113 protein-coding genes (2 of these 113 only partly in view) are annotated in these 111632 nt (G+C 61.6%); 60 read left to right on the forward strand and 53 right to left on the reverse strand.

Annotated elements, in window-relative coordinates:
• Both ELH03_RS05140 and ELH03_RS05145 read left to right on the forward strand, forming a co-directional pair.
• On the forward strand, positions 1-349 hold the 3' portion of the coding sequence (locus ELH03_RS05140) for a methyl-accepting chemotaxis protein (protein WP_075224835.1). Its footprint begins 1103 nt before the window's first position; 349 of the gene's 1452 nt are visible here — the last part of the coding sequence; its start codon lies off the left edge, out of view; its stop codon occupies positions 347-349.
• A 152-nt stretch (positions 350-501) separates the two neighbouring features.
• Complete coding sequence (locus ELH03_RS05145; protein ID WP_075224862.1) at positions 502-846, forward strand: DUF1491 family protein; 345 nt, start codon at positions 502-504, stop codon at positions 844-846.
• A gap of 67 nt (positions 847-913) precedes the next feature.
• Here ELH03_RS05145 and ELH03_RS05150 read toward each other — a convergent pair whose 3' ends face one another.
• Both ELH03_RS05150 and ELH03_RS05155 read right to left on the reverse strand, forming a co-directional pair.
• The gene (locus tag ELH03_RS05150) at positions 914-1963 is read right to left on the reverse strand and encodes a DUF2336 domain-containing protein (protein ID WP_128411231.1); all 1050 of its coding nucleotides are present in this window, start codon (positions 1961-1963) and stop codon (positions 914-916) included.
• Between the two features lie 246 nt (positions 1964-2209).
• Positions 2210-2416 (reverse strand): hypothetical protein, encoded by a 207-nt coding sequence (locus ELH03_RS05155; protein WP_017963548.1) that lies wholly within the window; start codon positions 2414-2416, stop codon positions 2210-2212.
• 541 nt (positions 2417-2957) lie between these two features.
• On the opposite strand from ELH03_RS05155, the gene ELH03_RS37255 reads away from it, so the two are divergent.
• On the forward strand, positions 2958-3125 hold the full coding sequence (locus ELH03_RS37255) for a hypothetical protein (RefSeq protein ID WP_003546657.1): 168 nt from the start codon (positions 2958-2960) through the stop codon (positions 3123-3125).
• 13 nt (positions 3126-3138) lie between these two features.
• Here ELH03_RS37255 and ELH03_RS05160 read toward each other — a convergent pair whose 3' ends face one another.
• From ELH03_RS05160 to ELH03_RS05170, 3 genes are all read right to left on the reverse strand, one after another.
• The gene (locus tag ELH03_RS05160) at positions 3139-3687 is read right to left on the reverse strand and encodes a DUF1254 domain-containing protein (protein ID WP_128411230.1); all 549 of its coding nucleotides are present in this window, start codon (positions 3685-3687) and stop codon (positions 3139-3141) included.
• Positions 3680-4267: a DUF1214 domain-containing protein gene (locus ELH03_RS05165; protein ID WP_128411229.1), complete on the reverse strand. Its 588-nt coding sequence runs from the start codon at positions 4265-4267 to the stop codon at positions 3680-3682. The genes ELH03_RS05160 and ELH03_RS05165 overlap by 8 nt, the downstream gene beginning before the upstream one ends.
• Before the next feature lie 206 nt (positions 4268-4473).
• Entirely contained in the window at positions 4474-6672 is a 2199-nt protein-coding gene (locus ELH03_RS05170) for a transglycosylase domain-containing protein (protein WP_128405517.1), read from the reverse strand.
• Between the two features lie 203 nt (positions 6673-6875).
• Here ELH03_RS05170 and ELH03_RS05175 point away from each other — a divergent pair, with 203 nt between their 5' ends.
• Positions 6876-7352 (forward strand): YcgN family cysteine cluster protein, encoded by a 477-nt coding sequence (locus ELH03_RS05175; protein ID WP_128411293.1) that lies wholly within the window; start codon positions 6876-6878, stop codon positions 7350-7352.
• 119 nt (positions 7353-7471) lie between these two features.
• On the opposite strand, the gene ELH03_RS05180 is transcribed toward ELH03_RS05175, so the two are convergent.
• The gene (locus tag ELH03_RS05180; protein ID WP_130766117.1) at positions 7472-8032 is read right to left on the reverse strand and encodes a TetR family transcriptional regulator; all 561 of its coding nucleotides are present in this window, start codon (positions 8030-8032) and stop codon (positions 7472-7474) included.
• 106 nt (positions 8033-8138) lie between these two features.
• Between ELH03_RS05180 and ELH03_RS05185 the strand changes: the two genes are divergently transcribed.
• The gene (locus ELH03_RS05185; protein ID WP_130766118.1) at positions 8139-9053 is read left to right on the forward strand and encodes an SDR family oxidoreductase; all 915 of its coding nucleotides are present in this window, start codon (positions 8139-8141) and stop codon (positions 9051-9053) included.
• A gap of 76 nt (positions 9054-9129) precedes the next feature.
• Here ELH03_RS05185 and ELH03_RS05190 read toward each other — a convergent pair whose 3' ends face one another.
• The 5 genes from ELH03_RS05190 to ELH03_RS05205 form a co-directional block, all read right to left on the reverse strand.
• Positions 9130-10197 (reverse strand): fatty acid desaturase, encoded by a 1068-nt coding sequence (locus ELH03_RS05190; RefSeq protein ID WP_027685400.1) that lies wholly within the window; start codon positions 10195-10197, stop codon positions 9130-9132.
• A gap of 294 nt (positions 10198-10491) precedes the next feature.
• Positions 10492-10635, reverse strand: coding sequence for a hypothetical protein (locus ELH03_RS37260; RefSeq protein WP_003557866.1), 144 nt, complete (start codon positions 10633-10635; stop codon positions 10492-10494).
• A gap of 476 nt (positions 10636-11111) precedes the next feature.
• The gene (locus ELH03_RS05195) at positions 11112-11447 is read right to left on the reverse strand and encodes a hypothetical protein (protein WP_128411225.1); all 336 of its coding nucleotides are present in this window, start codon (positions 11445-11447) and stop codon (positions 11112-11114) included.
• Positions 11448-11685: 238 nt separating this feature from the next.
• Positions 11686-12063 carry a hypothetical protein gene (locus ELH03_RS05200; protein ID WP_026230636.1) on the reverse strand — a complete coding sequence of 126 codons (378 nt, stop codon included), beginning with the start codon at positions 12061-12063 and terminating at the stop codon, positions 11686-11688.
• A gap of 96 nt (positions 12064-12159) precedes the next feature.
• The gene (locus ELH03_RS05205; RefSeq protein ID WP_128411224.1) at positions 12160-13560 is read right to left on the reverse strand and encodes an MFS transporter; all 1401 of its coding nucleotides are present in this window, start codon (positions 13558-13560) and stop codon (positions 12160-12162) included.
• A gap of 123 nt (positions 13561-13683) precedes the next feature.
• Between ELH03_RS05205 and ELH03_RS05210 the strand changes: the two genes are divergently transcribed.
• Positions 13684-14646, forward strand: coding sequence for a LysR family transcriptional regulator (locus ELH03_RS05210; RefSeq protein ID WP_128412545.1), 963 nt, complete (start codon positions 13684-13686; stop codon positions 14644-14646).
• Positions 14647-14653: 7 nt separating this feature from the next.
• Here the strand turns inward: ELH03_RS05210 and ELH03_RS05215 are convergent, their stop codons facing one another.
• From ELH03_RS05215 to ELH03_RS05240, 6 genes are all read right to left on the reverse strand, one after another.
• Positions 14654-15034, reverse strand: a complete 381-nt coding sequence (locus tag ELH03_RS05215; RefSeq protein ID WP_128405523.1) for a VOC family protein — start codon at positions 15032-15034, stop codon at positions 14654-14656.
• Between the two features lie 184 nt (positions 15035-15218).
• Positions 15219-16061, reverse strand: a complete 843-nt coding sequence (locus ELH03_RS05220; RefSeq protein WP_128405524.1) for a transglutaminase-like domain-containing protein — start codon at positions 16059-16061, stop codon at positions 15219-15221.
• A gap of 27 nt (positions 16062-16088) precedes the next feature.
• Positions 16089-16364 (reverse strand): DUF1488 family protein, encoded by a 276-nt coding sequence (locus ELH03_RS05225; RefSeq protein WP_128405525.1) that lies wholly within the window; start codon positions 16362-16364, stop codon positions 16089-16091.
• Complete coding sequence (locus ELH03_RS38610; protein ID WP_128412547.1) at positions 16355-16672, reverse strand: hypothetical protein; 318 nt, start codon at positions 16670-16672, stop codon at positions 16355-16357. The genes ELH03_RS05225 and ELH03_RS38610 overlap by 10 nt, the downstream gene beginning before the upstream one ends.
• Complete coding sequence (locus tag ELH03_RS05235) at positions 16669-17004, reverse strand: hypothetical protein (RefSeq protein WP_130766119.1); 336 nt, start codon at positions 17002-17004, stop codon at positions 16669-16671. The genes ELH03_RS38610 and ELH03_RS05235 overlap by 4 nt, the downstream gene beginning before the upstream one ends.
• Positions 17001-17264, reverse strand: a complete 264-nt coding sequence (locus ELH03_RS05240; protein ID WP_128405527.1) for a hypothetical protein — start codon at positions 17262-17264, stop codon at positions 17001-17003. The genes ELH03_RS05235 and ELH03_RS05240 overlap by 4 nt, the downstream gene beginning before the upstream one ends.
• A gap of 513 nt (positions 17265-17777) precedes the next feature.
• Between ELH03_RS05240 and ELH03_RS05245 the strand changes: the two genes are divergently transcribed.
• From ELH03_RS05245 to ELH03_RS37265, 4 genes are all read left to right on the forward strand, one after another.
• A complete protein-coding gene (locus ELH03_RS05245) occupies positions 17778-18095 on the forward strand; it encodes a co-chaperone GroES (protein ID WP_003557889.1) in 318 nt (105 codons plus the stop codon).
• A gap of 49 nt (positions 18096-18144) precedes the next feature.
• The gene (gene groL / locus ELH03_RS05250; protein WP_128412548.1) at positions 18145-19779 is read left to right on the forward strand and encodes a chaperonin GroEL; all 1635 of its coding nucleotides are present in this window, start codon (positions 18145-18147) and stop codon (positions 19777-19779) included.
• Between the two features lie 65 nt (positions 19780-19844).
• Entirely contained in the window at positions 19845-20237 is a 393-nt protein-coding gene (locus tag ELH03_RS05255; RefSeq protein WP_128405529.1) for a hypothetical protein, read from the forward strand.
• A gap of 66 nt (positions 20238-20303) precedes the next feature.
• Complete coding sequence (locus ELH03_RS37265) at positions 20304-20474, forward strand: hypothetical protein (protein ID WP_164902210.1); 171 nt, start codon at positions 20304-20306, stop codon at positions 20472-20474.
• A gap of 99 nt (positions 20475-20573) precedes the next feature.
• On the opposite strand, the gene ELH03_RS05260 is transcribed toward ELH03_RS37265, so the two are convergent.
• Genes ELH03_RS05260 through ELH03_RS05270 form a run of 3 tightly spaced genes read right to left on the reverse strand, consistent with a single transcriptional unit; the run spans position 20574 to position 23627 of the window.
• A complete protein-coding gene (locus tag ELH03_RS05260) occupies positions 20574-21740 on the reverse strand; it encodes a Gfo/Idh/MocA family protein (RefSeq protein ID WP_164902666.1) in 1167 nt (388 codons plus the stop codon).
• A 7-nt stretch (positions 21741-21747) separates the two neighbouring features.
• A complete protein-coding gene (locus ELH03_RS05265; protein WP_128402000.1) occupies positions 21748-22671 on the reverse strand; it encodes a TIM barrel protein in 924 nt (307 codons plus the stop codon).
• Positions 22672-22712: 41 nt separating this feature from the next.
• Complete coding sequence (locus ELH03_RS05270; protein ID WP_047619719.1) at positions 22713-23627, reverse strand: sugar phosphate isomerase/epimerase family protein; 915 nt, start codon at positions 23625-23627, stop codon at positions 22713-22715.
• Positions 23628-23835: 208 nt separating this feature from the next.
• On the opposite strand from ELH03_RS05270, the gene ELH03_RS05275 reads away from it, so the two are divergent.
• Positions 23836-24837 (forward strand): LacI family DNA-binding transcriptional regulator, encoded by a 1002-nt coding sequence (locus ELH03_RS05275; protein ID WP_130766120.1) that lies wholly within the window; start codon positions 23836-23838, stop codon positions 24835-24837.
• Between the two features lie 70 nt (positions 24838-24907).
• Here the strand turns inward: ELH03_RS05275 and ELH03_RS05280 are convergent, their stop codons facing one another.
• Together ELH03_RS05280 and ELH03_RS05285 are read right to left on the reverse strand one after the other, a co-directional pair.
• The gene (locus tag ELH03_RS05280) at positions 24908-25813 is read right to left on the reverse strand and encodes a S1C family serine protease (RefSeq protein WP_105008094.1); all 906 of its coding nucleotides are present in this window, start codon (positions 25811-25813) and stop codon (positions 24908-24910) included.
• A gap of 156 nt (positions 25814-25969) precedes the next feature.
• Positions 25970-26914 carry an AraC family transcriptional regulator gene (locus ELH03_RS05285; protein WP_128401997.1) on the reverse strand — a complete coding sequence of 315 codons (945 nt, stop codon included), beginning with the start codon at positions 26912-26914 and terminating at the stop codon, positions 25970-25972.
• Positions 26915-27038: 124 nt separating this feature from the next.
• Between ELH03_RS05285 and ELH03_RS05290 the strand changes: the two genes are divergently transcribed.
• From ELH03_RS05290 to ELH03_RS05300, 3 genes are all read left to right on the forward strand, one after another.
• The gene (locus ELH03_RS05290) at positions 27039-27998 is read left to right on the forward strand and encodes an SDR family NAD(P)-dependent oxidoreductase (protein ID WP_128401996.1); all 960 of its coding nucleotides are present in this window, start codon (positions 27039-27041) and stop codon (positions 27996-27998) included.
• A 378-nt stretch (positions 27999-28376) separates the two neighbouring features.
• The gene (locus ELH03_RS05295) at positions 28377-29780 is read left to right on the forward strand and encodes an aminotransferase-like domain-containing protein (protein WP_128401995.1); all 1404 of its coding nucleotides are present in this window, start codon (positions 28377-28379) and stop codon (positions 29778-29780) included.
• Between the two features lie 322 nt (positions 29781-30102).
• A complete protein-coding gene (locus ELH03_RS05300) occupies positions 30103-30471 on the forward strand; it encodes a DUF983 domain-containing protein (protein WP_130766709.1) in 369 nt (122 codons plus the stop codon).
• A gap of 27 nt (positions 30472-30498) precedes the next feature.
• Here the strand turns inward: ELH03_RS05300 and ELH03_RS05305 are convergent, their stop codons facing one another.
• Positions 30499-31407 (reverse strand): LysR family transcriptional regulator, encoded by a 909-nt coding sequence (locus ELH03_RS05305; protein WP_130766121.1) that lies wholly within the window; start codon positions 31405-31407, stop codon positions 30499-30501.
• Positions 31408-31550: 143 nt separating this feature from the next.
• Between ELH03_RS05305 and ELH03_RS05310 the strand changes: the two genes are divergently transcribed.
• The 4 genes from ELH03_RS05310 (at position 31551) to ELH03_RS05325 (ending at position 34296) form a co-directional block, all read left to right on the forward strand.
• Positions 31551-32162 (forward strand): glutathione S-transferase family protein, encoded by a 612-nt coding sequence (locus tag ELH03_RS05310; protein ID WP_128401993.1) that lies wholly within the window; start codon positions 31551-31553, stop codon positions 32160-32162.
• Positions 32163-32222: 60 nt separating this feature from the next.
• Entirely contained in the window at positions 32223-33155 is a 933-nt protein-coding gene (locus ELH03_RS05315) for a pyridoxamine 5'-phosphate oxidase family protein (RefSeq protein ID WP_130766122.1), read from the forward strand.
• A 96-nt stretch (positions 33156-33251) separates the two neighbouring features.
• On the forward strand, positions 33252-33713 hold the full coding sequence (locus ELH03_RS05320) for a nuclear transport factor 2 family protein (RefSeq protein ID WP_113547100.1): 462 nt from the start codon (positions 33252-33254) through the stop codon (positions 33711-33713).
• 22 nt (positions 33714-33735) lie between these two features.
• Complete coding sequence (locus ELH03_RS05325) at positions 33736-34296, forward strand: TetR/AcrR family transcriptional regulator (protein WP_130766123.1); 561 nt, start codon at positions 33736-33738, stop codon at positions 34294-34296.
• A gap of 142 nt (positions 34297-34438) precedes the next feature.
• Here the strand turns inward: ELH03_RS05325 and ELH03_RS38465 are convergent, their stop codons facing one another.
• Entirely contained in the window at positions 34439-34570 is a 132-nt protein-coding gene (locus tag ELH03_RS38465; protein WP_003557921.1) for a hypothetical protein, read from the reverse strand.
• 156 nt (positions 34571-34726) lie between these two features.
• Here ELH03_RS38465 and ELH03_RS05330 point away from each other — a divergent pair, with 156 nt between their 5' ends.
• Positions 34727-35431: a hypothetical protein gene (locus ELH03_RS05330; protein WP_128401990.1), complete on the forward strand. Its 705-nt coding sequence runs from the start codon at positions 34727-34729 to the stop codon at positions 35429-35431.
• A 51-nt stretch (positions 35432-35482) separates the two neighbouring features.
• On the forward strand, positions 35483-35788 hold the full coding sequence (locus ELH03_RS05335) for a Dabb family protein (protein WP_003546748.1): 306 nt from the start codon (positions 35483-35485) through the stop codon (positions 35786-35788).
• Positions 35789-36072: 284 nt separating this feature from the next.
• On the opposite strand, the gene ELH03_RS05340 is transcribed toward ELH03_RS05335, so the two are convergent.
• Positions 36073-37296, reverse strand: coding sequence for an MFS transporter (locus ELH03_RS05340; RefSeq protein WP_128401989.1), 1224 nt, complete (start codon positions 37294-37296; stop codon positions 36073-36075).
• 374 nt (positions 37297-37670) lie between these two features.
• Here ELH03_RS05340 and ELH03_RS05345 point away from each other — a divergent pair, with 374 nt between their 5' ends.
• The 8 genes from ELH03_RS05345 (at position 37671) to ELH03_RS05380 (ending at position 44880) form a co-directional block, all read left to right on the forward strand.
• The gene (locus ELH03_RS05345) at positions 37671-37919 is read left to right on the forward strand and encodes a hypothetical protein (protein WP_018241305.1); all 249 of its coding nucleotides are present in this window, start codon (positions 37671-37673) and stop codon (positions 37917-37919) included.
• A gap of 55 nt (positions 37920-37974) precedes the next feature.
• A complete protein-coding gene (locus ELH03_RS05350; RefSeq protein WP_018241306.1) occupies positions 37975-38646 on the forward strand; it encodes a response regulator transcription factor in 672 nt (223 codons plus the stop codon).
• Entirely contained in the window at positions 38636-40039 is a 1404-nt protein-coding gene (locus ELH03_RS05355; protein ID WP_018070966.1) for an ATP-binding protein, read from the forward strand. The genes ELH03_RS05350 and ELH03_RS05355 overlap by 11 nt, the downstream gene beginning before the upstream one ends.
• A gap of 118 nt (positions 40040-40157) precedes the next feature.
• Positions 40158-40580: an RT0821/Lpp0805 family surface protein gene (locus ELH03_RS05360; protein WP_018482550.1), complete on the forward strand. Its 423-nt coding sequence runs from the start codon at positions 40158-40160 to the stop codon at positions 40578-40580.
• Between the two features lie 181 nt (positions 40581-40761).
• Positions 40762-41940, forward strand: coding sequence for a c-type cytochrome biogenesis protein CcmI (gene ccmI / locus ELH03_RS05365; protein ID WP_432422307.1), 1179 nt, complete (start codon positions 40762-40764; stop codon positions 41938-41940).
• Positions 41937-42434 carry a cytochrome c maturation protein CcmE gene (gene ccmE, locus ELH03_RS05370; RefSeq protein ID WP_128401986.1) on the forward strand — a complete coding sequence of 166 codons (498 nt, stop codon included), beginning with the start codon at positions 41937-41939 and terminating at the stop codon, positions 42432-42434. The genes ccmI and ccmE overlap by 4 nt, the downstream gene beginning before the upstream one ends.
• Positions 42431-44428: a heme lyase CcmF/NrfE family subunit gene (locus ELH03_RS05375; RefSeq protein ID WP_130766125.1), complete on the forward strand. Its 1998-nt coding sequence runs from the start codon at positions 42431-42433 to the stop codon at positions 44426-44428. The genes ccmE and ELH03_RS05375 overlap by 4 nt, the downstream gene beginning before the upstream one ends.
• Positions 44425-44880: a cytochrome c-type biogenesis protein gene (locus ELH03_RS05380; protein WP_130766126.1), complete on the forward strand. Its 456-nt coding sequence runs from the start codon at positions 44425-44427 to the stop codon at positions 44878-44880. Before ELH03_RS05375 ends, ELH03_RS05380 begins: the two co-directional genes overlap by 4 nt.
• 192 nt (positions 44881-45072) lie before the next feature.
• On the opposite strand, the gene ELH03_RS05385 is transcribed toward ELH03_RS05380, so the two are convergent.
• Entirely contained in the window at positions 45073-45492 is a 420-nt protein-coding gene (locus tag ELH03_RS05385) for a cupin domain-containing protein (protein WP_128403843.1), read from the reverse strand.
• A gap of 58 nt (positions 45493-45550) precedes the next feature.
• On the opposite strand from ELH03_RS05385, the gene ELH03_RS05390 reads away from it, so the two are divergent.
• From ELH03_RS05390 to ELH03_RS05415, 6 genes are all read left to right on the forward strand, one after another.
• Positions 45551-46027 (forward strand): MarR family winged helix-turn-helix transcriptional regulator, encoded by a 477-nt coding sequence (locus ELH03_RS05390; RefSeq protein WP_197729982.1) that lies wholly within the window; start codon positions 45551-45553, stop codon positions 46025-46027.
• Between the two features lie 338 nt (positions 46028-46365).
• The gene (locus ELH03_RS05395; protein ID WP_018241314.1) at positions 46366-47961 is read left to right on the forward strand and encodes a Do family serine endopeptidase; all 1596 of its coding nucleotides are present in this window, start codon (positions 46366-46368) and stop codon (positions 47959-47961) included.
• Positions 47962-48027: 66 nt separating this feature from the next.
• Positions 48028-48783 carry a response regulator transcription factor gene (locus ELH03_RS05400; RefSeq protein ID WP_018241315.1) on the forward strand — a complete coding sequence of 252 codons (756 nt, stop codon included), beginning with the start codon at positions 48028-48030 and terminating at the stop codon, positions 48781-48783.
• Entirely contained in the window at positions 48780-50189 is a 1410-nt protein-coding gene (locus ELH03_RS05405) for a sensor histidine kinase (RefSeq protein WP_128409670.1), read from the forward strand. Before ELH03_RS05400 ends, ELH03_RS05405 begins: the two co-directional genes overlap by 4 nt.
• 133 nt (positions 50190-50322) lie before the next feature.
• Positions 50323-53280, forward strand: coding sequence for a bifunctional [glutamine synthetase] adenylyltransferase/[glutamine synthetase]-adenylyl-L-tyrosine phosphorylase (locus tag ELH03_RS05410; RefSeq protein WP_130766127.1), 2958 nt, complete (start codon positions 50323-50325; stop codon positions 53278-53280).
• A 97-nt stretch (positions 53281-53377) separates the two neighbouring features.
• Entirely contained in the window at positions 53378-53725 is a 348-nt protein-coding gene (locus ELH03_RS05415; protein WP_027685361.1) for a hypothetical protein, read from the forward strand.
• A gap of 20 nt (positions 53726-53745) precedes the next feature.
• On the opposite strand, the gene ELH03_RS05420 is transcribed toward ELH03_RS05415, so the two are convergent.
• The 3 genes from ELH03_RS05420 to ELH03_RS38470 all read right to left on the reverse strand — a co-directional run bounded on the left by ELH03_RS05420 (position 53746) and on the right by ELH03_RS38470 (position 60191).
• Complete coding sequence (locus tag ELH03_RS05420; protein ID WP_128409672.1) at positions 53746-56055, reverse strand: PAS domain-containing sensor histidine kinase; 2310 nt, start codon at positions 56053-56055, stop codon at positions 53746-53748.
• Positions 56056-56247: 192 nt separating this feature from the next.
• A complete protein-coding gene (gene pepN, locus ELH03_RS05425) occupies positions 56248-58896 on the reverse strand; it encodes an aminopeptidase N (protein ID WP_130766128.1) in 2649 nt (882 codons plus the stop codon).
• 188 nt (positions 58897-59084) lie between these two features.
• On the reverse strand, positions 59085-60191 hold the full coding sequence (locus ELH03_RS38470; protein WP_128409674.1) for a methyl-accepting chemotaxis protein: 1107 nt from the start codon (positions 60189-60191) through the stop codon (positions 59085-59087).
• Between the two features lie 346 nt (positions 60192-60537).
• Between ELH03_RS38470 and ELH03_RS05440 the strand changes: the two genes are divergently transcribed.
• Both ELH03_RS05440 and ELH03_RS05445 read left to right on the forward strand, forming a co-directional pair.
• Entirely contained in the window at positions 60538-61476 is a 939-nt protein-coding gene (locus ELH03_RS05440) for a DMT family transporter (RefSeq protein WP_128409675.1), read from the forward strand.
• 245 nt (positions 61477-61721) lie between these two features.
• Positions 61722-62594 (forward strand): hypothetical protein, encoded by an 873-nt coding sequence (locus ELH03_RS05445; RefSeq protein ID WP_128403834.1) that lies wholly within the window; start codon positions 61722-61724, stop codon positions 62592-62594.
• Here ELH03_RS05445 and ELH03_RS37270 read toward each other — a convergent pair whose 3' ends face one another.
• From ELH03_RS37270 to ELH03_RS05470, 6 genes are all read right to left on the reverse strand, one after another.
• Positions 62595-62753 carry a hypothetical protein gene (locus ELH03_RS37270; RefSeq protein WP_164902133.1) on the reverse strand — a complete coding sequence of 53 codons (159 nt, stop codon included), beginning with the start codon at positions 62751-62753 and terminating at the stop codon, positions 62595-62597.
• A gap of 98 nt (positions 62754-62851) precedes the next feature.
• The gene (locus ELH03_RS05450) at positions 62852-63043 is read right to left on the reverse strand and encodes a hypothetical protein (protein WP_003546802.1); all 192 of its coding nucleotides are present in this window, start codon (positions 63041-63043) and stop codon (positions 62852-62854) included.
• A 131-nt stretch (positions 63044-63174) separates the two neighbouring features.
• Positions 63175-64077, reverse strand: a complete 903-nt coding sequence (locus ELH03_RS05455) for a uracil-DNA glycosylase (RefSeq protein WP_128403833.1) — start codon at positions 64075-64077, stop codon at positions 63175-63177.
• A gap of 69 nt (positions 64078-64146) precedes the next feature.
• Complete coding sequence (locus ELH03_RS05460; RefSeq protein WP_128403832.1) at positions 64147-65439, reverse strand: Hsp70 family protein; 1293 nt, start codon at positions 65437-65439, stop codon at positions 64147-64149.
• Positions 65440-65673: 234 nt separating this feature from the next.
• Positions 65674-68790, reverse strand: coding sequence for an efflux RND transporter permease subunit (locus tag ELH03_RS05465; protein WP_128403831.1), 3117 nt, complete (start codon positions 68788-68790; stop codon positions 65674-65676).
• A complete protein-coding gene (locus ELH03_RS05470) occupies positions 68787-70097 on the reverse strand; it encodes an efflux RND transporter periplasmic adaptor subunit (RefSeq protein ID WP_128403830.1) in 1311 nt (436 codons plus the stop codon). The genes ELH03_RS05465 and ELH03_RS05470 overlap by 4 nt, the downstream gene beginning before the upstream one ends.
• A 307-nt stretch (positions 70098-70404) precedes the next feature.
• Between ELH03_RS05470 and ELH03_RS05475 the strand changes: the two genes are divergently transcribed.
• Complete coding sequence (locus tag ELH03_RS05475) at positions 70405-71283, forward strand: phosphotransferase family protein (RefSeq protein ID WP_128403829.1); 879 nt, start codon at positions 70405-70407, stop codon at positions 71281-71283.
• A gap of 10 nt (positions 71284-71293) precedes the next feature.
• On the opposite strand, the gene ELH03_RS05480 is transcribed toward ELH03_RS05475, so the two are convergent.
• Complete coding sequence (locus tag ELH03_RS05480) at positions 71294-72082, reverse strand: SDR family oxidoreductase (protein ID WP_128403828.1); 789 nt, start codon at positions 72080-72082, stop codon at positions 71294-71296.
• Between the two features lie 252 nt (positions 72083-72334).
• On the opposite strand from ELH03_RS05480, the gene ELH03_RS05485 reads away from it, so the two are divergent.
• Entirely contained in the window at positions 72335-73999 is a 1665-nt protein-coding gene (locus tag ELH03_RS05485; RefSeq protein ID WP_128409676.1) for an electron transfer flavoprotein-ubiquinone oxidoreductase, read from the forward strand.
• A 136-nt stretch (positions 74000-74135) separates the two neighbouring features.
• A complete protein-coding gene (locus tag ELH03_RS05490; protein ID WP_128409677.1) occupies positions 74136-74750 on the forward strand; it encodes a L,D-transpeptidase in 615 nt (204 codons plus the stop codon).
• Positions 74751-74832: 82 nt separating this feature from the next.
• Here the strand turns inward: ELH03_RS05490 and ELH03_RS05495 are convergent, their stop codons facing one another.
• Entirely contained in the window at positions 74833-75738 is a 906-nt protein-coding gene (locus ELH03_RS05495; RefSeq protein ID WP_128409678.1) for a DMT family transporter, read from the reverse strand.
• Between the two features lie 96 nt (positions 75739-75834).
• On the opposite strand from ELH03_RS05495, the gene ELH03_RS05500 reads away from it, so the two are divergent.
• Positions 75835-76356: an Lrp/AsnC family transcriptional regulator gene (locus ELH03_RS05500; protein ID WP_196766935.1), complete on the forward strand. Its 522-nt coding sequence runs from the start codon at positions 75835-75837 to the stop codon at positions 76354-76356.
• A 23-nt stretch (positions 76357-76379) separates the two neighbouring features.
• Here ELH03_RS05500 and mgtE read toward each other — a convergent pair whose 3' ends face one another.
• Both mgtE and ELH03_RS05510 read right to left on the reverse strand, forming a co-directional pair.
• Positions 76380-77753, reverse strand: coding sequence for a magnesium transporter (mgtE, locus tag ELH03_RS05505; RefSeq protein ID WP_028734311.1), 1374 nt, complete (start codon positions 77751-77753; stop codon positions 76380-76382).
• Between the two features lie 311 nt (positions 77754-78064).
• Positions 78065-79078 carry a zinc-binding alcohol dehydrogenase family protein gene (locus ELH03_RS05510; protein WP_128409679.1) on the reverse strand — a complete coding sequence of 338 codons (1014 nt, stop codon included), beginning with the start codon at positions 79076-79078 and terminating at the stop codon, positions 78065-78067.
• Positions 79079-79181: 103 nt separating this feature from the next.
• On the opposite strand from ELH03_RS05510, the gene ELH03_RS05515 reads away from it, so the two are divergent.
• A complete protein-coding gene (locus ELH03_RS05515; protein ID WP_128409680.1) occupies positions 79182-79586 on the forward strand; it encodes a winged helix-turn-helix transcriptional regulator in 405 nt (134 codons plus the stop codon).
• Here ELH03_RS05515 and ELH03_RS05520 read toward each other — a convergent pair.
• Complete coding sequence (locus ELH03_RS05520) at positions 79545-80771, reverse strand: MFS transporter (protein WP_130766129.1); 1227 nt, start codon at positions 80769-80771, stop codon at positions 79545-79547. The genes ELH03_RS05515 and ELH03_RS05520 overlap by 42 nt on opposite strands.
• 303 nt (positions 80772-81074) lie before the next feature.
• On the opposite strand from ELH03_RS05520, the gene ELH03_RS05525 reads away from it, so the two are divergent.
• Positions 81075-82019: a diacylglycerol/lipid kinase family protein gene (locus tag ELH03_RS05525; RefSeq protein WP_130766130.1), complete on the forward strand. Its 945-nt coding sequence runs from the start codon at positions 81075-81077 to the stop codon at positions 82017-82019.
• A gap of 19 nt (positions 82020-82038) precedes the next feature.
• Here the strand turns inward: ELH03_RS05525 and ELH03_RS05530 are convergent, their stop codons facing one another.
• Both ELH03_RS05530 and ELH03_RS05540 read right to left on the reverse strand, forming a co-directional pair.
• Positions 82039-83391 (reverse strand): glutamine synthetase family protein, encoded by a 1353-nt coding sequence (locus tag ELH03_RS05530; protein ID WP_130766131.1) that lies wholly within the window; start codon positions 83389-83391, stop codon positions 82039-82041.
• 265 nt (positions 83392-83656) lie between these two features.
• Complete coding sequence (locus ELH03_RS05540; RefSeq protein WP_130766132.1) at positions 83657-84187, reverse strand: A24 family peptidase; 531 nt, start codon at positions 84185-84187, stop codon at positions 83657-83659.
• 258 nt (positions 84188-84445) lie between these two features.
• Between ELH03_RS05540 and ELH03_RS05545 the strand changes: the two genes are divergently transcribed.
• From ELH03_RS05545 to ELH03_RS05610, 14 genes are all read left to right on the forward strand, one after another.
• A complete protein-coding gene (locus ELH03_RS05545; protein ID WP_130766133.1) occupies positions 84446-84637 on the forward strand; it encodes a Flp family type IVb pilin in 192 nt (63 codons plus the stop codon).
• Positions 84638-84744: 107 nt separating this feature from the next.
• Positions 84745-85662 (forward strand): Flp pilus assembly protein CpaB, encoded by a 918-nt coding sequence (gene cpaB, locus ELH03_RS05550; protein WP_130766134.1) that lies wholly within the window; start codon positions 84745-84747, stop codon positions 85660-85662.
• A gap of 58 nt (positions 85663-85720) precedes the next feature.
• Positions 85721-87205, forward strand: a complete 1485-nt coding sequence (locus ELH03_RS05555; RefSeq protein WP_130766135.1) for a type II and III secretion system protein family protein — start codon at positions 85721-85723, stop codon at positions 87203-87205.
• A complete protein-coding gene (locus ELH03_RS05560; protein WP_026236589.1) occupies positions 87189-87494 on the forward strand; it encodes a hypothetical protein in 306 nt (101 codons plus the stop codon). Before ELH03_RS05555 ends, ELH03_RS05560 begins: the two co-directional genes overlap by 17 nt.
• 93 nt (positions 87495-87587) lie before the next feature.
• Positions 87588-89189 (forward strand): TadE/TadG family type IV pilus assembly protein, encoded by a 1602-nt coding sequence (locus ELH03_RS05565; RefSeq protein ID WP_130766136.1) that lies wholly within the window; start codon positions 87588-87590, stop codon positions 89187-89189.
• Complete coding sequence (locus tag ELH03_RS05570; protein ID WP_130766137.1) at positions 89186-89665, forward strand: TadE/TadG family type IV pilus assembly protein; 480 nt, start codon at positions 89186-89188, stop codon at positions 89663-89665. The genes ELH03_RS05565 and ELH03_RS05570 overlap by 4 nt, the downstream gene beginning before the upstream one ends.
• Positions 89659-90282: a TadE/TadG family type IV pilus assembly protein gene (locus ELH03_RS05575; RefSeq protein WP_130766138.1), complete on the forward strand. Its 624-nt coding sequence runs from the start codon at positions 89659-89661 to the stop codon at positions 90280-90282. Before ELH03_RS05570 ends, ELH03_RS05575 begins: the two co-directional genes overlap by 7 nt.
• Positions 90283-90309: 27 nt before the next feature.
• A complete protein-coding gene (locus ELH03_RS05580) occupies positions 90310-91452 on the forward strand; it encodes a pilus assembly protein (protein WP_130766139.1) in 1143 nt (380 codons plus the stop codon).
• A complete protein-coding gene (locus tag ELH03_RS05585) occupies positions 91449-92021 on the forward strand; it encodes a L,D-transpeptidase (RefSeq protein ID WP_130766140.1) in 573 nt (190 codons plus the stop codon). Before ELH03_RS05580 ends, ELH03_RS05585 begins: the two co-directional genes overlap by 4 nt.
• A 19-nt stretch (positions 92022-92040) precedes the next feature.
• On the forward strand, positions 92041-93489 hold the full coding sequence (locus tag ELH03_RS05590; RefSeq protein ID WP_130766141.1) for a TadA family conjugal transfer-associated ATPase: 1449 nt from the start codon (positions 92041-92043) through the stop codon (positions 93487-93489).
• Complete coding sequence (locus ELH03_RS05595; protein WP_130766142.1) at positions 93486-94439, forward strand: type II secretion system F family protein; 954 nt, start codon at positions 93486-93488, stop codon at positions 94437-94439. Before ELH03_RS05590 ends, ELH03_RS05595 begins: the two co-directional genes overlap by 4 nt.
• 7 nt (positions 94440-94446) lie before the next feature.
• Positions 94447-95391, forward strand: coding sequence for a type II secretion system F family protein (locus tag ELH03_RS05600; RefSeq protein ID WP_130766143.1), 945 nt, complete (start codon positions 94447-94449; stop codon positions 95389-95391).
• Positions 95392-95406: 15 nt separating this feature from the next.
• Positions 95407-96711 carry a DUF8689 domain-containing protein gene (locus ELH03_RS05605; RefSeq protein WP_130766144.1) on the forward strand — a complete coding sequence of 435 codons (1305 nt, stop codon included), beginning with the start codon at positions 95407-95409 and terminating at the stop codon, positions 96709-96711.
• Between the two features lie 79 nt (positions 96712-96790).
• Positions 96791-97351: a hypothetical protein gene (locus tag ELH03_RS05610; RefSeq protein WP_130766145.1), complete on the forward strand. Its 561-nt coding sequence runs from the start codon at positions 96791-96793 to the stop codon at positions 97349-97351.
• A gap of 118 nt (positions 97352-97469) precedes the next feature.
• Here the strand turns inward: ELH03_RS05610 and ELH03_RS05615 are convergent, their stop codons facing one another.
• A complete protein-coding gene (locus tag ELH03_RS05615; protein WP_112906425.1) occupies positions 97470-97991 on the reverse strand; it encodes a tetratricopeptide repeat protein in 522 nt (173 codons plus the stop codon).
• Positions 97992-98250: 259 nt separating this feature from the next.
• Between ELH03_RS05615 and ELH03_RS05620 the strand changes: the two genes are divergently transcribed.
• Positions 98251-98754, forward strand: coding sequence for a hypothetical protein (locus ELH03_RS05620; protein ID WP_130766146.1), 504 nt, complete (start codon positions 98251-98253; stop codon positions 98752-98754).
• A 78-nt stretch (positions 98755-98832) separates the two neighbouring features.
• On the opposite strand, the gene ELH03_RS38475 is transcribed toward ELH03_RS05620, so the two are convergent.
• The gene (locus ELH03_RS38475; RefSeq protein ID WP_267975665.1) at positions 98833-98964 is read right to left on the reverse strand and encodes a hypothetical protein; all 132 of its coding nucleotides are present in this window, start codon (positions 98962-98964) and stop codon (positions 98833-98835) included.
• Positions 98965-99021: 57 nt separating this feature from the next.
• On the opposite strand from ELH03_RS38475, the gene ELH03_RS05625 reads away from it, so the two are divergent.
• On the forward strand, positions 99022-100389 hold the full coding sequence (locus tag ELH03_RS05625; protein ID WP_130766147.1) for an aspartate aminotransferase family protein: 1368 nt from the start codon (positions 99022-99024) through the stop codon (positions 100387-100389).
• 359 nt (positions 100390-100748) lie between these two features.
• On the opposite strand, the gene ELH03_RS05635 is transcribed toward ELH03_RS05625, so the two are convergent.
• The 4 genes from ELH03_RS05635 to ELH03_RS05650 all read right to left on the reverse strand — a co-directional run bounded on the left by ELH03_RS05635 (position 100749) and on the right by ELH03_RS05650 (position 106397).
• A complete protein-coding gene (locus ELH03_RS05635) occupies positions 100749-102236 on the reverse strand; it encodes an ArnT family glycosyltransferase (RefSeq protein WP_130766148.1) in 1488 nt (495 codons plus the stop codon).
• Positions 102237-103736: a glycosyltransferase family 39 protein gene (locus ELH03_RS05640; protein WP_130766149.1), complete on the reverse strand. Its 1500-nt coding sequence runs from the start codon at positions 103734-103736 to the stop codon at positions 102237-102239. It lies immediately after the preceding gene.
• 12 nt (positions 103737-103748) lie between these two features.
• Positions 103749-104765 carry a glycosyltransferase family 2 protein gene (locus ELH03_RS05645; protein WP_130766150.1) on the reverse strand — a complete coding sequence of 339 codons (1017 nt, stop codon included), beginning with the start codon at positions 104763-104765 and terminating at the stop codon, positions 103749-103751.
• Between the two features lie 138 nt (positions 104766-104903).
• Complete coding sequence (locus ELH03_RS05650) at positions 104904-106397, reverse strand: ArnT family glycosyltransferase (RefSeq protein WP_130766151.1); 1494 nt, start codon at positions 106395-106397, stop codon at positions 104904-104906.
• 181 nt (positions 106398-106578) lie between these two features.
• On the opposite strand from ELH03_RS05650, the gene ELH03_RS05655 reads away from it, so the two are divergent.
• Complete coding sequence (locus ELH03_RS05655; protein WP_128403815.1) at positions 106579-107541, forward strand: lysylphosphatidylglycerol synthase domain-containing protein; 963 nt, start codon at positions 106579-106581, stop codon at positions 107539-107541.
• Here the strand turns inward: ELH03_RS05655 and ELH03_RS05660 are convergent.
• Genes ELH03_RS05660 through ELH03_RS05675 form a run of 4 tightly spaced genes read right to left on the reverse strand, consistent with a single transcriptional unit; the run spans position 107509 to position 109848 of the window.
• Complete coding sequence (locus tag ELH03_RS05660) at positions 107509-108750, reverse strand: RNA polymerase sigma factor (RefSeq protein WP_130766152.1); 1242 nt, start codon at positions 108748-108750, stop codon at positions 107509-107511. The genes ELH03_RS05655 and ELH03_RS05660 overlap by 33 nt on opposite strands.
• Positions 108751-108759: 9 nt before the next feature.
• Complete coding sequence (locus ELH03_RS05665) at positions 108760-109119, reverse strand: YciI family protein (RefSeq protein WP_128403813.1); 360 nt, start codon at positions 109117-109119, stop codon at positions 108760-108762.
• A gap of 2 nt (positions 109120-109121) precedes the next feature.
• Positions 109122-109481 (reverse strand): YciI family protein, encoded by a 360-nt coding sequence (locus tag ELH03_RS05670; protein WP_128403812.1) that lies wholly within the window; start codon positions 109479-109481, stop codon positions 109122-109124.
• Between the two features lie 10 nt (positions 109482-109491).
• On the reverse strand, positions 109492-109848 hold the full coding sequence (locus tag ELH03_RS05675; RefSeq protein ID WP_128403811.1) for a YciI family protein: 357 nt from the start codon (positions 109846-109848) through the stop codon (positions 109492-109494).
• Between the two features lie 155 nt (positions 109849-110003).
• Between ELH03_RS05675 and ELH03_RS05680 the strand changes: the two genes are divergently transcribed.
• The gene (locus ELH03_RS05680) at positions 110004-110219 is read left to right on the forward strand and encodes a hypothetical protein (protein WP_233942126.1); all 216 of its coding nucleotides are present in this window, start codon (positions 110004-110006) and stop codon (positions 110217-110219) included.
• 9 nt (positions 110220-110228) lie between these two features.
• On the opposite strand, the gene ELH03_RS05685 is transcribed toward ELH03_RS05680, so the two are convergent.
• On the reverse strand, positions 110229-111632 hold the 3' portion of the coding sequence (locus tag ELH03_RS05685) for an AMP nucleosidase (protein WP_128409707.1). 99 nt of this gene lie beyond the right edge of the window; the window shows 1404 of its 1503 coding nt (coding positions 100-1503); its start codon lies off the right edge, out of view; it ends in the stop codon at positions 110229-110231.

Raw genomic sequence — 111632 nt, forward strand, 5'->3', positions numbered from 1 at the left:
CACCGACCGGCTGCTGCCGCCGATCCAGGAACCCGTCACAGCCCTGGACGAGCGCATCGCCTTCTGCGCGGCGATCGACGAGAACGGCTATCTGCCGACCCACAACCGAAAATTCTCGCAAGCCCAGCGGCCTGGCGACACCGTGTGGAACACCGCCAATTGCCGCAATCGCCGCATCTTTGCCGATCGCGTCGGCCTTGCCGCGGGCCGCAGCACCGCGCCCTTCCTCGTCCAGACCTACAGGCGCGACATGGGCGGTGGCAACTTCGTGATGATGAAGGATATCTCCGCTCCGATCACCGTGCGCGGACGGCATTGGGGCGGATTGCGGCTGGCAATCAAGGTCTGACCCCGGGGGCAAACTCTGACCCCGCATTGCCGCCGCCCACAGGCCGGGGCTAGCGCATCGCAATCCTTCAGATTCGCTCCTCGCGCTGTTTCCCCATCTCGTTATCGCAAAACCGCTACACACTTTTGCGCGACATGCTTTATACCGCACCAATGAGATTACGCGCCGACATCTTCGTTTCAGCCCTCCTGCGCCGCGTCTTTGCCAGCGGCGATTTCGCCGCCGTCGAGAAGAAGGGCGCGGAGGAGGCGGGTGCCATCTTCATCCGCCAGCATTTCCGCAACGGCCTGGAAACGCTCTATGCGCCGGCGCCGCAGACCGCCTTCGACGAGGGTCAGGCCGGTGACCGCCTGTTCGAGATCCGCCTGTCGCGCAGCGAACCGGAAGCGGTGCGTGCGATGCTGGAGCGCGAACGCAAATTCGACCCCGATCTCTGGATCGTCGAGCTGGAGGCGGAGGAACTGGGGGACATGATCCCGCTTGCCAAGGACGGCTGACGGCCAGGCGCGTCAGCTCCTCACCGTTTCGAACAGCTCACCATGCGGTGAGGTCAGTCATTCCAGCTCAGCGATACCGCCGCCCCATGACGCGCATGTCGCGCTGCGGCGGCGCCTGGCGGATGAAACGATGGTCGGGTGTTGCCGCCGGCGCAGGCGTATCGGGCGCTTCCGGCTTATAGGTGTAGCGATCCGCACGCCGCCAGGCTTCGACGCGTTCGTGGCATTCTTCCGGGTCGAGCGCATCGAGCACCATCCAGCCGCGCGTGACGTTGTGCTGCTGTTCGGCAAGGTGCGGATAGAGCCTTTCGAGCACGAAGACGGCGTCGAGAAAGCCCATGCCGAGGCTGGTCAGCGTCGTGGCGAGTTGCTGGCCGGAAAGATCGAGCATGATGCGCTCGGCAAGCCAGCGGCTGGCGGAAAGCGCATCGGCAAGTGCGGTTGCGAAATGCGTCGCCTCGCGCGAGCGGGCGAAGCGCACCAGCAGCGCCTCCTGAATGTCTGTGAGCGTGCGCAGACCGAGCCTGTCCTCATCGGCACGGCCGAGATGACTGGCAAGCCCGAGGATGCGCTCGCGCAATGCCTCTTCATTGGCAACCCGCTGTTCCTCCAGCGCATCTGCCTCGTTGGTCTCGGCAGGCGCTGGTGAAAGCGGGACCGCCGGCGATTCCATGATCGGTGCCGATGCACCCGTGGAGCGCGGCTGGCTCTGGCGCAGCGCCACCAGCGCATCAATGACCTTCGGCGAGAGTGAATCGCGGCTGACGATCGCCTTGACATGCGCTGCACCCTGCATGCGCGCGATGGTGATCAGCGTATCGTCGGCGACGGCCTTTGAGGCGGCAAGAAAAGGCGCCGCGATCTCGATCGGCTGGTTGCCGATGAACAGCGCCACGGCTGCCGGCATGTTCTCGCATTGGGACAGCGCCGCGACCGCCTGGCGCTTGGCCTCGTCAGAGGAGGCCTGGAACAGTGGCATGAAGAGTTCGGCAAATTGGCGCAGTTCGGACCGTGTCGGATGAGACAGGTTCTCGAAACTGCTGACAGTCGCCATTAACACCACGTCCTTTTTCCTGACGGCCAAGGGGCCTTCTAGGTCTCGAAACCGGTCACGCACAAAAACACCCCGAAAACGCAGAACAAGGGGACCAAGGGCCGATATGCGCTGGCGGAACGCATGTCAGGCCATACGGTTATGAACAAATCCTACACCGGTACGGTTAATGCATGCTGAAGATTTTATTAAAAAGCAACAGAAATATACACGCCAAGCGTGTGACGACATGGCTAGCCGGCAATATAAAAATGATCGGTTTGGAAGCGCCGTTGCGCGATTGCTCATCCGCTGTGATGGTGGAAAAGCTCAGGCGATCCTATGATCGCGCAGCGCGTGCAGCAGCTTTTCGCGGCTGTCGTAACCGGCCTGATAAAGGTCGAGGGCTGCGGATGCCGCGAACTGTGCCTCGACGCTTTTGATGTCGATGCGCCGTTCAGAGCACCAGGCATCGAGCGCACTGCGCAGCACGTCGAGATCGTCAGGCGAGAAGGATGAATTCACCAGCAAAGACACCGCTTACCCTCCGCATTCCGGCAAGAGCGGGGAATATCTCCGATCGATCGGTGCCCGGAAACATATGATCGACATGAGCGAACATACGCGCATCTGAGCGCCTCGCAATTAAATATTTTCATGACGCATTTTTGCAACACGGTCCCTTTCCCGGCAGGGAGAACGCTGCGCCAACGCCAACTATATGAATTATTTCTAATTTTATGCGCCGATGCCAAGCCGGGCCTTTGCGCGGGCGGCGTGAAACCAAATCAACTCTTCGAGCGTTGAAGGAGAAGCGAGTTGAACTGTGTTTGGCATCCGCTGAACATTAGTAAACTGTTAACTGTCATGTGGCTCAATTCGGATAGGAACGACGCGATTTGAGTAGTTGGATCGTCGAAACTCCGCATCACGGTATTTCAATCAGGTGCCGTGGGAAAGGCGTGAATGCCCTCGGTCCGGTCATCCCGGCACTGCAGGACGCGCCGGCCCGCACATTGGCGGGCAGGGTGAAATCCATCGCAAGTTCATCCGTCTCGGGCAGTGCATGGAGACGAGAATGGCAATAGTAGTCGCATTGGCGGATCGGCGGCCGCGGGCGCCGCGTCGTCCGGACAAAGAGCCCCGCGAAGCCAAGATCCTTTGGTTCACCGGCGTCCGCTACGAGCGGTTGGCCGAGAGCCCGAAACATCGTCCGGCGCCCGCGCCGCGCGTCAACAAGAAGTAACCGCTCTTCAACCTCAGCGAGCGGCGAATTGCTCGCAGCCGGCTTCCGTCAGGAAGTTGCGCGCGGCCTCATCGAAGCTCGCCTGCGGCGCCAGCGTCCGCAGCACGGCATAACCGTCCGGCCGGGCCATTTCCACCAGGATCGCCTGCTGCAGCTCCTGCGGTAGGTTTTTGCGCAGGTCGGTCAGCTGGATCGGACTGCCGGCCAGCACGTCGAGCGCACCGCCGACCGACGTCCTGTCGTTCATGCTGAAGACCTCGTTGGAGGCGCTGTCGTAGATCGCGATCGACCAGAAGGGCACATTGCCCTTGGCGGTGAAATGCACCGGCGCATCCTCGACATCGAAGGAGCAGACCGCGGTGCGCACGAAGGGGTCGCCATTGGCAAGGCCGGCTTCGTCATACCGGTTGCCGAGCAGGTAGAAATTGTTGAGGTCGCCCTCCGCCTCCACGCGGGTTGCCGCATCCTTGCCGGTGAAATGCGGCAGCGACAGGATGATGACGAGATGCAGCAGGGCTGCGCCGAAAAGACCGGTCAGGACGGCGAAGAATATCCTAAGCATTGCCGCATCCGGTCTTGGTGAGTTTCGGCATGGCGAGGTCGATCACGCCGGAACTGCCGGCGGTCGGTGTGTCGAACAGTGTCAGCACCAGCCGGAAAGTGCCGGCCTGTGGCAGGGCGAGCCAGTTGCCCGGCTGCGCGACGGCGGATATCTCGATCGAGAAACTGCTGTCTTGCTGGCGCAGCACCGTCCAGGAATTGAGCGCTGAGGGATGCCCGGTCGTCACCGCCGCCGGATTGCCGCCATTGTCGGCGGTAAACAGGGTCCAGAGCCGGGCAGGCGGTGTCTGCCCGCTGATACGGTAGCGGCAGTTGGCATTCAGCCGCGCGCCGTCGTCGTCGACGCTCGCCGCGAAGGTCAGGCCCTCGGCGCTGCCATAGAGCAGCTTGCCGGCGCGCGCGCGGTGCGACTTGGCATAAGGATCGGCCTCGACCGTCTGCAGCGCCGGAAAGGCCTCCCAGGCGCCGAGCTTGATCGCCCCAAAACCCTGTGTCGCATCCAGCGCATAAAGCGAAATCATGATCCCGCCGCCAAAGGCGACGATCAGCGTGATCGCGATAAAGAGGGGGAATCGAAACACGTCAAGACCTTGGAAACCATATCGGATGAAAGGGTTACCACTGATTCTGGCAGGGTGGAATGCCACGCCACGACATAGAGGCCGATTGATCCACGGTCATGCCAAGTGCGGCAAAGCCGTCATGCCGCGTGCGGCAACAGCAATCCACGCCGATGTATCGATGCGGGCGGATGCTGATTGGAGATCTGAACGTCAGGCGTGGCCGGCTACTCCGCGCTCGCCACCTTCGCCGGAGCGAGCGGGGCGGCATCCTTCAGCTTTTCGCCGAGCTTCTTGAGGATGTCAGTCGATTGAACCGAGAGCATGCGCGGCCGGATAAGCTGCGGCAATCCGTCCTGCGGCTTGGCGGCGGCAGTCTTGGCGAGATCCTTTTCCGAGGGCAGGGGGTTTTCGATGCCGGGGATGGCCCGCAGCGTGACGCCCTGATGGGCGTAGTCCATGGCGCGCTTGAAGGTCATCGCCGGCAGCGAGCCGCCGGTCATCTCGTTGGTCGAGGTATAGTCGTCATTGCCGAACCAGACGGCGCAGGTGTAATTGCCGGTGAAGCCGACGAACCAGGCGTCGCGATAGGCCTGGGTCGTACCGGTCTTGCCGGCTGTCACGATGCCGTTGTCGAGGGCTGCCTTGCGCGCCGTGCCCACATAGGGAACGCGCGACAACATCTGGTTCATATAGGCATCGGCTTTTTCGGAGAGCACGCGTTTTGGCGCCGGCTCGTCGCGGTCGAAATCGTAGAGCACGTCGCCGTCGTAATCGAGGATCTGGGTGATGCCGTGGCGGCGAGACTGGTAGCCGCCGGCCGGGAAGGTGGCGTAGGCCGTCGCCTGGTCCAGCACCGTCACCTCGGACGTGCCGATCGGGATGGTGACGTCGTCGCGGATCGGCGTTTCGACACCGAGGTTCTTCGCCATTGCCCGGATCGGCTGAATACCGAGCTTTTCCTTGGCGAGCCGCACCGGCACGGTGTTGATCGACTGGGCGATCGCGGTCTCAAGCGTGATGCGGCCGGCATAGCGATTCGCATAATTATGCGGACTCCAATTGCCCCAGGAGATCGGCGCGTCGACGATCGTCGTCTGCGGCGTCATCCCGCTCTCCATCGCCACCGAATAGGTATAGACCTTGAAGGAGGAGCCCGGTTGGCGCAGCGCCCTGGTGGCGCGGTTGAACTGGCTCTCGCCGTAATCTCGGCCGCCGACCATGGCGCGCACCGCACCACCGTTCTCGATCATCACCATCGCGCCCTGCTTGGCGTGATAGGCCTCGCCATATTCGCGCAATGACGTCTCGACCGAATCCTCGGCCGCCTGCTGGATGCCCATGTCGATCGTCGTGCGCACGATCAGCGAATGCTGGTGGAAACGCGGTGAAAGCCGCTGCACCTCGTCGAAGGCCCAATCGAGGAAGAAATCGGGCGATTCCACTTCGTTGCGGTCGACGACGGTGGCCGGATTGCGCCTGGCGGCGATGACCTGGCCCTCGGTCATCAGCCCGCTCTGCACGAGATTGGTCAGCACTTCGTTGGCGCGGGCACGCGCGGCCGGCAGGTTGACATGCGGCGCATATTTCGCCGGCGCCTTGAACAAGCCGGCAAGCATGGCGGATTCGGCAAGGTTCACATCGGTGATGTTCTTGCCGAAATAGAACTGTGCCGCCGCCGCTGCGCCGAAGGTGCCGCCGCCCATATAGGCGCGGTCGAGATAGGTGGAGAGGATTTCTTTCTTGGAAAGGTTCGCCTCGAGCCACAGTGCCAGGAACGCCTCGGTGACTTTGCGGTCGATCGAGCGTTCGTTGGACAGGAACAGGTTCTTGGCGAGTTGCTGGGTCAGCGTCGAGCCGCCCTGCACAACTTCGCCGGCGCGTGCATTCTCGCTCATGGCGCGGAAGAGGCCGATGAAATCGATGCCGAAATGGTCGAAAAAGCGCCGGTCCTCGGTGGCGATCACCGATTTGATCAGCGAATCCGGCAGCTCGTCGATCGGTACCGAATTCTGGTGGATGACGCCGCGATGGCCGATGACGTTGCCGTAGCGGTCGGTGAAGGTGACGGCGAAATCGCCACGGTTGCGCCAGTCCTCCTTGGTCGCCTCGAAGGCGGGCTGGGCCAGCAGCAGCATCAGTACCGAGCCGGCCGCCCCGAGCGTCAGCCCTTCGCCGGCAAGTTCGAAGACCATGCGCTTCCAGCCGCGCACGCGGAAGCGGCGGAAGAAGATGGTGATGTCTTCCCAGATCTCGGCGGCGCGGAAGCCGGCGTTCCAGACGGTCGAATCGATCCAGGAATCGATGCGCAGCAGAATGTGACGGCTCTTCCTCGGCCGCTTGTCCGCCGTCTCGTTCGCCGCTTTTCCGGGCCTTTTTTCTGGCCCGTTTTCTGGCCCATTTCCTGGGTTGTCCGGATCCTGCACGTCCTGTATTCCCGCCTGATCGCGCTTCGGTCATATCCGACGAAAGCGCGAGGCCCGCATGTGGCCGCAAATCTCTCCGATACCAGGAGAGAATTCTCCGAGTACCAGGAGTATACTGAAGGATTGATTGATTTTGCGGCCGATAACAAGAGAGATGCATGAGGCTCACGCGAATTTGCGGGTCGCTGTTGCATGAAACGACGATGAACGATCTGCCCTTCTGGAAAAGCAAGACGCTGGCCGAGATGACCGCCGCCGAGTGGGAAAGCCTCTGCGACGGCTGCGGCCTCTGTTGCCTCAACAAGATCGAGGAATGGGATAGCGGCGATATCTATTTCACCTCGGTCAGCTGCAAGCTGCTCGACGGCGAAAGCTGTCGCTGCTCCAGCTATGAGAACCGCTGGGATTTCGTGCCGGACTGCGTGCAACTGACCAAGGAGAACGTGCCCGATATCGCCTGGCTGCCGCCCACCTGTGGCTACCGGCTGGTCGATGAAGGCCGCGACCTCTACTGGTGGCACCCGCTCGTCTCCGGCGACCCGGAGACCGTCCATGCCGCCGGCATTTCCGCGCGAGGCCGCACGATCAACGAAAATGAAATCGATATCGACGATCTCGAGGATTATGTCGTCGACTGGCCGCTGACCGTGGGCGAGGAAAAGGACGAAGAGGAAGCCTAGAACAGGATGATTTTAGGCCGGGTCGGCCTAAAATCTGAATCCTGTTCTAAATTATATAGTTAGAGCATGATGTCGTCCGAAAACCGCTCACACTTTTCGGCATCATGCTCTAGGCAGGCTCAGGACCTTATTGCCGCGAGGAAGCGCCGAAGCTCTATCTCTGCATAGGTATCCACCGGCCCTTCGGCGCCAAAACCCCACCAGAGCAGCGAACCCTGCCATTGCGATAGCATCAGCCGGGCGATCGTCTCCGGCGCCTTCGCCGATCCGAAGCATCGCGCGATCGTCGCCGTCAGCGCTATTCCCCAGGCAGCACCGCGGGCGCGCAATACCGGATCGCGGAAATCCTCGCGAAGCACCAGCAGTCCTTCGCCATAGGCGGCGGCATCGTCCCCGTAGTCCTGCGACAGGCCGACGAGCAGCGCGATGGCGCCCTCCGGCGTTTTCGGCACGGTCTCGGCAAGCCGTGCCGTTTCCGCATCGAGCCTGTCCCAGGCGTAAAGCAGCGCAGCGCGCAGCATCGCCGCCTTCGTCGCGAAACGCTGCACCAGCGTCGAGCCGGAAAGGCCGCTCGCTTTCGCCACCGCCGCAAAAGTCGCCGCATCCGGCCCCTCGGCGTGGATCAGCGCCAGCACCATGGCGAGAAGCTGTTCATCGGAAACTGTGCGGCGACGCGGCATGAAATTCCTCTTGCATTCACCTCGAATGTAAACGATCATTCGTTTATACACAAGGGGCGCGCCGGCTGAACCAGGCGCACTCCGTTCTAGCGTGGAGGATGGAGAAGTGACAGCGAACTTGCGGGAGAAAGTGGCACTGGTGGCAGGTGCCACGCGCGGCGCCGGCCGAGGCATCGCGGTGGAACTCGGCGCCGCCGGCGCCACCGTTTACGTGACGGGGCGCACGACGCGCGCTCAGCAATCCGAATATATGCGACCGGAGACGATCGAGGAGACGGCCGAGCTGGTAACATCAGCAGGCGGCAGGGGCATTGCCGTGCAAGTGGACCATCTCGTCGAGGAACAGGTCAAGGCGCTGGTCGCCCGCATCCGCGGCGAAGCCGGCCGGCTCGATATTCTCGTCAACGACATCTGGGGTTGCGAGAAACTGTTCGAATGGGACAAGGCCGTCTGGGAGCATTCGCTGGACAAGGGCCTGCGCATGCTGCGGCTCGGCATCGAGACGCATCTGATTACCGCCCATTACGCCCTACCGCTGATGATCGAGCGGCCCGGCGGGCTGCTGGTGGAGATGACCGACGGCACGGCCGAATACAATGCCACCCATTACCGGCTGTCGCCCTTTTACGACCTCGTCAAAACGGGTGTCACCCGCATGGCCTGGGCGCATGCGCAAGATTTGGCGAAACATGGCGCCACCGCCGTTTCGATTACGCCCGGTTGGCTGCGCTCCGAAATGATGCTGGATGCTTACGGCGTCAGCGAGGAGAACTGGCGCGAGGCGACGGAGATACAGCCGCATTTCGCCATTTCCGAAACCCCGCATTTCGTCGGCCGCGCCGTTGCCGCTATCGCTGCCGATCCCGACCGCGCCCGCTGGAACGGACAATCGCTATCGAGCGGCGCGATCGCCAAGACCTATGGTTTCGATGATATTGACGGTTCGCGGCCGGATTGCTGGCGCTACATGGTGGAAGTGCAGGAGCCTGGCAAACCGGCTGACGTAACGGGTTATCGCTAGAGCAGCATGACTTTAGGCCGGATCGGCCTAAAATCTGAATTGCAGCATGATGTCGTCTAAACCGCTCTCGAGCCCGTTACCGGGCGGCGGCGAGACGCGCTGCGTCGCGAAACGAGACCAGTCGCTTCGTCTGCTCGTCCCACAGCACCAGCTTGACGCAACGAAGGCTTTCCATGAGCGTGATGCGGCCCATATCGGCAAGCTCAGGATGGTCTCGCAGCACCTCCGGCAGCCGGTAGTAGGGCACCCGGCTCGACAGATGATGCACGTGGTGGATGCCGATATTGCCGGTGATCCAGCGCAGCACCGGCGGCAGGTCGTAATGCGAGGCACCATGGAGGGCCGCATGCTGGAACTGCCAGTCCGGCTTCTTCGACCAATGTGTTTCCTCGAATTGGTGCTGCACGTAGAACAACCAGACGCCGGCAGCACCTGCCAGAAGCACGGTCGGCAGATGCACCAGCAAAAAGGGGACGATCCCGACCGCCCAGATCAGCAGGGCGGCGACCAGTGCGATGGCAAGATTGGTCGCCATGGTCGAGACCCAGGGCAGGGCGCCGGAGCGCATCATGCCGAAAGGCAGGCGCTGCTTGAAGAGGAACAGCCAGGCCGGTCCGATCCCGAACATCACGATCGGGTGCCGGTAGAGCCGGTAGCCAAGCCGGCCCCAGCGCGACAGCGCGTTGTATTCGGCGATTGTCAGCGTTTCGATGTCGCCAACGCCGCGTTCGTCCAGGTTTCCAGCCGAGGCGTGGTGTTCCGCATGCGCCCGGCGCCAATAGTCGTAGGGCGTCAGCGTCAGGATGCCGATCGTGCGTCCAACCCAGTCGTCGACGCGGCGGCGGGCGAAAAACGAGCCGTGGCCGCAATCATGCTGGATCATGAACAGTCGGAGCAGGAAGGCGGCGGCGGGAAGGACGAGGATCAAGCCGGGCCAGAAGCTGTAATGAACTGCCGCCCAGGCGGCGGCCCAGAACAGCGCGAAAGGGATGACGGTGACGACAAGCTCGAAAGCGCTGCGTCCGGCTCGTGGCTGGCGATATCCCGCAAGGATCTTCAACCAGCGTTTTTCAGCGAAAAGCTCGGCATTCGCCCGGGATCGCTCTGGGGTTTCGTTCTCCGGGTTTTCGTCAGACTCGCCCAAAGGGGCCACTTGGGTTTCCTCGCACTCGCTGCGGCGCGCAGATTCGATCACAGAGTGACGCCGTGAAAGGCCGCGATGGCCGAAAGGCCGAGTGCAATCACCACGGCCGAGCGAATGAGGAAGAGCGGATAGTCGAAGTGGTACATTGTATGAAGAGTGGTCATGGTTGCAGCAATTCCTTTTTCGAGAACATGTCAATAGGCGCTGATGTCACGCCGGCGTGTCCGACAGGACGCGCTATCACTTGCGCCGTTGCGCGCAGCGAGGGCGAGAGAGGCGGCTCGATAAGAGGTTCTATTTCTTTGGAGCACTGCCCTGCGGGGCGGTTTTGGTCGCCGTCTTCATCTGGTTGGCGAATGTGCTTTCCACCTTCGCTTCCTGCTTGTCCTTCTTCGGCTTCCGGACCTCGCGATTGCTTCTTACCTGTCCTTTTGCCATGGATAAAATCTCCCTTTAGATCGAAATTGAAAGCCGCAGCCTGCGTGGTATTCGCCCCGTTTGTCGGTCGCGATCGAGATCGCGGGATCGTCATGAAGGGCAACCCGACAACACCGGGCCGCAGGGATGGAATGAAAATGATGCCTGCTGAAACCGCATCGCAGTCTGGAGGCGGATGACCGGAGAGGTCACCGAAAGCCAAACCCGACGTTGAGACGGGACGTCACCATGCTTTCGCGATCGGGAAAATGGCGGGGCCGGAAATCCGGTCACCGCAAATGCCGCATCGGCCAAATCAGCGAGCCCTCCTTATAGAGCAAAATTGAGGTGCCATTAAGGCCGTCGCCGCAGGAAAGCCATATTTCCACAGGGCATAACGCCCGTCGCGCAAAACTATGCAGCGGTTTTGCGATGACGACATGCGTGAAAACAAAGACCTGAAGCGCGAGGAGCGAATCTGAAAGATTGCGACCGCCTTAGTCATTCACCGGAAACAGGCGGATCAGCTTCGTTCTTTCCATCTCCGCCAGGCCTGATGTCGACATGATGCCGCGGGCCAAACAGAGTTCTATGTCCCGTCCGATATCGAGCGGTACCAGCATACCGCCGGCCTTGAGCAGGCGGTCTGTCATCGACAGAAGCAGATCCACTTTCGCCTGGCAGCCATCGATTTCCAGGAGCGCCACCCGGCGCTCCCTGTCGATGTTTGCGAGATCCCTAGCCTGTTGCCGTTGTTGGTAAGCCCCGAATTGCATCCATCCGAAATAACCGGCCGCTGCGACGCAGATACAGAGCAAGAGGGTTTTCCGCACAATAATCCTTCGGAGCCGGGCGGCTCGCTTGCCTCTACAGCGCCGTGCGTCTTTTTAGACGCGCAAAGGACACTGTAGCACTTTGAATTGCTGCATAATTTTGCCCTTAAATCGATTCCGATTTAAGGAATTATGTAGCGGAGGATTTCCTGGTTTCTCCGAGTGACGGAAATGCTCTATCTTTTTGTTTTTGCGCAATCCGGAGGCAAAACCGCTGCGCACTTTTGCTGGAACTGCTCTAGCCGACAGCGCGTCTTTCGCGTGGCAATCCCTGTATCGCATATCGGTTAAAGACGGGGGTTACCGGTTTCGGCGGCGTCTTCAGCTTGCCGAAATGGTGTTCGAGCGCTTGTGAGAGCAAGGCCGGCGAGGTGACGCCCTCTTCGAACAGCCTGATCAACAGTATGGCCGCGACGTTGAAGACACGTTCGTTGCCGATCAGGATTTTGGCGTCGTAGCCGGCGTCGTCGAGCACGCCCTGCAGCATGTCGAGATCGGACGAGGTCAGATGCGGCTTTTCGAAAGTGGAAGACATCGGTCCTCCTTTCATCGGGGCAAGGGTATAAAAACCCTCAGTCGGCAGCGCCCGTACACTGGCTGCCGAAGTTGCGACCATGCGCCTTTCACCCAGGCAACGCAACGGGATTCTTGCAGCAGATATCGCTCCGGTTCATGAGCAGCCCGCACCGGTCAGGGTGCGGGCCGAAGACGGTCATTCCGCCGCCTGATAGATGGGCCTGCGGGCGGCCGATGTCCGCGGACCGGCGGCTGCAAGCAGAGTGATCGCCACCGCAAGCAGCGCCACGAAAGCGATGCCGGCGACATAGGGGTCCCAGCCGAAATGCGGTGCGGCGCCGAAGACTGCCGAGGCGGCCGCGAGCACGATGCCGCCACCGATCTGGAAGGAGGCGAAAAGCAGTCCGGAGGCGAGCCCTGACTTGTCGTCTTCCACGTCGGAAAGAGCCGCGACCTGCACCGAGGGGTAGGTCATGGCGTAGCCGAGGCCGAGCGGGATCTGCGAAAACAGCACCAGCAGGATCGGGTCGACATGTCCGAGTGCTGTCACCCAGAAGATATAGCTGAACGCCTGCAGGCCGACACCCGCCGCCATCAGCCCGGTGGCGCCGCGATTTTGCGCGAGCGTCGCAAAACGTGGCGCCAGGAACATCACGAAGACGCCGCCAAGCGCAAAGCAGAAGCCGGTTGTGAAGGCCGACCAGCCGATGACGTTCTGATAATAGAGCGTCGCCAGGAACTGGAAGCCGACATAGGCGCCCTGGAAGAGAGCGGCGATCGCATTGGCATGCCGCAGCTTGGCCCGGCGGAACATGCCGAGCGGTACCATCGGATCGGCATGCCGCGCTTCGACCACGAGGAAGAGCAGAATCAGCACCAGCGACGCGACGAGCGAACCCCAGGTCGGGAAGGCCTGCCAGCCGGCAGCCGCGGCATTGGTGATGCCGAAGACGAAGAGCAGCAGGCCTGGCGTGATCGTCAGCGCGCCGGCCCAGTCGAAGCTGGGCCGCGGTCCCGTCCTTTGGGGGTCGGCTGGCAGTGCCAGCGGCGCCAGAAAGAGTGTCAGGATGGCAACGGGCGCGCCCATGACAAGCGTCGCCCGCCAGCTCAAGATCGTCGCGGCACCGCCGAGCACCATGCCGAGCACGAAGCCGGTGGCGCCGGTCGAGGCGAAGACGCCGAGCGCCTTTGCCCGTGCTGTTCCTTCGCCAAAGACGGAGAGCAGCAGTGCAAGGGCTGCCGGCGCGGTGAAGGCGGCCGCAATGCCCTTGATCAATCGGGCGGCGATCAGCGTCGGCCCGCTATCGACGAAGCCGCCGGCGATGCTGGCGCCGGCAAAGATCGCCAGCGACCAGAGGAAGACGCGGCGATGGCCGAAGACGTCGGCGACGCGGCCGCCGAGCAGCAGGAAGCCGCCATAGCCGAGCACATAGGCGCTGACGGCCCATTGCAGCGATGTCGCCTCCATGCCGAGTTCGGCCTGGATGGCAGGCAAGGCAACGCCGATGGTGGAAACGTCCATGGCGTCGAGGAAATTGGCGGTGCAGAGCAGCAGCAATGCCAGCCCCGCCCCGCTTCGCGATTTGGAAAGAGTCATCGAAATCGTTCCTTCTTTGCTGCCGCCTCATCGGGGGAGGTTGCCGGGCGGCAGGGAACGAGAAAATGTACAGCTTCCTTTCCTATTGCAAATTGATAGTAGCCATGCCAGGTATTACTGACGATGATGAATGATGCCACGCTTCGCAAGATAGACCTCAATCTCCTGCTGGCCTTTTCGGTGCTGATGCAGGAGCGCAATGTCAGTCGCGCCGCCGAGCGCCTGCTACTCGGCCAGCCGGGCCTGTCGGCCGCTTTGCGGCGCCTGCGCGAAGCGCTGGACGACGAATTGTTCGTGCGTGTCGGCCGCGGCCTGCAGCCGACGCCGCGCGCCCTTTCCATCGCCCCGGCAATCGAGGATGCGCTGTCGGGCATCGAGCGTGCCATCCGCCCGCAGGCCGAATTCGATCCGGCAAGCTGGCAGGGCGAGTTCCGCATCGGCATGTGCGACAATCTTGAATCGGCCTTCTTCGGACCGCTCGCCGCCCGTCTTCTCCAGCTTTCACCCGGCGCCCGGCTGATCGGTATCGCTTCCGAAAAGCGCGATGCCGCACGCCGGCTGGATGAAGGCGTCTTCGATTTCAGCGTCGCGGTGCATGACGAACCGGCCTCCTGGCACATTCGCGCGCCGCTGTTCGACCAAGTCTCGATCTGCATCTACGATGAAGCTCAGCTCGGGCTGAAGGCGCCGTTGAGCCTCAAGGATTTCGCCAATGTCGCGCATGTCACCGTCTCGTTCGAAGGCAACACCTCGACCGGTATCGACATGGCGCTGAACCGCACCGGCGATGTGAGACAGGTGGTGGCGACCGTCCCGCGCTTTTCCGCTCTGCCGATGGTGCTGAAGGCGATGCCCGCCATTGCCACCGTGCCGGAATCGATCGGACGCTGCATGGCGCAGTTACATGGGCTGAGGCTTTGCGAGCCGCCGCTTTCGCTGCCGACCGATCCCGTGACGATGCTTTATCGCCGAGTCGACCAGACGGACGGCCGGGCGCGCTGGTTCCGTCGCCTGTTCATCGATGTAGCCAATAAGGCGCTCGAAGCTTCCGGCTGCTGCGTATCCATTCCGAGAGCCGCTGCCTGACGGTCCGTTATAGCTCGCCTTTGTGGAAATAAGCTTCGAGACGATAGCCGTCGGGGTCGATGATGAAGGCAGCATAATAGAAGCGCCCGTAATCCGGCCGGATACCCGGTTCACCATTATCCGTGCCGCCGGATGCGACGGCCGCCGCGTGAAAGGCATCGACTGCGGCCTCGTCAGGCGCGACGAAGCAGAAATGCAGTCCGGATCGCATGTCGGCAACAACAGGCTGTTCAACCTGCATCACCCAGAGCCCGACCGTTTCCGGGCCGTAGCCGATCGTGGTGTCGGAATTGGACAGGCGCTCATATCCGAGCGGCGCCAGCGCCGCATCGTAGAAACGGCGGGCTCTTTCCAGGTCTTTTACGCCGATGGAGATATGATCAAACATGGACTGCGAACTCCCTATCTTCCGCTAATGACTGCCCACACCCAAGATGGCTCGACGCCAACATCTTTCAACCGCTGTTCTAAAGCATGTTGTGCAAAAGTGTGCGGGACAGGCAGTCCTGCGACAGATGCCGCCTGCGGCAAAGCCTGAGGCCGGACATTGCCGCATCCGCCCAGGTCTCGTTCTAAACAGCGCCCTCGGCGACGTTTTGCATCTGCTGCAGCTCCGTCACCTCATAGGTCCAGACTCGAAATGCTTTCAGCACATGCGGTCCGAAGGAATTGATGAGTGGTATGTCGGCGGCGTCGCGCCCGCGTGCGACGATGATGCGACCGATCCGCGGCGTGTTGTTGCGCGGATCGAATGCATGCCATGCACCGTCAAGGAAGACCTCGATCCAGGCGCTGAAGTCCATCGGATCGACGACGGGAATACCGATGTCGCCGAGATGGCCGTTGATATATCGGGCAGGAATGTTGAGACAACGGCACAACGCCACCGCGAGATGCGCAAAGTCGCGACAGACGCCGACGCGTTCGTGGAACGCCTCGAAGGCTGTCCGCGTCGATCGCGCCTGCATGTAGTCGAACTGGATATGGCCGTGAACGAAGTCGCAGATCGCCTGAACGCGGCCCCAGCCGGGTGAGACGGTGCCGAACATGTCCCATGCAATTTGACTGAGACGATCCGTCTCGCAATAGCGGCTGCCCATCAGGTAGACGAGGCAATCATCCGGCAACTCCGAAACCGGGAGTTCCCTGGCGCCTGGCAGCGACCTGTCCGGTTTGCCGTCGTCTTCGATCGTCGCATCGCCCCATATGGTCAGGTCGCCCGTTGGGGCAACCAGCCGAAGACAGCGGTTGCCGAAGAGGTCGCGATAAGTGGAAGTGGGAACATTGGGCGTGGTGAATACCGTTTCCGGAATTCTGATATCGGCCGCACGATCCTCATGAACCGACAACAGACATACCAATGCGGTCGGCTGTGGGCAGGTCAGCGTGATTTCATAGCCGTAACGGATCAACATGGAGCGTTCTCGCGCGTCCGGATCCGTCTAGCGGAAGTCCGCCGCAGTTAGAGTATAGAAGGCGCGGCGGCGGTAGGAATAGGCTTTGTGCGCCACGTCCTGAATGGAGTTGCGCAGGGCGTCGAAAGACAAAAGCCACCTTGTTTCCGAAGGCTCGGTTCGTTGCAATGCGGCGTCGGATTTCGCCAGCGCGCCAACCTCGATGAAGAACAATACCTGGAACATGCCGTCATGGCCGACGAAGCGCACAGCATTTCTCGCCGCATCGAAGCTACGGCTTTTGTTCAGAAAAGCTAGCGCCATGGTTGGACCGGCGGGACCTTGCGAGCACTCCGAGTTGCGCCCGACAGCCTCAGCCATTCCTTCCGGTATCCTAAGTTCAGGAGATTGAAGGACATCATGTCTTTCCCGGCCTCCGAACGGCTCTTGCCGATCATGGCATGGTCGGCGTGTACGGGAACGCTTGCAGATGCACGATAGACGGTCCACGAACGGGCGGATTCGATCCGGCGGTCGTGTTCGATCTCCATCGAGTAGCGGCCCGGCGCTTCCCATGTGTGGACGGCAAAGGCATTCCGTCTTCGTTCGGCTTCGTCTCCATGGCTGTTCACGATGTCAACCTTTCGTCATTCGGGCCGCGGCCTTGGCCAAACGTCCTCTCGATCAGTGTTGCGCCGCTGCCGGCGGGCGATAGGTTTACCAGTTCCAGGCTATCTTCCGTCGCGACCCGCTCATGGCGTTCATCGTCACTGCGGATGCGGTATTGCAGCACATTTCCTCTCAGAGGCAGGGTGGCGGTAATGCGGTATGTGTCGGGAAGCTTGAAAGGAACAACCAAGAACCCGTCCTTCACCCGGACAGTCTGCCCCACCTTGAAGATATGTGTTGCTGCCTCGCGCCGGACTGAGCGTCCATTGCGTTGCGGGATGCGCGTAGCGGTCATGACGGTTTGTGGTCCTTTTCGAGCACGGTTTCGAGATCTGACAGGTGGATAGGCATCATCTGCTGCGTCGTACTCTGCGCGGCGATCGCCGGCAGGTGGATGAAGGCGCCGACCCGTCGCCAGGCAAGCCTGGAAACGCCATCGATCAATTCCTCGTCATAATCGACGCGGTATTCTCCGGCTGGTTGCGCCCCGTCGAAACCGGGCAGGCGGAATGGGGATGAAAAGCGGACGACGGTTTGTGTGGTGCGACTTGTCACGGCTGAGGCCTCCGCAGGAAATACACCGATGCGTTTCCTGTATCGTTGAGATCCGAACCGGACGAACTCGAAGCTGCCGGTACATCCGCGGTCAGCGCCAAGCTCATTCCGGATCGGAACAGGCGAACTCAACGCCGGAACGACGTCATGGATCGCTGTCGAGAATTCAGTGGTGATGGCGGGTCGTAGGTCTCTGACACCGCGAAGCCAAGTCGGCCAAATCGACGAGACCTATCATTGCGCCTCGATTGAGTTTAAATCAAGATAAATTCTGATTTATCTATGAAAAACGCCAAATTAACTCTTCGTTCACGAAAATAAAATGGAGCGCGATGGCGTAAAAAATTCTATTTATTTCCTGCTTATTACAAAATATCCGGTCGGATTGATTTCCTGAATATCTCAAAAAACTTCCCCCGCGAATAATATTTCTTGGCACTCCTATCAATCGAGTGCCACGAGTGCTATTTATGAGTTGCAGCCGCCATACGCGCCGGCAGCAGAAAGACCTCTATGAAATTCCGTTCACTTCACGACCGCGTCGTCATTCGACGTGCGGAAGGCGATGTCAAATCCAAGGGCGGGATCATCATTCCAGACACCGCCAAGGAGAAGCCGCAGCAAGGTGAAGTGGTCGCAGTCGGCCCGGGCCTGCGCGACAAAAGCGGCAATCTGGTCCCGCTTGATGTCGAGGTCGGTGATCTCATCCTGTTTGGAAAATGGTCGGGGACAGAGGTCACGATCGATGGCGAAACCCTTCTGATCATGAAGGAGACCGACATCATGGGCATCGTCGAAAAGACCGAAGCGGCTGCCGACAAAGCCGCCTGAGCGTCGAATTTGTGACCAGCATCTCAAGACCGAACTGGGAAGAAATATCATGTCTGCCAAGGAAATCAGGTTCTCCACCGACGCGCGCGACCGCCTGCTGCGCGGCGTCGAATTGCTCAACAACGCCGTCAAGGTGACGCTTGGCCCGAAGGGGCGCAACGTTGTCATCGATAAGGCCTATGGCGCGCCGCGCATCACCAAGGACGGCGTTAGCGTCGCCAAGGAGATCGAACTCGCGGACAAGTTCGAGAACATGGGCGCGCAAATGGTGCGCGAGGTGGCTTCGAAGACCAATGATCTTGCCGGCGACGGCACGACGACGGCAACGGTGCTCGCCGCCTCCATTTTTCGCGAAGGCGCAAAGCTCGTCGCTGCCGGCATGAACCCGATGGATCTCAGGCGCGGCATCGATCTCGGCGTTATCGCCGTCGTCAAGGAAATCAAGGCGCGGGCGATGAAGGTCAAGTCATCAGGCGAGATCGCCCAGGTCGGCACCATTGCCGCCAATGGCGACGCCGCCATCGGCGAGATGATCGCCAAGGCGATGGACAAGGTCGGCAATGAGGGCGTCATAACAGTCGAAGAGGCGCGAACCGCCGAGACCGAACTCGACGTTGTCGAGGGTATGCAGTTCGACCGCGGTTATCTCTCCCCCTATTTCGTTACCAATGCCGAGAAGATGCGCGTGGAACTGGAGGATCCCTATATCCTCGTTCACGAGAAGAAACTCGGCAGCCTGCAGGCGATGCTGCCGATCCTGGAAGCCGTCGTACAGACCGGCAAGCCGCTGCTCCTCATCTCGGAGGACGTCGAAGGCGAGGCGCTGGCGACGCTTGTTGTCAACAAGCTGCGCGGCGGCCTGAAGGTCGCAGCCGTCAAGGCGCCGGGTTTCGGTGATCGCCGCAAGGCCATGCTGGAAGACATTGCCGTGCTTACATCAGGCCAGATGATTTCCGAGGATCTCGGCATCAAGCTCGACAACGTCACGCTCGATATGCTCGGCCACGCCAAGCGCGTGCTGATCGACAAGGAATCCACCACGATCATCGACGGCGCCGGCGACAAAGCGGCCATCCAGGCGCGTATCCAGCAGATCAAGGCGCAGATCGAGGAGACCACTTCCGATTACGATAAGGAAAAGCTGCAGGAACGTCTGGCGAAACTCGCCGGCGGCGTCGCAGTCATCCGCGTCGGCGGCGCCACCGAGACGGAAGTCAAGGAAAAGAAGGACCGCATCGATGACGCGCTGAACGCCACCCGTGCGGCGGTCGAAGAGGGCATCGTGCCCGGCGGCGGCGTGGCATTGTTGCGCGCCAAGTCGGCGCTTACGGGACTGACGGGGGAGAACGCCGACGTGACGGCGGGCATCTCGATCGTGCTCAGGGCGCTCGAAGCCCCGATCCGGCAGATCGCCGACAATGCCGGGTTCGAGGGCTCCATCGTCGTCGGAAAACTCGTGGGCAGCAATAATCACAATCAGGGCTTCGACGCACAGACGGAGACCTATGTCGATATGATCGAGGCCGGCATCGTCGATCCCGCCAAGGTCGTGCGCACCGCTCTGCAGGACGCCGGCTCGATTGCGGCGCTTCTGATCACCGCCGAGGTGATGATCGCCGACATTCCCGCAAGAGACTCCGCCCCTGCAGCCGGAAATGGCGGCATGGGCGATATGGGATACTGAGAACAGCCTGAACCGTTCCGGCGTGGCCGGACGGCGCAACCCGAACATAGACAGGGAGAATTCCAATGTCCGTGCAGAGCAGCAGCAAGACATCGATCACCCAGCGTTTCGACAGTTACCAGCCATCCAAGACGCTTCTCGTTTGGGCCTGCGTCGTCACGGCGATCGCCACGATGATTATCGGCTTCAGCTGGGGAGGTTGGGTAACGGGCGGCACCTCAAGCAAAGCGGCAGTCGCCGCCGGCGACGTTGCACGCGGAGAACTGGCGTCCGCCATTTGCGTCGAACGGTTCAATGCGGCGCCGGATGCGGGCGCTAAACTGATCGAGTTCAAGGCGATTACCGAAGGCTACAAGCAGCGTCAGTTCGTCGAGGCCGGCGGTTGGGCGACCATGCCTGGGCAGACCTCACCCGACAGCCGAAGTGTTCAGGCCTGCGCCACCGCGCTTGCCGTCTGACACCGTTTTCTAGAGCGCTCCGATATGTGTGCGGAGCGCTTCCACTCTCAAAGCAGGAAATGACCAATGATCCGTTTTGTGAAAAAGAGCGACCCGCAGCCACCCGCAGACGATGCCGGCGACAACCGCTTCCAGAAAATCCGCGAGGCAGCTGCCGACGAGCATAAGAAAGCCGTCAACGACAGCACGCGTCGCCGCGCGCCGCAGGCGGCGGAAGATGACGACCCGCTTAGCTGAGTGGGGACTGACGTCCTTGAACATGCCTCCAGCGCAATAAGTGCGAAGCCGGCATAGGGCGCGATTTGAGGAAAGGGCCGCACCGGGGCTCTTGAAGACCTAGCGATAATCCAGCCAGACCCCGCCGGCATCGGCGGACCGCACGCAGTTTTCCACCCAACGCACTCCTTCCAATCCCGCATCGGCATCGGGAAAGACCAGCTCTTCGATCCCCGCAGGAGCGAGGCCGCGCTCTCTGTTGATGGCAAAGCCGAAGCGGCGATAGAGGTTCGCCCAGGCTTCGAAGAGACCTTCCGGGTGACCACCGCCGATCCGGTCGTCGATCCTGGCCTCGGGATAGAGATAGTCCATGCCGCGCTCGAGAATGCGGGCCGGTTCGCCCTGGATCTCGTAAGATAGCTGGTTCGGCCGCTCGTCCCACCACTCGATGCTGGCCTTCGAGCCGACGATGCGGATCTTCTGGCCGTGCATGGAGCCGGCATTGACGGCGCTCGACCAGATGGTGGCGACCGCGCCATTATCATATTCCATCAGGGTCACCGCATTGTCTTCGAGCGGCGCGCGGCTTTTGACAAAGCTCTGGCGGGTGCAGAGCAGACGCCTGATCTTCAGGTGCGGCAGGATGACCTTGGCGATATAAAGCGGGTGGGTCCCGACATCGCCGAGCACATAGCTGGGGCCTGCGAATTTCGGATCGACGCGCCAGCGCGTCGAGGGGTTCTGCTCTTCCACCGCAGCGCTATGGAAGCCATGGGCGAATTGCAGGTTGACGATGCGGATCTCGCCGAGATCACCATTCCTGACCATGGCGCGCGCCTGCTCGATCATCTGGTGGCCGGCATAGCCATAGGTCACGCCGACGATCCGGCCGCGCGCCTGGGAAAGCGTCTTCAGTTCTTCGGCCTCGGCGATCGTGAAGCAGAGCGGCTTTTCGCAGATCACATGCAGATCATGTTCAAGTGCTGCCTTGCAGATCGCGAAATGGGTGTTGTTGGGTGTCGCGATCGACACGGCCTCGATGCCGTCGGCCCGCCGGGCCTCAGTCGCAAACATCGCCGCATAGTCCCGGTAGCTCCTGGCTTCGTCGAGCCCGAGATCAACGCCGAAGGCGCGGCCGCGTTCCGGATCGATATCGAAGGCGCCCGCCGCAAGGGCAAAAACGTCGTCGCGATGCGCCGCCGAGCGATGAATGTAGCCGATCTGGCTGCCTTTGCCGCCGCCGACCATGCCCCAACGGATCGGCTTTCGCCTGTCATTCGTCATCATCTTTTCCCTAAAAACCAACCGACCTGAGGTAATCGCGGCTTTGCTTCACATCTTCGAGGCTGCCGGCGACATTCCTCGGATCACGCTCCTGCTCGACGGTGATGAAGCCGTGATAGCCGATCTCCTCGAGCGTTCGCTTGACGGCGGGATAATCGATGACGCCGCGGCCGATCGGGCACATGACGCCCTGTCCGCAGGCATCGAAGAAGCGGATCTTCTCGCCAAGCACACGGTCGAAGACTGTCTGGTCAATGTCCTTGAAGTGGACGTAGTCGAGCCTGTCGGCATAGCGGCGAAGCATCTCCACGGGATCCATGCCGGCATAATAGCTATGGCCGGTGTCGAGGCAGAAGCCGGCGATCTCCTGCGGAATGTCACCTGCCACCCGCTCGATCTCATCAGCAAATTCGATATAGCCGCCCGCATGCGGGTGGATGACCGCGCGCACGCCATATTTGCGCTGAGCGAGTTCGGCGATCGCCGTGATATTGGCGACCATCCCGGCCCAGGCCTTGTCATCGAGACGCGGCGCACGATCCGAATGGCCGGCGGCATAGTCCCGCTCGTCGTGCCCCCAGTCCATGACCGTGAGATAGGGGGTCCTGAACCGCTGGCCTGCCACCTGTTCCGGCTGCGGCAGCCTGGTGATGACGGCGCAGATTTCGTCCGTCTGCCGCAGCAACGTCTCCCGATTTTCAGGAGAGACGAGATCGTCGAAGATCGTGCCGGCGACGATGAAGAGATTGCGCTCGGTGAGCGCCTTTGCGACGAGCGCATCATCGAGCGGCACGTAGCCGTACGGCCCGAGTTCGAGGCCGCCATAGCCGGCCGCTGCCGCCTCGTCGAAGACGCGTTCCCAGGCGGGAAGGTTTGGATTGTTGACGTCGTCCACGCCCCAGCAACAGGGGGCTGTCGTAATGGTGATGGTCACTGTTTTATTCCTGATAGTGGTGCCGGGGCGGATGTTGACGATCAGCCAAGTTTCCCGGGCCAGTATTTGTCGACATATTTCTGGATTTCAGAGCGCATGAAGCGGCCGGAATCGTCGGCGCGCTCCTCCCAGCCGAAGACGCAGGCGGTAATGATACCGTCGAACCCGACCGCGGCGAGCGAGGAGAAGAAGACATCCCAATTGATCTCGCCCTGGTACATATCCATGTGCTGATGGATGGTGACCTTCGCGCCCGGCGGATTGATGATATAGCGCAGCCCGGATGAGGCCTTGTGATTATAGGTATCGGCCACATGCACATGGGCGATCAGCGGGCCGGCATCGCGGATCATCCGCGCCATATCGTCGCCGAAATAGAAGGTATGCGGCGCGCAGTAGAGGAATTTGACGTTCTTCGAGCCGATGGTCTTCAGCATGTCGATCGCCGGATGCAGCGTTTCGCACCAGTCTTCGGGATGCGGTTCCATGTTGAGCGTGACGCCCTCGCGCTCGAACACCGGAACGAGCTCTTCTATCGAGCGCCACCAGGCAGCCTCGCTGTGTTCGTGGGTATGCATGCCGCCGCAGCAGCTGGCGCGGTGGCTGCGATCCGGCGACGGCCCGCGGCCGAATTCTGAGTTCATCGTATCGCAGCCCATTTCGGCGGCGATCGCGATCGCTTCTTTCCAGTAGCGCACCGCGGCCTGCCGCTCGTCCTCATGCGGGCTCGCCCAGCGATACATCGGCAGGATCGAGGCGAGCTGGACGCCGTGATCCTTCAGGGCCGCCTTGAATTCCGCGATGCGTTCCTTGTGTGCCCGCGGGCGCACCCACCAGGGCAGAAAATCGTCGCGCGGTGAAAGCTCGATATGCTCATAACCGAGTTCCGCTGCCTTGCGGCAGAGGTCGCGCAGGTTGAGGTGACGGTGCATATGCGGGTCGAGTGCGATCTTCATCTGGCTCCTCCGTCATCCCCGGCCGCTTCGTGCCGGCGGATGATCCTTGATCTCGGTTGTTTTGGACCGTCCGGTGCTCCTCCCGGATTGCTGGCACGATACTGCTGCGGGCTCCGCACGCTCCAATGCTTCCTTGATCAAATTTGATCATTGACCTCACAGCGTGCCGATGCTCTGCTGTCTCAGCTTTGGGAGTGAGTGAGCCCTGATGAAGGTGACTTTGAAGGATGTCGCAAGGCATGCCGGCGTTGGCACCGCGACCGTGGAGCGCGTCCTTAACGGCCGCGGCGGCGTGCGGCCGGAGACGGTGGAGAAAGTCTTCCTGGCGGCAAGGCGGCTTGAATACCGGCAAAGCCTGCCGGTCGCCCATCGCGGCCTGATCCGGATAGAGGTGATTCTCGTTAGACCGGAGACCAGCTTCTATTCGCGTCTGAACCGGGCGTTCGAGCGCATCGCCGCCTCGCTCGGCGACAGCATCACCGTTCACCGCACCTTCGTTCGCGAGAACGAGCCGGCGCAATTTGCCCGCTACATCGCCAATCCGACGGCGCGCCGATCGGCGCTGATCGTAGTGGCGCCCGACCATGCCGATGTCGTCACCAGCGTGCGGAAGGCGGCCGGTCTCGGCATTCCCGTCGTTCAGATCATGACCCGTCCGGCCCCGGAACTGCCCTATGTCGGCATCGACAACTATGCCGCCGGACGCACCGCAGCTCACTACATGTCGGGCATGCTGGCGCAGCGCACCGGTTCGTTCGTCGCTCTCTGCCACAGCGGCGCCTATGAGAACCATAAGGAGCGGATCCGCGGCTTCTCCAGCTATCTCTCGGAGAAGGGTTCAAACGACCATCGTTTCATCGAGGTCATGTTCGACCTCGATGACGAGCACAATGCCATGGAGCTGCTGCAAGCGGCACTCCGGCGCGAGCCCGGCATCATCGGGGTCTATAGTGCAGGCGGCGACAACAAGGGTGTTGCCAGGGTGCTCGAGGCAAACAAGGCTAGGCGGCCGTTCTGGGTCGGCCACGAATTGACGGAGCAGACGAAGGACTATCTCAGTCGTGGCATCATGTCGATCGTCCTCGACCAAGCGCCGGAGGTGCAGGCGAGGCGATCGATAGACCTTGCCCTGAACAGGCTCGGTCTCATTGAGGTGGAGGTCAGCGCCGAGCCGGTGCGCTTTCTGACGATCACGCCGGAAAATCTCTGAGGCGGGATAAGGATGCCCGGACAATCCGCTCGAATGAGCGCCAGCGGCTTTCACGACGTTGGGCGCAGCCTTACTGCAGCTGCGGCTTTCTGAGAAAGCTGTTGCGGTCGGCAGACTTGATGCGCAGCCAGGCTTCCCGGCCGTTCCTGAGAATCCGCATGGGGATTTCGGCGCCGGCTGGGCCGCTGCTCCAGAGCTTGCGGTAGAAATCGGCCAAGCCATCGACCTCTTCGTCGCGGATCTCCGAAATGATATCGCCCTGACGCAGGCCCGCCTGGGCGGCCGGACCGCCTTCGGCCACGCTCATGACCACCACGCCGCCATTGCTCTCGGCGGAGAAGGCGCCGAGCCAGGGCCGCGGCGGCTTGTTGACCTGGCCGCGGTTCAAGAGATCGTCAAGGATCGGCGGCAAAAGGTCGATCGGCACCACCATGTTGATATCAGCAACCTCGTCGCCATCGCTCATCTGCAGGCGAAGCGAACCGATGCCGAGAAGCTTGCCGTCCGAACCGATCAGTGCTGCACCACCCCATGAGGGATGGGCTGGTGCGGTGAAAATCGCCTCGTCCAGCAGATATTCCCAATAGCCGGCAAATTCCTGCCGGGCGACGATATTTGCCTCGACGAATTCTCCGATGCCATCGGCAAGCACGACGGGATCGCCGGGCTTGGCTGTCGCCGCGTCGCCGAGATCCACCGCCGGGGCATTCAGTGGCCCAAGCGCCTGCACCAGGCCGAAGCCGCTTTCCTGATCATAGGCAAGCGCATGCGCGGGAACCACGCGCCCGTCATGGGTTGTCAACCAGACCTCTTCGGCCTCGGTGATGAGATAACCGATGGTCAGCACCAGCCCATTGTCGCGAATAACCACGCCGCTGCCTTCCCGAACGGTGCCCAGCGTCTCCGCTGTGAAGGCATCTTCCGGGATGGAGGAACGGACGGCCACGACAGACCGCAAAATCGGATCGATATTCATGCTTTCATCCCGATGGGCGCCGACGCGAAAGGCCGAAAGCCGGCGCATTCTTCCTTGAATAGGTAAGAGAATGGACGGCAGGTGCAAGACCGTATCGGAGGGAATTTCGGCAGGCCAACGCCCGACCTCCCTCTGATGCCTGCACCAATCAAGGTTTCACTGAGCGTCGAGCCTATCTCGCATGGCATCGCCGGGCGGCTGAGCGCGACCATATTGCCGCGGCGAGCATCCCATCACTCTCTTGAAAGCGGTGCTGAATGCGCTTTCGGATTCATAACCGAGCGACAGGGCGACACCGGCAATTGCTTCGGCCGAGTTTGTCAATCGGTCACCTGCGAGCAGCATTCGCCAGCGCGTCAGATAATCCATCGGCGCAAGCCCGACCTTTTCCTTGAAGTGGAGAGCAAAACTGGACCGGGACATCGAGGCACGTTCAGCCAGTGACTGCAACGTCCACTTGCGGGCTGGATCGGCATGCAGGGCACCGATAGCCGCACCGATTCGCCGGTCGGTAAGCGCGAAAAGCCAGCCGACGCCGCGCGCATTCGGCGATGCGATATGGAGGCGCAACACCTGCATGAGCATGACATGAGCAAAATGCTCCGCCATCAGAAAGCCACCCGGCTGCTGGTCGCGCAATTCGCGCGTCATCCGATCGAGGCACCAGCGCAGCACGGCGGCGTGATCGGAATCCTTCTTCACATGGACGATCGGCGGCAGGATTCCGAGAAGGATGTCCGAATTTCCTCCCGAAAAGGAAAAACGGCTGCCGATCAGGAAGAAATCGCCGCCGCCATTGCAAGTCGCAATGCCGTCGCGGGCGATGGAATAGATCGCGTCGGACGGGATCGCTTCGAGAGCCGGATCGCTGGCGAGACGAAAGGCTCGGCGGCTCGTCAGCAGAAAGCAGTCGCTTTCCTCCAGGCGGACAGCTTCTGGGACGCCATCGACGCTCAGCCAGCAGGCGCCTGAAATCACCGCGTTGAACTTGATGCCATCAGGGGGCGGAAAATCGATCGCCCAAGCGCCGCCAGCGTCAAGCCCCGCAGAAACATAGCTGCGCGGTTTGAGCAATGCGAGAACATCGGATAACGGGTCCATGTAAAAATCCGGACGATGGCGAAGAGATGCCGGACTTTAGCGCATGGATCGTCTGGAGGCCACGCCTTATTCTCGCGACCGTCATCCCGAGCGACGGCAACGTCGCAGAACAAAGGTAATTATCATGAGTGACAAACAAGTCCCCATCCGCTCCGGATTTGGAGCCCACACGACGGCCGACGAGGTTCTGGCCGGTCTCGATCTTTCCGGCAAGCGCGCCATTGTTACCGGCGGCCATTCCGGCCTCGGGCTCGAGACCACGCGTGCTCTGGTGGGCGCCGGCGCCAAGGTGACCATCGGCGGAAGGAGCATCGAGGCAGCGCGCAGCGCGGTCGCCGGTATCGATGGCGTAGAGATTGATCGGCTCGACCTTTCCGACCTCGAAAGCGTTCGTGTCTTTGCCGAGCGGTTCGTCGCGTCTGGCCGCAGCATCGACATCCTGATCAACAGCGCCGGCATCATGGCCTGCCCGGAAACGCGTGTCGGCGACGGATGGGAGGCACAGTTCGCGACCAATCATCTCGGCCATTTCGCCTTGGTCAACCGCCTTTGGCCGGCGATCTCGCCCGGTACTCGCATCGTTTCGGTTTCCTCCGGTGGCCATCACAACTCGGCCATACGATGGGAGGATGTGCAATTCGAGACCGGTTACGACAAATGGCGGGCCTACGGTCAGTCGAAGACCGCCAACGCACTTTTCGCCGTGCATCTGGACAGGCTCGGGCGCGACACCGGCGTCCGCGCCTTCTCGCTGCACCCGGGCAAGATTTTTACCCCCTTGCAGCGCCATCTCGCAAAGGAGGAAATGGTCAGTGCCGGCTGGATCGATGCAGACGGCAATCCGATTGATCCGACATTCAAGACACCAGCCCAGGGGGCAGCGACGCAGGTTTGGGCGGCGACCTCGCCACAACTCGAAGGTATGGGAGGCCTCTATTGCGAGGACTGCGATATCGCCATCCGCGCAACGGTTGGAGAACCCGGCGGCGTCAGCGACCATGCCGCCGATCCCGAGGAGGCAGCACGCCTGTGGATCTTGTCGGCAAGGCTGACCGGCATTGACGCTTTCGCGGCGTACGCCTGAAGCCATAGCTCGCGGCAAACCGTCGTCAATGCGCGATGAAGACGCTGCTAATTGTCTTGCCGTCCTCGCGCCTCACCCGGGACTTCTCGGGTGAAAGCCCGATCGGCAAGCCGAGCGGATCGTCAATACGTCATTGGCGCACACGCCGCCGAAATCGGCCTGCGACAGCGCGGTCGCCGTGCCAGATTGTATTTGCGCAAACAGCAGTCAAATCCGGCGACAATCCGTCATTAAAACGTATCAAGGCGTGCGCAAAAGCTGCGGCATCCCGTCCTGCGTCGTTCTCCGGACTTGGCGCGCGACATTTTTCGTGACAGCGGCATTGTGCAACAATATACCGTCAATCTCATCAGGAATCAGACCGACTCGGATCACGATATGAAAGACTGGCATCCCGATCTCAGCCGCAGCAGCAGCCCCCGTTATATGGCGATCGCCGATGTGATCGAATTGGATCTGCGCAGCGGGCATCTGGTGGTTGGGGACCGGCTGCCGCCGCAACGCGAACTCGCCAAGCGGCTGAATGTCGATTTCACGACGGTGGCGAGAGGTTATGTCGAGGCGCAGAAGCGCGGGCTTGTGGATTCGCATGTCGGCCGAGGCACCTTCGTCACCGGTGGTGCGGACAAGGAGCGCCAGGGTTTCGCGCCCGACGCGGCGCCCGATCCCCGCCGCGCCTCCGTCGTTGACTTCTCGATGAACATGCCGCCGGAACCGGATGATCCGGAACTGATCGCCCGCATGCGCGAGGGCATGTCGGCAGTGGTGGCGAGCCTCATTCCGCTGCTGCGCTACCAGGGTTTCGGCGGCTCCAGCATGGACAAGGAGGCTGCAGCCTCCTGGCTCAGCCGTCGCGGGCTGGTGCCCTCGCAGGAGCGGATCTTCGTCACACCAGGCGCCCATCCGGCCCTGCTGGCGATCTTTGGCCTGCTGGCAAAACCGGGCGAGACCGTGCTTTCGGAAATCATCACCTATCCCGGTATGCGCTCGATCGCCGCCCAGCTGCGGCTCAATCTGACCGGTCTGCCGATGGACGAGGATGGTATCCTGCCGGACGCCTTTGCCGAGGCCTGTGAGAGATTGAAACCGAAAGCGCTCTATCTCAATCCGACGCTGCAGAACCCGACGACGCTGACCATTCCGGCCAGGCGCCGCGAGGAAATCTGCGCTGTTGCCCGCAAATATCACGTGCCGATCGTCGAAGACGATGCCTACGGCTTCATTCCGCAGCAAGGCCCGGCGCCGCTCGCCGCCATGGCGCCCGATCTGACCTGGCATATCGGCGGGCTGGCGAAATGCATCGGCGCGGGTCTGCGCCTTGCCTATGTCGTGGCGCCGGACAGCAAGGCCGTGTGGCCCTTCGTCAGCGCCATGCGCGCCAACAATGTCATGGCCTCGCCGCTGACCGTGGCGCTCGCCACCCGCTGGATCGAGGACGGCACCGCCGATACGATCCTGCGTTTCATCCGTGCCGAAGCCGCCGCCCGCCAGCAGATGGTCGCTGCCATCCTGCCGGCCGGCAGCTACCGCGCCGATCCGATCAGTTTCAACATCTGGCTGCCGCTCTCCAACGGCTGGACCCGCTCCACCTTCGGCAGCCATACCCGTTCGTCCGGCATCGGCGTCGTCGCAAGCGATGCCTTCACGGTCGAGGGCGTCGCACCCGAGGCCGTGCGTGTCTGCCTTGGCGGACCGATCACCCGGGAGAAACTGCAGGGCGCACTGGAATTCATGGCCCATGCGTTGGAAGGCCCGCCGGAAATGGCGGCGTCGTTCTTCTGACGCAGAATTCCGCCACGGGCTGATAAGGCACTGACAAAAGCCGGAAGCGGTCAAGAATCAGATCGGCCGCACTCTAAGCTGTCCGGGCATGGCGAAGCATATCCGTCACGTTCACGTTTGATCCGCCCAGGCTGCCAAGCCTGGCTGCGGCCCCAAATGCTGCTTCAGAAATCTGCAGTCAGCTTGCTGCCGGCCTGCGCTGGGAACTCTGCGGCATTCTGGCGAATTGACTGGTAATTTCTTTCCAATGTAATTATATTGAATGCAGTCATTAAAGACATTGATGGCGTCAATGTTCGCGGCACAGGAAAGCGAGATCGTCATGGATATGGAATATCCCCCACTTCCTCCGATACAGACCGGCATCAGGGGGCGCTGCCCGCGCTGCGGCCAGGGTCATATGTTCAAGGGCTTCCTGACACTGCAGGCGGAATGCGAGGTCTGCGGCCTCGATTATTCCTTCGCCGATCCGGCTGACGGTCCGGCCTTCTTCGTCATCTGCTTCGCCTGCATCCCGAGCGTGCTGCTCGGCGTCTGGCTGGAGGTGGCCTTTTCGGCGCCGATCTGGGTGCAGCTTCTGGTCACCGGCCCCTTCATGCTCGCCACCTGCATTCCGCCGCTGCGGCCGTTGAAGGGCTGGCTGGTCGCCAGCCAGTATTTCTACAAGGCGGAAGAGGGCAAGCTCGCCTAGATCCGGATGATTTTAGGCCGGATCGGCCTATCCGTATCTAGGGTCTATCAACGTAGCGCGCAGCCGTGGCGTCGTAAAATCGAGCAGCGCCCGCAGTTTCAGCGGCACCAGCCCCTGCGCGGGATAGACGAGATGCACTGGCGCCGGCGGCGCTTCGAAATCGGCAAGCAGCGGCACCAGCAGGCCCGCCATCTCGGCGCGTGCGGCCTGGTAGGAGAGCACGCGGGTGATGCCGAGGCCGGCGACAGCCGCATCGACCGCGGCCTCGGCGGTGTTGACGGCCAGCCGCGAGCGGATCGGCACGGCGAGATCATGTTTCCCCTCGGTGAATGTCCAGCTCAGCATCGAGGCTATGCCCTCGAAGGTGACGCAGTCATGCGCGGCGAGATCGCCTGGATGCCGGGGTAGGGCGTGTCGCGTCAGATAATCGGGGCTGGCATAGACGGTGCGGCGGATCGCGCCGAGCCTTGTGGCGATCAGGTTGCTGTCCGGCAGGTTGCCGATCCTGAGCGCCACGTCGATATGATCCTCGACGAGGTTCGACAGCCGGTCGCCAAGCATCAGCCGCAGATTGATATCGGGATAGGCTTTCAGGAAATCCACGACGACAGGCAAGACATGCAGCCGACCGAAGACGATCGGCGCGGTCATCGTCAGTTCGCCTTTCGGCGCGCTATATTCGCCGGCCGCCGTCCGTTCCGCCTCTTCCACCCGATCGAGAATTTCCCGTGCCGCCTCGACATAGGAGCGGCCGGCCTCCGTCAGCGTGACCTTCCGGTTGCTCCGTTGCAGCAGCTGGGCGTTGAGATGTGCTTCCAGCTCCGAAACCTTGCGGCTGACGGTTGCGAGCGGGGATCGCAGATGCCGTGAGGCGGCCGAGAGGCTGCCCTGTTCGACAACGGCAAGAAGCACGGTCATGGCGTCGAGGCGGTCCATTCTATCCTTCCATGAATTGGTAACATGCCTTCCAGATTAGCATTCTACTGCAGTCAGGTGGAAGGCAGTAAATTATGCCGCAGATGGTTCGAAGCGGCCATCGCCAACCGCGTCCCGTCGATCGAAAGACCAAAGGAACCATCATGAAACTCTACCATCACCCGCTCTCCGGTCATGCACACCGGGCTCACCTGTTCCTGTCGCTGCTTGGCGTGCCTTATGAACTGGTCGAGGTCGACATGGCGGCGGGCGCCCACAAGGCGCCGGACTTTCTGAAACTCAATCCCTTCGGCCAAGTGCCGGTGCTCGACGACAATGGCACGGTCATTGCCGATTCCTCTGCCATCCTCGTCTATCTCGCCCGCAAATACGGCCGCACCGACTGGCTGCCGGAAGAGGCGGTGGCTGCGGCGCGGATACAGAAATGGCTCTCGGTTGCATCAGGCGAGATCGCCTACGGACCTTGTGCCGCGCGCCTGGTCACCGTCTTCGGCGCCGATTTCCGCACCGACGAGGTGATCGCCCGAGCGCACCGCATTCTCGCGTTGATCGAGGCGGAACTCTACGGCCGCAGCTTCCTGCTCGGTGACAATCCTGCGATCGCCGACATCGCGCTCTACAGCTACATCGCCAATGCGCCGGAGGGCAATGTCGACATCTCCGGCTATCCAAGCGTTCGCGCCTGGCTTGCGCGCATCGAGGCGCTGCCGGGTTTCGTCGGTTTTCGCAAGACCAAGATCGGCCTTGCCGCGTGAGAAGCCGCCGGGGCGGGTCGCTGTCCCGGTTCCCCAAATGGTGCCCAAAAGGAGGCCGTGATGCTGGAGCAGACAGGACAGGACGCCACATCGCCCTGGCATGCGGGTGAACTCGCCATGCAGCGCAGCGTCGGTGTCGCCGAACGCATGGACGGGCCGGGCCGGAATTTCGTCCGCAAGGCCATGCCGGAGCAGCACCGCGCCTTCTTTCCGATGCTGCCTTTCGTCGTGCTCGGCGCGGTCGATGCCAAGGGCGATGTCTGGGCAACGGTGCGGGCTGAGCGCCCGGGATTCATGGCCTCGCCGGAGCCGGAGGTCCTTGAGGTCCGCCTGCCACGTGACGCAGCCGATCCTGCCGATGCCGGTATGGAGGATGGTGACGCGATCGCGATGCTCGGCATCCAGCTCGAGACCCGGCGGCGCAACCGGCTGAACGGCGTGATCCGCAGGACGGATGCCGGAGCTTTCCAAGTGCGCGTCGGCCAGAGCTTCGGCAATTGCCCGCAATATATCCAGCTTCGCTCTTCCGCCTTCGTCCGCGATCCCGATATGCCGACGGCGATGTCGCCCGTTCATGCCGGCCAACTCGACGATCGGGCGCGGTGGATGATCGAGCGCGCCGATACGTTTTTCGTCGCCTCTTATGTCGACCGCGACAATGGCGAGCGGCAGGTGGACGTGTCCCATCGCGGCGGCAATGCCGGCTTCGTCCGTGTCGGCGCCGACGGTATGCTGACCATTCCCGATTTCTCCGGCAATCGGTTCTTCAACACGCTCGGCAATTTCCTCGTCAATCCGAAGGCGGGGCTGGTCTTCATCGATTTCGAAACCGGCGACATGCTGCAGATGACGGGCAGGGCCGAGGTGCTGCTGGATTCGCCTGAGATCGCCAGCTTTCAACGGGCGGAACGGCTGTGGCGTTTCACGCCCGAAGCGATCGTGCTTCGCCCGGATGCCCTGCCGCTGCGATGGAACCTATATCGCGACCTCTGAGGCGAAAGGTCGCTTCGAGGCGGCTTGCTAATGATTGTACCGGTAGGTACAATCAAGACCAATGAGTACAGGATAGTCCTATGTTCAGGAGAACCTATGTCCAGCCTCGTCCCGCCTTTCACCCTTGAGACCGCCACCCAGAAAGTCCGTCTTGCCGAGGACGGTTGGAATAGCCGTGATCCCGAGCGCGTCTCGCTCGTCTATACGCCGGACAGCCGCTGGCGGAACCGCGCCGAATTCATCACCGGCCGCGCCGAGATCGTCGCCTTCCTCACCCGCAAATGGGCAAAGGAGCTGGACTACCGGCTGATCAAGGAGATCTGGGCCTTCACCGATCATCGCATCGCCGTGCGCTTCGCCTATGAATGGCACGATGACAGCGGCAACTGGTTCCGCTCCTATGGCAACGAAAACTGGGAATTCGACACCGCCGGCTTGATGCAGCGCCGCTTCGCCTGCATCAACGACCTGCCGATCCGGGAATCGGAGCGCAAATACCACTGGCCGCTCGGCCGACGTCCGGATGACCATCCCGGTCTGACCGAACTCGGCCTCTGATCAAGCCAAGGGAAGTTCGCGGGTGAAAACTGTCTATGAACGCGCCGACATCGTACCGCTGCTCGCCGAAATCTTCCGCCAACTCGGCTATGAGGGCACGTCGCTCAGCCGCATCACCGAACGCACCGGCATCGGCAAGGGCAGCCTCTACCACTTCTTCCCCGGCGGTAAGGAGGAGATGGCAAGATCGGTGCTCGCCGATGTCGATGCCTGGTTCGAACAGGCGATCTATCAGCCGTTGAGAAATGGAGACGCCCGTGAGGCGATCGCGGCGATGTGGACGAATGTGAACGATTACTTCCGCTCCGGCCGCCGCATCTGCCTCGTCGGCGCCTTCGCGCTTGACGAGACCCGCGAGCGGTTTTCGGCAGCGATCGGCGACTATTTCATCCGCTGGATCGATGCGTTGCGTTCGGCGCTGATGCGGGCAGGCTGCCCGGAGGAGGAGGCGCAAGCGCTCGCTGAGGAGGGCGTCTCCGGCATCCAGGGCGCACTGGTGCTCTCGCGTGCGCTGGACGATAGGATGGTTTTCACCCGATCGCTGGAAACGCTGGCGAAACGGCTCGATGCTGTGATGCGATGAGGGGCGGTAATGTGATGAGGGGCAAACCGCTGGGACGTCTATTGCCCTGCGAAAAATTCACCCGGCCACGATCGACTGGCCGGGGCATTGATCGGGCGCTGGGCGGCGCTCGAGCTTACATTGGTACCGCTTTGCGTATATTTCAGCGTTGTTGTTGAGGCTGCTGGGCCGGGCGCGTATTTTCCCGTTCAGGGCGAATCTGGCGCCATTCGTTTTCCATCTGGTCGACGACATGCTGGGGAATGGTGGTTTGGGTACTGGCGGGCGTCTGCATCGGAAGTCTCCTCTGTTCGCGGTAAGGCTTCGGGGCAGGAAGATGCATTGCACAAGACAAAAGGCGTGTAAATCAGTGGTTTAAACACTTTAAACGATTAAATCGATTTTAATCGATTAAGACGGTTTTAACCATGATATTTGTGGGAAGCGCGGAATGGTTGTCCACATGGACCGGGCATTCTTTTTCGACACTGTGCGGCACGGACTCTTCAAGGGAAAGCTGACGCAGCCTCAGGTAGTGGGCATCACGGCGATTCTCGACGCTTGGGAAGAGCGGTTTGCCCATGCCGACCGGCGGTGGCTCGCCTATATCCTCGCAACCGCTTACCACGAGACCGCCTACACGATGCAGCCGGTGCGTGAGACATTGGCGGAAAGCGATGCGCGCGCGGTCGAGATCCTGGAGACGGCCTTTGCCGCGGGCCGGCTCTCCTGGGTGAAGACGCCCTATTGGCGGCCGGACGAGGATGGCTGCAGTTGGCTCGGCCGCGGCCTGGTGCAGCTCACCCATAAGCGGAACTATGAGGCGATGAGCGTGCTGACCGGGATCGACCTCGTTGCCGATCCCGACCGGGCGATGGAGATGGATGCGGCGGTGACGATCCTGATCGAGGGCATGCTGCAGGGCAGCTTTACCGGCCACAAACTCGCCGATCACCTGAACGCGACGACCGCGGACTGGGTGAATGCGCGCCGCATCGTCAACGGCACCGACCGGGCGGAAAAGCTTGCAGCCTATGCCATGGCCTTCGATGCGGCGATACGCCCCGATGCTGCGCGTGGCATGCTCGCGCGGTTGAAGGCCTGGGGCTCGCGTGTTATCGCCCGGCTGACAGCTGGAGCGCCGCGCGTCCGATAGGATGCGCCAAGGTCGCTCCATCATTTTGATAAATCTGACAGGAGCTTCCGCGTGATCCGTCATATCGTCTTCTTCACCGTGCAGGAGGAACATCTGCAGGAGGTGAGGGCAGGGCTTTCGATTCTGACCGGCATTCCGCATGCGCGGCTGCTGGAAATCGGCACCAATGTGAAGACCGATCAGCTGGGCACCGAGATCGATCTGGTGGTCTATGGCGAATTTGACGATGAGGCGGCCCTTGCTGCCTACAAGGCGCATCCTGATTATCAGCTCTCGATCGATCGTGTGCGGCCGCTCCGCGAAAAGCGCATCGCCGCCGATTACGACAGCCGCACGGCGGTGACGCGGCCGCTCTGAATTGCGCAAGCGTCCAACTGCCAGGCTACATTCCATTGAAATTTCAAATGGATGAATGATTGTCCGGATTCGGATCGCCCGGAAGCTGACTCAACTTCTGAGTCCTCGGACTCAACTTTCGAAAAAGCGGCGGCAAGCGATTCAAAAGATTCGTCAAAAGCGGCTGCTCGCTCAGTGCCAGGTCGGCCACAACGATCGCGGTGGGCAGACGGCAAGGCGCTCTCGTCCTGATGTCGATGATAATCAAGACAGATTAAGAATCGCTGACTTTGCAGGCCGGGCTCTCACGGAGCGACCGGGCTCGGCTGCGATGCGTGGGCGCCGCGCACCAGCGCCATCAGCATCAGCACGAAGCCCAGCGACAAGGCTGCGAGAACGGCGCAGGCAAAGAGCGCCGGGCCGGTGCCGGCGCGGTCGAGGATGGCGGTGAAGATGACCGGAGCGATGGCGTTGGCGAGATTTTGCGGCAGCGACAGCCTGGCTGATTGCAGTCCGAATTCGCGCGGTGAGAACAGCGCCAGCGGCAGCAGCGCGCGGGCGACGGTCATGACGCCGGCGCCGAAGCCGTAGAGCAGGATGAAGGTGACGAGCAGCGGTGTCGACGGGCTGGCGACCAGCATTATCAGGAAACTGATCATCATCAGGCTGATGCCCATGGTCGCGCTGAGCATGGGGTTGCCGCGCCGGCCGAGCAGCATGTCGAGGAAACGTGCCGAGATGCCGAGGACGCCGCGTGCCGAGCCGAGCTGCAGCGCGAAGGCCGGCGAGGCGCCGGACTGGCGGAAGATTTCGAGCAGCGATGGCGAGATGCCAAAGGTGATGAAGGTCGAGATCGTCGTCGCCGCGGCAATCAGCAGGAAGGCTTTGCGTTGCTCAGCCTTCGACAGCGGCACCGGGGCGATTTCGGCCGCACTGCCTTCGACATGCGTTGCGACCGGCTTCGGCAGGGCGAAAAGATGCAGCGGCAGGCAGACGAAGAATTGCAGCGCTGCGCAGACCAGGAAGGTGAGGCGCCAGCCGACCGCCTCGTTGAGCAGGCTGAGGATCGGCCAGAAGATGGCGCTCGAAAGTCCGGTGAACAGCATCAGGATGGCGATGACGCGTTTGCCGTTCGACCCTTCGCGCTCGACGACGGCGGTATAGGCCGGTGCCGAGAGGCCAAATGCGCCGCCAATGCCGATGATGACCCAGGCGCTGGCATAGAGCACGATGCCGTTTGCGGCGGCAAGCAGAAGCAGGCCAAGCGCAAAGGTCAGCGAAGCGGCCGAAAGTACCCCGGCAGCGCCGTAGCGGCCGAGCCATCGGCCGGTTGCCGGGCCGACAATGGCGCTGACCACCATCATGATCGTCAGGCCGGCAAATACCACTTCGTTCGGCAGACCGAGATCGGGCGCCACGACGCGGCCCATGACCCCGAGCATGTCGAAAGTCGTGCCCCAGCCGATCAGCTGGGTAACGGCAAGGACGGTGACCGTCTGCGCCGAGCGGAAGCGGGAGGATTTTGGCATCGGTGCTGAAACGGTCTGAAATGCGGGGGCAGCAAGGACATAACAGTTTCAACCGGCCGGTGAAAGCTGCGGTCGGCAGGAATCGGAACGGCGCGGCCGATTCGCAAACGACGGCTGTGGAGTCTGTCCCGCCAATTCACCGCCTTTACGGGGGTGATGAAGAATGCGTGGATCCCAAGGCTGGAGGCTATCGTTCTTGGACGCAACGGCGCCGCCGGCGCTTGCCGCGGTGGCGATTTCCAGGCGCTGAAACAGGCTGTCCCGAACAGTCGAGAACAATTCTAAACACCCTGCATTACAGCGCATTCATTTGCCATTCAGGTCGCGTGAGTACATATTCGGGGCAAGTTGGCATTACCTTGAAAGCATAACACATGGCCTTTCCTCTGAGCGTCGCAGCATTGGCCGCCGGACTGGTGGTATCGGCGCCCTCACCGGACGCCACGGGCAGTTTTGTCCTGCGTGTGGGAGGCGATTGCAGCGCCGCCGCAGCCCAGGTCGTCGAGCAGACGGGCGGCCAGCTGCTGTCCGTGCAACCGGTGGGCGATACCTGCATCATCACCGTTCTTGTGCAGGGCAACGGCCAGCGCCCACGCAAAGTGACGGTAAAGGTTCCGATGTAAGCGGAATCGGCTTATTCAGGACATTGATCGATTTGAAGCGGACGAAGGCGGACCGATGCGCATCCTGGTAGTCGAAGACGACGTTAATCTGAACCGGCAGCTGGCCGACACGCTGAAGGAGGCGGGATATGTCGTCGACCAGGCGTTCGACGGCGAGGAAGGCCATTTCCTCGGCGACACCGAACCCTATGACGCCATCATCCTCGATATCGGCCTGCCGGAGATGGACGGGGTTACCGTTCTTGAAAAATGGCGCGGCGCCGGTCGCGGCGTTCCGGTGCTGATCCTGACGGCGCGCGACCGATGGAGCGACAAGGTCGCCGGCATCGATGCGGGTGCCGACGACTACGTCACCAAACCCTTCCATGTCGAGGAAGTGCTGGCGCGCATTCGGGCGCTGATCCGGCGTGCGGCCGGGCATTCCTCATCCGAGATCATCTGCGGGCCGGTGCGGCTGGATACCAAGTCATCGAAGGCGACGGTCAACGGCACGACGCTGAAGCTGACCTCGCACGAATATCGCCTGCTCGCCTATCTCATGCATCACATGGGTGAGGTCGTCTCGCGCACGGAGCTGGTCGAGCATATGTACGACCAGGATTTCGACCGTGATTCCAACACGATCGAAGTCTTCGTCGGCCGCCTGCGCAAGAAAATGGGCGTCGACCTGATCGAAACGGTGCGCGGTCTCGGTTACCGCATCCAAGCGCCGAAACATGCGAATTAAATCGCTCACCGCACGTGTGTTGTTGCTGACCACGGTCTGGTCGACGGTGGCGCTGGTGGTGATCGGCCTCTTGATCTCCACCCTCTACCGCAAGAGTGCCGAACGCGGTTTCCAGGATCTGTTGCGGGCGCAGCTTTATAATGTCATCAATTCGGTGACGATCGGCGATCAGGGGGCACTCAGCGGCAGCCCGCAACTCGGCGACCTGCGTTTTGCCCAGCCGAAGACCGGCTGGTACTGGGTGGTGGAGCCGCTCGGCACCTATACGACCGCACCGCTGGTCTCGCCCTCGCTCGGCTCGGCGCTCATTCCGGTTCCCTCGGTCGTCGAGGCGCCCTTCGACAAGAATTACGAGCGCTACTATCAGGTGACCGATGCCTCGGGCAACCGCGTGCAGGTGGCCGAAACCGAAGTGGTGCTCGATACCGACGGGCGTGCGGCGCGCGTCCGCGTCACCGGCAATGTCGATGTCGTCGAGGACGACGTGCGCACCTTTTCCCACAGCCTCTATCTGGCGCTCGCCGGTTTTGGCGTCGGCAGCCTGATCGTCAATGCGCTGGCGATTCTCTACGGCCTGAAGCCGCTCGATAAGGCGCGTGCCGCGCTGGAGCGCATCCGCGCCGGCGAGAGCGAGCAGCTGAAGGGCGATTTCCCGCGCGAAATCCTGCCGCTCGCCAACGAGGTGAATGCGCTGATCGACAGCAACCGCCGCATCGTCGAGCGCGCCCGCATGCAGGTCGGCAATCTCGCGCATTCGCTGAAGACGCCGATCGCCGTGCTCCTCAACGAGGCGCGGGTCCTGGAAAAATCCCATGGCGAGCTGGTCCGCAGCCAGGCGGAATCGATGCAGGGGCAGGTGCAGTCCTATCTCAATCGGGCGCGCATCGCCGCGCAACGCGAATCCGTGCTCGCCCGCACCGATGCCGAGCCGGCGCTCGAGCGGCTGGTGCGCGTCATGCGCCGGCTGAACGTCGATACCGAATTCGACCTTGTCGTCTCGCCGCCGCATCTGGCCGTTGCCATGGAGCAGCAGGATCTCGAGGAGACCGTCGGCAATCTCCTGGAAAATGCGGCGCGTTTTGCCAAGAGCAGGGTGCGGCTTTCGGCCGTCGAGGCCGGCGAGGATGTGAAGGGGGTGGAGGCGAGCGCGCGCCGCCATTGGGTGGAGCTCGCTGTCGAGGATGACGGGCCGGGCCTGGAGCCGGACCAGATCCGCGAGGCGCTGAAGCGCGGCCGCAGGCTCGATGAAAGCAAGCCCGGGACCGGGCTCGGCCTTTCGATCGTCACCGAGATTTCCAACGAATACCAGGGACGGCTCGAGCTTTCCCGCGGTGAATGGGGCGGGCTGAAGGCGAAGCTTATCCTGCCTGGCGTCACAAAGGATGTTGCATGAGCAACTGCTTGATGTCACAAAGATACTGGCAAATGCATAGCATGCTTTGCCTTAATGCTGACACGGGGACGCTGCACTTCGATCGGCTGAAATTGACCCCTGATCGTGGTTCGACGCAATGATTTTACGCTCGCAAGGCATGATCGTTTCCGCTCTTCTCGTCGCCGTCGCGCTGTCCGGCTGCACGACGACGAAGAGTGCCGCTTCGCGCGGCATTTTTTCGAGCAAGCCCTCGGCATCGGCCGCCTTCATCACCGCGCTGCAGGGCGGCATTGTCGGCCGCAGCGGCGTGAGCTTGACCGACAGCGACAAGCAGCGGGCGCTCGAGGCGGAATATCGCGCGCTGGAAGGGGCGGCCGTCGGCCAGCCGGTGCTCTGGACCGGCAAGGACGTCACTGGCAAGGTCGTCGCGGCGGCACCCTATCAGGTCGGCTCGCAGAACTGCCGGCAATATACCCACACGCTGACCGTCGACGGCAAGGACACGGTGGCGCGCGGCGCTGCCTGCCGCAACGACGACGGCAGCTGGTCGCCGCTCTGAATTGCGGCCAATAGAGCGCCGCGCGTCCGACAGGACGCGCTAAGGACGCTCTATCACTTTAAATGGCGCATAATCCTTCCGAAAATCGATTCCGATTCTCGGGGTTATGCGCTAGCCTCAAATCTTCGTCATTCCGGCTTTGGCAGTTGGAATGAAGGCGCGCTTCACGTATTTGGGCGACATGCTGTTCTGGATTCTCGTTGCCGCTTTGACGGCAGCCCTCGCCGTCATCCTGCTCTACCCCCTTCTGCGCGGAGCGAAGGCGGCGGATAATATCCGTGCGGGCGAGGCGGCGGTCTATCGCGACCAGTTGCGCGAACTCGACCGCGATCTTGATGGCGGGCTGATCACCCCGGAGGAGGCTGATTACGCCAGGGCGGAAATCGGCCGGCGGCTGATCGCCGTCTCGGCCGACGAACCGGCAGAGACGCCGAAACCCGCACGGCATCACCGTTTCACCAAGGCCTTCGTCCTCCTGGTCCTGCCGGTTCTCGGGCTCTGTCTTTATTTGACGACGGGCAGGCCGGACCTGCCCTCGCAGCCGCTGGAAGCGCGGCTGGAAAACCCTGGCAACGACGTGGCGGTGCTGATCACCAAGGCGGAACGGCACCTGGCTGAGAACCCCGATGACGGCAAGGGCTGGGATGTGCTGGCGCCGATCTATTTCCGCACGATGCGCGTGAACGACGCGCAAGTGGCCTACCGCAATGCCATCCGGCTTCTCGGCCCGAGCCCGGTCCGGCTCGATGGCCTTGCCGAGACCCTGATCGCGGTCTCCGACGGTGTGGTGACCGAGGAGGCGCGGCAAGTGCTGGAACAGTCGCTGACGCTGGAGCCTGACAATCCGCGCGCCCGCTTCTACATCGCCCTCAGCATGGAGCAGGCGGGACGGCCCGATGAGGCGCGCCAGGCCTTCGAGGCGCTGGCGAAACAATCGCCATCAGATGCGCCCTGGCTGCCGCTGGTCAACCAGCATATCGCCATGAACGGCGGGGCGCCGGCAGGTGCCAATCAGGCTGCCCCGGGCGCCGGTTCGGCTGCCTCGGGCGCCAATCCGGCGACCCCCGGCAATCCGACGCAGCAAGATGTGGCGGCGGCCGAGAACATGAGTGCCGGCGACCGGCAGCAGATGATCCGCGGCATGGTCGAGAGCCTCGACGCCAAGCTCAGCGAGGATCCGAACAATTTCGAGGGATGGATGCGGCTCGTCCGCTCTTACGCCGTATTGAACGACAAGGATCGCGCCGCCGGCGCCCTGAAACGCGGGCTTGCGGCCTTTCCGCCGCCTGGCGAAGAGGGCAGGCAATTGCTGGCGCTTGCCAGGGAACTCGGCATAGCCACGGAGGAAGCGACGCAATGACGCGCAAGCAGAAGCGCCTGGCGGTGATTGCGGGCGGCATGGGCTTCATCCTCGCCGCCGTGCTGCTGGTGATGTTCGCCTTCAGCCAGTCGGTCGCCTATTTCTACATGCCGGCCGATCTGGCCAAGACGCCGGTGGCGCCGGAAACCCGCATCCGGCTCGGCGGCCTGGTCGGCGAGGGCAGTGTCGTGCGCGGCACCGGCTCGACGGTGGAATTTGCCGTCACCGACGGCAGCACCAATGCCGTGAAGGTCAAATATACCGGCATCCTTCCCGATCTCTTCCGCGAAGGCCAGGGTGTCGTCACCGAAGGCATGTTCACCGCCGGAACGAACGTCTTCGTCGCCGACACCGTGCTTGCCAAGCATGACGAGACCTATATGCCGAAGGACGTGGCCGACAGGCTCAAATCCCAGGGGCTGTGGAAGGAAGGCCAAGGCCAGGAGAGCCAAGGCAAGCAAGCTCAAGGCCAGGAAGTGAAGGCGACGCCATGATCATCGAGATCGGCCATTACGCGCTGGTGCTGGCGCTGGCAACGGCGCTTATCCTCTCCATCGTGCCGGTGATCGGAGCCCGTCGTCACGACCGGGCGATGATGGATGTGGCGACGATCGGCTCGCTGGCGATGTTCTCACTGGTGGCCTTCTCCTTCGGCGTGCTGACCTATGCCCATGTCGTCTCGGATTTCTCGGTCGAGAACGTCTGGGAGAATTCGCATTCGCTGGTGCCGCTGCTCTATAAATATTCCGGCGTCTGGGGCAATCACGAGGGATCGATGATGCTCTGGCTGTTGATCCTGACGCTGTTCAGCGCGCTGGTCGCCGTCTTCGGCCGCAATCTGCCGGAGACGCTGAAGGCCAACGTATTGGCCGTGCAGGCCTGGATTTCGGTCGCCTTCACGCTGTTCATCCTTTTGACTTCCAATCCCTTCCTGCGGCTCGATCCGGCGCCGGCCGAGGGCCGTGATCTCAACCCGGTCCTTCAGGATGTGGGGCTGGCGATCCATCCGCCGCTGCTTTATCTCGGCTATGTCGGCTTCTCCGTCTGCTTCTCCTTTGCCGTTGCGGCCCTGCTGGAAGGGCGCATCGACGCCGCCTGGGCGCGCTGGGTGCGGCCCTGGACGCTTGCCGCTTGGACCTTTCTGACGCTTGGCATCGCCATGGGCTCCTACTGGGCCTATTACGAGCTCGGCTGGGGCGGCTGGTGGTTCTGGGACCCGGTGGAAAACGCCTCCTTCATGCCGTGGCTCGCCGGCACCGCACTGCTGCATTCGGCGCTTGTCATGGAAAAGCGCGAGGCGCTGAAGATCTGGACGGTGCTGCTGGCCATCCTCACCTTCTCGCTGTCGCTGATGGGCACCTTCCTTGTGCGCTCCGGCGTGCTGACCTCGGTGCATGCCTTTGCCAGCGACCCCTCCCGCGGCGTCTTCATTCTCTGCATCCTGCTGATCTTCATCGGCGGGGCGCTGTCGCTGTTTGCCTTCCGCGCGCCGAAGCTGTCGGCAGGCGGGCTGTTTGCGCCGATCTCGCGCGAGGGCGCGCTCGTCGTCAACAATCTGATCCTGACGGTCGCCTGCGGCACGGTGCTCACAGGCACGCTCTATCCGCTGCTCTTGGAAACGCTGACCGGCGACAAGATTTCCGTCGGGCCGCCTTTCTTCAACCTGACCTTCGGCCTGCTGATGGCGCCGCTGATCGTCATCGTGCCGTTCGGACCGATGCTGGCCTGGAAGCGCGGCGATCTGCTGGGTGCCCTGCAGCGGCTCTATGTCGTGGCAGGTCTCGCCTTCCTTGCCGCGGTGGTCTTCTTCTACATCGAACATGGCGGGCCGGTGCTTTCAGTGCTCGGACTGGCCGCCGGGCTGTTCCTGGTCCTCGGTGCGGTGGCCGATCTCTGGTACCGCGCCGGCATCGGCAAGGTCGCGGGCAGTCTTGCCTGGCGCCGGCTTTCCGGCTTGCCGCGTTCGGCCTTCGGCACGGCGCTCGCCCATGCCGGGCTCGGCGTCACCGTGCTCGGCATCGTCGCGGTGACGACGTTCCAGAGCGAGCATGTCATCGAGATGAAGCCGGGTGAGGTGACCGAGGCCGGCGGTTACAGCCTGCATTTCGACGGCATGCAGCCGGGGACCGGGCCGAACTACACCGAGGAGCGCGGCCACTTCACCATCCGACGCGCCGGCGTCGCGGTTGCCGATACCTGGTCGGCCAAGCGCCTCTATACCGCCCGGCAGATGCCGACGACGGAGGCCGGCATTCTGACCTTCGGGCTTAGCCAGCTCTATGTCTCTTTGGGTGACGCCACCAAGGACGGCGGCATCGTCGTGCGTATCTGGTGGAAGCCGTTCATTCTCTGCATCTGGGGCGGAGCGGTGTTCATGGCCTTTGGCGGCCTCGTCTCGCTCAGCGACCGGCGCCTGCGTGTCGGCGCCCCGCGCCGCAAGGCGAAGCCGGCAAGGCCGGCAGCTCCTGCAATGGAGCCGGCGGAATGATGCGGCGTCTGCTCCTGGCTTTTGCTTTGCTGCTGATGGCGGCCCCCGCCTTCGCCGTCAATCCGGATGAGGTGCTGGCCGATCCGGCGCTCGAGGCGCGGGCCCGCGCGCTTTCGGCGGAACTGCGCTGCATGGTCTGCCAGAATCAGTCGATCGACGATTCCAACGCCGATCTGGCCAAGGACTTGCGCCTGCTGGTGCGCGAGCGCATCACCGATGGCGACAGCGACGAGGCGGTGCTGAACTATATCGTCTCGCGCTACGGCGAGTTCGTGCTTTTGAAGCCGCGTGTCACCGTGAAGACGGTGCTGCTCTGGGGCGCACCGGTGCTGCTGGTGCTCGCCGGCGGGCTGTCGCTGCTGGTCTTTGCGCGCAAGAGGGCGGGCAAGCCGACCGGCAGCAAGCTGACGGCAGACGAGCAGGCGCGGCTGAGCGAGCTTCTGAAAAAATAACCGGCCAGCCGGCAACTCTCCAGCGCGACTTGTGCGCCGCGGCGGGTGATGCGCAATCAACTGGAAAATTACGAGGCTTAGAGCAATTCCAGCAAAAGTGCGCAGCGGTTTTGCGTCCGGAATTGCGCAAAAACAAAGCGATAGAGCGTTTCCGTGATTCTGAGAAAAACGGAAATGCTCTAGGTGAACTGATCAGACCGGGACCAGTCCATGGCGGAGCATGATCTCATTGGCCTTACCGAGGTCCGGTTTGCCGGGCACGTTCACCACCTCGGCAATTTCCTCGAAATAACGCCGTCCAATGGTACCCGGCGTGATGGTCGCCAAGACCTTGGCTGTGCCATCATGCAGGTTCTCGTGATGGTGCACCGCGCCTCGCGGAATGAATATGGCGTCGCCGGCGCGAATCTCGCGCGTTTGCCCGTCGACGATGACGGTGAGCGTGCCCTCAAGGCCGTAGAGGAATTCGTCAGCATCCCGATGACTGTGCGGAGCGGGAACGCGCGCCCGAGATGGCACTGTGAATTCGAATACCGTCGCGCCGACCTCACTGATGAGAAAACGTAGTTCGAGTTGCCCGATCCGCACAATATCGTTTCGTACCGCTTCCATCTAAGACCTCCACAATGTAAAGTAACTTTACATCAAAACGTAAAGTGGCTTTACACATATGTCAATCCCATTGCCCCCGGATTCAATTCCCGACGCGTTGCCCGGTCCGCCGTTCTTCGGCGCGCTGCTGCGCATTGTCTGGCAGCATGTGCGCGAACGCATGTTGCAAGCCATTCACGAGGCGGGCTTTGCCGACTTCCAGGGGGCGCATTTTGCCGTGTTTTCGTTTCCGTTGCCGGATGGCATGAGACCGTCAGAGCTCGCGCGTCAGAAGCGGATGTCGCGGCAGGCTGTGAACTATCTGCTCAGCCAGCTTGAAGAGCTGGGCTATGTCGAGCGGCGTGCAGCCGACGGCAGTGATCGCCGGCTGGTCTATCTGACGCCACGGGGACACGAAATCGTCGCGGCCATTTTCGCATGTCTTCGGCAGTTGCATGAGCAATGGTCCGAAGAGGTTGGAAAGGAGCGCTTCGATGACTTCGTAGATGTGTTGAAGCAGCTGTCGACCAAAGCACAGGAACCGACAAACCGCTGAAAAACGCAACTTTGCGACCGTGGTAAGGACTGTCTCAGAACGGTTCGAGAACCGTACCTCTGAAGGTGAGCCGGCCTGAAAGCATAAATATTAGCAGACCGAAGTCTACGGGAATTGAAGGCCGCTTCCGCAAAAGAGCGCGTGTAGCGCAGTATACCTCAGTCGGAGCCGCCGCGGGTGAAGGCCATATGCGTTCGGCCGTTTGCCAAACATTGCAAACATTACCAACTTTTCATCGGCCGGACAGTTCGCAGTAAGGTGCGGCGTCCTATATCTTTACTCATCGACTGATCCGGCATCGCCGGCTCTGAGAACTAAGAACAAGAGAAGGTGCTCCAATGCTCAAGAATTTCAACGGACGTCCGTCCCTCGCCACTGTGCTCAAGGCTTCTACCGTTGCCGGTATCGCAGCCGCTGTGCTCGCAACCGGCGTTCCGCTCGAAATCACCCGGTCTTATGCTGAAGCTGTCAAAGTTCAGGCGCCCGCCGTTCCGAGCTTCGCCAATGTCGTCGACGCCGTTTCACCGGCTGTCGTTTCCGTCCGGGTCGAAAATCGCGTCAATCCCGTCTCCGACAACAACAATGACGGCTTCTCCTTCGATTTCAACGGCCGCGGCTTCGACGACCTTCCCGACGATCATCCGCTGAAGCGGTTCTTCAAGCAGTTCGGCCAGGATCCGAATGATCAGCAGGGCCATCCCAGGCGCTTCGGCCAGAACGGACCGAATGGGGGCCCGAATGGTCCGGGCGGCAAGGGTCGCCTCCGCCCCGTTGCTCAGGGCTCCGGCTTCTTCATTTCCGAGGACGGCTACATCGTCACCAACAATCACGTCGTTTCCGATGGCCAGGCCTTCGTCGCCGTCATGAATGACGGCACCGAACTCGATGCCAAGCTGATCGGCAAGGATCCGCGCACCGATCTCGCCGTGCTGAAGGTTGACGGCAAGGGCAAGAAGTTTACCTACGTCAACTGGGCCGACGACAATAATGTCCGCGTCGGCGACTGGGTCGTTGCCGTCGGCAATCCCTTCGGCCTCGGCGGCACGGTGACGGCGGGCATCGTCTCGGCTCGCGGCCGCGATATCGGTTCAGGTCCTTATGACGATTATCTGCAGGTGGATGCCGCCGTGAACCGCGGCAACTCCGGCGGTCCGACCTTCAACCTCAGCGGCGAGGTCGTCGGCATCAACACCGCGATCTTCTCACCGTCGGGCGGCAGCGTCGGCATCGCCTTCGCCATTCCCGCCTCGACCGCCAAGGATGTCGTCGCCGACCTGATGAAGGACGGCCAGGTCTCGCGCGGCTGGCTGGGTGTCCAGATCCAGCCGGTGACCAAGGACATCGCCGAATCCATCGGCCTTTCCGAGCCGAGCGGCGCCCTCGTCGTTGCCCCGCAGGCTGGATCGCCGGGTGACAAGGCCGGGATGAAGGCCGGCGACGTCGTCACCGCGCTGAATGGTGAAACGATCAAGGATGCCCGTGACCTCAGCCGCCGTATCGGCGCGATGCAGCCGGGCAGCAAGGTCGAGCTTTCGGTCTGGCGCGCCGGCAAGGCCCAGCCTCTCACCGTCGAACTCGGCACGCTGCCGGTCGACCAGAAGGATGCGTCTGCCGATGACAACAGCCAGCCGCAGCAGCCGGAGGCACCGGCTTCCGAGAAGGCGCTTGCCGATCTCGGCCTGACGGTCGGTCCTTCCGATGACGGCAAGGGCCTGGCGATCACTGCCATCGACCCGGACTCCGACGCCGCCGACAAGGGCATCAAGGAAGGCGAAAAGATCACTTCGGTCAACAACCAGGAGGTCTCCAGCCCCGACGAGGTCGTCAAGGTGTTGAACCAGGCCAAGAAGGACGGTCGCACCCGCGCGCTGTTCCAGATCCAGTCCAATGAAGGAAGCCGTTTTGTCGCGCTTCCGATCAACGGCCAGGGCTGATCCTCAAGACAACGGGAGCCGTGCGGACGAAAGTCCGCGCGGCTCGATTCTTCTGACCTTTGAAGGATGATCGCGATGAGCGCCGCCCCGCAGGAAGATGCTTTGAGCCTTGCCGAAACGCAGCCGGTGGGTAATGTCGGCCGCATGAAGATTCTTATCATCGAAGATGATCTCGAAGCCGCGGTCTACCTCACGAAAGCCTTTCGCGAGGCGGGCATCGTCGCCGATCACGCCAGCGACGGCGAGAGCGGCCTGTTCATGGGGTCGGAAAATACCTATGACGTCATCGTCATCGACCGCATGCTGCCGCGCCGCGACGGGCTCTCCGTCATCAGCGAGTTGCGCCGCAAGGCCATCCATACACCGGTCCTCATCCTCTCCGCGCTGGGCCAGGTCGATGACCGCGTGACCGGTCTTCGTGCCGGCGGTGACGACTACCTGCCGAAGCCCTATGCCTTCAGCGAGTTGCTGGCGCGCGTCGAGGTGCTCGGCCGCCGCAAGGGCACACCGGATCAGGACGTCGTCTATCGCGTCGGCGATCTCGAACTCGACCGGCTCTCCCACGAGGTGCGTCGGAGCGGCAAGGAGATCCCGCTGCAGCCGCGCGAATTCCGCCTGCTCGAATATCTGATGAAGAATGCCGGCCAGGTGGTGACCCGCACCATGCTGCTCGAAAACGTCTGGGACTATCATTTCGACCCGCAGACCAACGTCATCGACGTCCATGTCTCGCGCCTGCGCTCGAAGATCGAGAAGGACTACAGCCAGCCGCTCCTGAAGACCATTCGCGGCGCGGGGTACATGATCAAGGACGAGGGATGAGCCGTTTCAAGGTTCTCTTCAAGTCCACCGCAGTCCGCCTTTCGGCACTCTACATCCTGCTTTTCGCCATCTGCGCCGCGACGCTCGTCTTCTATGTGACGGCGATGTCGGAACGGCTGCTGACGGGTCAGATCCGCGACGCCGTCAGGCAGGAGGTGGAGCAGGTGCAGCGCGCCTTTGACACCGGCGGCATGAACCTTTTGCTGCGCACCATGGAGCGGCGTGCCCGCCAGCCGGGCGCCAATCTCTACATCATCGCCGGTCCCTCGGGCGATATTCTTGCCGGCAACGTCGCCTCGGTGCAGCCGGGTGTTTTCGAGGAGATCGGCTGGACCTCTGCGCCCTTCATCTATCAGCGTTATACCGACAGTGGCGTCGAGCGCCGCCACAGGGCGATCGCCAATATCTTCGTGCTCGACAACGGCCTGAGAATCCTGATCGGCCGCGACCTCGGCGACCCCGAGCGTTTCCGTCTGCTGGTGCGCCAGGCGCTGATGGTGGCTTTGGCGATCATGGGGCTTGGCGCCATCATCATCTGGTTCGCCATCGGCCGCAACGCGCTGAAACGCATCGACCGCATGTCGGATGCCAGCAAGAAGATCATGGCCGGCGATCTGTCGCAGCGCCTGCCGGTGGGCGGATCCGGCGATGAATTCGACCGGTTGTCGATGTCTTTGAATACCATGCTGGAGCGCATCGAGAAGCTGAACGAGGGCCTGCGGCAGGTCTCCGACAACATCGCCCATGATCTCAAGACGCCGCTGACACGGCTGCGCAACAAGGCGGCCGATGCGCTCGATATCGCCGATGGTGAGACGCGGCGCACCGCGCTCGAAGGCATCATTTCCGAATCGGACCAGCTGATCCGCACCTTCAACGCGCTGTTGATGATCTCCCGCGTCGAGGCCGGATCGGTCGCGGCCGAGATGTCGCCGGTGGAGCTTTCGGCCATCGTCTCCGATAGCGCCGAGCTTTACGAGCCGGCGGCGGAGGAGGCAGGGCTCGGCCTGAGCTTCAGCATCGAGCCCGATGTCGAGGTGCAGGGCAATCGCGAACTGATCGGCCAGGCAATCTTCAACCTGCTCGACAATGCCATCAAATATTCCTCCGATACCGAAGGGGCGGGCACGGTGTCGCTGAAACTCGCCCGCCGTCCGGATGGCATCTGCCTCTCGGTCGCTGACCATGGGCCAGGCGTTCCGGCCGACAGGCGCGACGATGTGGTCAAGCGCTTCGTCCGCCTCGATGAAAGCCGTTCGAAGCCCGGCACGGGGCTCGGGCTTTCGCTGGTGGAGGCGGTGATGGAGCTGCACAATGGCCGGCTGGAGCTCTCCGATACCGATCCTGATAAGCCCGAACAGCGCGGATTGACCGTCAGCATGATCTTCCCGGCCAAGGCTGCCTGATGGCCCGCTGCCGATGATCGGCTGAATCGCGTATTGGCGGTTTTCCGCCAAGACCCTAGTTTAATGCCGGTCAGGGAGGCGTTCCCGCGATTCTGCGTGGTCGTTTCCCTAGGCGCTAAAGCAGGGAGAGTGCATGCTGACGAAATCGACGCATGGCCTGAAGGATGTCGCCGAAGGGCTGCTGCGTCCGCTGAACCAGACGGAATTGAAGCTGGCATTGGCCGACCTGCAGGAGGCCGGCAAGAGCGAGCCGGCGGTGGCTGCGATGCTGAAGACGGAAAGCCCGCTTCGCGATTTCATCGCGGCCGTGCTGACGCTGTCGCCTTATCTGCGCGAAATCGTCAATCTCGATCCCGCCATCCTCGCCGGCGCCATCACTGAACCGCTGGAGCCGCAGATCGAGGCGCTGGTCGCCGAGGCGCGGCGCTGCTGGCAAAGGGATGGCGAGGGGGCGGCGCCGGCGGAATCCGTGGTGATGAGCAGGCTGCGCATCATCAAGCGCAAGGTGGCCTTCCTCGTCGCACTCGCCGATCTCGCGCGCATCTTCGACGGCCGGGCGACGACGGCCTGGCTGAGTGAGCTTGCCGAAGCTTCGGTTGCCGCCGCGATCGACCATCTGTTGCTGGCGGCGCATGAGGGTGGAAAGCTGCGGCTGCGGGATCTGGCAGCACCGAGCGACGGCTCCGGGCTGATCGTGCTCGGCATGGGCAAACTCGGCGCATCCGAACTCAACTATTCCTCCGATATCGACCTCGTCGTCGTCTTCGACGAACAGGCGGGCATCGTGCCTGACCCCGATGACGCGATCGAGGTCTTCCCGAGGATGATGCGGCGGTTGGTACGCATCCTGCAGGAGCGGACAGCGGACGGCTACGTCTTCCGCACCGATCTCAGATTGCGCCCCGATCCCGGTTCGACGCCGCTGGCGATCCCGGTCGATGCGGCGATGATCTATTATGAGGGCAGGGGGCAGAACTGGGAGCGAGCGGCCTTCATCAAGGCGCGCGCCGTTGCCGGCGACCTTGCAGCGGGCGACGATTTCCTGCGCGGGCTCGCCCCTTTCGTCTTCCGCAAATATCTTGATTACGCGGCGATTGCCGATATCCATTCGATCAAGCGGCAGATCCACGCGCATAAGGGCCACGGAGCCATCGCCGTCAAGGGCCATAACGTCAAGCTCGGCCGCGGCGGCATTCGCGAGATCGAATTCTTCGTCCAGACCCAGCAGCTGATCGCCGGCGGCCGCATGCCCGCCTTGCGCGGCCGGGCGACGGAAGAAACGCTCGGTGAACTCACCAAGGCGAAATGGATCGACGCGGAAACCCGTGACGAACTGACGGAAGCTTACTGGTTCCTGCGCGATGTCGAGCATCGCATCCAAATGGTGCGCGACGAGCAGACCCACCTGCTGCCGGAAACCGATGCCGACCTGAAGCGCATCGCCTTCATGATGGGCTTTTCCGACACGCCGAGCTTCTCCGAACGATTGGTCGGCGTGCTGAAGACGGTCGAGCGGCGTTATGCCCACCTCTTCGAACAGGAGAGCAGGCTTTCCACCGACACCGGAAACCTCGTCTTCACCGGTCAGGGCGACGACCCGGACACGCTGGAGACGTTGAAGAGACTCGGCTTCAACAGACCGTCCGACATTTCCCGCATCATCCGCACCTGGCACTACGGCCGCTACCGGGCCACGCAATCGGTCGAGGCGCGTGAAAGGCTGACGGAGCTGGCGCCGGAGCTCCTGCGGGTCTTCGGCGAAAGCAAGCGCGCCGACGAGGCGCTGCTGCGCTTCGACAGCTTCATCTCCGGTCTTCCCTCCGGCATCCAGCTTTTCTCGCTGCTCGGCAGCAACCCGGCGCTGCTGTCGCTGATCGTCAATATCATGTCCTCAGCACCCCGGCTTGCCGAGGTGATCGCCGCCAAGCCGCATGTCTTCGACGGCATGCTCGATCCCGGCCTGATGGCCGAGCTGCCGACGCGTGATTATCTCGGCGAGCGGCTGAAGGGCTCGCTTGCCCAGGCCCGCCACTATGAAGAGGTGCTCGACCGGCTGCGCATCTTCGCCGCCGAGCAGCGCTTCCTGATCGGCATCCGCCTGCTCACCGGCGCGATCAACGGCCAGATGGCTGCACGTGCCTTCACCCATCTCGCCGACCTCGTCATTGCGGCGGCACTCGATGCCGTGATCGGCGAGATGCGGGCCGCGCACGGCGACTATCCCGGCGGGCGCATCGCGGTCGCCGGCATGGGCAAGCTCGGCAGTTTCGAGCTGACAGCCGGTTCCGACATCGATCTGATCCTGCTTTATGATTATGACGACACGGCCTCCGAATCCGATGGGCCGAAGCCGCTCGACACGACGCGTTACTTCACCCGCATCACCCAGAGGCTGATGGCCGCCTTGTCGGCGCCGACCGCCGAAGGTGTGCTCTATGAGGTCGACATGCGGCTGCGCCCATCCGGCAACAAGGGGCCGGTCGCCACCCGTATCAATGCCTTCGGCAAGTATCAGCGCGAAGAGGCATGGACCTGGGAGCATATGGCGCTCAGCCGCGCCCGGCTGATCTGCGGCAATGAGAGCCTGGTCGCCGAAGCGGAACTGATCGTCCGGGAGGTGCTGACGGCCGATCGTGACATTGCCAAGGTGGCGCATGACGTCGCTGAGATGCGCGAACTGATCGATAAGGAAAAGCCGCCGGCCGGTCCATGGGACCTGAAGCAGATCCCCGGCGGCGTCATTGATCTCGAATTCATCGCCCAGTACCTGGCGCTGATCGCTCCGTCCAAAGGTGTCGGCACGCCCGTCAACGGGCTTAGCACTGGCGAGGCCTTGAAGGCCCTTGGCGACCGGCTGATGGCGCCGGCAGATCTCGATACCTGCCTTGAGGCCTTTGCGCTCTATACCGGTCTTTCGCAGCTGATCCGCCTCTGCATTGACGGCCTGTTCGATCCCAAGGACGCGCCATCAGGCCTCGTTGAACTCGTCTACCGCGCCGGCGATTGCCCTGATATCAAGACGCTGGAGGGGGAGGTGAAGCGGCTGGCAAAAGCGGTCAGGAAGATATTCCTGAGTATTGTGAAGGCCTGACGGATGTCGCCCGGAAATATGCAGAGATTGTCCGCGCAGCAATCGCCTGACTGACCGACTTCTCCTATGTTGCCGTTTCAATCGCGGGGAATGGAAAATGAAAACCTTCAATTTTGCACTGGCGCCTGAAAGACTCTGGCAGGCCATCAATCCGTGGACATTTTATCAGCAGGGATCACAGATCGGCTTCGTCAACATTGATCTTGGATCGACGCCGGCGCCCGAAACGGAACAAACGATTCTGGACGAGGTGGGGAGCTATGGTCGGCAGATCGGCCGCATTGGCGATGCGCTTGAGGTACTGCTGAAACATGTTCCGTTGGAGAACCTTTCACAAGAAGAACAAGACGCCTTGGTCGTACTCAAAGGCCAGCTCGCCGAGATTCGGCAGATAAAGGAAAGGCAGGGGCGAAAGCAGTCCCAGGATCGCTCGGAAAGTCGATGAACGATCTGACAGGCCAATTGCTAGACGTCGTCCGGAATCCGCAGCGAGATCACCGTACCCACGGCCTCGCGTGAGCGGATCTTCATGCGGCCGCCATGCAGCGAGGTCAGCGAGCGGGAGATGGCGAGCCCGAGGCCTGAGCCGCCCTTGCTCTTGGCATACTGGCTCTGCACCTGCTCGAAGGGCTGGCCGATCTTCGCAAGCGCCGAGCGTGGAATGCCGATGCCGGTGTCGGCGATGGTGACGACGACGAAGCCGTCGACGCGGCGTGTGCGCAGCGCGATGCGGCCGCCATTGTCGGTGAACTTCACCGCATTGGAGAGCAGGTTGAGCAGCACCTGTTTCATCGCCCGGCGGTCGGCCATCAGCGTCAGGCCGGAGCAGATGCGCTGTTCGATGACGATGTTCTTTTCAGCCGCGGGCATGGCAGTGAAACGCAGGCTTTCCTCGATCAGCGGCACAAGATCGATGCGCTCGCAATGCAGCCTGACATGGCCGGCTTCGATCTTCGACATGTCGAGAATGTCGTTGATGACGTTGAGCAGATGTTTGCCGCTGTCATGGATATCGCGGGCATATTCGTCGTATTTCAGCGAGCCGAGCGGCCCGAACATCTGGTTCTGCAGGATTTCCGAGAAGCCGAGGATGGCGTTGAGCGGCGTGCGCAGCTCGTGCGACATGTTGGCGAGGAATTCCGATTTCGCCTTGTTGGCGGCTTCGGCGCGTTCCTTCTCCGCCTGGTAGTTGGCGTTGGCCGTCGAGAGCTCGGCTTTCTGGCTCTCCAGCGTCTGGCGCGAGGCGGAAAGATCGCCGATCGTTGCCATCAGCCGGCGTTCGGATTCGCGCAGCCGTTCCTGATGGCGTTTCATCAGCGTGATGTCGGTTCCGACGGAGACCCTGCCACCGTCGCGGGTGCGCCGCTCGTTGATCTGCAGCCAGCGCTCGTCGGCAAGCTGCACTTCCGTCGTCCGCGAATAGCCGGAGCCGTCGGCATCGGAAATTCGCCGCTCGATGACAGGACGGGCGGCGGCGGCATTGACGGTCGAGCGCTCGGTGCCGGGCACAAGCACGCTGTCCGGCAGGCCATAGGCCTGCTGGAAATGCGTGTTGCACATGACGAGACGATCGTTTTTGTCCCAGAGCACGAAGGCTTCCGAGGTGCATTCGATGGCGTCGGCCAGGCGCTGGTCGGCTTCTGCGTAGCGCTGGGCGAGCCGATGCTGTTCGGTCACGTCCATGGCGATGCCGATCAGGTGCATGCGGCCGGAATTGCTGCGGATCACCTGGGCGCGGGCCCGCATCCAGACATAGTGGCCGCCGGCATGGCGCATGCGGAAGATCTGATCGACCTGGCCGGAAGCGCCCTTGCCGATGGCGCGCGCGATCTCGTAGAGCCCGCCGTCATCGGGATGCATCAGCCGGGCGGCTTCGCCGAAACCCATCGTCTTGTCGGAGCCCGGCAGGCCGAGCATATCGTACATCGAGCGCGACCAGAAGAATTCGCGGTTCTCAAAATCGAAGTCCCAGAGGCCGCAGCGGCCGCGCGACAGCGCCGTCTCGACGCGCAGGTTCGATTCCAGGAATATGTCGTCGGCGTCGCGGGCGCGCTTCACTTGCGTGTAATAGGCATAGAGGATGACGAGCAGGATCGAGGAGATGCCGGCAAACAGCGTGACGTTGAGCGCCAGCTCCTCGCGCCAGAGCCGGCCGATCTCGTCGAGCGAGGTGGCGGCGACGATATAACCGCCGGCATTGCCCATCAGCGTGATCTCGGCATAATGCGGCACGCCGCCGATCGTCGTTTCGATGACGCCGGCGCGATCGCCGAAGCGCCGGATCGCCGAGACTTCGGGGAAGAAATCACCGACATTGCTGCCCACATGCGAAAGCCCGGCGGTGGTCGCGGCAAAAACCTTGCCGCTTGCCTGCACGAGCAGCACGAAGGCGCCGCTGTCCAGCCGGTCCTGCGGCAGGAATTTGGCGAGGCGGGCCTGCGCCTCGGTCATATCGCCGCTGTCGAAAATGCCGTCCGCATCGGCAAACACGGCAGAGGCGGTCGCCGCCGAAAGGGCGGTGGCATGGCGCGCCGAGGCCTCCAGGCGCCCGTATTCGCTCATCATGCCGAAGAAGTGCGAGGCGGCGACGACGAAGAGGAAGGCGACGATCAGCGCCGGAATGGCGCGCTTCAAGACCAGCTCGGCCTTCGGCAGATAACGGAGAAGTGGTTCCGATGTCGCATGACCGGAAAGGCTGTCGCGCCAGGCTTTCAGCCCGTCAAAATCGACACGCAGCCGTCCTCCGGCCACGGTTGCCCGCCGCACGTCCATCATCTCTTCGCCTTGTCCCTCATGTGATTCGCGCGCCGCTCGCTCGAACCTGACCTAGAGAATCATGGGTGATTCGCCTTGTCCAGAGGCAAAGGTAAAAATCCGTTAACTATTTATAATTTCGGGTTTTTCCAGGTGATTCGACGTGCTGGGCGACCGGCCGCCGAATTTTTCGGGACGGCCGGTCGAAGCAAATCACCCTTTAAGCGTGCGCTCGACGATATCGCGCACGTCAGTCGAAAGAGCGGTGGCCCGCTCGATCTCGATGAGGGCCGAGCGGGCGTGATCGGCACGCGTCGGTTCCAGCGAGCGCCAGGAGCGCATCGAGGTGAGGATGCGGGCGGCAAGCTGCGGGTTGCGCGTGTCGATATCGAGAATCTGCTCGGCGAGGAAACGATAGCCTTCGCCGTCGGCGCGGCCGAATCCGGTCGGATTGGCAAAGGCAAAGGTGCCGACCAGCGCCCGCATCCGGTTGGGATTGGTCCGCTTGAAGAGCGGATCGTCCATCAGGCCGCGGACCCGGCCCAGGGTTTTTACACCCGGAATGCCGGCCTGGATCGCGAACCATTTGTCGATGACGAGTGCATTTTCCGCGAAGCGGTCACGGAAGGTGGCGAGCGCCTCGCGCGTCTCGGCGCCGTCGGGGAAACGATGGGCGAGGATCGTCAGCGCATGGCTGAGATCGGTCATGTTGTTGGCCGCATCGAAGGCGGCCTTGGCGCGCGCCGGCGTCTCTTCGGCATGTGAGAGATAGGTGAGGGCGGTATTGCGCAGCGCGCGCAGGCCGGCGCTCTTCGCATCCGGGCTGAAATCGCCTGACGTCGTCATCGCTGCGTAGAGGCCGGCAAAGACGTCCTTTCCGGCATCGGCGATCTGTTTCAGGATCGCCTGCCGGCCGGCATGGATGGCATCGGGATCGTTGTTGCCGCCGAGTTCGCGGGCGATATCGGATTCGCTCGGCAGAGCCAGCGCCTGCGCACGGAAGGCAGGCTCGAGGCTTTCGTCGGCGGCGGCCGCGATCAGCGTCTCGACGAAGGTCGCCTCGCAGACAACAGGCTTGCCCTCGCGGGCGTCACGAGCCGCTTTCAGGAGGTTCGGCAGCGCCAGATCGGTCAGCGCCTGCCAGCGGGCGAAATGATCGGTCTCATGGCGGGCGAGACGGGCGAGATCGGCCGGGCTCTGATCGAAATGCAGGTTGATCGGCGCCGAGAAGCTGCGGTTGATCGAAACGACCGGCCGCGAGCCAATGCCATGGAACACTGCCGTCTGCGTGCGGCTGGTGAGATGCAGCACCTCGCCGGTATATTCCGCGCCGTCGACCGAAGTCGGTTCGATCTTGCCGCCGTTTTCGCCAAACAGCGCGAGGCTGAGCGGAATATGCATCGGCTCCTTGCTCGGCTGGCCGGGCGTTGCCGGGATCATCTGTTCGAGCGACAGGGTGAAGCTGCCGGCCGCAGAATCATAGCTGCCCGATGCGGTAACGAGCGGTGTGCCGGCCTGATGGTACCAGAGCGAGAATTGCGTGAGGTCGCGGCCGCTTGCATCCTCGAAGCATTTGACGAAATCCTCGATCGTCACGGCCTGACCGTCGTGGCGGTCGAAATAGAGGTCCATGCCTTTCTTGAAGCCGTCCTTGCCGAGCAGCGTCGCGATCATGCGCGTAACTTCGCTGCCCTTTTCGTAGACGGTCGTCGTGTAGAAATTATTGATCTCGCGATATTTCGTCGGCCGCACCGGATGAGCGAGCGGGCCGCCATCTTCCGGGAACTGCTCCGATTTCAGGTGACGTACTTCGGCGATGCGCTTGACGGCGCGCGAGCGCTGGTCGGACGAGAATTCGTGGTCGCGATAGACCGTCAGGCCTTCCTTGAGGCACAGCTGGAACCAGTCGCGGCAGGTGATGCGGTTGCCGGTCCAGTTGTGGAAATATTCATGCGCGATGATCGCCTCGATATTGGCATAGTCGGCATCGGTTGCGATCTCGGGATCGGCAAGGACGTATTTGTCGTTGAAGACGTTGAGGCCCTTGTTCTCCATCGCGCCCATGTTGAAGTCGGAGACGGCAACGATCATGAAGATGTCGAGATCGTATTCGCGGCCGAACCTCTCTTCGTCCCACGTCATCGAGCGTTTCAGCGCGTCCATCGCATAGGCTGCGCGCGGCTCCTTGCCGTGCTCGACATAGATCTTCAGCACCACCTCGCGGCCGGACATGGTCGTGAACGTGTCTTCGACGACACCGAGATCGCCGGCGACGAGCGCGAAGAGGTAGCTCGGCTTCGGATGCGGGTCGAACCAGGCGGCGAAATGTTTGCCGGGGCCGTAGCCGGCGCCGCCGAGGAAGTTGCCGTTCGACAAAAGCAGCGGGTTGGCGTCCTTGTCGGCAATGATGTTGACCGTAAATGGCGCAAGCACGTCGGGCCGGTCCGGGAAATAGGTGATGCGGCGAAAACCCTCCGCCTCGCATTGCGTGCAGTAGATGCCGCCGGTGCGGTAAAGGCCCATCAGCTTGGTATTGGCCTCAGGATTGATGATGGTGGTGATCGTCAGTTCGAAGGGCGCGCTCTCCGGCAGGTCGCGCACCGTCAGGCCTTCCGGTGTTGCGTCGTAACGCGAAGGGTCCAGCTCCACCTGGTCGAACAGCAGCCCCGACAACGTCAGTTCGTCGCCGTCGAGAACGATCGCCGCTGTCGGATCGGCGCCCGGGCGACGATGAAAGATCAGACGCGCCTCGACCTTTGTCTCCGTCGGGTCGAGTTCGAAAGTGAGGTCCACGCGTTCCAGCACGAAGTCGGTGGGACGGTAATCTGCCAGATGAATGACCTGGCCGGTATCTGTTCGCATGGTGTTTCCTGAAGACCGTTATTGGACAACCGCGGAATACAGAGGCGGGCGCACTCTGCCATAAATTTTGCCGGGCATGATTACATTAAAGTCTGAACTAAACTTAAAGCAAATTGCCCGCGAACGCCAAGTTCGCGGGCAAAATATCTTATTGGCAACGGATGACCACGGCCGCGGGGAGAAGTGTGCTACTTCAGATTGAGGGCGGCCTTGATCGTCGCGTCGTTTTCCGTCTGCTGCACAACGACGCCGTACCAGCCGAGCCCATCGTAATCCTCGTAGCCGAGGGTGCGCGCGAAGGCGACGATCGAGCCGTTATTGTCGTAGTAGCTGCCTTTCGCCTGCTCGGACGGGTTGGCAAGCGCGAAATGGGAAAACAGCAAGGTCGGATTGGTGGTGGCGATGACCCGGCTCTTGCCGTCGAGCAGCATGACCGTCGTTCTTTCCGCCAGCTGTGGCGGCAGGTTCGCCTCTTTCTCGACGATCGCCTGGCCCTGGTTCTGCCAATCGAAATAGACGCCGAGCGTGCCGATCAGCCGCCCGTCGAGCTTGCCCTCTTCGCGGATGCCGGTGGCGTATACGAGCGCATGCCTGTTGTCGTGCAGCGGGCTCGCTTTGACGTCGTCGACGATATACGCGTCGCCGGAGGAGCAGGCCGATGCCGCGCGGAACCACGGATCGCCGGCAAGGCTCGTGCCTGCGATCTTGCGCTGGAACTTGGGATTGGCGGATGCGATCACCTTGCCCGAGAGATCGGTCATGACGAGATCGAGATAGACTGTGTAGAAGCGGTTGATGGCGCCGAGACGCTCCGCCGCAAAGGCGACGGTTTCCCGGCCCGGTTCCTGCAGCGCCTGCCAAAGTGCGGGGTCCGTCGCCCACCAGCGCACATCGGCCGTGCGTTCGAAAAGGTTGCGGACGATGAGCTGCACCAGTGTCTGCGCCAGATCGGTAAGGCGAACGCCCTCCATCTCCTCGACCAGCGAATCCGCCATGGCGCGGCTGAGGCCGATGCGGCCAAGCACGTTGCTCTCGAACCTGCCGGTAATGTCGGTTGCGATCTGCGCCAGCCGCTGCACCTCGTTGGCAACGACGGCGAAGCCCTTTCCGGTCTCGCCGGCTCTGGCCGCCTCGATCAGCGCATTGATCGCCAGCAGCTTGATCTGCTTGACGATGTGGGTGTTGTCGGCGCTGAAGCGCTCGAGGTCGGTGCTGATGCCGTCGGTGACGACGCGCATGGACCGCGGTGTCGCATTCTGCGACTGGGCAATGGTTTCGGCGCTAAGCGGCTTCATCAAATGGGATCCTGAAAGGAGCGGGCAATTGTTCGTGTGGTGAAGAAAATTTCGAGATCAGCGATAAAAAACGATGCTTACCTATGGTTTTCAATTGGTTAACGGCTAGCCCCGCGAGATGAACATTTTCGGGGTGAATGGCTCGAAAAGCGAAATTTCAGAGCGGTGGCGCATAAGCAGCACGGTTGAGCCTGCCGCTGACGGCGTTTCTGTGATTCTCTCATGGTGCTTGCGGTTTTTTCGCCAATCGGTTTTTTCTTTCGCTACGATGCAACACGTCACCCGCTGCGTTCCCGAGTCGAACGCGTCCCCCCGTTCCGCTTGAGCAGTATTAAGAGCCAGGATCATGCACTCGGTTCTCAGAAACCCGATGAGAGGCATTGCGCTGAAAGTCTCGTCGGTCGTGGTCTTCCTGGCCATGCAGACCTTCATCAAGCTGGCGGGCTCAGACATCCCGCCGGGTCAGGTCACCTTCTGCAGGTCGTTCTTCGCGCTTTTCCCGATCATGGCCTATCTGGCCTATAACAGGCAGCTGCGCGCCGCCTTCTACACGGCCAATCCAATCGGTCACCTGAAGCGCGGCACGATCGGCATCTTGTCGATGGCTTTCGGTTTCTACGGCCTGCTGCATCTGCCGCTGCCGGAGGCGATCGCGCTCGGCTACGCGTTGCCGCTCGTCGCCGTCATCTTCGCTGCCGTTTTTCTCGGTGAGACCGTGCGTATCTATCGCTGGAGCGCCGTCCTGGTCGGCATCGTCGGCGTTGCCATCGTGTCCTGGCCGAAACTGACGCTGTTTCGCGCAGGCGGCATGGAAGCGGAACAGGCCGTCGGCGCGCTCTGCGTGCTGCTCTCGGCCGTTCTCGGCGGCATGGCGATGATCCAGGTGCGCCGCCTCGTCGAGGAAGAGAAGACGACCACGATCGTGCTGTATTTCTCGATCACCGCCTCGGTCTTCTCGCTGGCTTCTGTTCCCTTCGGCTGGCTCATCCTGCCATGGCCGACGGCGCTCTATCTGATCGCCGCCGGTTTTTGCGGCGGCGTCGCGCAGATCCTGCTGACGGAAAGTTACCGCCATGCCGACGTCTCCACCATCGCACCGTTCGAATATACGTCGATCCTGCTTGGCGGCATCGTCGCCTATTTTGTCTTCGGTGATGTGCCGAGCGTTTCCATGCTGATTGGCACCGTCATCGTCGTCGCCGCCGGGATCTTCATCATCTTTCGCGAGCATCAGCTGGGCATTGAGCAGAGAGAGGCGCGCAAGGCCACGACGCCGCAAGCCTGACGCCTGCAAGCGCATATTTATCAAGGTTTTAACGCAGGGATTGCGGCGGCTTGAGGCTTGCTCTCAAAGAGTGAAAAGAATGGCGAATTCTTGGGATATCGCGGACCTGAGGAATATGGTTGTTGAACATGAGAGAGTATCATTTATTCCAAGCTGTGCATGTCTGAATGGCCGCTGATGCCGGAGGAGCTCTGGGTGTCGTTGCTCCGAACGCCGGCCGGCGAGCGGAGGTGGAGAAAAGCATAATGGCATTCACAGCGGAGCAATTGGTGGGGAACTCTTCCTTTCTGATGAGCATTCGCTTTTTGGCTGGGCAGATGCGCGGCATGTTCGACGCCGGTCCGCGGCTGGCGCGACTGCTCGCCTCGCATCAACGCTGGCTTCTGACCCAGACTGCCTATGCCCTCCACTTGGAATATGATCCGCGCGACCCGACGTCGGGCTTCACCGCCGTGCGGCTGACCGGGCGCATCACCGCGCACAAGGTGGCGAGCCGCAACACCGTGCTCGCCTTCATCGAAGAACTCTATACCTACCGCTTTATAACCCACACGCCCGGCGACGAGCGGCGGCGGCCACGTCATTTCGAACCGGCCGACGTCAGCCATCAGGGGATGTTTGCCTGGATTCACTTCAATCTCGGCGCGCTCGACCTTCTTGACGGCGGTGAAAGGGCAGCCTTTTTCCAGGCAAATCCATCGCTGATGCGGCTCATTCAGCCGCGCATTGCCCGCCATTGCCTCGAAGATGCCGCCTGGCGCGAACCGCCGGAGCAGGTGGCGCTGTTCCTCTGGACGGAAGCCGGCGGCCTCGTCGTCGACAACTTCATCGCCCGGATGGATATGGAAAGCAGCGAGCCGGACAGGCTGTCCGTCGGCCGTGTCGAAACCCGCGCGCTCGCCGCCGATTTCATGATGTCGCGTACCCATCTGCAGCGGCTGTTGGCAAAAGCGGCGCAACGCGGCTGCGTCGGCTGGCAGGACGAGCCGCGCAAGACGCACCTATGGATATCGCGGGATTTTGTCGAGGAATATTGTGCTTGGCAGGCGGTCAAGTTCGCCTATGTCGACGAAGCCTTCGAATGGGCGAAGGCCCAGATCGACGAGATGGCCATCTAATCAGAGAACGATCGCCGCTGTACCTGCGCCAATGCGGGATCCGGCATCGGCCGGCTTGACCGAAAGCTCGCGCTCATATTCCCGCGCGGCACAGACGGCAACGCGGATATGCTCGAAGGTTTCGATGTTGCGCAGAAGCGATATCAGGATCGTCGACATGTTGGGGTACTCTTGATACGAAGGGCAGGCGAAGCGCCTACAGCGCTGCGCGTCTTTTTAAGACGCGCAAAGGACGCTGCGACACGTTGAATTCCTGCTCAATATTGCTGGAAGTCCGAAAAAATGGCGTTCGGGCGCGCCGTACGGCTGTTGATGCCGGTGCCGCGCGCAATCATCTGTTCGTTCGTGGCAAAGCCGAAACGGCTGTAGCCCTGAGTGGAACGAACCTGGTCGCCGGCGAGGCGAAGGGTTTCAAACCCGCTATGGATAGGACGAAAACGCTTGTTCATGGCCTTGGTTCCTGTGATTCCTCCCAAGACACAGCTGATATTGCGATGCAGCATAGATTCCGCAATGCATCACGGCGGGATGCAGCCATGCGAAAATCGCATAGATTGATTCACAAATTATTTAACTTTGGCTAATTTCTAAGCAAAGAGAGGGACTTAAGCTTCGCCTGAAAGATGAGCAGGTCGTTCCAGGCCAGCCGCTTGTTTACAGGTGCGGTTAACAGATCCTGCGGATGCAGGCTGGCTATGGCAGGAATGACACAGTCGGCAACGGCAATCTCCTTCCAACGGCCGCGCAACCCGTGAATCGTATCGTTTTCGCCGAAGAAGAAGCGCGCCGAAAAATTGCCGAGCAGCAGGATCGCCTTGGGTTCGGCAAGCGCGATCTGCCGCTCGATGAAGGGTCGGCAGATGTCCATTTCCGCCGCCGAGGGCGCACGATTGCCAGGTGGTCGCCAGGGGATGACCTGCGTCAACAGAATGGCTGAGCGCGTCAGCCCGATCGCCGCCAGCATCTTGTCGAACAACTGGCCGGATTTTCCCGAGAAAGGCATACCCTCGCGATCGTCTTCGGCGCTCGGCGCCGAGCCGATCACCATGATCCCGCTTTCGGCATCGCCGCTGGCAAAGATGGTCGAGCGGGCACTGTGCTTGAGGTTGCAGCCGCCGAAGGATTCGATCGCGGTCTTGAGCTCGACGAGCGATCGCGCGGTTTCGGCGACGAAGCGCGCCTGCTGCACAGCCTCGCCATCCGGGATTGCCGGTTGCGGACCGGACGCTGCGCGTTCGGCAGGTGCTGGGCGTGCCGCTGCATTCGGACGCGGCGGTGCCTGACCTGGGGCCGGGCGTTCCCCAGCGGCGGGACGTTGCTGCTGCGCCTGTGCCGCCGCCGGGCGGCGGGCGGCCTTCATCGCCTCGAACTCGGCGAAGCGGTCGATCGCCTCTTCCTCCAGCAGCCATTCCACGCCGGCATCGGCATGGAAATGCAGAAGCGCTGCGAGCTCGGCTGGGGAAAGGTCGTTGGCGGAGATCATGCGGGCAAGCTTAGCGGAGTGACAGGGGCATTGAAAGGGCGGACGGCCGATTGCCCGACCTTGCCGGCTCTATTGCACAGTCCATTGCGCGATGTCGTCGCGTTCGCCGATCAGCGCCAGGCCATGGGCGATCGACAACAGCTCGCCGCCGCTTTCGATCCGGTCGCGCTCGAAGCGTTCGGTGAAGATGCGGCGCACCGCCGGCACGAATGAGGTGCCGCCAGTGAGGAACACCTTGTCGATCTCCGACGGTTTCGTCTCGGTCTTGTCGAGCACGTCGTCGAGCGCGCCTTCGATGCGGGCGAGATCATCGGCGATCCAGCCTTCAAAGTCGCTCCGTTTGATGCTGCGATGTCCACCGCGACCAAGCGGCGCGAAATCGAAAGGCGCCTCCTCCGAGGCCGAGAGCGCCATCTTCGTCGCCGACACAGCCTGATAGAGCGGGTAGCCCTCGTCATGGTCGATGAGGTCGATGAAGATTTCGAGCTTTTCCGGCTCCAGGCTGGTGCGCACCAGCTTCTTCAGATCCTCGAATTCGCGCGTCGTCTTGAAGATCGACAGCTGGTTCCAGCGGCCGAAGCTGGAATAGTAGTTGGACGGCACTTCGAGAATCTTGTCGAAGCTTTTGAAATGGCTGCCCTTGCCGATCAGCGGCGCGACGATGTTGTCGATCATCCTGTAGTCGAAATGATCGCCGGCGACGCCGACGCCGGAATGGCCGATCGGTGTTGCCGTCAGCTTGCCGGCGACGGTCTCGAAGCGGATCAGCGAATAGTCGGTCGTGCCGCCGCCGAAATCGGCGACCAGCACGGTGGCATCCTGCTTCAGGTTCTGCGCGAAGTAGAAGGCGGCGGCGACCGGCTCATAGACATAGTGGATTTCGGGAAAACCGAAACGCGACAGAGCCTCATTGTAGCGTTCGGTCGCCAGCGCCGGATCGGGGCTGGCGCCGGCAAAATGCACCGGCCGGCCAGTGACGATACGGCTGACATCGGAAGGCCAGTGGTCGCCGGCATAGTTGCGCAGGCGCCGCACGAAGATCTCCATCAGATCTTCGAAATTATGCCGCTTGGCGAAGATCAGCGTGCCCTGGAACAGCGCGCTCGCCGCAAAGGTCTTGATCGACTGCAGAAAGCGACATTCGCCGGGATTGTCGATGAATTGACGGATCGCTGCATGGCCCGCCTCCACCTTCAGTGCTGAGGCGCCGAGCTGGGCATCCTTCATGAAGGAAAGCGCCGTGCGCATGCTGTCGGCCGTACCTTCCGTGCTCGTGAACGCCATCGAGCGCGTCGCCCCGCCATCCGCCATGGCGAGAACCGTATTCGTCGTGCCGAAGTCGAAACCCAGCGCCTGAGCCATGCCCGCACCTCTTCATGCCGATTGTTATTGGAGACGGAGCATCGCTCCGCGAAAGGGCGTGAGGACGCCCCGGAAATCAGGAGGGCGGGTGATGCCACAGGGGCGTGACACATTCAAGAGGATTGAAGGCGCATATGTCTCGCAGAAATGCTGCTCTTTGCCTCCTCTCTCTCGGCCGAGAGAGAAGAGAGACATCGCGTGGCAGATCGGCAATGCCGAAGTTTCAGCCGACCGCTACTCGGCGGCCATCGCCCTTGCCTCTTCCAGCTGCGGCTCCTCGACCTTCTTGTGCCCGACCAGGCGGCCGAGGAAGTTTCCGAAGCGGTCCATCTCGACGAAGATGACCGGGGTGATGAAGAGCGTCAGCATCTGCGAGACGATCAGGCCGCCGACGACGGCGATGCCGAGCGGCTGGCGCAGTTCCGAACTTGCGCCGGTGCCGAGCGCGATCGGCAAGGCGCCGAGCAGGGCGCAGAAGGTCGTCATCATGATCGGCCGGAAGCGTCGCACGCAGGCCTCGTGGATCGCCACCGTCGCCTTTTCGCCGGTCGTGCGCATGGTCTCCACCGCCACGTCGATCATCATGATCGCGTTCTTCTTGACGATGCCGATCAGCATCAGCAGGCCGATAAGGGCTATGATCGACAGGTCGAAACCCATGATATCAAGCGCCAGCAGCGCACCGAAGGCCGCGGCCGGCAGGCCGGACAGAATGGTGAGCGGGTGGATGAAGCTCTCGTAGAGCACGCCGAGCACGACATAGATGGTCAGCACCGCCGCCAGGATGAGGTATGGCGTATTGCCCTGAGACTGCTCGAATATCTGCGCTGTACCGCCATAGGAGGTGAAGACGTCGGCCGGCATGCTCATTTCCGTCTTGATCTGGTCGATTGCCGCCGTCGCGTCGCTGAGCGAGACGCCTTCCGGCAGGTTGAAGGAAACGGTGGTCGAGACGAGCTGGCCGGTCTGGTTGATTGTTACAGGGCCGACCGTGCGCTCGACATGCGCGAAGTTTGAAAGCGGCACCAGGCTGCCATTGGTCGAGGCGACACGGATTTCCGAGAGCTTCTGGTCGTCCCAGGGCTTGCTGGTGTCATATTCGACGATGACGTCGTAGCTGTCACCGGTAGACTGGATTTCCGCCGCTGCATATCCGCTGAAGGATTCCTGCAGCGTCGTGCGCAGCGTATCATTGTCGATCCCGTAGGCGGCTGCCCGCTCGGTATCGATGACGATGTTGGCCTGCAGGGCGTTGTTCTGGGCGTCCGAGGTCACGTCGGTGAACAGCCGGTCCTTGCGCATCGCCGCCTGGATCTTGCCGGCCCACAGGTTGGTCTGATCAGCACTCAGCGCCTGCACCACCAGCTGATATTGGCTGGCCGTCTGGCGACCGCCGAAGCGCAGGCTCTGGTTCGGTGTCACGAAGGCCTGCAGGCCGGGGATCTTGTTGATCGCCGTGCGCAGCTCGCGCAGCGTCTGGTCAAGCGGCGCACGCTGGTCCTTGTCCTTGAGTTCGACGAACATCGAGCCGTTGTTCTGTGGCTTGTTCGGGTTGCCGCCGATCGTCGACATCACATGGTTGACCGCCGGGTTCGCCTTGACGACGGCTGCCGCCTGCTGCTGCAGCGCCGCCATTGCGGAATAGGAAATGTCCTGCCGGGCCTGCGTGCTGATCGTCAGGCGGCCGATATCCTCCTGTGGGAAGAAGCTTGTCGGCAGCGTCATGAAGAAATAGATCGTCAGTGCCACCGAGGCGAGGAAAACGCCGAGGATCGTGGGGCGGTGGCGAAGGCACCAGCCGACAGCCCTGTCATAGCCGCGCAGCGTCCGTTCGAAGCCGGCATCGAAGATGCGGATCATGAGCGGCGGGCGGCTCTGGTGGTTGGACAGACGCGAGGCGAGCATCGGCGTCACGGTCAGCGAGACGATTGCCGAGGAGATGATCGCAATCGCAACCACCATGCCGAATTCGTTGAACACGCGGCCGACAACGCCGCCCATCAGCAGGATCGGGATGAAGACCGCGATCAACGAAACCGACATGGAAATGATGGTGTAGCTGACTTCGCCCGCACCCTTGATCGCCGCTTCCCGCACGGGCATGCCTTCCTCGACATGGCGCAGAATGTTCTCGAGCATGACAATGGCGTCATCCACCACGAGACCCACCGCGAGCGTTAGCCCAAGCAGCGAGATGTTGTCGATACTGTAGCCGAGCACATACATCATGCCGAAGGTCGAGATCAGCGACAGCGGAACGGCAAGCCCGGGAATGATCGTTGCCGTGGCATGGCCGGTAAAGAGGTAGATGACGAGAACGACGAGGCCGATCGTCAGGAGCAGCGTGAACTTCACGTCGGAGATGGCATCGCGAATCGGCTTTGCGGCGTCATTCATGACGACCGTGTTGACGGAGGGCGGGATTTCGGCGTGAAGCTGCGGCAGCTTGGCGTTGATCGCATCGACGACATCGACCGTGTTGGCATCCGGCTGACGCTGGATGGCGAGGATGATGCCGCGCTGGCCGTCATACCAGCTGCCGGTATACTGGTTCTCGACACTGTCTTGCACATCGGCAATATCGCCGAGGTGGATCGGCGCGCCGTTCGGATTGGCAATGACCAGCGAACGGAATTGTTCGGCGCTGGTGCGCTGCGTGTTCGCCGTGATGGTCATGCTCTGCGAATTGTTCTGCAGCGTTCCCACAGGCTGCTGGCTGTTGGCGGCAGCAAGCGCCTTGTTCACGGTGTCGATGCCGATGCCGCGGGTCAAAAGCTTGTTGGGATCGACCTCGACGCGCACGGCATAGGTCTGCGCACCGTAGACGCTGACCTGGGCAACGCCGGGAAGCGTCGAAAGCGACGGCGAGATGATGTTCTCGGCGATGTCGTCAAGCTTGCTGCGCGGCATGGTGTTGCTCTGCACCGAGAGCAGCATGACAGGCGCATCGGCCGGGTTCGTCTTGCGATAACTCGGCGGCGTCGTCAGATTGTCGGGCAACTGCCGGGTGGCATGCGAAATCGCGGCCTGCACGTCGGCTGCGGCCGCATCGATATTACGACTGAGGTCGAACTGCAGCACGATGCTGGTGCTGCCGAGCGAACTGGAGGCGCTGATTTCGGTGATCCCGGGAATGGTCTCGAACTGCTTGATCAGCGGCGTCGAGACCGAGGTCGCCATCGTCTGCGGCGAGGCACCGCTCAACTGCGCCGAAACGTTGATGGTGGGAAAGTCGACCTGCGGTAGCGCTGCGACGGGTACAAGCTGATAACCGGCAAGACCGGCCAGAATGACGCCGATCGCAAGCAGCGTCGTCGCGACGGGGCGCTGGATACAGAAATTCGGGATCATTGCTGAGCTCCCACCGCGATTGTCTCGGAGGGCTGCTGTTGCCGAGGCTCTTCGGCGGAGGCGACATCAAGCGCCTTTTCATCGAACTGCTCGTTGATCGCCTGTTGGTCGTTGAGCTGTCCCTGGCCCTCGACGACGACGTGATCGCCTGCCTGAAGACCCGATTCTATGGCGGTGAAGCCGCCATTTGCGCGGGCAACGGTGACGGCCGTCAGATGCGATTTGCCGTCCTTGGCGACGAAGGCGAAGAACCCCTCCGGACCAGGGCTGACGGCAACCGTCGGCACCACTACCTGCTGTTCGTCATTGTTGAAATGCACGACGATGTTGACCGACTGGCCGGGCCAGAGCGCGCCGGAAGCATTCTCGAATTTCGCCTTGGCGAGGATCGTGCCCGAGGCCGTGTCGACCGTGTTGTCGTAGAAGCTGATCTCGCCCTTTCGGACTTGCCCCTTGGTGGAGCTGGGAGCGGTGCTGACCTCGACTGGACCACTTGCCAAAGCGCTCTTCAGCTCCCTGAGATAGCGTTCCTGAAGGTGAAATTTGACATAGATCGGATCGTATTTCGCAATTGTGACGATTGCCGCGCCGGCGCTGAGGAAAGCGCCCTTGCTGACGGCGATATCGCCGAGCCGGCCGTCGAAGGGAGCGCGGATATCGGTGTGCTCGAGGATGATCTGATCGGAGGCCAGCGACGCCTTGTCGGCCTCAACAGTGGCTGCGGCGGTATCACGGGCGGCGACCGCCTGGTCGAGGCTCTGCTGGGTGCCGGCCTTCTGATCGAAGAGGTCCTGTGCGCGTGTCAATGCGGTCGCGGCTTCCGAAAGGGTTGCCGTGTCGCGCACGATCATCGCATTATCCTTGTCGACGGTCGCCTTGGCCGTCCGGTCGTCCAGCTTGGCGATCAGGTCACCGGCTTTGACGGTCGCCCCATCCTGCGCATTGATGCTGACGATTAGGCCCTGTTCCTGCGCGGCAATGGTCGTATTGTCATCGGCATCGGCCCAGCCGGACGCCGTCACATCCATCGGCAGCGTCGTCTCCACGGCTGCAACAGTCTTGACGACGGTCGGGCCGCCGCCACCGCGTCTGCGTCCACCGCCCTGATGTTGCCCCCCATCCTGCCCCGGATTGGCCTGCCCCTGATCGGCCTGTGCCTGCTGCCCGCCGCCATCGCCGCCGGCCGGCTGCTTGATGAACTGCGAGAGGTAGGGAATGCGGGAGGCATAAGGGACCAGATTCCCGAATTGCCAGACGCCGACGGCGGCAACTGCGATAACGCTGACGGTGATCCAAAATTTCTTCATGGGCGATACCGGTCTTTGGGCAAGGTTGCGGGGGGCAAGGTTGCGAATTTTATGCCCCGATTGAGCCACTTATATTGCGGCGCAAAAAAGACATAATTCCCGGGTCGCGATCACTAAGTGGTTATAACGGCTTAAATTTTTGTAATGAATATTCCGTAATATTCAAACTATACTAATATAGTCGCAGTGTAACCCGATGCCGTTTGACGGCGGAGGGGCAGGCGGCTCGCGACAAGACGATGTCGATCCGCGCGCCTTCATTTGCCCCCGCGAAGAACACGGAAAAAACCAGAGAAGGCAGGTCGTCATGACCGAGTTGGACGCCAGCGAATTTCGCTCTCTCATCATAAGCGTGTTTCCTGAACTCACGGCCTCCGTCTTCAAACTGGCGTCGAAGGGCTGGGATTCGCTTGCCGTCGACGTCGATGACACGCTGATCTTCAAGTTTCCCCGCCATCCAAGTGCGGAAAGAGCGCTTGTGAAGGAAGCCGCCTTGCTCGATATCGTTCGGTCGTCGCTGTCGATGGCGGTTCCCGACATGCGCATTCACGAGGGGCCGCCGATCTTCTCCAGCCATGCCAAGCTCGACGGCGAACATCTCATTGCTGAAGATTACGATGCGCTTGGCGAAAGCGATCGTCAGCACCTCGCGGAAGATCTCGCGCGTTTTTACGCCGAGCTGCATGTGCTCGACGCCGATCGCATGCGGTCGGCCGGTGCGGAGACGATCCAGCCATGGCAATCGCCCGAGACGGTGCGAATAAAGGCTTTGCCGCTGCTGCCGCCTGACATCAGGAGCTTTGCGCAGGTGATAGTTTCCGATTTCGAAGCCTTGCCGCCCGACCCTTACGGCCACATCTACGGCTTCTTCGACGGTCATGGCTGGAACATGGCCTTCGATCATGCGCAAAGGAGGCTGAACGGCATTTATGATTTCGCCGATTCAGGTTTTGGCCCGTTGCACCAGGAATTCATCTACTCGAATTTCATCTCGCCCGATCTGACCGCCCGTATCGTATCGGCCTATGAAATGCTGACCGGACGCAGGCTCGACCGGCGACGCATTGCGATCCTGACGGGATTCCATCGTCTTTCCGAGCTCGCCGAATTTGCGGACGATCCGGCTTACGTCGAACAGATGATCCGAAGTGCGGCGACATGGGCGGCGGCGGCCCGCGTCGGCTGAGAGGGAATGGTCACACGGACCGCGCCGCGCCGCCGTCGCAGCGGATGAGCGAGCCGGTGATGTAGCTTGCCGGCTGGCTGCACAGGAAGGCAGCGGTTGCGGCAAATTCGTCGACCCTGCCGTAGCGGCCGACCGGAATGCGCGCTTCCTTGTCGGTACGGATCTCCTCGAGGCTCTTGCCAGTCCGCTTTGCCGCAGCCCCGTCGAGATCGTCGAGCCGCGCCGTCAGGATACTGCCCGGCAGGAGCAGATTGGTGGTGACGCCGAAGCCCGCCACTTCGGAGGCAAGCGTCTTGCTCCAGCCGGCAAGGGCCGGGCGCAGCGTATTCGACAGCGCCAGATTGGCGATTGGTTCGATCACGCCGGATGAGGCAACGGTCAGGATGCGGCCCCAGCCCTGCGCCTTCATGCCGGGCAGCAGCGCATTGGTGAGCGTGATCACCCGAGCGACCATGGAGAGGAAATAGCTTTCGAGCTTTTCGCCCGTCATGTCCTCCGTCGTACCAGGCGTCGGTCCGCCGGTATTGTTGACGAGGATATCGAGCCCGCCGAACTTCTCCTTCACCGCCGTCGTCACCATCTCGACGAAGCGTTCGTCCCCGAGATCGGCCCAGATCCAGTCGGCCCGGCCTTTGCCTTCGCCATTGATCGCCTGGCAATTGGCCTCCAGCTGTTCGCCGCTGCGCCCGCAGAGCAGTACGTTTGCGCCCTCACGCGCCAGCGCCACGGCGATGCCGAGGCCGAGGCCGCGCGAGGAGGCGAGGACGAGTGCCCGTTTGCCCTTGATGCCGAGATCCATGATTGTCCTCCGATAGCTTTGATCGATGTATAAGGCGCAAGCGGCGGAAAAGGAAAGGGCATGTGACCGGTTCGGCAGCGTTTGATAATTGACGTTGACGTAAGCGTTATGTAATTCTGTCTCGCGAGGCCTCATCATTGTGCGAATTGGAAGATTGGCTGTCGTATCCCGGCTCGACAATGCTTTCTCGTTTTGACAAGAAAGTGCCATGACGGGGATGACGGCCGCGTGCCGCCAAGCGGAGACGAGTGAATGACCGAGACGACTGAGCTGCCCGAACGCGAGAGCATGGAATTCGACGTGGTGATCGTGGGCGCCGGTCCTGCCGGTCTTGCGGCGGCGATCCGGTTGAAGCAGGTCAATCCGGAACTGTCGGTCGTCGTGCTGGAGAAGGGCGCGGAAGTTGGCGCGCATATCCTCTCGGGCGCCGTGGTCGACCCGATTGGCATCGACCGGCTGCTGCCCGGCTGGCGCGACGAGGCCGATCATCCGTTCAAGACCAAGGTCACTGCCGATCACTTCCTGCTGCTCGGTCCGGCCGGCTCTATTCGCCTGCCGAATGTGCTGATGCCGCCCCTGATGAACAATCACGGCAACTACATCGTCTCGCTCGGGCTCGTCTGTCGCTGGCTGGCGACCAAAGCCGAAGAACTCGGCGTCGAGATCTATCCGGGTTTTGCCGCAACCGAAGTGCTCTACAATGACGAGGGTGCCGTCATCGGGGTCGCCACCGGCGACATGGGCATCGAAAAGAACGGCGAACCCGGCCCGAACTATACCCGCGGCATGGAACTGCTCGGCAAATATGTGCTGATCGGCGAGGGTGTACGTGGCTCGCTCGCCAAGCAGCTGATTGCCAAGTTCGATCTGCAGAAGGACCGTGAACCGCAAAAGTTCGGCATCGGCATCAAGGAGCTCTGGCAGGTCAAGCCGGAGAACCACAGGCCGGGCCTGGTGCAGCACTCCTTCGGCTGGCCGCTCGGCATGAAGACCGGCGGCGGCTCCTTCCTCTATCACCTGGAAGACAATCTGGTGGCGGTCGGCTTCGTCGTCCACCTCAATTACAAGAACCCCTATCTCTATCCCTTCGAGGAATTCCAGCGCTTCAAGACCCATCCGGCGATCCGCACCACCTTCGAGGGCGGCAAGCGGCTGTCCTATGGGGCGCGTGCCATCACCGAGGGCGGCTACCAGTCGGTGCCGAAGCTTTCCTTCCCCGGCGGCGCGCTGATCGGCTGTTCGGCCGGTCTGGTCAACGTGCCGCGCATCAAGGGCAGCCACAATGCGGTGCTGTCGGGCATGCTGGCGGCCGAGAAGATCGCCGCGGCGATTGTATCAGGCCGCAGCCATGACGACGTGACCGAGATCGAGACTGAATGGCGCAAGGGCGACATCGGCAAGGATTTGAAGCGCGTCCGCAACGTCAAGCCGCTTTGGTCGAAGTTCGGCACCGCGCTTGGCGTGGCGCTCGGCGGCTTCGACATGTGGACCAACACGTTGCTCGGTTTCTCCTTCTTCGGCACGCTGAAACATGGCAAGACCGATGCCCAGTCGCTCGAACCTGCCTCGATGCACAAGCCGATCGCCTATCCGAAGCCCGATGGCGTCTTGACCTTCGACCGGCTGTCCTCGGTGTTCCTGTCGAACACCAATCACGAGGAAGACCAGCCGGTGCATCTGCAGGTCAAGGACATGAACCTCCAGAAGTCGTCCGAGCATGACATCTATGCCGGCCCGTCGACGCGCTACTGTCCGGCCGGCGTCTATGAATGGGTGGAAAAGGATGGCAAGGACGTCTTCGTCATCAACGCCCAGAACTGCGTGCACTGCAAGACCTGCGACATCAAGGACCCGAACCAGAACATCAACTGGGTGCCGCCGCAGGGCGGCGAGGGGCCGGTCTATCCGAACATGTGAGGCGGATTGTCCTCGCGGCCGACAATTTTCACGTGCTGACGCCTTCGTGATCGCCTCCTGCCGGAGGCTGTTAGCGTTTCATTAACCATAATTTCCTTAGCTTGCGACATCGTGTTGACGCACTAAGGACACATTCATGACAATCTCCCGCCGGGGCTTCCTGATCGCCCTGCCGCTTTTTGTGACCGGCTGTTCTTCGACTGGTTTGAACAGCCAGACCAATTATGCCGCACTTCCGGATGAAAAATTCCCGTTGAGGCAGGTGCCGATCGACAAGATCAAGCCGGAGCTCCGCCGCCAGGAAGTGGCCTACGAAACCACGCATGCTGCCGGCACCGTGATCGTCGACACACCCGCGCGCCGCGCCTATTACGTCCTCGGCGACGGCAGGGCGATGCGCTACGGGGTCGGTGTCGGCCGCGAGGGGCTGGCCTTTGCCGGCAATGCTTATATCGGCCGTAAGGCCGAGTGGCCGAGCTGGACGCCGACCGAAAACATGCAGCGCCGCGAAGAGCGCTATCGCAAGCTTGCCGGCGGCATGCCGGGCGGACCGAACAACCCGCTGGGTGCGCGGGCCATGTACCTCTTCCGCGGCGGCAACGACACGCATTTTCGCATTCATGGCACCAACCAGCCGCAATCGATTGGTCTCGCCATGTCGAGCGGCTGTGTCCGCATGATGAACCATGACGTGATCGACCTCTATAGCCGCGTCGAGGTCGGCGCCAGGGTCGTCGTCATCCAGGCTTAAGCAATACAGAGACGGCATTTCTCACGAAAAAGCCGCCGTAGCGATCGCTGCCGGCGGCTTTCGACGTGTCGGTCCTAGCTGGTTAGCGGCGTGGCGCGGCAATACCCGTCGAAAGCGCCACGCCGATGCCTGTGATCACGGCGGCGCTGATTTCGGTCATGCCGATCGCTTCGCCAAGCAGGAAGCCGCCGCCAAGCGTCGCGAGCACCGGCGTCAGCGCCGTGAAGGCGGCAGCCTGTGTTCCCCCGAGTGTTCTGACGGCGGTGCCGTAGGCTACCATGGCGACGAGGCCGGAAAGAACGCCCTGGCTCAGCACCTGCAGGCCGATCTCCTGAAGAGGAACCTGTGGCAGCGAGATGCCGAAGATGAGGGCCAGCGCGCCCATGATCAGGAAGGACCAGACGGCGATCAGGGCGCTCGCCTGCACGGCCGTCAGGCCCGAGCGGCGGAAGGCATGCGTATAGCTTGCCCAGAGAACGGCGCCGGCTGGCAGCAGAACGAAGCTCGTCCATGGCAGCGAGGCGTCCGCAAGGCTGCGCGTGAGCAGGATCAGCACGCCGGCGACGATCGCGACGAGCCCAGCGATACGGGTGCCGTCAGGCCTCTCACGAAACAGCGCAATGCCGATCAGCGCCGCGGCAAGCGGCATGGAGCCGCCGAGCAAAATCCCCGAGGAGGCGGCCGGCGTCGAGTGGATTGCCAGCGTGGTCAGCAGGAAAAAGACGGCGCCGGAGCCCGACACCATGATTGCCAGCAGGTGAAGTGGCAGGGCCTTCGGCAGCAGTCCCGTCTTCAGCCAGACTGGCGAAAGCACCAGCGCCGGAATTCCGAAGCGGATCAGCCCGATGTCGATCGAGCCGAGCGACGTTGCGGCGCTGTGGCGCGTGACCAGAAACCATGTCGCCCAGATCAGCACGGTAATAGTGCCGCCGGCATAACCCAGTACCTGCGACGGCGACTTGTCGTTCGTGAATGCAATGGTGGTCATCGTCCTGTCCTTTCTTTCATCCGGAGCCTGTCCGGTTGAAGAGAAGACTAGCGCCAGAGGCCAAGGCATGTCCTTGCTATCTATGGCTTAAAAATCATGCTATGCGCAATCTTATGCCAATTGATGCCAACAGGGATCGCGAAAATGCCAAATCTCGATAAATTCGATATCGCCATCCTGAAGTGCCTGCAGGAGGATGCGCGGGCCACCAATGTCGAGATCGCCGAGAAGGTGAACCTTTCGCCGTCGCCCTGCCTGCGCCGCATCCGCAATCTCGAACGCTCCGGGATCATCCGCGGTTACACGGCGGATATCGACCGCAAGGAGGTCGGTCTCGGCCTCACCGTCTTCGTCGAATTCAAGGTCGTCCAGCACAGCCGCGAAAATTCCGAGGCGCAGCAGAAGGCGCTGCTCGCAATCCCCGAGATCGTCTCCTGCTTCCTGATTTCGGGCACGGCCGATTTCCTCGCCGAAGTGGTGGTGGAGGATCTCGCCGCCTACGAACGGCTTCTGACCGAAACGCTGTTGACCCTGCCGAATGTCAGCGACATCCGCTCGAACTTCGCCATCCGCAGCATGAAGACGCATGGGCCGTTGAAACTGCCCGAGGGAAAATAATTCCCCTCGGGCATTATTGCGGGTTAGAGCAGCGTCCCGCTGAGGATGAGCAGCGCCACCGAGAAGTAGATGACGAGCCCGGTGACATCGACCAGCGTGGCGACGAAGGGGGCCGAGGCGCTGGCCGGATCGAGCCGGAGCTTCTGCAGCACGAAGGGCAGCATCGAACCGCAGATCGAGCCGAAGGTGACGATCCCGATCAGGGCGGCAAACACCGTGACGGCGACCATCTGCCAGTGCGGGCCGTAATCGTAGAGCCCGGCCGACTGCCAGAAGACGATGCGGACGAAGCCGACGAGGCCGAGGATCGCGCCGAGCACGACGCCGGTCGGCAGTTCGCGCAAAAGCACCTTCCACCAGTCCGAAAGCTTCAGCTCGCCGAGCGCCAGCGCCCGGATGATCAGCGACGTCGCCTGCGAACCGGAATTGCCGCCAGAGCTCATGATCAGTGGGATGAACAGCGTCAGAACCACGGCCTTTTCCAGCTCGCCTTCGAAATGCTGCATGGCGCTTGCCGTCAGCATCTCGCCGAGGAACAGGGCTGCGAGCCAGCCGGCGCGCTTGCGGATCATGCCGGCGAAGCTGATCTTCATGTAGGGCTGGCCGAGCGCCTCCATGCCGCCGAACCTCTGGGCCGCTTCCGTCGTGTCCGATATCATCGTGTCGATCACGTCGTCGACGGTGACGATGCCGAGCATCTGCCCATGTTCGTCGGTGACGGGCAGGGCGAGCAGGTCGTGCTTGCGGATCAGCCGAGCGACATCCTCCTGCTTCATCAGCGGATCGGCCGAAACCGGCGCGCCCTTCTGTGCCACCGAGAGGATCGAAGCGTCGGGCTCGCCGGTGATGAGGCGACGCAGCGTCACCACATGCAGCAGCGCATGGCTGACCTCGTCCAGCACATAGATGGCGTAGACGGTTTCGCGCGAGCGTTCGACCTGGCGCACATGGTCGAGTGTGCGGGCGACGGTCCAGCTATCAGGCACGCTGACGAACTCCGTCGTCATGATGCCGCCGGCCGTGCGGGGCGGATAGCCCATTAGGTGCTGGATCGCGATGCGCACCGGTTCGTCGAGGCTGGAGAACAGCCGGGCGCGGGTCTCGCCGTCGAGTTCAAGCAGCACGTCGGCGACGCGGTCGTTTGACATGCCGTGCAGCAGCCGTGCGGCATCCTCGGCGCTGATCAGCGCAAGAATCTGTGCGGCGTTGCGAAGCTCCGGCCGGTCGAGAATGTTGACCGCATAGTCCAACGGCATGCCGCATAGAACACGCCCGGCGTCCTGGACGCTCAGCGCGTTCAACGCTTCGACGCGTTCGGCGATCGTTGCGCCGCGGCTGTTGTTGATGAAGGCACGGGCGGCATGGCCTGCCCGAAGAGGGAAGCGATTGATATTCATTTGAGGCTCGCCTTTCCGTCGATCCGCCGTAGCGTCCGATCGGGCGAGCCGACAGGAGTCGGTCAGCGCACGAGGGCCGCGTACGGCAAAGGCAATCGACTGCTACTGTCGCTTGGCATCGTTATGATGGCTCCGTTGAAATCCGTGGCTGACGAGTGTCATTCACGTGTTGTGCTAGGTGGTCCCGAACGCGGAAAAAGTCAAGCGGGGTAAATGCTTAACGCCAGAATGTCGCACCCCGCGGTGCGGCATTCCAGGCAGGTATGGTTTATACGAGCTTGCGGGAAATACCGGGCCCGCTGGCTGCGATCTCAGAATCCTGCAAGCACAGCCTTGCCCTTCATCCTGCCGCTTTCGACCATGGCATGCGCCGTCTTGAGGTTTGCCGCATCGATCGGCCCGACGATCTCTGAAAGCGTCGTGCGGATCTTTCCGCCGTCGACGAGTTCGGAAACCCTGTTCAGCAGCTTGTGCTGCTCGATCATGTCAGGCGTGCCGTAGAGCGGGCGGGTGAACATCAACTCCCAATGAACGGAGACCGCCTTGCGCTTGAAGGGTACGACGTCGAGGGTCTTCGGATCGTCGATCAGCGCGAAGCGGCCTTGCGGCGCAATCGCTTCGACGATGTCGCCGATATGGCTGTCGGTATTGGTGGTCGAGAATATGAATCCCGGCGCGCCGATGCCGAGCGCTGCCACCTGCGGCGCGATCGGTTTGGAATGGTCGACGACGTGATGCGCACCGAGTTCCTTCACCCAGTCCTGCGTTTCCGGCCGCGAGGCCGTGGCGATCACCGTCAGGTCGGTCAATGCCCGGGCGATCTGGATGGCGATCGAGCCGACGCCGCCAGCGCCGCCGATGATCAGGATGGATCGTGCCGCTCCCGAAACCGCGTCCTGCACCTTCAGCCGGTCGAACAGCGCTTCGTAGGCCGTGATCGAGGTCAGCGGCAGGGCCGCCGCGGCCGCGAAATCGAGGCTCTTCGGCTTGGCGCCGACGATGCGCTCGTCGACGAGATGGAATTCCGCATTGCTGCCCGGGCGGCTGATGACGCCGGAATAGAATACCTCGTCGCCGGGCTTGAACAGGGTGACATCAGCGCCGACGGCCTTGACGATGCCGGCGGCATCCCAGCCAAGCACCTTCAGTTCGTCCGCGGGCGGTGCGGAATGGGCGCGCACCTTCACGTCGACGGGATTGACCGAAACGGCTTTGATCTCGACGAGCAGATCGTGGCCTCCAGCCTCCGGCATCGGCAGCTCGACATCGATCAGCGAGGTCTCGGCGGAGATTGGTTGGGGCGTTTTATAGGCGACGGCGCGCATGGGAAACTCCTGTGTTCGTTGCACGGAAGCTAGATGCGCACTATGTTCCGACTACGCAAGAATGCACAAATTCTGTACGTAGTACCCAAAAGGATACTGTAAAATGTCATTGCCGCGCGCCAAGCTCGTCAAGAATTTCCCCGGCTGCCCGGTCGAAGCGACGCTGACTTACCTCGACGGGAAGTGGAAGGGCGTGATCCTTTTTCATCTGATGCAAGGAACCCTGCGCTTCAACGAATTGCGGCGTAAGCTGCCGGCCGTGACCCAGCGCATGCTGACCAAGCAACTGCGTGAACTGGAAGAGTCCGGTCTGGTATCACGCACCGTCTATCCGGTCGTGCCGCCGAGGGTCGAATATGCAATGACGCCGCTCGGCATGACGCTGAAGCCTGTCATCCAGGCGTTGGCCGCCTGGGGTGACGATTATGTCTTCTGCAGTCCGGAAGGCCGCGAGCTGCGCTTGGCCTCAGACGGCCTGCGCGCTCCGGTCACGGCGCTCGAGGCGTAGCGAGGCTGCAAAGACGAAGAGGCCGAGAAAGGATAGCACCGCACCGACGTAGCCGGTCGCCGCAAAACCGTAGCCCCAGGCGATGACGAGACCGCCGAGCCAGGCGCCGATCGCATTGGCGATGTTGAAGGCGGAATGGTTAGAAGCGGCCGCAAGTGTCTGCGCATCGGCGGCGACATCCATCAGCCGCGTCTGCAGCGCCGGGCCGGCGGCAAAACCGCAGCCGACGAGGAAGACGCAAAGGCCGAGCATATAGGGATTGGCGGCGGTCAGCGAGAAGGTGGTGAGCACGACGACATTATAGATCAGCGACCCGCCGATCGTGCCGAGCAGCGATTTGTCGGCGAGCCACGAGCCGATGAAATTGCCCGCATTCATGCCGACACCGAAGAGGACCAGCATGATCGGAACGGCTGCTTCCGGCAGCATAGCCACCTCAGTCGTTGTCGAGGCGATATAGCTGAACATCGCAAACATGCCGCCGTAACCGACGGCGGCGATGCCGAGCGTCAGCCACACCTGCGGCCGGCGGAAGGCGCCGAGTTCGCGCAGGAACCCCGCTTCCTCTGAAACCCTGTCCTTCGGAACGTAGAACCAGATCAGCGCCACCGTCAGCAGGCCGAGCACGCCGACCGAGAAAAACGCCACCTGCCAGTCGAGCGACTGGCCGAAGAATGTCGTCAACGGCGTGCCGAGAAGTGTCGCAACGGTCAGGCCGAGCATGACGCGGCCAACGGCACGGGCGCGGCGATGCACAGGCACCATCGAGGCGGCGACAAGGGCCGCGACGCCGAAATAGGCGCCGTGCGGCAGGCCGCTGACGAAGCGCAGCAGCGTGAAGCTTTCGAAGGTCGGCGCCATCGCGCTGAGGATGTTACCGGCGGCAAAGATCAGCATCAGCATCAAAAGCAGCGTGCGGCGCGCCATCTTCGCGGCGAGCACGGCAATGACGGGTGCGCCGACGACGACGCCGAGCGCATAGGCGCTGATGACGTAGCCGGCTTGCGGCGTAGTGACTGAGAAGGTGTCGGCGACATTGGGCAGCAGCCCCATGATCGCGAATTCGCCGGTGCCGATGCCGAAGCCGCCGCAGGCGAGCGCCAGCTGGACCAGCGCCACGGTCATTGCCGACGGCAGCTCTTCATTCTGGCTATCTATTGAAATATCAGCGGCAATCTCACTCACGAGAGCTCCTCGAGGCGGTTTCTGCTTGGCAATGGCCCCTGGCGCAGGCGCGGCCGCGAGCCGATCGGTGGAAATGGTGGGAGTTGGAGACGAGGTCTCCGATGGACCATCTATCCGTGGGTTCGCGGCTGCCGTCGAGTGCATTTTTTGCAGTGCAGCGTCCTGCTATGTGCATACGTCTATTGCAATTTTTGCATTTCTGCCCTTTGTCCGGAAAGAAGGCTGCGCTTGAAATCGGCGATGCCGCAACCATCTCAGGGGCAAGGCAGGAGCATTTCCTCCGCGCCAGAGACGGGAGCTCTCATGAAGCTTGTAGGCTTTTTCAATCGCGACGGCGGTACCTTCAGGACCACCGACATGCTGGCCTACGAAAAGAGGGCAGAGGCGGCTTTCCGCGAAGCGGGGCACGATTTCGACGCCATCGTCTTCTCAGGAAAGGAAATCATTCCCGCCATGGAGCGAGCGGCCAAGCGCGATGATATCGACGGCATCGTCGCCGGCGGCGGCGACGGCACAATTTCGGCAGCGGCATCGATCGCCTGGAAAAACGGAATTGCGCTCGGCGTCGTGCCTGCAGGCACGATGAACCTCTTTGCCCGCTCGCTGCGTGTGCCGCTTGATATCTGGCAGGCGCTTGATGTGCTTGCCTCCGGCGAGGTCGACAATGTCGATATCGCCAGCGCCAACGGTCGCCCCTTCATCCACCAGTTTTCCGCCGGTCTGCATGCTCGCATGGTGCGCTACCGCAACGCCTACAGCTATCGTTCCCGGCTGGGCAAGATCCGGGCAAGCACGAAGGCGGCATTGGGCGTCATCTTCAACCCGCCGGAGTTCGAGGTCGAGTTCGAGGCGATCGGCATGCGCGAGCGCCGCAGGGTGTCGGCCATATCAGTCTCCAACAATCCCTTCGGTGAGAACGCGCTGCTCTACGCCGATAATTTGAGAAGCGGCGAACTCGGCTTCTACACGGCAAATCCGCTGAAGCCTCTCGGTGTCGCCCGTCTCGCCATCGACATGCTGCGCGGCAAGGTCCGCGAGAATGCCGATGTCATGGTGATGCACCCGGCCGAGGTGCACCTGCATTTCCCGAAACTGCGCTCCAAGGCCAATTGCGTCATGGACGGCGAGTTGCTGCCGCTCCAACGCGACGTCTCGATCCGGCTGCATCCGGGCGAATTGAAGGTTCTCGTCAAGCAGGGTCTCGCAGCGCAGGTGGATGCCAGCGAACGCCGCGAGCCCGCTGCGTGAACCGCCCGCGGTAGAGACTTCAGAGCCGCGGCAGATAGGTGCGGTAGTCGAAATCCGAAACCGTGCGGAGATGCGCAAGCGCTTCCTTGCGCTTGGTGTCGCCATAGAGCGCCTGATAACCCGCGCCGAAGATATCCGTGATGAACGGCGAGGTGCGGAAGGTCTCGACGGCGCTGAGGAAATCATGCGTCAGTCGCGTGGTATTCGCCGGTATGTGCGAGGGCGTCGTCTCTTCGCCGGGGTCGAGTTCGCCATCGAGACCGGTGAGCATGCCGCCCAGGATCGCCGCGAGCAGCAGATAGGGATTGGCATCGGCGCCGGCGACGCGGTGTTCGATGCGTGCGGCCGGACCATCCTTGTCGGGGATGCGGATCGCCGTGCCGCGATGGCCGCTGCCCCAGGTCAGATCGACAGGCGCGAACGAGCCCGGCTGGAAGCGCCGGTAGGAATTGGCGAAGGGAGCGAAGATCAGCTGCGCCTCGCGCATGGTGTTAAGCAGGCCTGCTGTCACCGATTTGATCAGCTTCGGCTCGCCGCCCTTGGCGTCGAGGATGTTGCGGCCTTGCCGGTCGATGATGCTCGCATGCACATGCAGGCCGGAGCCGGCATGTTCGGAATAGGGCTTGGCCATGCAGGTCGATTTCAACCCGTGGCGGCGCGCCGCCTGTTCGGCGATGCGCTTGAGATAGAGGCAATCATCGGCGGCTGCCAGCGCATCGGGGCGATGCAGCAGGTTGACCTCGAACTGGCCCGGACCGAATTCCGCTGTCGTCGCATCCGCCGGCAGCCCCTGCGCCGTCGCATATGCCCTCAGTGTTCTGAGATAGTCGTCGAGCGCGTCGACGGCGCTCATGTCGTAGAGCTGGAAGCCGTTCGGTTCGCCGCGATAGGTGAGGCTTTCCGGGGGGGAAGGGCGTCCGGCTTCGCGCCAGTCTGCCGACATCACGTAGAATTCCAGCTCGGTGGCGACGACGGGCGTCAGCCCGCGCGCGGCATAGCGCTCCAGCACCGAAGCGAGGATGGCGCGCGGATCCATGAAGCTCGGGCTGCCGTCGAATTCGTGCATGGTGGCGAGCACCTGCATCGAGCCCTCGGGCGCCCAGGGCATCGGCGCCAGGCTGCGCCGGTCTGGGACGACCTTGCCGTCAGGATCGCCGATCGTCAGTGACAGGCCGGTGATATCGTCATTGTCGTCACCCCAGATGTCGAGCGATTGCGTCGAGGTCGGCAGGCGGATGTCCCCGGCCCAGACCTTGGCTTCGGCGCCGGGTGGAAGCTGTTTGCCGCGCAGGTCGCCGTTCATGCCGACGATCATGACCTCGAAACGCGGGTCGCCGCCATCGGTCTTGCCGTCCATCCTGTCGCTCGCCATGACCTTGAAAATCCTCCGGGGCAAGGCCAAGCTCCTACCCCATCGATAGAAGCCTTTCAATCCGCGGGGCTCTTTTGCCAGTCATGCCCGACACTTGCCCGCCCTCCAACCTTGCCGCGATCGACGCCGTGCACCATCTGCAACCCTTCGCCGACATCAAGAAGCTGAATGCCTATTGGCCGGAGATCGACCGTATCTGCAAGGCGCGCAACATCCTGCTTTGGCAGTGGGGCTCTGGCGACGAAGCAGCTATGTCGATGCCAGGTCACCGTAGCTGCTGTCGGATCATGGGCAAAGCCAAGGTGAGGAGTGCGGCGAAAACCATGACGACGCCATAAGGTACCTTCCGGCTCGCCCGGATTTCCTCGACGCGCATGAAAAAGGCGAGATGTGCGACGGGCAGCGGCACCGGCAGCCGCAGGACCAGGAGCGTCACGATGCCGAGGACGAGGAGCAAAAACGAAAACGGCAGCATTCCGTGCCATCCGACAAAAAGGCCGATCGGCAGGAAAAGCTTGGCGTCTCCTGCGCCAAACAGCCGGAACGCCCAGAGCATCACCCCAAGTATGAACATCAGCAGACCGGCCCCGACGTCGCCGCCAATTCCGCTCGAAGCAAACAGCGCAGCGCCGACATCCTCGGAGCCAAGCATCACGGCCACCGCGCGCAGTGCATAAAGTGTCACGAGCGCAAGCACGATCGTGTTGGGGATCTTCCATGTGCGGAAATCGGTCCAGGCGGCGTAGAGAAAAAGTAATACTGAAAGCGAACTAATAACATTGATCATTTTCAGCATTGGATTCAACCTTTTGGGTTATGATAGCCTGATTTTCAAGTTCAGTTTCAATAAATCCCGAAGAATGAGTCGGTTTTTACGAATGGAACCGGGACTTTGGTCTTAACCATAAAGTATAGATGTAGAGAGCGCGCGTATAAAACAATTGACTAAATTAGAGTTAAGAGATTATTAATGTTCCCAGTCGAAGAGGCGGTCTCGACGACAGGGCGGCCGGGGGGACTTACGGCGCACAACTTATCTGGGAGGAAATTCTCGATGAAAGCCTTTGTAAATAGCGTACGCGCTTTCGCGCGGGAAGAAGATGGCGTCGCACTTACCGAATACCTCATTCTGCTTGCCTTGCTGGTTGGCGGCGTCATCGGGGCGGTGACATTGGCCGGCCAAAATCTCTCTACCGTTTGGAACGGCTGGGCAACGTGGTTTACGACCAACCTGACCGCCCCGTGAGCAGCCTGAAATCGGCGTTCGAAGAAGCGAGGGGTTTTATTAACCCCTCTCTTCTAAATTAGCATCAATGAATGGATGCGCTCCGTTCAGTGTAGCGAGTAACCGCGATGCGTTCTTCAACGATTTTAAGTCTCGTTATTGCGTTTGTCCTCGCAGCAGCAGCCGTTTTCGGCATGCGCGAGTATCTCTCCGATCAGAAGGCCCAGCTGTTGGCGATGAACGGCATGAAGGCCGAGGAAAGAACACTCGTTGTCGCCGACAAGCCAATGCGCTTCGGCGACCGGATCCGATCCGAAAATCTCAAGGCCATTCCGTGGCCCTCCAATGAAACACCCGCAGGCTCGTTCGTCAGCGTCGAGACGGTCGTCGGCAACGATGCCCAGCCGCGCTATGCCATGGCGGCGATCGACCCCGGCGAGCCGGTGCTATCCTCGAAAATCACTGGTACCGGCGAACGCGCCACGCTGTCGGCGGCGCTCGACCAGGGCATGAAGGCGGTTTCCATCCGCGTCAACGACGTGCTCGGCGTTGCCGGCTTCGTAAGGCCTTCCGATCGCGTCGACGTGCTTCTGACGCGGGTCGTGCGCGGGCCGGCAGGCAACGACCAGACCTTCGTTGACGTGCTGCTGCAAGGCGTCAAGGTGCTAGCGGTGGACCAAACGGCAGACGAGCGCAAGGACGAGCCATCCGTCGTGAAAACCGTGACCTTTGAGGTCACGACCGACGAGGCGCAGCGCCTTACCCTCGGCTCCAGTATCGGCACGCTCTCGCTGGCGCTTCGCAATATTGCCTCTTCCTCCATCGAGCAAACCCGACAGATCACCGTCGCCGACCTCGGTGGCGGGGCGATGGCGACGGAGCTCGGTAATGATCTGGAAAAGAATAAGTTGCCAGAACCTGAAAAACAAGTGCAGATTGTGGAACTGAAGGTTGAACCGGTGTTGTCGGTCGAGCCGAAGTGGGTGACGGTGGGGGTCTGGAACACGACAAAGCGCGAGGAGCACCGAGTCGGCCTGGTCCAGTGATGTTGTTTATGCGGCCTGCCGCAGGTGCGGCCGGCCGAAGGAGGGGGCTAAAGCAGGCATGGCGAACGGCAAGAAACGAATCGCAGGGACGAAAAGCCTTGCGGCACTGGCGGCAGTGTTTTCGGCCTGTGTGTTGGGCCTGGGATTTGCCGGCTGCGCCAACGCACAGGAAAAGTCGGTCACCCTAGGCAAATCGGTCCAGCGTGTGACGTTGCCTCCGAACGCGACGCTGACGCTCAATACCGGCCAGCCCTTCGGCGATCTCGTCATCGGCAGCGCCGATATGATTGACGTGGTGCCGCTTTCCGACCGGTCGCTGTTCATTCGCGGCAAGAAGATCGGCGCCACCAATATCTCGGTCTATGGCGACGACAAGTCGCTTCTCGGTGTCATCGACATCCGCGTTGCCAGCGATTTCACCGAAGTCGCCGCCGCCATTCGCTCTGCCGCGCCCTCGGCCCGGGTCACGGTGGTCAACTCCAACGATCGCATTCGCCTGACAGGCATGGTCCGTGACGGCGTTGAATTGCAGCGGGTGATGGAAGTCGCCCAGTCCTATTCCGACCAACCGGTGCTGAACCAGTTGCGCGTCAGCGACAGCCAGCAGGTGATGCTGGAGGTCCGTATCATTGAAGCCTCACGCACGACGGGTCGTGACCTCGGGATCGGTTGGTCCGGGCACGGCAACAACGGCATCGGCAAGGCAACGACCAGCCAGGGTATTACCGTGGACGATGACGGTAGCTTGGCCCGTTCCCTCCTTGACCCCAAGGGTGCTGCAACGGGTATGCTGCCCTTCGGCCAGTTGATCGCCAAAGTTCTGGAAATTTCGGGCGGCCGCATCGACGTAGTCATCAACGCGCTCGAGCAGAAGGGATTGGTTCGTCGTCTGGCTCAGCCGAACCTCATCGCAATGAGCGGCTCGACCGCCAGCTTCCATGCCGGCGGTGAAGTGCCGATCCTGAAGACGACGAACAACGGCACGACAGTCGCCACCGAGACGGACTATCGCCCCTTTGGTGTGCGGCTGACCTTCAAGCCGGTGGTGCTTGACGACGGCGTCATCAATTTGGAGATCGAGCCTGAGGTTTCCGAGCTTGATCCGTCGATCAGCGTCAACGGCAATCCGGGTTTCATCTCACGCGCTGCCAGCACGACGGTAGCGCTTCGTGACGGCCAGAGCTTTGCCATGGCGGGCCTGCTGCAGTCGATCAATGCCAAAGACATCCAGCAACTGCCGGGCCTCGGGAAGATACCGATCCTCGGCGCACTGTTCCGTTCGACGAGTTTCCAGAAGAAGGAATCCGACCTTGTTATCGTCGTCACCCCGCACATTGTGCGACCGGCCCGCCCGGGTGAGGACCTCTACAGTCCGCTCGATCAGACGCGTTCGTCCAACGACGTCGAGCTTTTCGCGCTCGGTGTTCTGGAAGTCGACAAGGATATGCTCCGACGCTTTCGCAATGGCGTAGGTGTGACTGGGCCCTATGGCCATCGTCTCGACCTGAACCAGGGAGCCCAAGTTGTTGTTACAAAACGCTAAGCGCGTCCTTTTCCTCCTCGCAGTCGCCGGCCTTGCTTCCGGCTGCGCCGACTACATGAACCATCGCGACTCGATCACCTTCGGGCTCGGGAATGCCGTGGAAGCAAACAAGGCCATCCATATCGAGGATCCGTTCCCGCCGGAAGCCCAGCGAACCTGGATCGCAAGCGACGGCAAGGTGATCCGCAGGGTGGTCACTCAGTACCAGAACGGCGGGATGGGCGTTGTTCCGCCGTCGCCGGCCATGGGGGCTAATGGGGCGTCCAGTGTGGCTACCGTTAGCCAATAGCTGGCAAAAGGCATGAACGGCGGCAGCGCGTCGGAAGGGAAAATGCACGATACGGGGTCGTCACGGCGATAGCGCGGTGATGGGGGTATGCCAATGCTGAGCAGGGTTGTCAGACGGTTCTGGAACGATCATCGTGGCTATGTTATCGCCTTGACGCTTATCGCCATGCCTATGCTTCTCGGCTTTTCGCTGCTGATCATCGATGTCGGCCGCAGCAGCAACCTGCATACTGATCTTCAGAATGCGGTCGATGCGATGGCGCTCGCCGGAGCCCGTGAACTCGATGGCCGCGATGATGCCATTTCGAGGGCGCAAACGGCGATCGAGAAAATCGCCAACAGCGCGGCTTTCTCGGGGGGCGGGATCGGCATGTCGCTTGGCTCGCATATTACCGTGGCCTATGACGCCGGCAACGACGCCGGGAGCACTGTCAACGTGCATTTTCTGAAGAGCATCCCGGCCAGCGACGATACGCCCATCCCGTCTTCGATGGAAACGACAGAAGTCAGCGAAGCATCCTATGCCTGGGTCATCGCCAAGCCGCAGGCGATGCAGACGATATTTCCGGTCCCGGTCGGCTTCACCCGCGATACGATCAACATCGCTGCCGACGCCGTGGCGGTATACCACGCCAGCGCCTGCGACGTGACGCCGATCTTTATCTGCAATCCGTTCGAGCCTGCTGGCAACACGAGTGAAAGCGCCAACGACGATGCCGCTGCGGCCTTGCATACCAACTTTGCGGCCGGAAATCTCTACGGGCGACAGATCGAGCTTCACAGCACCTCGTCGTCCAATCCCGGTCCCGGCAATTTCGGGTTCCTGCGGACCCCCTTGGGCAATGGTGCGTCGGTGCTGGCGGAGGCGCTTGCCACCGGCAATCCCGGCACCTGCTACACACAGGACAACCTCGATACGGAGACCGGCGCAATGGCGGGGCCGATCGAGGACGGCGTGAATACGCGTTTCGGCTTTTACTCCTCCTCGTTCAACAAGGCGAAGGGAGATTATCGTTACCGACCTGCCCAAAACGTACGCTCCGCTCGGACAATCACCAAGGGAAAGCCGGGCTGCGATACCTACGATCCCGTCAAGGTCGGAGAGGTTGTCGGCGATGCGAGCAAGGCTTTGCCGCTCGGCTACGGAGCGGGGATGACCTCGCTTGCCGGCGGCAAGATCAGCAGCGCCAACAATTGGCAGTACACGACCTACTGGAATGTCGCGCAGGGCACGGCTGCGCCCTCGGTGAGCACAGTTCTCAGCAACTACTCCAGCTATCCCCCGCAGGCGACTGGAACACCAAGCCGACCCTCTGCGTACGATGTTTATCGCTACGAGCTTGCGAACCCATCTCTCATCAACCATGCCTCGGCGAATGGCGAGACCGGCAAACCGACAACTGGCGGCCAGTGCTATACCGGCCCGGACCTTTCGAACTATACGGCGGCTGAATATGGTGATCGCCGCGAAATCTTCTCAGCCATCGTCAATTGTGGCTATGAAGCCTCGGTCGGCCATCTGAACGGTCACAAGGCCACCCGCGCCGTGGCCTTCGCACGCATGTTCCTGACCAAGCCGGCGATAAAGGATTCCAGCGAACGATACCTTTCGCTGGAGATGATCGACATCACCGGCAAGGGTGGTCGCGGTACGGCAGACGAATTCTTGCGGGAAGAAGCGGAGCTGGTCAGATGATGGCGCTCCGCAATTTTATCTTGTATCGGCTCGGCCTCGGCTTCTGGCGGCGGGAGGAAGGCGCAGTGCTTGCCGAGGCGCTGCTCGCGATCCCCTTTGTAACGCTCTTTGCGGCGGGGATACTGGAGTTTGGCAGCATCTTCTGGCAGCGCATGCAGATCGACGCGGGCTTGCGCGATGCGGGGCGTTACCTTTCGCGATGCCGGCCGTTGTCGGGAACCTATGTGCCGACATGCAATCAGGCGACCGCGAAGACGATTGCCTTTTACGGAACGCAGACGCCCGCGGCAGGCGCTATACCCCGCGTCCCCGACTGGAAGGACCCTTCTGACATCACCATCACGGCACCCGATGCGGATGGGAACATCACCATTTCCACTGCTCATCTCTACCAGAACTCGCCGGTGTTCAGCTTTCTCGGAATCGGTGCCATCACGATCAGTTCGTCCCATGAAGAGAGATACATCGGATGGTGACCTTTCGGGCAATCAAGGCATTCTGGCAGGATAGCAGTGGTGTCAGCCTTGTCGAAGCATTGCTGACCTTTCCGATCGTCATGCTGGTATTCGCCACCTTCATCGAGTTCGGCTATGCCATGGCGCAGTGGAATCAGACGGTCAAGGCACTGCAATATGGTGCCCGTTTGGCCGCCGTATCCGATCCGTTGACGACGAATTTCAATGCCGTTTTCCCGATCGAAGCTACCGATCCGCTCAACAACGGCAAAGCCGCGCCGAACGATGCAACAATATCCTCGACCTGCGGACCGGCTCTTGCGAACTGCACGGCGGCATTGAACCGGATCGTCCTGGGAAGCGACGGCGTTTGCAACGCGGGGACTGATCCTCACCCCGGCATTTGCGACCTCAATTGGCGCATCAAGCCGCAAAATCTGATGGTCACCTACCAGCGGTCGGGGCTCGGCTATTGGGGTCGGCCGGAAGGGCCCGTGCTGACGATGCGGCTGGAGGTGCGCGACATCACCTTCGATCTGCCGATCCTCGGCGGGCTGTTGGGGCTCAACGACATTACCATCCCGGCCCATCCGGTTACGATCACGACGGAAGATCTAAAGACCTGCTCAACCTGCTGACCCCTGATAACGCGTAGGAAAGCGAAAATGACAGCTCACATGAACATTGCCGCATCCACCAAGATATTGGTTCTCTCCGACGACGCGGCAGCAGCGAGCTTCATGCTCGATACGTTTGGGTCGCTTTCGCGTTACGATGTCCGCCATCTCTCGCTGAAGGCGCTCGGAGAAAAGGGCCGGTTCGATCCGACGCAGTTCAACTTGATCGTTCTCGACGTCGACAACGGGAAATTGCTGCACCAGCCGGAGCTTTTCGCGTTTCGCACCAGCTATCGGGACATTCCGCTCGTCGTCGTTTCCGAAGACCTGCCGGACGACATGCTGCGGCTCCTCTTCCGCCTGAACGGCAATGACTGGCTGAAGAAACCGCTCGAGCGCCGCGCACTGATCGACATGATTTCGACCCATGCGCCAGGCACTGGGGCCAGCGACAGCCGGGTGCATGCCGTGGTCTCTGCCGTCGGTGGCGCGGGCGCCAGCATGATCGCTTCGTCGCTTGCGCATGCGCTGGCCCAGCCGACCAAGAATTCGACGCCGCGGGTTGACTTGTTCGACACGGATTTTTGCTCCGGGATGCTTGGCTATTATCTCAACCTCGTCAACGACTACGACTTAAAACCAGTCATCGCCAATCCTTCCCGGGTCGATCTGGAATTCATCGATCTGGTTCGAAAGCGTCATTCGGAAGGCTTTTCACTGCTGTCCTTCAAGCAGCCAGCCGTCCTTCTGGCACCCAAGGGCCGGGAACTCGTGCTGCGTATGCTCGACGTGGCCGCCTTCGAGAGCGACCACACGATCATCGACATTCCCTATTATGACACGCCGTGGAAATACGAGGTGCTCAGCTCGGTCAACAGCATCTGCATCGTCACCGAAATGACGGTCCCTGCGCTTTCTCAAGCCAAGGATTTGTTTGCCAATCTGGTACAGCTGCGAGGCAGTTCGGAGCAGATATTCATCGTCATCAACAAATACCGCGCCAAACTTTTCGGCCTCGGCCTGCGCCGACAACAAACGGAGAAGATATTCAAGGAGATCCCAACGCATGTCATTGCGGATGACTGGGATACTCTGAGCGAGGCGGTCAACCGCGGCGTGCTGCCAATTCAAGTGAATTCCCGGGCGCGCTTCTGCGGCGCAGTCGGTAAACTTGGAGCACTGGTGCGATGACGGCGATCGACAGTGGGCGCATAAGGTCCCGCGCCCCCGATGTTGCTCTTGCGGTTTTGGCAATTCTGGCCGCTGTCGGCGACGCCGAGGCAGGCGGGCTTGTGCCGCGAAGCCTTGGGCCGACGACAAGCGCCGTGGTGACGATCGAAAAAAGCTATGCGGCTGGGACAATCGTCATTGTCAGCGGCAATCGTACGCTGGATCTCGTCATCTCCGAAGGACGCGCGATCCGTTACAAAATCGGAGTCGGACGAGACGGATTTCGCTGGAGCGGTACCGTCAAGGTTGGACGCAAAGCAGAGTGGCCCGACTGGCGCCCGCCTGCCGAGATGAAGGCGCGCTCAGCCGGACTTCCGGACCTGGTACCTGCCGGGCCGCTTAATCCATTGGGTGCCCGCGGGATCTATCTCTACAAGGGCGGGACCGACACGCTCTACCGCATTCATGGAACGAACGAGCAGTCGACGGTCGGCGGTTTCGCGTCATCGGGCTGTTTTCGCATGAGCAATGCCGACGTCATCGATCTCTATGAGAGGGTGAAAGTCGGCTCCACGGTCATTGTAAAATAATAGTTCAGGGGCGGGAAACATGGCGAACGGTATCATGGGGCGTTTCTACAAGCAGTTGGAGCCGGAAAGCCGGGAACATCTGGAGGCGGCCGAACTGTCTTTGGTCGGCGCAGTTGAGAACATGCCTGCCCAACCGGCCTCTGACAGCGCCACGGCGAGTGGCGAAGAGGCTTCGTTCGGGCCGGACATGGTTTCCGAGCGGGTCAATCTGCACCGCTACCTGCTCGATCGCATCAACCTCGGGATCCTCGACACACTCGACAACGAGGAGATCGCCACCGAGATCCGGCCGTTGGTCAAGGACTATATTCGGAGTAACAACTTTCCGCTGAATGCCAAGGAAATCAATGATCTGATCCGCGATATCACCGATGAGATGCTCGGGCTGGGACCGATCGAGCCGCTGCTGGCCGATGACACAATCGCAGATATTCTCATCAATGGCTACAACAGCGTCTATGTCGAGCGTAGCGGCAAGCTCGAGAGCACCGCCGTGCGGTTCAAAGACGAGGACCACCTGCTTCGGGTGATCAACAAGATCGTCTCGGCGGTTGGCCGCCGTGTCGACGAGTCAACGCCGATGGTTGACGCCCGCCTCAAGGATGGCTCGCGTGTCAACGTCGCCATCAGGCCGATCTCGGTCGACGGACCGCTCGTTTCCATTCGCAAATTCACGCGCAAGCCGCTGACAATGGAGCGCCTCGTGCAATATGGCGCTATGGCCGATGCGATGCGCATCCTTCTCAGCGCTGCGGTCAAGGGCAAGGTGTCCATGGTCATTTCAGGCGGCACCGGTTCTGGCAAGACCACCTTGCTGAACGCTCTCTCGTCGCAGATTTCTCCAAGGGAGCGCCTGATCACCATCGAGGATGCGGCCGAGCTTCAACTGCAGCAGCCACATGTCGGGCGTTTGGAAACCCGGCCGCCAACGCTCGACGGGCGCAACGAAATCCGTCAACGCGAACTTTTGAAAAACGCCCTGCGCATGCGTCCCGACCGCATCATCGTCGGCGAAGTGCGCGGCGACGAGGCGTTCGACATGCTGCAGGCGATGAATACCGGTCACGAGGGGTCGATGACGACCATTCACGCCAACACGCCGCGCGACGCCGTCGGTCGGCTTGAGCAGATGGTCGGCATGGCAGGGATGCCGATGTCGCAGTTGAGCATTCGCTCGCAGATCTCGTCCGCCATCACCATGATCGTGCAGGTCCAGCGCCTGAGCGACGGCAGCCGCAAGATCGTCTCGATTTCCGAGATCACCGGCATGGAGGGCGAAGTCGTGCAGATGCAGGAGATTATGAAATTCAAGAAAATCGGCACCGATGAAGGCGGGCGCATTCATGGGGAATTCCGTGCCACCGGCATCCGGCCGCGGTTCGTCGAGGAATTTGCCGAACTCGGGATCGAGATCCCTGTGGCGATTTTTGATCCCGGTAAACCGCTGCAAACGGGACCTGTTCAATGACCCTGACTCTGCTTTACGCGGCCGTTTTCACCGCCGCCCTTGTCGCTGTCGAAGCGATCATGCGCAGCTACTTCAAGACATCAGAACGACACCGTGCCGTGAACCATCGGCTGAGCTTGCTCGAGGTCAGCGATGATCATCGCAAGACCTATAGCGATATGCTGAAGGAGCGCGGTGCCGGCGGCGGTTGGCGGCAAACCCCCATCACGCAGCGGCTGCTGCAGTTCTACGCCCAGTCGGGAATCAAGTTCGATGCCAGGCGATTTGCTCTCTTCGCGATCGCGGGCGCCCTTTTGACGTGGCTGGCCGCGGGGTTCCTCGTGCCCAGCACTCTGTTCAGGATCCCCGTCTTTCTCCTGATCTGTCTCCTCATCCCGGCGCTCGTCGTCTGGCGCGCCCGGGCGCGCCGCATGCGGAAGTTCGAACTGAAGCTTCCTGAAGCGCTCGATGTCGCCAATCGCAGCTTGGCCGCCGGCCACCCGCTGCCGGCGGCGATTTCTTTGGTGGCACGTGAGATGCCGGATCCGATCGGCACCGAGTTCGGCCTCCTCTCGGATGAGCTCACCTACGGCGTGACGCTGGACGATGCCCTTGTCAACTTGGCGAACCGGGTCGGCGTCGAGGATCTGAACCTGCTTGCGATATCGCTGAGCGTGCAGGCCGGAACCGGCGGAAACCTCGTGGAGATCCTGCAGAACCTTTCGAAGACGCTGCGCGACCGGTATATGCTGAAGGCAAAGGTCAAGGCGATTTCCTCGGAAGGACGCATCACGGCGATCTTCATGTCGGGCTATCCGTTCCTGCTTTACGCGATGATCAAGGCGTTGTCGCCGACCTACTTCGATCCCGTCTGGGATAGCGGCCACGGAACCACGGTGGTGAGCGTGCTGCTGGCCGTCATGGCGATCGGGAACGTCATTCTCTACAAGATGGTCAACTTCGAGTACTGAGGCTGTTATGTCGAGTGAGTATGGAATTTACCTCATCGTCTTCTTTGCAGTGCTGATCTTTTCCGCAGCAGCATCCGAATTGTTTATCCGACAGCGCGAGGTCTCGGTCCGAGTGTCGAAGAGCTCGGCGGCATCAGGCGAGGAGTTCCACCTTGGCGATACGACGATTGCCGATCTCGGCGAGGCGGAAAACCGCCTGATCCGTCGCTATTTCGAGATTACGCGACGTGACACCAATGTGAACTCCACCCAGAACCGGCTGATCCGGGCGGGGTATTTCGCTGCCGGCGCCGTGACCACCTTCCAGGTGGTTCGCGCGGTGATTTGTATCGGCATGCTGGTCGTAGCGGTCTGGGCCTTGAACCGGTTCGCGCCTGATATGTCGCAGATAGTGACGCTGATCCTTGGCATGTTTGCTGCGGGCGCGACCTTTATTCTGGTCAACATCTATATCGACCGGCGCGGCGCCGCCAAGGAGAGGGAGTACCGCCGCCTCTTTCCCGATTTCATGGATATGCTGATCGTCTGCCTTGATGCGGGGATGAGCATCGAGGCGGCGGCGAACCGCGTTGCCCGGGAATTCGTTGCCAAGCAGCAGGACTTCGGCCTGCATCTCTCGATCATGATGCTGGAAGTGCGAGGCGGCCGGCGATTGCGCGAGGCGCTCGCCAACCTTGCCATCCGCCTGAGGATCGACGAGGCCCGGGCCCTTTCCGTTCTGTTCCGCCAATCGGAAGAACTCGGGACCAGCGTAACGCAGACGCTGCGGGTCTACTGCAAGGAAATGCGCGACCTCCGTATTGTTCGCGCGGAGGAAAAGGCAAACGCCCTGCCGGTCAAGATGCTGCTGCCGCTCGGCGCATTCCTTTTTCCGGTAAGCCTCGTCATCGTTCTTGTACCCGTTGTTATGCGTGTCATCAGTCTTCTCATCGGCATGAAACCCGGCGGTTGAGCCAAGCGAGGTCGTATGCAGTATTCGCTCGAACAGAATCGTAACGAGGCCATCATTGCCCTCGATCCGCGTATGCCCATGGCACCGGCAAGCATAGAACAAGCCGGACTGGATCCGTCGTTCCTGCTTCGGTTGGCGTCAAAATGCGCGGCCGAGCAGGATACGACCACGGCATCTCATCTGGCTGACCGGATGAAATTGCCGAAAGTGATCGTCAATATCCTGATCAAGGAGCTTGTGAAACTCGCCTATCTCGAGGCGCGCGGCTTGGCTGGTGAGGATGTGCGATCCGATATTCGATATGCTCTTTCCATGAAGGGGTTCGAATATGCCCACGCGGCGTCGCGTCAATGCCAATATGTCGGGCCGGCGCCGGTGTCGCTCGACGCGTTCTGCCGGCAGGTCGGTTTGCAGTCCATCCATTACGAGCGCGTGACCCCGGAGCGGCTGAACGACAGCCTTGACGGGCTGGTGCTGTCAGACGCCCTGGTCGAAAAGCTCGGCCCGGCCATCAACTCCGGTCGCTCTATCCTGCTTTACGGACCACCCGGCAACGGAAAGACGAGCATCGCCGAGCGGACGTCGCAACTGTTCCGCCAAACAATCTGGGTGCCCTATGCCGTCGAGGTCGGCGGTCATGTCATCAGTTTCTATGACGAAGCAGTGCATCACCCCGTATCAGAGGCAGACACAGAATCCCATCCGAAAGCGGATCAACGATGGACCGAATGCCGCCGTCCGGTGATCAAGACGGGCGGGGAATTGACCCTCGATCAGCTCGATCTCACCTTCAACGCAGGACCGAATGTCTACGAAGCGCCCATACACTTAAAGGCGTCCGGCGGCGTTTTCATTATCGACGACTTCGGGCGCCAACAAGTGGCGCCACAGGCACTCATCAATCGCTGGATTGTCCCGCTCGAGCGCGGATATGACTTCCTGACGCTGCACACCGGCAAGAAGTTCAAGGTTCCCTTTGACGAGCTGGTCGTATTTTCGACGAATATCGCACCGAAGAATCTTTCTGATGAGGCGGGCTTGCGGCGCCTCAAATACAAGATCTTTGTGAACACTCCGTCGCGCGACGAATATATCAGAATCTTCAAATCGTATGCCAGCGGCACCGGATTGGTTGTCTGTGATCCAGACCTGAATCTGTTCTACGATCGCAAGTACAACGGCGATGTGCTAGCGTCTTGCTATCATCCAAAATATCTTCTGGATTTCGTCAGTTCTTACTGCGAGTTCAACGGCATAGCCGGAATCGCGTCGCTCGGTATGCTCGAGCGGGCGTGGGAAGGTGTATTTACCTCGGAATGATTGCGGGCTTGTCACTGACACGGCGTGTTCCTGGACAATGTGTCCAACGCAGATTTGATGACTTACGGGGAGTAACCGAATGACTAGCATTCCGGGCATTGAGGTCGAAGCAGACCGCGCAAAACCAAGCAATTTGCGAGTGATAGAGCAGCGGGGCTCAAAAAGCTCGCTACTCGTCGGTTTGCTGCTGATGCTCTTGCCTGTGAATGCTGGCGTTCTCATCTATACCGCCAAAAACTCAGCCGATGTTCGCGAGAGCCGCGAGACCATCGCCGCGCTTAAGAGGTCCATCGATGGTCTGAGGGGACAAATGGAAAAGCAGTCGCGCAACATCGCGGATAATGCCAAGGCTGACGAAGTCGCACTTATCCGCCAGGAGATGGATGGGCTGCAAAAGACTATGATGAACGAACGGCGAAACGACACAAGTGGTCTTCGGATGGGTTCAGCTTTGGTCCTTAGCGCACCCGGCAAGGAGCCGGCACAATTTTTCGCACCCCGTGCCGTGTCAGCGGAAGCTCAAGCTTCGGATAGCAGCCTTGCGTCCCTCGAAGCCGGGGGCATTGCCGTCAGTGACCTGCCGCGTTACGAGCGCACACTCTCGCCGGAAGGCCAGCTCATCCTTCGGAAGGCCCGGTAAACACCGCGTTCGCCGAAATCTCCAAAGCAATCGGTGGATGCTGCCAGGGGGCGCCGATGCTGGCAATGCGCAAGGGCGCTCTCATCTCGACCCAGATTGCCGATCGCTGCAGAGCCTATCACCGCTGAGCGTAATTTACGCTGTTCTTCATCAATTCGAGATTACGGGCAGTGACTTCGTTTCCGGGATCAAGCTCATAGGCTTTCAGGAAATACCGTCTGGCAGTGCGCAAGTCACCGCGTAAAAGGTGAGAGTATCCGATATTGTTGTAGTAGACCGGGGTGTTGCCGATCATTCGCGAGAGTTGCTGGTAGGCGCGGTCGGACGTGTCGAAGCGGGCAACCATGTCGGCGGATGCTGCTAAGCCCAGCCAAGCGGCCGGATCCTGCGGAAAAACGTCAACTGCTCGCTTGTAAATGGCGTAAGATTTTCCGTAGTTCTTTTCCTGAAACTGCAGTTTGCCGGTGGTTATCAACTCGTCGTTCTTATAGAAGGCGACGGCTGAGTCATCCTCAAGGGTCTTTGCACTATCGCCATAAGCAGCCAGACCATCAACGCTGGATGACTGGCAACCAGCTAAAATCGCTCCAGTCGCTATCAAAAATGCAATGCATCTAGTCCCAGCTCTGATCTGCAACATTGGCAATTTGATCCCCCATCAGACATTCTTACCTAAGACTCGGATGTGTTCATCGGAAATCATCGTAAAAAAAAGCTAACAACTCAAGAATTTGAGCAAATAGTCGCAAAAAAGCGACAGATGCGGTCTTCGCCGGAATACGACAGGTGTGATAAAACGCCGACTATCTAAAGTAGGCATCGTGTGCCCCCTGATTCCTTGAGTAGAAATCAATCAACGTCGCCTATCCTGCTCGTCAGGTCAAAGGATGGAACGCCGTATGCGGATCGCTATTTTCACGCTGATGCGACTTGGGCCATCGCTGGCTTACGCGATTGCATCGATCTTCGTTCTCAGCATACCGCTCTTGGAAAGCCACCCCTCAAGTGCCTCCGCCTGGTGGCTGCATATGACAATACTTCCGGTCATGCGCGAGCCCATCTATCTGCTTTTGGCGGTACCCGGCGTTGGAATTTGGAGCGCCACGGTCCTGTTGATGCTTGCATCGATTTTCGGGATTCGTGTGGCCATGCAGCCGCAAAGACACCATCGTTCAGGCTTCATCCATGCCCATATCGCGCTGATCGCGACCGGTCTAACTATGGGGCGGGCAGCCGTTACGCAAGCCGGCCTTTCCGACTTTGCGCTGCCTCAATTTCAACGAGGCGACTGGTCGTTCCTGCCGCTATCCTACTCACCGCTTGGGACCTTCCTTTTCATATCCGTGTTTTTGGCTTGCATTTCCTGCCATTTAACAGTCATCAAGCGTGCAATATCGGCGTGATAGAAAAGGGTTGAACCGCCCCGGCCGGAGGCGCGGCAAGACGTACCTCAAGTTGCGGCAACGCAGGCAAGACCGGCTCTAGCCAAGGCGCCGGAAAAGCCGAAGTTTGACGCAGCCGCCTTGAAGATTTTCGGTTTCGCCCGGGTCGCCGCCGTCGGCCTTGCCGTCCATCCTGTCGCTCGCCATGATCTTGAAAATCCTCCGGGACAAGGCCAAGCTCCTATCCCATCGACATCAGCCTTTCAATCCGCGAGGGTCTTTACCACCATGCCCGATACTTACCCGCCCTCGAACCTTGCGGCGATCGATGCCGCGCACCACCTGCACCCCTTCGCCGATATGAAGAAGCTGAACGCCGAAGGCACACGCATCATCCAGCGCGGCGAGGGCGTCCACATCTTCGACAATCACGGCAGGAAATATCTCGACGGCTTCGCCGGCCTCTGGTGCGTCAATATCGGCTATGGCCGCCGGGAGATCACCGACGCCGTGGCCAGGCAGATGAACGAGCTGCCTTATTACAACACCTTCTTCGGCACGACCTCGACGCCGGCGACGCTGCTTGCGCAGAAGGTCACGTCGCATGCCGGCGAGCGTTTCAACCATATCTTCTTCACCGGCTCCGGTTCGGAGGCGAACGACACCTGGTTCCGCATGGCCCGCGTCTACTGGAGCGCCGTCGGCAAGCCGTCGAAGAAGATCGTCATAGCCCGAAAGAACGGCTATCACGGTTCCACCGTCGCCGGCGCCAGCCTCGGCGGCATGAAATACATGCATGAGCAGGGCGACCTGCCGATCCCGGGTATCGTCCATATCGGCCAGCCCTATTGGTACGGCGAGGGCGGCGATCTCTCGCCGGCCGAATTCGGCCTCAAGGTTGCCCGAGAGCTCGAAGCTAAGATCGACGAGCTCGGCGAGGAGAATGTCGCGGCCTTCGTCGCCGAGCCGGTGCAGGGGGCCGCCGGCGTCATCATCCCGCCCGAGACCTACTGGCCGGAGATCGACCGCATCTGCAAGGCGCGCAATATCCTGCTGGTGACCGACGAGGTGATCTGCGGTTTCGGCCGGCTGGGCGCCTGGTTCGGCCACCAGCATTTCGGCGTCGAGCCCGATCTGGCGCCGATCGCCAAGGGGCTTTCCTCCGGTTACCTGCCGATCGGCGGCGTGCTGGTCAGCGACCGTATCGCCGATGTTCTGATCAACGAAGTCGGCGAATTCAATCACGGCTTCACCTATTCCGGCCACCCGGTCTGCGCTGCCGCCGCACTCGAAAACCTGCGTATCATCGAGGAGGAAAGACTGGTCGAACGGGTGCGCGACGATATCGGTCCCTATTTCGGCAAGGCCTGGGCAGCGCTCGCCGAACATGATTTCGTCGGCGAAGCTGATAGCATCGGCTTGATGGGCGGCCTGCAGCTTGCCGCCGAGAAGAGCACGCGCACCCGTTATGCCAAGCCCGATCAGGTCGGTGCGCTGGTGCGCAACCACGCGCTGGCGAACGGCCTCGTGCTGCGCGCCACCGGCGACCGCATGCTCGCCTCGCCGCCGCTCATCATCAGCCACGCCGAGGTGGACGAGATGGCGAGGATTACCCGATTGGCGCTGGATTTAGCCTGGAAGGAGCTGAAATCCTGATTTCGCTTAGAGCCTTTCCTGGTTAGATTGCAGCATTCTGTTGGCTCAAACGGAGTCGGATGGTCGACCGGCCGGCGCGCGTCGTAGCCCGGCTCTACGGCCAAGCCGGCCGGTCGAGCAGCCGGCCCGTTTCAGCCAACCTTCCCGCAGATTTGCCTGGCAAATCTGCAAGACTTAGAAGCGCCGGACGCACCTGTTGCTTCGCATGGCGAAGCAGTGCGGCCGGTGGGCCGGGCATCCTTGCGCCAGGATCAGAGGCGATCAGCTCGGACGTACCTTGGGGTATGCCCGTCGCCAATCGCCTCTGCCCTGACGAAAACCTGCTCCGGCAGAATGCTTCAAGCTGGCCAGGAAAGGCTCTAACCCGGCTGATTGACCCAGGCATAGCCGAAACGGTAGCTGTCGCCGCCGCGCCGATAGAAATAGGGCACGTCGATCACCGACGCCTGCGGTGCGGACGGGCCGAGATTGGCCTGCAGCCATTCAGCCATATCAGGCGGAAGCGCTTCGCTTCCCCCCTTCTGCGGGAGGAGCCACACCAGGAGAAGCGGTCGGCGGCCCGTAAGATCCGGGTGGAAGCCGGGATAATCCACCGAGAGGACTGGCACGCCGGGAATATCTTGTCTTAGATTACCGGCGAGCAGGCTGTCTCCGGCAAGGATCGCCGCCGGTTCGGCCTGTTTGCGCAGGGTTTCCAGCATGCCGGCATAGGGCCTGTTTAGCCGCTCGTAATGGCCGGTGAAGCGTGCAGTCGCGACGCTCCCGTAAAGAGCCGCCGGCACACCGATCATGATGACGGCGACGAGGGGCATGAAACGCCGGAACGCCCTGTCTGTCACGACGTCTGCCGCCTCGATCTTCAGGCAGAAATAGAGCGGCAGGATGAAGAGCATCGGCACCAGCCAGCGATCCTTGATGCCGGCCGCGCCGCCGAAGACGACCAGAAGCAGAATGCCGGCCAAGAAGACGAGCATCATCCGCTCGAGAAGCCGCGTCCATTCCGAGCCGGAGCCGAGTGCCGGACGAAGGCTTTTGCCGAAGACGAGCGCGAATACCGCCACGGTCAATCCGGCGAAGCTGATGATGGCGAGAGCGAGCGAGCTGACGCCCATGGCCACCTGCTGAAGATAGCTCGCATGGCCGCTCGCGGTCATCTTCTCCAGGGTGCGTGCGGTGGCGAAATCGAGATTGTCCTTCAGCCAGAAGAGATGCGGCAGGACGATGACGAGAGCCACCGCCGCCGTCAGCACCAGCCGCCAGTCGAAGATCCGCGGCCGCAGGCGCACATCCGAAAGCGCGGCAATCAGGGCTGCCGCCGGCAGGATCGCGAAATTATATTTGGCAAGCAGGCCGAAACCGATGCCGATGCCGGCGATGAGATAGGAGGCAAGGCTCGGCTGCTTCAGGCTGCGGATGAAGCCATAGAAGAAGATGCTGGCCGAGAAGAACACGGCGACCGTGTGCGTCAGGTCGCGCTGCATCTCGAAAGCCATCTGCGGGATCGTCAGCAGTCCGAGCGTGGCGATCGCCACCAGCGCCTTGTCGCGCAGCATGAGCCGCGCGCTCAGGCCGTAGAGCACGTAGGAGCTGAACAGCAGTAGGTTCTTCACCACCGAAAGGGCGGTTAGCGAGACGCCGGCGAACTGGAAGACGGTGTATTGCAGCCAGTTGTAGAAGGGCGGCTGCGGGCCGTAGCCGGCGGCAAGCCATTGCGAGCGGAAGGCCTGTTCGGCTTCGTCGAGATCGAGAGAATGCGAGGTTGCGAGCCGCACGCCGACCTGAAGCACGAAATAGGCCGCCAGCAGGGCAAAGATCCAACTGATGTCGCGACGGTTGCTCTCGGTCATCTATTTGCTCTCCGGCCGAACCCAGGCGTAACCGAGCGCGAAGTTGTCGCCCTGGCGGCCGAAATAATAGGGAAGCGACAGCGAGCCGATCTCCTGCAGCGCGATGCCGGCCGCCGTCAGCGCTGATGAAAACCGCTCCGGCATGACCGCATCCGCTGCCGTCGCCGTTTTCTTGCCGCGCCAGACGATCAGCACCGGCCCCTTGGCCTTGGCATAGGCCGCAATGCCGGGTGTCGGAAAATCCGGGATCACCACCGGCACATCGGGAAATTGCAGCCGCATGTTTCCGCCGATATAGGGGTCGGAAGCAATCACCAGCGCCGGTTCCACCTGTCGCGTCATCTCGCGCGAAAAACCCGCCATCGGCACATTCGGTCGGCTATAGGTGCCGATCAGCCCGGCGCCGACGACACGGAAACCGAGGGCGATCAGCACGCAGGCCATCAGCACCGGCAGCATCGGCCGAAAGCGGCGCAGTCCGGCGGAAAGGTCGAGGTCGGCTGCCTGCATTTTCGCCAGGAAATAGATCGGCAGTACCAGCAGGAACGGGTCGAGCCAGCGCTCGCGCACCGTGGTGGAGCCGGTGAAAAGCACGATGAGAGCAATGCCGGCGAGACTTGCGAGCATCATCCGCTCCATCATCCCAGTCCAGCGGTTGCCCGCCGAAAGCGCCCGGACAAAATCCCGGCGGAAGGTGGCGGCGAAGATCACCACCGGCAGCGCCGCAAAGGCGATGATGGCGACGAGAAAGGCGAGAAGGCCTTTGCCGATCCGGACGGCGCCGGCCGGTTCGCTGCCGGCGGCCATCTTGACCAGAGTGTCGGAGGAGGCGAATGCGAGATTGCCCTGCAGCCAGATCGCGTGCGGCAGGACGATGACGAGCGCGACAGTGATCGCCGCCAGCATGCGCCAGTCGAGCACCCTGCGCCGCCATTCGGCATCGGGCAGGATGGCGATCAAGGCGACGACAGGCATCAGCGCGAAATTATATTTCGAGATCAGCCCGATGCCGGTCGCAAGCCCGAGCAGGAGATAGCTGCCGATATCGGGCCGGTCGAGCGTGCGGAAGAAGCCGTAGAGAAACAGCGAGCTGGCAAAGAGCAGCGCCGTCGTGTGGGTCAGGTCCTGCTGGGCCATGTAGGAGACCTGGGGCAGGGTGATCAGTGCCAGCATGGCGACGGCGGCAAGCGCCTCGTCCTTCAGCGCCCGCCGTCCGGCAAGGCCATAGAAGAGATAGGACAGGAGCAGCAGGATGTTCTTCGGGACAACAAGCGCGCCGATCGACATGCCCGTCACCGAAACGACGGCATATTGCATCCAGTTGTAGAAGGGTGGCTGCGGGCCGTAGCCCGCCAGCAGATATTGCGAGAAGAAGGATTGCTCGGCCTCGTCGAGCTCCAGCGAATGCGGAAGCGCGATGCGCAGCGCGATGTTGAGCACGAAATAGGCTGCAAGCAGCAGGCCCGCGGTTTTGATCGTCCTCGTCGCGCGCTCCAGCATCGTGCTGCCGGCTTAGGCTTGGCTTTGATCGTCGAAGATCTGCCGCACGATGTAGTTCGGAGAGGCGTCGTCGCGGTAATAGGTGCGCGCGATCATTTCCGCCAGGATGCCGGTGGTGATCATCTGCACCGACGACAGCAGCAGCACGACGCCGACCATCAGCATCGGGCGCGTGCCGATATCGTTGCCCATGATGAACTTGTCGAAGCCGAGATAGAGCAGGATCAACATGGCGAGCGCGCCGAGGCCTAGGCCGAGCGAACCGAAGAAATGCCCCGGCCGCGCCTTGTAGCGCATGAAGAACATCACCGACAGCAGATCGAGGATGACGCGGAAGGTACGCGAAATACCGTACTTCGAAACGCCGTGCTCGCGGGCATGGTGGGTGACGGCCATCTCGCCGATGCGCGAGCTCGGCACCACACCGGCGACCCAGGCCGGGATGAAGCGGTGCATCTCGCCCATCAGCTTCACCTGCTTGATGATCGAGGCACGGTAGATCTTCAGGCTGCAGCCGTAATCATGCAGCTTGACGCCGGTGATGCGGCCGATCAGGTAGTTGGCGCACCAGGAGGGGATCTTGCGCAGGAACAGACCGTCCTTGCGGTTCTTGCGCCAGCCGACCAGGAGGTCGAGTTCACGCCGTTCCAGCTCGGAGACCATCGAAGGAATGTCCTTCGGGTCGTTCTGCAAGTCGCCGTCCATCGTCGCGATCAGACGGCCCTGGGCGGTATCGATGCCGGCCTGCATGGCGGCAGTCTGGCCAAAGTTACGCTGGAGTTCGACGATCCTGAGCGCCAGCCCGTCGCGTCCGACATACTTGCGGGCGTTGACCAGCGTCGCATCCGTGCTGCCGTCATCGACGAGGATCAGCTCCCAGCGATGGGGGTAGCTAACCATCGCAGCTACGACACGCTCGATGAGCGGGCCGACGCTTTCCTCTTCGTTGAAAATGGGCACGACCAGCGACAGCTCGAGCGATTGTACCGGGTCATTCGTACCGCGAATGGGCTCTACCGTTGTCTGCAACTTTCATCTCCAAAAGGCCGGACGGCCGAGCAAGCTTTACTGCCGCCGTCGCACTTGCGGAAGGCTACTACATGAAGTGTCCGCCCGTTGCCAGCGGGCAATACCGGTTTCCCCGCAATCGGCTGAACAGCCGGGGCGCTATTTCGCGCCGTCCTCCACCCAGGAGTAACCAATGGAGAAGCTGCGTTTACCGTCACCGAAGAGATAGGGCAGCGTCAGCGTGTTCAACTCTTGCAGATGAATGCCCGATTTGACGAGATCGTTTGCGAAGCTGGGGGAAATTGTTGGGTCATCTGCGGTCTCGCCGCGCCAGATGACAAGCACCGGCCCCTTCGCGGCCGCATATTCGGGAACCCCGGGACCCGGGAAGAACGGGATCACGACGGGAACATCGGGAAACTCCAGCCTCAGATTCCCAGCCACGAACTTGGTTCCCGCCACGATGAGAACCGGCCTGCGGGTCGCTGTCAATTCAGCCACGTAGCCGGAAAAGGGTACGTTCGTTCTCGTATACGTGCCGATGTATTGAATGCCGACGATCCGGAAGAGAAGGATCGACAGGATGACGACCATGAAGACCGGCACCACGGGCCGGAAGCGGGCAAGGCCGGCTGAAAGATCAAGACCTGCGGTTTCCAGTTTCAGGAACAGATAGATCGGCAGGACGAGCAGGCACGGGTCGAGCCAGCGCTCGTGGATATCGCTCGCGCCGGCGAAGAGGACCACACCGACGAAGGCGAGCAGGCTGATGATCATCATCCGCTCGATCACCCGGATCATCGGGTTGGAAGAGGAGAGCGCGCGAAAGAAGTCGCGCCGGAAGGCGGCTGCGACGAGAACGATCGGCAATGCGACGAAGCCGAGGACGGCGATGACGAGAGACAGCAGGCCTTGCCCGATGCGGGGAAGGCCGGCCGGCGCCAGGTCTTCGGCGGTCATCCGCTCGAGTGTCGGCGCAGAGGCGCTGGCGAGATTGTCAGGCAGCCAGAGCGCATGCGGCAGCACGATCAGAATGGCGAGTGCGATCGCCGGCAGCAAACGCCAGTCGATGAGACGGCTGCGCCATTCCCGGTCCGGCAGCACGGCGATCAGGGCGGCAGCCGGCAGGATGGCGAAATTATACTTCGAGATGAGCCCGATGCCGGTGGCGATGCCGATGATGAGGTAGCTCCCGATCGTCGGCTGGCGCAGCGTGCGGAAAAAACCGAAGAGGAAGAGCGAGGTCGCAAACAGCAGCGCGACCGTATGGGTCAATTCGCGCTGCGCCATCAGGCCGACCTGCGGCAGGGTAATCAGGCTCAGCATGGCGACGGCTGCAAGCGAACGGCTCTTCAGCACCTCGCGGGCAGCAAGTCCGTAGAAGAGATAACAGCCAAAGAGAATGATGTTCTTGGGCACCGAGAGCACCCACATCGATATGCCGGTCACCGAGACGATGGCGTATTGGATCCAGTTGTAAAAGGGCGGCTGTGGGCCATAGCCGGCAAGCAGGTATTGCGAGTAGAAGGATTGCTCCGCCTCGTCGAGATCGAGCGTATGCGGCAAGGCGATGCGAAGCGCGATGTTCAGCAGGAAATAGCCTGCCAGAAAGATGCTTGCGCTGGTAATGCTTCTGGTAATCCGCTCCAACATCGATCTCCACGTCAAGCCGGCAAGGCGCCATCATTTACCGGTCGGCCGCTCGGATCGTCGGCGTGGAGGCGTTTTCACCGCCATCGCCATCACTCCGCCGTTGTGCGCAACCTTCATTTCTCTTAAAAGGCCTGGCGACGGGACCGGGCCCATGCCGACCCAAGCGAGGAATGCCTACTACATGAAGAGTTCGATCGTTGAAAGCCGGCAATCCTGGTTTATGCGCAATCGCATGACCGTTCTGACGGTCGTCATCGTCGCAGCCTATGGCCTCTTCATCCAATGGTTCTGGGGTTGGCCTGTCATCATCAGGCAGTGGGCCGATGTCGGCGCAGGTCCGGTGATCGGCGCGCTCGTGCTATTGACGAGCACCTATTTCCTGCGCACCTGGCGCATCTATGATTATTTTCCGAACGAAACGGCCGGCCGGTTCGCGGTCCTCTTCCGCGTCACGCAGATCCACAACCTGCTGAACATCATGCTGCCCTTCCGCACCGGCGAGACCAGTTTTCCGCTGCTGATGCGCACCGAATTCGGCATTCCGCTGACGCGCGGAACCTCGGCGCTGTTCGTCATGCGACTGCTCGACCTGCACGCCCTCCTGGCCGCTGCCGGCATCGGTTTTGCTGTCGCTTCAGCCGATGCGGCTGTTGCCTGGTCGCTCTGGACAGCCTTCCTGCTGTTGCCGGTCGCGGCCTTCGCCGCCCGCAAGCCGCTGCTGCGCCTTGCCGCCAGGCTGCTGCCGAACAAGGCGCAGAAATTGGTCGCCGAGATCGAAAACGGCCTGCCGCTCGACGCCATCGCCTTTGCGCGCGCCTGGGCGATGACCATCGTCAATTGGCTGGTGAAGGTGATGGTGCTGGCATGGGCGCTCGGCTTGATGGGCGTGCTGCCAATGGCGGCAAGCTTCGGCGGCGCGCTTGGCGGCGAGCTCTCCTCCGTGTTGCCGATGCATGCGCCGGGCGGCGTCGGCACCTATCCAGCCGGGATCACCGCCGGCGCCATCGCCTTGGGAGCCTCGAGCGAACGGCTGGCTCTGGCAGCGCTGGCACAGGCGAGCGTCAATGCCCACCTGCTGATCATCGTCTCGGCGCTCACCGGAACCGCGATCTCACTGCCGCTCGGACGTCGCGGCAAGCTCTGAAATCCGTTTTCGGAGAAACGCCTGCTCCGGTTCCTGCCGGCAGAGCGACAGCGCCGTTTCATAGGCCGCGATCGCCTCTTGCCTCCGGCCGAGACGGCGCAGGAAATCGGCACGCGCCGAATGGGCGAGGTGATAGGCCTGCAGCTCCCGGCGTGCCAGAATGGCATCGACCAGTTCCAGCGCCTTTGCCGGCCCTTCCGCCATCGCAATCGCCACGGCACGGTTGAGCTCGACAATCGGGGAGGGCTGTGCCGCCAGAAGCAGATCGTAATAAAAGGCGATCCGCCGCCAGTCGGTCTCTTCGGCGGCCGGCGCTCGGGCATGCTCGGCGGCGATCGCCGCCTGCAGCGTATAGCTGCCGATCTCTTCCACCCGCATCGCGTCAGCGAGCAGCGCCAGGCCTTCGGTAATCTTCGCATGATCCCAGAGCGAGCGGTCCTGATCCGTAAGCAGCACCAGCGATCCCTGCTCGCCGCGGCGGGCGGTGCGGCGGGAATCCTGCAGCAGCATCAGCGCCAGCAGGCCGCAGACGTCGGGATGCGGCATCAGCGCCAGAAGCAGCCGCGCCAGACGTATCGCCTCTGCGGTCAGGTCGGCCCGGACCACATCCTCGCCGGAAGAGGCCGAATAGCCCTCGTTGAAGACGAGGTAGATGACGTGCAGCACCCGGTCGAGCCGCGGCGGCAGCGCCTCGCGGCCCGGTACCTCGTAGGGGATCTTCGCCGCCCGGATCTTCCCTTTGGCGCGCACGATCCGCTGCGCCACCGTCGGCGCCGGAATGAGGAAGGCATGGGCGATCTCTTCGGTGGTCAGCCCGCAGATTTCCCTGAGTGCCATCGCCATCTGCGCATCGGCCGGAATGACCGGATGGCAGCAGGTGAAGATCAGCCGCAGCATGTCGTCCTCGATCGGTTCCATGTCGCCGATCTCCGTTGCGTCGGGGGAGTAGAGGCTGTCCTCGATGTGATGCTGCGAAGCATCGAAACGCGCCCGCCGCCGGATCGTGTCGATCGCCTTGAAACGGCCCGTGGAAACGAGCCAGGCGAAGGGATTGCCGGGAATGCCGTCCGTTGGCCATGTCCGGGCGGCCGCCGCGAAGGCGTCGTGAAGCGCTTCCTCCGCCCGGTCGAAATCGCCGAGCAGGCGGATCAGCGTCGCCAGCACCCGGCGCGACTGCGTTCGGTAGATCTCTTCGATGACGCGTTCCAAAGGGGCACCTCAGTCCGGCAGGGTCAGCATTCGCACGGGCCTCAGTTCGACAGCGCCGAAACGTGCCGAAGGGATCCGCCCGGCAATCTCCCTGGCTTTCACCATGTCAGGCGCTTCGATGACGTAGAAGCCGGCCAGATGCTCCTTCGTCTCGACATAGGGGCCGTCGGTAGCTGACAGGCTGTTGTCTCGAACACGCAGCACGGTTGCCTTGTCGGGCATCTCAAGTGCATCGGCATGGATCATGATGCCGTCGCGGCGCAGCTCCTCGTCGAAGGCGAAATGCGCTTTGACGAGTTCATCGGTCTCTTCCGATGTCAGCGTGCCGTCGGTGTCGGCGCTGTTATAAATCAGGCAGATGTAGCGCATGGCTATTTCCCATCCTGGATGGAGTAAGTCGGGCGCACTTCGATTGAGCAATATTTGAGGATCGGAAAACTCGATACGATCGTCTTCGCCTCCTCGATATTCTCGGCTTCGATCAGCACAAACCCGCCGAGGTGCTCTTTGATTTCGGCAAATGGGCCATCGGTCGCAAAGGTTTCGCCATTGCGCAGGCGGACCGTGATCGCCGTTGACGGTTCATGCAAGGCGAGCGCCACCAGCAGATGACCGCTCTCGCGCCAGCGATTGTCGCTGGTGATGCACTCCTGTGTGAGCGCATCCCATTCGGTCTGAGGGACCAGCTTGCTTTTTTCCGTGTCGAACCAGATCTGGCATAGAAATTTCATTGGTCTCTCCTCATTTAGCTCCGAATTCGTGGATTGGCCGCACTTCGATCGCGCCGAGCCTGGCGAGCGGGATGCCTGACGCAATGCGGATCGCTTCGTTGAGATCCTTTGCCTCGATCAGGATGAAGCCGCCAAGCGCCTCCTTCGTCTCGGCGAAGGGACCGTCCGTCACCGACATCTCGCCGTTGCGCATTCGGACAGTCACCGCCGATTTCGGCGGCTGCAGCGCCTGGGCGACGATCATATGCCCGCTTTCGACGAGGTCCTTGTCATAATTCAAGGAATTGGTGTCGAGTTCGGCCTTCTCTTCTTTCGTCATGGCGTCGAGTACCCCGCCATCGAACCAGACCTGACAGAGATATTTCATCGCGGACAGCCTCCTTGTGAGCGTTTCAATAACCCTGGACGACCGAGCTCCACGCATTTCGACAGCGGCGGAAAAAAACTTTGTGCCGGCCGGCTGTCGAAATCGCAAGGCAGCACTCGACAAGGCTTCATCGAAACCTGTCGAGGAGAACGGAAATGAGCATTCTTGAAATCGCCCTGGCAAGCCAGATCTGGGCACGCCGTCGTGAAAAGCGTCAGCTCGTACTCGACGATGCCGATGCGCTGAAGGTTCTTCTGCGCATCGCTTTTGTCTTCGCAGCCTTCACCCTGCTGATATCAGGGCTGAACCTTGTCGCCGGCAGGCCGCAGATGCTGGCCGACGGTTCGGCGCCTGTCGTGACGGGCAGATGAGGAAACGGCCTATTGGAAGGCCGTTTCGAAGAAGCTGCGCAGCTTGCGTGAATGCAGCGCTTCCTTCGGCATGGCGGCAAGCTTCTGGACGGCGCGGATGCCGATCTGCAGATGCTGGTTGACCTGCGTACGATAGAAGGCCGTCGCCATGCCCGGCAGTTTCAATTCGCCGTGCAGCGGCTTGTCGGAGACGCAGAGCAGCGTGCCATAGGGCACGCGGAAGCGGAAGCCGTTGGCGGCGATTGTCGCCGATTCCATGTCGAGCGCGATCGCGCGCGCCTGGGAGAGCCGCTTCACCGGCCCGCGCTGGTCGCGCAGTTCCCAGTTGCGGTTGTCGATCGTGCCGACGGTGCCAGTGCGCATGATGCGCTTCAGCTCGAAACCCTCATAGCCGGTGATTTCGGCAACAGCGGCTTCCAGCGCCACCTGCACTTCGGCCAGCGCCGGGATCGGCACCCAGACCGGCAGGTCGTCGTCGAGAACATGGTCCTCGCGCATATAGGCATGGGCGAGAACATAATCGCCGAGCCGCTGGCTGTTGCGAAGACCGGCGCAGTGGCCGAGCATCAGCCAGGCATGCGGGCGCAACACGGCGACGTGGTCGGTGATCGTCTTGGCGTTGGAGGGGCCGACGCCGATATTGATCATGGTGATCCCGGCATGGCCCTTCTTCTTCAGATGGTAGGCCGGCATTTGCGGCAGGCGGGTGAGGGCGGCATCCGTTTGCGGTGCGTTCGAGCCGGGCAGGGTGACGACATTGCCAGGCTCGACGAAGGCAGTATAGCCGTCGCCGCCCTCCGCCATCAGCTTGCGCGCCCAGCTGCAGAATTCGTCGATATAGAACTGGTAGTTCGTAAACAGCACGAAATTCTGGAAATGCTCGGCATGCGTCGCCGTATAATGCGACAATCGGGCGAGCGAATAGTCGATGCGCTGCGCGGTGAACGGCGCGAGCGGCGAGGGCTCTCCCGGCGGCGGGATATATTCGCCATTGGCGATCTCGTCGTCGGTGGTGTTGAGGTCGGGCGTGTCGAAGATATCGCGCATCGGAATGTCGACGAATGCGTTGGTCGATGCTTCCACATGCGCACCCTCGCCGAAGGCGAAGTGCAAGGGGATCGGCGTCGTCGATTCCGAGACGATGACAGGAACATTGTGGCTCTTCATCAAGAGCGCCAGCTGCTCCTTCAGGTAATGCTTGAAGAGCTTCGGCCGGGTGACTGTCGTCGTATAGATGCCGGGTGCCGTGACATGACCATAGGAAAGCCGCGAATCGACATGGCCGAAGCTTGTCGTCTCGATGCTGACCTGCGGATAAAAAGCACGGTAGCGCGAGGAGATTGGAGCGCCCTGCGCAAGCTCGGCGAAGCTCTCGATCAGGAACGCCGTATTGCGCTCGTAAAGCGCCGTCAG

This window comes from Rhizobium beringeri, from assembly GCF_004306515.1.
In the GTDB taxonomy this organism is placed as follows: domain Bacteria; phylum Pseudomonadota; class Alphaproteobacteria; order Rhizobiales; family Rhizobiaceae; genus Rhizobium; species Rhizobium beringeri.

Bases quoted from the DNA above. Each gene is read 5' to 3' on its own strand.
- ELH03_RS05145 (WP_075224862.1), top strand. From the start codon at position 502: ATGAGATTACGCGCCGACATCTTCGTTTCAGCCCTCCTGCGCCGCGTC.
- ELH03_RS37255 (WP_003546657.1), top strand. From the start codon at position 2,958: ATGGCAATAGTAGTCGCATTGGCGGATCGGCGGCCGCGGGCGCCGCGT.
- ELH03_RS05160 (WP_128411230.1), bottom strand. From the start codon at position 3,687: ATGCTTAGGATATTCTTCGCCGTCCTGACCGGTCTTTTCGGCGCAGCC.
- ELH03_RS05175 (WP_128411293.1), top strand. From the start codon at position 6,876: ATGAACGATCTGCCCTTCTGGAAAAGCAAGACGCTGGCCGAGATGACC.
- ELH03_RS05180 (WP_130766117.1), bottom strand. From the start codon at position 8,032: ATGCCGCGTCGCCGCACAGTTTCCGATGAACAGCTTCTCGCCATGGTG.
- ELH03_RS37260 (WP_003557866.1), bottom strand. From the start codon at position 10,635: ATGGCAAAAGGACAGGTAAGAAGCAATCGCGAGGTCCGGAAGCCGAAG.
- ELH03_RS05200 (WP_026230636.1), bottom strand. From the start codon at position 12,063: ATGGTCGCAACTTCGGCAGCCAGTGTACGGGCGCTGCCGACTGAGGGT.
- ELH03_RS05205 (WP_128411224.1), bottom strand. From the start codon at position 13,560: ATGACTCTTTCCAAATCGCGAAGCGGGGCGGGGCTGGCATTGCTGCTG.
- ELH03_RS05210 (WP_128412545.1), top strand. From the start codon at position 13,684: ATGATGAATGATGCCACGCTTCGCAAGATAGACCTCAATCTCCTGCTG.
- ELH03_RS05215 (WP_128405523.1), bottom strand. From the start codon at position 15,034: ATGTTTGATCATATCTCCATCGGCGTAAAAGACCTGGAAAGAGCCCGC.
- ELH03_RS05220 (WP_128405524.1), bottom strand. From the start codon at position 16,061: ATGTTGATCCGTTACGGCTATGAAATCACGCTGACCTGCCCACAGCCG.
- ELH03_RS05225 (WP_128405525.1), bottom strand. From the start codon at position 16,364: ATGGCGCTAGCTTTTCTGAACAAAAGCCGTAGCTTCGATGCGGCGAGA.
- ELH03_RS05235 (WP_130766119.1), bottom strand. From the start codon at position 17,004: ATGACCGCTACGCGCATCCCGCAACGCAATGGACGCTCAGTCCGGCGC.
- ELH03_RS05245 (WP_003557889.1), top strand. From the start codon at position 17,778: ATGAAATTCCGTTCACTTCACGACCGCGTCGTCATTCGACGTGCGGAA.
- groL (WP_128412548.1), top strand. From the start codon at position 18,145: ATGTCTGCCAAGGAAATCAGGTTCTCCACCGACGCGCGCGACCGCCTG.
- ELH03_RS05255 (WP_128405529.1), top strand. From the start codon at position 19,845: ATGTCCGTGCAGAGCAGCAGCAAGACATCGATCACCCAGCGTTTCGAC.
- ELH03_RS37265 (WP_164902210.1), top strand. From the start codon at position 20,304: ATGATCCGTTTTGTGAAAAAGAGCGACCCGCAGCCACCCGCAGACGAT.
- ELH03_RS05260 (WP_164902666.1), bottom strand. From the start codon at position 21,740: ATGATGACGAATGACAGGCGAAAGCCGATCCGTTGGGGCATGGTCGGC.
- ELH03_RS05270 (WP_047619719.1), bottom strand. From the start codon at position 23,627: ATGAAGATCGCACTCGACCCGCATATGCACCGTCACCTCAACCTGCGC.
- ELH03_RS05275 (WP_130766120.1), top strand. From the start codon at position 23,836: ATGAAGGTGACTTTGAAGGATGTCGCAAGGCATGCCGGCGTTGGCACC.
- ELH03_RS05280 (WP_105008094.1), bottom strand. From the start codon at position 25,813: ATGAATATCGATCCGATTTTGCGGTCTGTCGTGGCCGTCCGTTCCTCC.
- ELH03_RS05285 (WP_128401997.1), bottom strand. From the start codon at position 26,914: ATGGACCCGTTATCCGATGTTCTCGCATTGCTCAAACCGCGCAGCTAT.
- ELH03_RS05290 (WP_128401996.1), top strand. From the start codon at position 27,039: ATGAGTGACAAACAAGTCCCCATCCGCTCCGGATTTGGAGCCCACACG.
- ELH03_RS05295 (WP_128401995.1), top strand. From the start codon at position 28,377: ATGAAAGACTGGCATCCCGATCTCAGCCGCAGCAGCAGCCCCCGTTAT.
- ELH03_RS05300 (WP_130766709.1), top strand. From the start codon at position 30,103: ATGGATATGGAATATCCCCCACTTCCTCCGATACAGACCGGCATCAGG.
- ELH03_RS05305 (WP_130766121.1), bottom strand. From the start codon at position 31,407: ATGGACCGCCTCGACGCCATGACCGTGCTTCTTGCCGTTGTCGAACAG.
- ELH03_RS05310 (WP_128401993.1), top strand. From the start codon at position 31,551: ATGAAACTCTACCATCACCCGCTCTCCGGTCATGCACACCGGGCTCAC.
- ELH03_RS05315 (WP_130766122.1), top strand. From the start codon at position 32,223: ATGCTGGAGCAGACAGGACAGGACGCCACATCGCCCTGGCATGCGGGT.
- ELH03_RS05320 (WP_113547100.1), top strand. From the start codon at position 33,252: ATGTCCAGCCTCGTCCCGCCTTTCACCCTTGAGACCGCCACCCAGAAA.
- ELH03_RS38465 (WP_003557921.1), bottom strand. From the start codon at position 34,570: ATGCAGACGCCCGCCAGTACCCAAACCACCATTCCCCAGCATGTCGTC.
- ELH03_RS05330 (WP_128401990.1), top strand. From the start codon at position 34,727: ATGGTTGTCCACATGGACCGGGCATTCTTTTTCGACACTGTGCGGCAC.
- ELH03_RS05340 (WP_128401989.1), bottom strand. From the start codon at position 37,296: ATGCCAAAATCCTCCCGCTTCCGCTCGGCGCAGACGGTCACCGTCCTT.
- ELH03_RS05345 (WP_018241305.1), top strand. From the start codon at position 37,671: ATGGCCTTTCCTCTGAGCGTCGCAGCATTGGCCGCCGGACTGGTGGTA.
- ELH03_RS05350 (WP_018241306.1), top strand. From the start codon at position 37,975: ATGCGCATCCTGGTAGTCGAAGACGACGTTAATCTGAACCGGCAGCTG.
- ELH03_RS05355 (WP_018070966.1), top strand. From the start codon at position 38,636: ATGCGAATTAAATCGCTCACCGCACGTGTGTTGTTGCTGACCACGGTC.
- ELH03_RS05360 (WP_018482550.1), top strand. From the start codon at position 40,158: ATGATTTTACGCTCGCAAGGCATGATCGTTTCCGCTCTTCTCGTCGCC.
- ccmI (WP_432422307.1), top strand. From the start codon at position 40,762: ATGCTGTTCTGGATTCTCGTTGCCGCTTTGACGGCAGCCCTCGCCGTC.
- ccmE (WP_128401986.1), top strand. From the start codon at position 41,937: ATGACGCGCAAGCAGAAGCGCCTGGCGGTGATTGCGGGCGGCATGGGC.
- ELH03_RS05375 (WP_130766125.1), top strand. From the start codon at position 42,431: ATGATCATCGAGATCGGCCATTACGCGCTGGTGCTGGCGCTGGCAACG.
- ELH03_RS05380 (WP_130766126.1), top strand. From the start codon at position 44,425: ATGATGCGGCGTCTGCTCCTGGCTTTTGCTTTGCTGCTGATGGCGGCC.
- ELH03_RS05385 (WP_128403843.1), bottom strand. From the start codon at position 45,492: ATGGAAGCGGTACGAAACGATATTGTGCGGATCGGGCAACTCGAACTA.
- ELH03_RS05390 (WP_197729982.1), top strand. From the start codon at position 45,551: ATGTCAATCCCATTGCCCCCGGATTCAATTCCCGACGCGTTGCCCGGT.
- ELH03_RS05395 (WP_018241314.1), top strand. From the start codon at position 46,366: ATGCTCAAGAATTTCAACGGACGTCCGTCCCTCGCCACTGTGCTCAAG.
- ELH03_RS05400 (WP_018241315.1), top strand. From the start codon at position 48,028: ATGATCGCGATGAGCGCCGCCCCGCAGGAAGATGCTTTGAGCCTTGCC.
- ELH03_RS05405 (WP_128409670.1), top strand. From the start codon at position 48,780: ATGAGCCGTTTCAAGGTTCTCTTCAAGTCCACCGCAGTCCGCCTTTCG.
- ELH03_RS05410 (WP_130766127.1), top strand. From the start codon at position 50,323: ATGCTGACGAAATCGACGCATGGCCTGAAGGATGTCGCCGAAGGGCTG.
- ELH03_RS05415 (WP_027685361.1), top strand. From the start codon at position 53,378: ATGAAAACCTTCAATTTTGCACTGGCGCCTGAAAGACTCTGGCAGGCC.
- ELH03_RS05420 (WP_128409672.1), bottom strand. From the start codon at position 56,055: ATGATGGACGTGCGGCGGGCAACCGTGGCCGGAGGACGGCTGCGTGTC.
- pepN (WP_130766128.1), bottom strand. From the start codon at position 58,896: ATGCGAACAGATACCGGCCAGGTCATTCATCTGGCAGATTACCGTCCC.
- ELH03_RS38470 (WP_128409674.1), bottom strand. From the start codon at position 60,191: ATGAAGCCGCTTAGCGCCGAAACCATTGCCCAGTCGCAGAATGCGACA.
- ELH03_RS05440 (WP_128409675.1), top strand. From the start codon at position 60,538: ATGCACTCGGTTCTCAGAAACCCGATGAGAGGCATTGCGCTGAAAGTC.
- ELH03_RS05445 (WP_128403834.1), top strand. From the start codon at position 61,722: ATGGCATTCACAGCGGAGCAATTGGTGGGGAACTCTTCCTTTCTGATG.
- ELH03_RS37270 (WP_164902133.1), bottom strand. From the start codon at position 62,753: ATGTCGACGATCCTGATATCGCTTCTGCGCAACATCGAAACCTTCGAG.
- ELH03_RS05450 (WP_003546802.1), bottom strand. From the start codon at position 63,043: ATGAACAAGCGTTTTCGTCCTATCCATAGCGGGTTTGAAACCCTTCGC.
- ELH03_RS05455 (WP_128403833.1), bottom strand. From the start codon at position 64,077: ATGATCTCCGCCAACGACCTTTCCCCAGCCGAGCTCGCAGCGCTTCTG.
- ELH03_RS05460 (WP_128403832.1), bottom strand. From the start codon at position 65,439: ATGGCTCAGGCGCTGGGTTTCGACTTCGGCACGACGAATACGGTTCTC.
- ELH03_RS05465 (WP_128403831.1), bottom strand. From the start codon at position 68,790: ATGATCCCGAATTTCTGTATCCAGCGCCCCGTCGCGACGACGCTGCTT.
- ELH03_RS05470 (WP_128403830.1), bottom strand. From the start codon at position 70,097: ATGAAGAAATTTTGGATCACCGTCAGCGTTATCGCAGTTGCCGCCGTC.
- ELH03_RS05475 (WP_128403829.1), top strand. From the start codon at position 70,405: ATGACCGAGTTGGACGCCAGCGAATTTCGCTCTCTCATCATAAGCGTG.
- ELH03_RS05480 (WP_128403828.1), bottom strand. From the start codon at position 72,082: ATGGATCTCGGCATCAAGGGCAAACGGGCACTCGTCCTCGCCTCCTCG.
- ELH03_RS05485 (WP_128409676.1), top strand. From the start codon at position 72,335: ATGACCGAGACGACTGAGCTGCCCGAACGCGAGAGCATGGAATTCGAC.
- ELH03_RS05490 (WP_128409677.1), top strand. From the start codon at position 74,136: ATGACAATCTCCCGCCGGGGCTTCCTGATCGCCCTGCCGCTTTTTGTG.
- ELH03_RS05495 (WP_128409678.1), bottom strand. From the start codon at position 75,738: ATGACCACCATTGCATTCACGAACGACAAGTCGCCGTCGCAGGTACTG.
- ELH03_RS05500 (WP_196766935.1), top strand. From the start codon at position 75,835: ATGCTATGCGCAATCTTATGCCAATTGATGCCAACAGGGATCGCGAAA.
- mgtE (WP_028734311.1), bottom strand. From the start codon at position 77,753: ATGAATATCAATCGCTTCCCTCTTCGGGCAGGCCATGCCGCCCGTGCC.
- ELH03_RS05510 (WP_128409679.1), bottom strand. From the start codon at position 79,078: ATGCGCGCCGTCGCCTATAAAACGCCCCAACCAATCTCCGCCGAGACC.
- ELH03_RS05515 (WP_128409680.1), top strand. From the start codon at position 79,182: ATGTCATTGCCGCGCGCCAAGCTCGTCAAGAATTTCCCCGGCTGCCCG.
- ELH03_RS05525 (WP_130766130.1), top strand. From the start codon at position 81,075: ATGAAGCTTGTAGGCTTTTTCAATCGCGACGGCGGTACCTTCAGGACC.
- ELH03_RS05530 (WP_130766131.1), bottom strand. From the start codon at position 83,391: ATGGCGAGCGACAGGATGGACGGCAAGACCGATGGCGGCGACCCGCGT.
- ELH03_RS05540 (WP_130766132.1), bottom strand. From the start codon at position 84,187: ATGCTGAAAATGATCAATGTTATTAGTTCGCTTTCAGTATTACTTTTT.
- ELH03_RS05545 (WP_130766133.1), top strand. From the start codon at position 84,446: ATGAAAGCCTTTGTAAATAGCGTACGCGCTTTCGCGCGGGAAGAAGAT.
- cpaB (WP_130766134.1), top strand. From the start codon at position 84,745: ATGCGTTCTTCAACGATTTTAAGTCTCGTTATTGCGTTTGTCCTCGCA.
- ELH03_RS05555 (WP_130766135.1), top strand. From the start codon at position 85,721: ATGGCGAACGGCAAGAAACGAATCGCAGGGACGAAAAGCCTTGCGGCA.
- ELH03_RS05565 (WP_130766136.1), top strand. From the start codon at position 87,588: ATGCTGAGCAGGGTTGTCAGACGGTTCTGGAACGATCATCGTGGCTAT.
- ELH03_RS05570 (WP_130766137.1), top strand. From the start codon at position 89,186: ATGATGGCGCTCCGCAATTTTATCTTGTATCGGCTCGGCCTCGGCTTC.
- ELH03_RS05575 (WP_130766138.1), top strand. From the start codon at position 89,659: ATGGTGACCTTTCGGGCAATCAAGGCATTCTGGCAGGATAGCAGTGGT.
- ELH03_RS05580 (WP_130766139.1), top strand. From the start codon at position 90,310: ATGACAGCTCACATGAACATTGCCGCATCCACCAAGATATTGGTTCTC.
- ELH03_RS05585 (WP_130766140.1), top strand. From the start codon at position 91,449: ATGACGGCGATCGACAGTGGGCGCATAAGGTCCCGCGCCCCCGATGTT.
- ELH03_RS05590 (WP_130766141.1), top strand. From the start codon at position 92,041: ATGGCGAACGGTATCATGGGGCGTTTCTACAAGCAGTTGGAGCCGGAA.
- ELH03_RS05595 (WP_130766142.1), top strand. From the start codon at position 93,486: ATGACCCTGACTCTGCTTTACGCGGCCGTTTTCACCGCCGCCCTTGTC.
- ELH03_RS05600 (WP_130766143.1), top strand. From the start codon at position 94,447: ATGTCGAGTGAGTATGGAATTTACCTCATCGTCTTCTTTGCAGTGCTG.
- ELH03_RS05605 (WP_130766144.1), top strand. From the start codon at position 95,407: ATGCAGTATTCGCTCGAACAGAATCGTAACGAGGCCATCATTGCCCTC.
- ELH03_RS05610 (WP_130766145.1), top strand. From the start codon at position 96,791: ATGACTAGCATTCCGGGCATTGAGGTCGAAGCAGACCGCGCAAAACCA.
- ELH03_RS05615 (WP_112906425.1), bottom strand. From the start codon at position 97,991: ATGTTGCAGATCAGAGCTGGGACTAGATGCATTGCATTTTTGATAGCG.
- ELH03_RS05620 (WP_130766146.1), top strand. From the start codon at position 98,251: ATGCGGATCGCTATTTTCACGCTGATGCGACTTGGGCCATCGCTGGCT.
- ELH03_RS05625 (WP_130766147.1), top strand. From the start codon at position 99,022: ATGCCCGATACTTACCCGCCCTCGAACCTTGCGGCGATCGATGCCGCG.
- ELH03_RS05635 (WP_130766148.1), bottom strand. From the start codon at position 102,236: ATGACCGAGAGCAACCGTCGCGACATCAGTTGGATCTTTGCCCTGCTG.
- ELH03_RS05640 (WP_130766149.1), bottom strand. From the start codon at position 103,736: ATGCTGGAGCGCGCGACGAGGACGATCAAAACCGCGGGCCTGCTGCTT.
- ELH03_RS05650 (WP_130766151.1), bottom strand. From the start codon at position 106,397: ATGTTGGAGCGGATTACCAGAAGCATTACCAGCGCAAGCATCTTTCTG.
- ELH03_RS05655 (WP_128403815.1), top strand. From the start codon at position 106,579: ATGAAGAGTTCGATCGTTGAAAGCCGGCAATCCTGGTTTATGCGCAAT.
- ELH03_RS05665 (WP_128403813.1), bottom strand. From the start codon at position 109,119: ATGCGCTACATCTGCCTGATTTATAACAGCGCCGACACCGACGGCACG.
- ELH03_RS05670 (WP_128403812.1), bottom strand. From the start codon at position 109,481: ATGAAATTTCTATGCCAGATCTGGTTCGACACGGAAAAAAGCAAGCTG.
- ELH03_RS05675 (WP_128403811.1), bottom strand. From the start codon at position 109,848: ATGAAATATCTCTGTCAGGTCTGGTTCGATGGCGGGGTACTCGACGCC.
- ELH03_RS05680 (WP_233942126.1), top strand. From the start codon at position 110,004: ATGAGCATTCTTGAAATCGCCCTGGCAAGCCAGATCTGGGCACGCCGT.